The following is a 115,343-nucleotide window of genomic DNA, read 5'->3' on the forward strand; positions in this document are numbered from 1 at the left end:
GTTGAAGCTGAAGTTGTCCACCTCCTGGTTGTCCGTGTCCAGTGCCGATAGGTTCGCCACATGGGCGGCCTGCCCGTCGTCCTGTACCTCAAGGGTAAGTTCGCCCGTGGCGGCGTTGAAACTGAAATTGTCCACTTCCTGGTTGTCCGTGTCTATGCCCGATAAATTCAAAATTGGATTATTTCCCAATTCGTTGGTGTAGGTGAGTTCATTGGTCGCTCCATTGAAGCCTAAGGTAGTATTGGTCTCGGCTATACTCACCGAAGCGACATTCAAATATAGGGCCCCATCAGTACCAAATCCGATATCATTGTTGGCATCAATACTAATTAAATCGAGGTTGTTCGTTACTGCTCCGTCATCCTCCAAGGAAATGTTCAATTCCCCATCCGTCATCGATAATACATCTATCGTCTGGTTGTCCGTGTCGAGTGCCGATAGGTCGGCCACGTGTGCGGCCTGTCCGTCGTCCTGTACCTCCAGGGTAAGTTCGCCCGTAGCGGCGTTGAAGCTGAAAGTGTCCACTTCCTGGTTGTCCGTGTCCAATGCGGATAGGTTCGCCACATGGGCGGCCTGCCCGTCGTCCTGTACCTCAAGGGTAAGCTCGCCCGTAGCGGCGTTGAAGCTGAAGTTGTCCACCTCCTGGTTGTCCGTGTCAACACCGGAAATATCGACCGTGACCGGAAGCTCCGCGTCGTCCTCAAGGGAGATCGCAAGTTCGTTGGTAGCACCGTTGAACGTCAGCCCGTCGATGGTCTGGTTGTCCGTGTCCAGTGCCGATAGGTCGGCCACATGGGCGGCCTGCCCGTCGTCCTGTACCTCAAGGGTAAGTTCGCCCGTAGCGGCGTTGAAGCTGAAATTGTCCACCTCCTGGTTGTCCGTGTCAACACCGGAAATATCGACCGTTACAGGAAGCTCGGCATCGTCCTCGAGGGAGATCGCAAGTTCGTTGGTGACCGCGTTGAACGTAAGCCCGTCGATGGTCTGGTTGTCCGTGTCCAGTGCCGATAGGTCGGCCACGTGTGCGGCCTGTCCGTCGTCCTGTACCTCAAGGGTCAGTTCGCCCGTAGCGGCGTTGAAGCTGAAATTGTCGACCTCCTGGTTGTCCGTGTCAACACCGGAAATATCGACCGTTACAGGAAGCTCGGCATCGTCCTCAAGGGAGATCGAAAGTTCGTTGGTAGCACCGTTGAACGTCAGCCCGTCGATGGTCTGGTTGTCCGTGTCGAGTGCCGATAGGTCGGCCACATGGGCTGCCTGCCCGTCGTCCTGTACCTCCAGGGTAAGCTCGCCCGTAGCGGCGTTGAAGCTGAAATTGTCCACCTCCTGGTTATCCGTGTCAACACCGGAAATATCAACCGTTACAGGAAGCTCGGCATCGTCCTCGAGGGAGATCGCAAGTTCGTTGGTGACCGCGTTGAACGTAAGCCCGTCGATGGTCTGGTTGTCCGTGTCCAGTGCCGATAGGTCGGCCACATGGGCGGCCTGCCCGTCGTCCTGTACCTCAAGGGTAAGTTCGCCCGTGGCGGCGTTGAAACTGAAATTGTCCACTTCCTGGTTGTCCGTGTCAACACCGGAAATATCGACCGTCACCGGAAGCTCCGCGTCGTCCTCAAGGGAGATCGCAAGTTCGTTGGTGACCGCGTTGAACGTCAGCCCGTCGATGGTCTGGTTGTCCGTGTCCAGTGCCGATAGGTCGGCCACATGGGCCGCCTGTCCGTCGTCCTGTACCTCAAGGGTAAGCTCGCCCGTAGCGGCGTTGAAGCTGAAATTGTCCACCTCCTGGTTATCGGTGTCAACCAATCCCGATAAATCGATATTCGTAGCCGCTGGGTTATTTGTAATATTAAGAATTTGGGTAACAGGGTTGTAACTCAAATCTTGTATTTCATTAGTAGGATTACCGTCCAAATCGGGAGTAGCGTTTCCACCCACCGCATTCCATGTGGCCCCGTCCCAAATGTACAATTGACCCGCCACATCATCTACATAGGTCACCCCAGCATTACTCGGTGTCACTGCTGGTGCGCCGGAACCGATCAAAGTAAGTTCATTGGTCAAGTCCTCATCGGAATCTGTGGAATTTATCGTATAATTCCCATTGCCATCGTCGTTGACCGAAATGGCCCCGGTTCCGGCAACTACGGTTTCACTCAAAGAGGAAAGATCCACGGCAGTTGAGCTGCCTCGTTCAATATCTATTTGTAGCTCATTACTTCCATCAAGCGTAGCTCCTGTCAGGTTTTGATTATCGCTACTATTATTGGCCAAATCCTGTAAAGCCTCTTGAACATTAGTTTCATCCGTAAGATCGCCATCTACATCAATATTTGGGCTAAGCGGTACCTGGGTTGCATTCTGATCATCCGTACCATCAAAGGAAGTAGTGGTGGTATCTTCAGAGGTATAGGTATAAGTTATACCATCTAAGGTTGAAAGTGTCGTGATAGTCTCCGCCGGCAGGGTGATCACCGTCGGGGTGCCCTCCTCGTCCGTGTAGGTCAGCTCACGGGTCGCAGGGTTGAAGGCCAGGCTCCCGACGTTGAGCGGGATGTTGGTCAGTGCGCCCGCCTCGTCCGTATAGTCCAGCGAGTTGCCGTCCGCCCCCAGTGCCAAGTTGCCCACGTTCAGCGGGATCACGTTCGTATTGTTGTCCTCGTCCAAATACTCGAGGCTGTTGCCGTTCAATGTCAGAGAGGTCAAAAAGTCCGAGGGAAGGGTGATCACCGTAGGGGTGCCCTCCTCATCGGTATAGGTCAGCTCCCGGGTAGCGGGATTGAAGGCCAGGCTGCCGACGTTGAGCGGGATGTTGGTCAGACCGCCCGCCTCGTCCGTATAGTCCAGGCTGTTGCCGTCCGCCCCAAGGGCCAAACTGCCAACGTTCAAAGGGATCACGTTCGTATTGTTGTCCTCGTCCAAATATTCAAGGTTGTTGCCGTTAAGGGTAAGGCTCGTCAAAAAGTCCGAGGGCAAGGTGATCACCGTAGGGGTGCCCTCCTCATCGGTATAGGTCAGCTCCCGGGTAGCGGGATTGAAGGCCAGGCTGCCGACGTTGAGCGGGATGTTGGTCAGACCGCCCGCCTCGTCCGTATAGTCCAGGCTGTTGCCGTCCGCCCCAAGGGCCAAACTGCCAACGTTCAAAGGGATCACGTTCGTATTGTTGTCCTCGTCCAAATATTCAAGGTTGTTGCCGTTAAGGGTAAGAGCAGTCAATGCATCAGAAGGTAAAGTAACCGTAATGGGAGCACCGCCGTTCTCCAATTCCAAGGTAAGTTCACGGGTTGCCGGATTGAAGCTGAAATCCAGAATTTGTTGACTATCGGTAGACGTCAATTCCCATGAATCCCCATCCCAGAAATAGATGGTACCTGTATTTGTATTTACATAGATATCCCCGGTATCCGCTCCGCCTGGGGATGTTGATCCCGGGCTTGTTACGGCGGTACCACTTAAAACCTCGCAATTACACTGATCTTGTAGTGTAACCGTGGTTTGCGAATATGCAAATCCGGATATCAGAAAAATGAGTAGTAAGATTCTCTTATCCATGGTTATATCTTTACTTAAAATATTTTTTGTTATGCTTCCAAAGGCCTTTCTAAAGCCTTGTTCAATTGACGGATTAATCTTTTGTACATATTGCCCCATGATTTAAATAGAATAAACCTTTTGTACCGCTATAATCGGTTAAGTACAAAAGTCTTGCTGGCAAGAAAATGAAATGGGTTGGTTGGGTCGGTTTTTACCCAGAGGGCCATTGTGGTTTCTCCTTGGCGAAACTTCTTGATAAATTTGGTCAAGCTATTCATATTTGGGGTGTGATAAACCATTGCTATTTAGTTCCTGGGAACACAATGGTTTTATTACACTTTACAAAATTAACCCAACGGATACCCTAGGAAAATAAATGTTGTGTAAGTGTTAAATTGCAATGCATAGGTTCAAAAAGCTGAAGTCTTAATCGATAAATTTTCCTTTTTATCGAGAAATTCATTGGTCGATAAAGTCAATTATAGTGGCGGTTTCGGAACGCTATTCTGTGAGAAAAAACTTAAAAAACCAACATTTCCCAAAAGAAAACTTTAGTCTGGGTTTACCCTGTACGTAATACGTTTGTTGGTAATTAACGAGGCTGTAAAATTGATGTTTACTGTACCGGTATCACATAATTTACTGGTGTCCGTTATGGCTATTTTACAAAGAGAGGGATCTGACCCCCCAGAATTATCCATGAATCTACCCACGATCGGTGCCGTTGCCAAACTAGTATCCAGGGGGGAGTAATCTGGTGCTACATTACCGATGGTTGTTGTGGTTCCATTTGCTGTATATGTGATATCGCCTGTGAGCTCATCATACTCCACAATGTAGGTGTTATTTCCGCCAAGAAAGCTTCCTAGAGTTCTGGTATACAAGGTACTAAGTCCAGTATTCCCATCTATTACCGTAATCGCAACACCTATTTCATTTCCCGTGATGTGATAAATCCTGAAATTTCCTCCTGTGATGATATCCGCGGTACTTTCATTATCCTGATAGTCCAATTCTATTCTAAAACTGGAGAAGTTGAAAATACTTCCCGTATTGGGAATGGTAATATCCAGGCCTGCGCTTCCACCAGCCCCTGATCCTATGCGTACACCACATGCAGTCTGAACAGCATTGGAATTAATGGTCGTCGCATTTGGACCAACGGTTGCCGTGGTCAACGCAGAGGTATCAAAATCGAACTGGGAAACCAATTGGCTTGCCGTACCATCGTCACAAACTTCATAATCAAAAGTTACATTCCCGACAAAACCGGCCTGGGGAACGAATGTAAAACTACCATCATTTCCCAAAGTCAATATACCCGTAGTAGGTGAAACTACAGGTATGGGATTAATAGACAAGCTACCACCATCTGGATCGGTATCATTTGCAAGGACACCATTTGATACATCAGCTGTTATGGTTCTATTCAAGTATCCTGTGTATACATCATCCGTCGCTATTGGAGCTATATTTTGCCCGAATAGTGGACAACAAAAAAGTATACTACCAAAAAGAACAATTCGAAAGAAAGTAAAACTTACCAATCTATTTAGTTTTTATCAACTCGATAGGTTATTCTTCTATTCGTAATTAACGTAGAGGCGTTCACAGTCAACACTGCTATGGCCGAAGCTACCGGAGCGCAGGGAAGTGCTGAATTGGATATCTGTACCCTGTATTGATTTCCATTGTCCGTGGGTGTGGCATTGCTAACAGTAAGCGTATCTGTTGTCGTACCACTGTAGATACCCGTATCGGTCAAATCTACCCAAATGGAACCATTAAAAAACTGCCACTGGTACGTATCTGTATTCGAAGCAGTAACGGTAAAGGTAGTACTACATCCGGGACAAATTGTGCTATCCACAGGTTGAGTGGTTATGGATGGCCCAGTATTTATAGTGGCAGTAACTGCCGTCCTAGTGGCTGTGGTACATCCATTACTTGTAGCATCTACGTAATACGTGGTGGTGCTCGAGATACTTGGTGTTACAAAACTAGTCCCAGTACCTATTGAACTGCCTCCGGTTGCCGCTGTATACCAATTGATAATTCCCCCAGACGCGGTTGCTGCCAAATCGACTGTACCGCTACCGCATCGAGATCCCGGGGTAGTACTTGTTATTGTTGGTATGGGTTCGATATTGATAGTTGTTGTTGCCGTTATACTAAGTACGGGATCTCCAGGTGTTCCTCCATATTCTACTACATAGCCCTGTGGTTGGTAATTTCCAGAGGCTGCGCCAGTATTGGATAAATCGTTCCAGGATCCATTGGGATTTACATTCGGATGGGTAATATGGGCATAGTCTTCATTTCCCGATTGATTGGGCTCGCCAGTATTCCAAAATGCAAAGTTAGGAGTACTTCCACCTGCCGTTCCGTTCCAGAATACGGTACCTGCCTCAGGTCCCGTCACCCACTGCCAAACCCCTTCCGTGGCGGCATCGCTTCCTCCTATCCATCCTACCCCTACGGCCTGGGAACCAGAAAAGTCCGCTTCCTCCTGCGATGTTAATGTAGCCAAATAACCTTGTAGACCAAAGTATGTTCTAGCACTTGCGGCGGTATTAGCATCCGTCCAGGTAATTCCCAAGTCGGGAACGTATTCATAATAATGTGCGGTGCTTGGCAAAAAATTTGCCTCCCCCACTGTAATCGAAAATTGACGGACTCCCGTTGGGGTTCCTGAGCTGGAATATTCTACCGCTGAAATAGCAGTTTCAAATTCGCCATAGGTAGCAGGCCCTGTAAGAGTCAATTCTCCTTGTACCGCATCCCACGTCCCAGTTATATTGGCGTGTGTACCTGTTAGTGTCAACAAATCCTCTCCGTTCACATAACCTGAAGAAATTTGTATATACACTGCGGTTGTTGAAGTATCATCTGGGTCTGTTATGCTGATGCTTTCAACTATCATCTGGGAAGCCCCTTCACATGAGGTCTGATTCCCAGTAGCTGTTAGTGTCGGCGCAATATCCGTAGTTCCTTCCACCAAAAAATTGTCAATAGTATAGTTTTCAGTACCTCCCGTATTATAAAATGTAATTCTAAAATCTATGGTAGTACCAACGAGGCCTGTAACGCTGTAGGACGATTGAATCGGGTCCGATGGCGATGTATCTCCAGAAGCATTTTCGATTTCCACATATGATCCTCCATTAATTCTGTATTCCACAATAAAAAAATCTTGACCAAAATCCAAGCTTCCTCCCGAGGTCGCATCAAAACTAAATTGAACATCATTGAAGCCAGAAATATCGATAGGGTTTGTAACCCACCTGGCCGTTGTATTATCCGTGTTTTGACCACGGAGTAATTTATTACCGCTGACCGTCCTAATATCTACATCCCCATCGTTCGTAGACCAACTGGCTGTGCTTGTTCCTGTTCCGGCGCCTGTGGTGGCCCCATTGCTGTAACTCTCAAAATCTTCGCTCCAAATAGTAGTTTGGGAAAACAATCCGGTAGTGGACCACATACATAGAAGGACCAAAATATTTACACAATATTTCAGTGACGTATTTATATAATATTTATTGATTTGGAACATGTTAACGTCTAACTTGCCAATGAGCATCAAAGGCATTAAGGGGGGCTATATCATTACAAAATTACATGAAGCTTGTCACGAGAAAAACAAATGTTGTGAAGTTGCCAAATATATAGGTGTGACTTGAAAATACCGAGGTTTGTTGGCTGGGAAGGTGCCCTACTCCATACAAAAAATGAGCTGGACTTCTCAAAAAAAGGCGCAACCAAAAAGGATGCGCCTACTAAGACTTTGATATTAGAAATCTATTATTCTAGAATTATGAATTCCGATCTTCGGTTTAATTCATGTTCCGTATTGGAACATCTTACTCCATTTTCACATTGATTTACCAATTTGGTCTCTCCAAAGCCTTCACCTTCTAAACGATCTGAAGCAATTCCTTTGGAAATCATATAATTCACTGTGGACTCAGCTCTCTTTTGTGATAACCAAAGGTTATAGGAGTCCTTCCCTCTACTGTCAGTATGCGAGTTTACCTTAATCCTAAGACTTGGATATTTCTCCATTGCCGCTATCACCTTTTCCACTTCTACTTCCGAATCCTTCCGGATATTGTATTTGTCAAAATCAAAATAAATGGTGCTTAGCTGCAGTAATTTGGCCAAATCATCCCCGAATCCGGCAGTAATCTTATCTCTTTCCAAATAAAAGTCCATTATTCTTGGTTTCCCATCAGATTTGCCCAAATACTCCTCGGAAGGCACGTAACCTTCCATTGAAGCCCTAACAAAATTACCCTGGTTACAATCGACCATAATAGAATATTTTCCTTCGGAATCGGTAATTGCAGTTAGAATTTCTTCATTGTTCTCATTGATGACCTTTATAGTAGCGCCAACAAGAACCTCATTCGATATTTTGTCCCTAACCGTTCCTGTAACTTGTTGATTGCAATCCAAAATCAATGGAATGGTCTCCAAAAAACTATAGATATCGTCAGCTCCTTGTCCTTCCAATCTATTTGAAGCAAAATAGCCTTCTTTGGTCTCTTCATTGAAGATAAAGGTAAAATCGTCTTTTTGACTATTCACGGGTTCCCCTACATTTACTACTGAACCGGTTAATCTATTCTTGGCAATTTTTGTGGCGAATACATCCAAGCCTCCAAGTCCAGGATGACCATCCGATGAAAAGTATAGCACTTCCTCACTTGTAATAAAAGGAAACGTTTCTCTTGCTTCCGTGTTTATAACAGTTCCTAAATTCACTGGAGTACCATAGGTGCCATCCTCGTTTAGGGTAGTTTTAAAAAGATCGGATTCCCCTAACGAACCTGGCATGTCGGAAGCAAAATATAGGGTCTTTTCATCGGGACTCAAGGCTGGATTGGCGACAGAATAGGCATCACTATTAAAAGGAAGTTCTTCAATATTGGTCCAAACCCCGTCGACAAGTTCTGCTTTAAAAATCTTGAGTCGTATTACTCCTTTTTCGTCCTTTTTGTATTTACCTTCAACAAAGTTGTTTCTTGTAAAATACAGGATATTTCCGTCCTTAGTAGTAACGGAAGTGGATTCGTGCAATCTTGTATTTACATTATCACTCAGCTTTGTTACCAAATTAGTCGAAATACTGTCGGCATTTACCTTGTATAGATCCAAAAAATCCTTTGCATTCCAAGTGTGCCTATATCTTGCAAAATTCCCCGTGTCACGATCCGAAGAAAAGATGAGTCCATCTTTGTAAAAGGATGGTGCAAAATCCGAATACGGTGAGTTATACTGAAACTGAGCAATATTATACCGCCCCGAGTTTTCCTTGATCTCTTCCAGATAATTTTTCTCCTCGCTATATACAGCAGCCCTTAAATCGTTAGTGGTAACTTCAGTGAACTTCACCATAATTGTATCGGCGCCATCGTAATCCCCAAGAGTTTTTAGGGTTTGGGCATATCTGAAATAATATTCAGGGCCAACTTCGGATGGGTACTCATTTACTAGTCTTTCATACGTTTTGGCCGCACCATCATAGTCCGCATTGAAATAATAGGAATTCCCTAACTTTTTTAGCAAATCTGCCGAGACATAGCCCTTTTCCAAAACCCTTTTGTAAATGTCAATTGCCGGGCTAAAGGAATAATCCTGATATTTTGCATTCGCCTTGGTAACCAATCTTTCCTGGGCAATACTCTTAATTCCCAAAGAAAGAACCGTAATAAAAAGTAGTGATAGTATTTTTTTTACCATTTGTCCGGTTTTAAAAGAAACGAGGTGACACCAATCTTTGGAAGGACTTTACCAATTCGACCCTCAAAAATACTTCAAAAGATCCATCGTTAAATTGAGTGCCTCCCAAATCCGTAGTTTCCCTATCATATGCCAGCCCCAACATCAACTGATCGGTTATCTGAAAGCCAAGTAAACCGCTAATGGCAGCATCCCAACGATAAGCGGCTCCAAAAGAAAATTTTTCATTGAACAGAAAGCTAGCCGATAGATCCAATTGTAAAGGGGCACCTCCGACGACTTTAGTCAACAATGCCGGTTTAAACTTAAGATTGCTATTTAAATCGAATACATATCCGGTTATTAAATAAAAATTGATTCTCTCTTGAGAAAGAAACTGTACGGAATTGGCATCTCTTTGAGAGTTATCAAAGTAATCAGTCTCCAATATATTCGGCGCTGATAGGCCAGCATAAAACCTATTTGTATGGTAATATACCCCCAAGCCAAAATTTGGCGAGAACCTGTTGTCAATATTGTCTCCAGCTATTGGTTCATCATCAAAATTATTTAAACCATTAAAGTCCAGACTAAGTAAATTCCCCCCTACTTTTAAACCAAAGGAAAGTTTTGCATCCAGGGCCACATCTATGGTGTAAGATATCATGGCATCCAAATAGGTTTCGGAAACAACGCCATCACCAATGTTATCATTCACCACAGAGATACCATAACCCAACTTGCTGTTTCTAATTGGGGAATGAAGATTCAAAGTAAACGTTTCGGGCGCCCCATCCAAACCTACCCATTGGGACCTGTATAAGGCGGCTAAACTGAGTTGACCTCTTGACCCGGCATATCCAGGATTCACGGTCATCGTATTGTACATGTACTGCGTATATTGTGCATCTTGTTGTCCAACCACCTCATGTACAAAAATGAAGACAAAAAAACCACTTGCCAGTAAACTCTTAAGTTTAGTCATATTCAGTCTCAATATCATTTGCTAATGTATATGTAACCATCTTCGACAGTATGGCTTTGAGACCCTGTCAATTGGTATTCAAATATATAAAAATATACCCCGGCCGGAAGATAGTCATTTACGCTTAGTGTAGACCTTCCTTTAGACCTTCCATCAAATACGTTATTTTGATTATTATAGTTGGTTCCTTCATATACCTTTACTCCCCATCTATTAAAAATCTGTAATGAGTTATTATCCACTAACTCAAGTCCACGTATAAAAAGAAAGTCATTGTCTCCATCCTCATTGGGAGTAACCAATTGATTCACCTCCACCTTATTATCCGGATCAAGATAGTCCGGGGTGCCGTCGTTGTCCGTGTCGTCGTCGGTGGGATCCCCGTCGTTGTCGGCGTCCTCGTCCGGCGTATCTATACCGTCGCCGTCGTCGTCAAGGTCCCTATAGTTCACGTCCTCCGTGCCGTCCGTGTCCGGCAGGTCGTTCGCCGGGTCGTCGATCTCGTCGTTCACGTCGAAGCCGTCATTGACGTCGCTACCCTCGTAGCCGTCGTCAAGGCCGTCGCCGTCAGTGTCGGTGCCCGTATAAGCCTGGTCCGGCACCCCGTCGAAGTCGAAGTCGTTACCCTCGTTGTTGTCCGGCACAAGGTCGTTGTCCGTGTCCATGTCAAGATAGTCCGGCTCGTCGGTGCCGTCGGTGTTCACCGGTGTAAGCCCATCGGGATAGGCCGAGTTGACACCGTCGTTCGAGGCATAGGTCGCCGCGTCGTCGTCGTTGGGGGCGATATAGCCGTCGGTGGTCTGCGCCTCCACGTTATCGGGGATGCCGTCGTCGTCCGAGTCGATGTCCAAGTGGTCGGGGTAACCGTCCGAGTCGCTGTCGAGCGGGTCGGTCAGCGGGTCGCCGTCGCCGTCAAGGTCGGGATCCTCGGTCGTGTCAAGGATGCCGTCGTTATCGTCGTCAAGGTCGACGCTGTCAGGTACCCCGTCGCCATCAGTGTCGGGACCGCCGTCCGGATCAAGATAGTCCGGGGTGCCGTCGTTGTCCGTGTCGTCGTCGGTGGGATCCCCGTCGTTGTCGGCGTCCTCGTCCGGCGTATCTATACCGTCGCCGTCGTCGTCAAGGTCCCTATAGTTCACGTCCTCCGTGCCGTCCGTGTCCGGCAGGTCGTTCGCCGGGTCGTCGATCTCGTCGTTCACGTCGAAGCCGTCATTGACGTCGCTACCCTCGTAGCCGTCGTCAAGGCCGTCGCCGTCAGTGTCGGTGCCCGTATAAGCCTGGTCCGGCACCCCGTCGAAGTCGAAGTCGTTACCCTCGTTGTTGTCCGGCACAAGGTCGTTGTCCGTGTCCATGTCAAGATAGTCCGGCTCGTCGGTGCCGTCGGTGTTCACCGGTGTAAGCCCATCGGGATAGGCCGAGTTGACACCGTCGTTCGAGGCATAGGTCGCCGCGTCGTCGTCGTTGGGGGCGATATAGCCGTCGGTGGTCTGCGCCTCCACGTTATCGGGGATGCCGTCGTCGTCCGAGTCGATGTCCAAGTGGTCGGGGTAACCGTCCGAGTCGCTGTCGAGCGGGTCGGTCAGCGGGTCGCCGTCGCCGTCAAGGTCGGGATCCTCGGTCGTGTCAAGGATGCCGTCGTTATCGTCGTCAAGGTCGACGCTGTCAGGTACCCCGTCGCCATCAGTGTCGGGGCAAGCCACAGGTTGCAGGTTCAACCAAACACCATTTTGAATACTTTCAGAGGTAGTATAAAATTCAATAGCGGTAACCGTAGATTGTGAAACCCAAGTAATCCTTTCGGGTGCCTCATTGCCTACCGTAACATTATTCACAAAAAAATCATCTCCTACATTTCCTTCAACCATGCCTGCCGGTAAAGTTACCGTTTGTATATACTGAGTGCCGTCCAAGGCTATAATACCATCTCTTTTTCTACCGGGAATAATAGGTGAATGACTCGCCGTAACCTTAACAGGAATAGTACCAGAAAATGTAAAAGTAATTGGGAACCCATCCCTTACGGAAAAGGTTGTACCAGTGGAATTTGTACTTCCGCCCGTAAAACTCACAAGAATACTCCCCATCGGAAGACCCCATTTGGAACTGACATCAACGTCCGTGGCAGAAAGGCTCCCATCGAAGATGCCTCCCGAAAGTCCAAACTCGGAGGGGGAAACTCCCTTGAATTCAGGATTGGAACATCCTGAAGTATTCGAAATTTCATATTTATTAGAATCTACAGATGTATAATCTGTAGCAAAATTCCCTTCACGATCTTTAAAGCTTGTTTCATTGTTGCCTTCCTTATCTCTATCAAAATAGGTGGTTAAAACCTTAATATTTGAATTGGACTTGGCAAAGGACGACGTTGGTGGCATCAAAAAAAGGATAATGGCCAAAACAAGAGCAAAAGTAAAACCGTTTCCCTTTTTTAAGAACGTAATATTTTCCATAAATGTTAGTTTAAATTAGAAAACTAATCACCATGGCTGTAGGAGTTAAAAACGTAAGATGTTCGGGGCCGTTTTTAAATGAAATATCTATGCAAGATATATCTAAAAATTCGTTCAACAAATTCTTTGGGAAGCATTCAACCCATAATATCTTTTAATAACATGTTTATTCGGTAAAACGCAAAAAACCGATTTTTTTAATTATTATCTAAATACGTTGAATCTTAAACAAAAGATTACTTTTCTCATCAAAATCGATTAATAAAGTATTTAATCGATAGAAAATGCATTTGGAATTGGATTTTTATTTGAACCGTTTAATGGCTGGATTCCCTAAAATTACCTATTCCATAAAAAGATGGAATGACGAATAACCTATAATTTTAACTTACTTTTGCCGAAATTTTTCAAATGAGTTTTAAGACCCAAATCCAAAAGCGACGGACTTTTGGGATAATATCACATCCGGATGCCGGAAAAACCACCTTAACGGAAAAGCTTTTGCTTTTCGGTGGTGCCATCCAAGAAGCAGGTGCCGTAAAGAGTAACAAGATAAAGAAATCCGCCACTAGCGATTTCATGGAGATTGAACGGCAACGTGGAATTTCTGTGGCTACATCGGTATTGGCATTTTTGTACAAGGACAAGAAGATAAACATTTTGGATACGCCAGGCCACAAGGACTTTGCCGAGGATACTTTTAGGACACTTACTGCTGTGGACAGTGTAATTGTAGTAATAGATGTGGCAAAAGGTGTGGAGGAACAGACCAAAAAATTAGTGGAAGTATGTAGAATGCGTAATATTCCAATTATTGTCTTTATCAACAAATTGGACAGGGAGGGGAAAGACGCCTTCGACCTTTTGGATGAACTTGAACTAAAATTGGGTTTATCCATAACCCCACTTAGTTTTCCCATAGGCATGGGTTATGATTTCAAGGGTATTTATAATATTTATGAAAAGAACATTAATCTCTTTAGTGGCGACAATAAGAAGAATATTGAGGATACTATAGCCTTCAATGATATCACAAATCCCGAACTGGAGACTATTATAGGAAGTGCAGCAGCCAAAACCTTACGGGATAATCTGGAACTCGTAGAGGGTGTTTATCCTGACTTTGACAAGGAAAAGTACTTGGAAGGCAAGCAGCAACCCGTATTTTTTGGGTCTGCTTTAAATAATTTTGGAGTACGGGAGCTATTGGATTGTTTTATAGAAATTGCACCTCCTCCAAGGGCCAAAATGGCTGAAGAACGTTTAGTGGAAGCTCTTGAACCGGATATGACCGGATTCGTATTTAAAATCCATGCCAATATGGATCCAAAGCACCGGGATCGCTTGGCCTTCATAAAAATTGTTTCGGGCACATTTGAACGCAATAGGCCTTATTTGCATGTCCGCAATGGCAAAAAGCTAAAATTCTCTAGTCCAAATGCCTTTTTCGCAGAGAAAAAGGAAATAGTGGATATTTCGTATCCCGGTGATATTGTTGGCTTACATGATACAGGAAATTTCAAAATAGGTGATACCTTAACCGAAGGTGAAAATTTACACTATAAAGGAATTCCAAGTTTTTCACCGGAGCATTTCCGGTACATAAACAATGCAGATCCCATGAAAGCCAAGCAATTAAATAAGGGTATCGATCAGTTGATGGATGAAGGGGTAGCGCAGTTGTTCACACTTGAAATCAACAATCGTAAGGTAATCGGTACCGTTGGAGCACTTCAATTTGAGGTCATTCAGTATCGTCTGGAACATGAATATGGGGCCAAGTGCACTTACGAAAACTTTCCGGTGCACAAGGCTTGTTGGATCGACCCTGAAAATTCAAAAAGCGAAGAGTTCAAGGAGTTCAGTAGGGTAAAACAAAAATTTTTAGCGAAGGATAAAAAGGGCCAGTTGGTATTCTTAGCGGATTCCCAATTTTCCCTGCAGATGACACAACAGAAGTACCCTTCCGTAAAATTACATTTTACTTCAGAGTTTGATTGAAACAAAACATCTATGCCTCGCCCGTAGGCCCAAAATTGATGGGAATTGGAGGCTGTTCATAGTCCTTTATAGTCCCATGTGCTTTTTCAAAACGGTTTACATTGTCATTCAAGGCTTTGAGGAATTTTTTTGCATGCTGTGGAGTCAGTATAATCCTACTTTTAACTTTTGCCTTGGGTGCCCCTGGCATCATACTTATGAAATCGACCACGAATTCAGAGATCGAATGATTGATAATGGCCAAGTTTGAGTAGGTTCCTTCGGCCATTTTTTCATCCAATTCTATATTGATCTGTTTTTGCTTTTGCTCTTTTTCGTCCATAGCTACAAAAAATAAACCCTCGATAAAATTTACCGAGGGTTTTTGATTTTAGAATTTTAAAGCTTCTTTGCGTGCCATAATTTCATCGTATTCCTCTTTGGAACCTACGATAATGTTTTCATAGTCCCGCATTCCCGTACCAGCCGGAATCTTATGTCCGACAATTACGTTTTCCTTCAATCCTTCCAAAGTATCTACCTTTCCGCTTACCGCGGCTTCGTTCAACACTTTTGTAGTTTCCTGAAAGGAAGCCGCAGAAATGAAAGACTTGGTTTGCAAGGACGCACGTGTAATTCCTTGAAGAATCGGTGTTGCGGTAGCCGCAACTGCATCTCGCGCTTCTACCAAGGTCTTGTCCGCACGCCTCAGAATGCTATTTTCATCCCTCATTTCACGAGCGGTAATTATCTGTCCAGCTTTTAGGTTTTCGGACTCTCCTGCATCTATGATCACTTTTTTGCCGAAAATCTCATCGTTCTCTTTAATAAAGTCAGACTTGTGAACCAACTGGTTCTCCAGGAAGATGGTATCTCCCGGATCTTCGATCCGAACTTTTCGCATCATCTGCCGTACCACTACTTCAAAGTGCTTGTCGTTGATCTTTACACCTTGTAGGCGGTAAACCTCTTGAACTTCATTTACCAAGTATTGTTGTACCGCGGAAGGCCCTTTTATAGCTAAAATATCCTCTGGTGTAATAGACCCATCGGACAGCGGCATACCCGCACGGACATAATCGTTCTCCTGAACCAAAATCTGATTGGACAACTTCACCAAGTATTTCTTGATCTCGCCCAATTTAGATTCAATGATAATTTCCCGATTACCTCTTTTGATCTTGCCAAAGGAAACCACACCATCAATCTCGGATACTACTGCCGGATTAGAAGGATTTCTTGCTTCAAATAATTCGGTCACCCTTGGAAGTCCACCTGTAATATCCCCGGCTTTGGCCGACTTACGTGGAATCTTAACCAAAATCTTACCCTCTTGAATCTTATCCCCATCATCTACCATAATATGGGAACCGACAGGTAGGTTGTACGAACGTAAAATCTCATCCTTATCGTTCTTGATCAATAAAGTGGGAATCAATTTTTTGTTTCTGGATTCGGAAATAACCTTCTCTTGGAAACCGGTTTGTTCATCGATTTCGACCTGATAGGTAACACCCTGTTCAATATTCTCATAGGCAATTTTTCCAGGAAATTCCGAGACAATGACACCGTTATAGGGATCCCACTGGCAAACTACATCTCCTTTTTTGATATTTGCCCCATTTTTTATGAATAGTTGGGAGCCATAAGGAATGTTATTATTACTCAAGGTTATTCCTGTCTTGGTGTCGACTATCTTTATTTCAGAAGTCCTTGAAATCACAATTTCAGCGGCATTACCGTCACTATCCTGACCTTTGACAGTCCTTAGGTCCTCAATTTCCGCAGTACCATCAAACTTCGCCATTAATTTATTGTCCTCGGATATGTTTCCGGCAATACCTCCCACGTGGAAAGTACGCAAAGTAAGCTGTGTCCCCGGTTCACCGATGGACTGGGCGGCCACTACACCAACAGCCTCTCCACGTTGTACCATTTTATTTGTAGAAAGATTTCTTCCGTAACATTTGGCACAGATTCCTTGAGGGGCCTCACAAGTTAAGGCGGAACGCACTTCTACTTTTTCAACAGGGGATTCCTCAATTTTCTTAATATCGGATTCCATAATCTCCTGACCTGCCTCCAATAACAACTCTTCCGTCAAAGGGTTATAAACGTCATGTAAGGATACTCTTCCTAGAATACGTTCACCTAAGGATTCTACAACTTCCTCGTTCTTTTTCAAAGCTTCTACTTCAACACCACGAAGCGTTTCGCAATCCTCGATATTAATAATCACATCTTGGGAAACGTCCACTAAACGTCTTGTCAAATATCCAGCATCTGCAGTTTTTAAGGCTGTATCCGCCAAACCTTTACGGGCACCGTGAGTGGAAATAAAATACTCCAAGATGGAAAGACCTTCCTTAAAGTTGGAAAGAATGGGATTCTCAATAATCTCACCACCTCCGGCTGTCGACTTCTTCGGTTTTGCCATTAATCCACGCATTCCGGTAAGCTGGCGTATCTGTTCTTTTGAACCCCTAGCACCGGAATCGAGCATCATATACACCGAATTAAATCCTTGCTGATCCTCACGGATACGTTTCATAGCCAATTCGGTCAGCATGGCATTAGTGGATGTCCAAACATCAATTACCTGGTTATAACGTTCGTTATTGGTGATAAGCCCCATATTATAATTGGCCATAATAGCGTCTACCTGACCATTGGCATCGTCTATCATTCCATGTTTTTCTTGTGGGATAATAATATCTCCCAAACTAAAGGAAAGTCCACCTTTAAAGGCAAACTCATATCCCATAGTCTTAATCTTGTCCAGGAATTCAGCCGTTGTAGGAACATCGGTTACCGCAAGAATCTTTCCAATGATGTCCCTTAGGGCCTTTTTGTTCAAAACGCTATTTACATATCCGGCCTGCTCAGGTACTTCCATATTAAAAAGTACCCTACCCACGGTAGTTTCCACTATTTGGTTGACCAATTCCCCTTCTTCATTAAAATCTTTGGTCCTCACCTTTATACCCGCGTTAAGGTCTACCATGCCTTCATTAAAAGCGATTTCAACCTCTTCATCCGAGTAAAAAGTGAGTCCTTCGCCTTTTACGGGAACTTCTGGTGTAGACTTTCTCTCCTTGGTCATATAATACAGACCCAATACCATATCCTGGGAAGGTACGGTAATCGGTGAACCGTTAGCGGGGTTCAAAATATTGTGTGAAGCCAACATTAATAGCTGAGCTTCCAATATGGCCTCTGGGCCCAGTGGCAAGTGAACCGCCATTTGGTCCCCATCAAAATCCGCATTAAAGGCAGTACATACCAAAGGGTGAAGACGAATTGCCTTGCCCTCGATCAGTTTTGGTTGAAATGCCTGAATACCCAAACGGTGCAAGGTAGGGGCCCTGTTCAATAGCACAGGATGTCCTTTCAATACGTTTTCAAGGATATCCCAAACCACGGGTTCTTTTTTATCAATAATCTTTTTAGCAGACTTAACGGTCTTAACAATTCCCCTTTCTATCAATTTACGAATGACAAACGGTTTGTACAATTCGGCCGCCATATCTTTTGGAAGACCACATTCATACAATTTCATTTCAGGTCCAACTACAATTACCGAACGTGCGGAGTAATCCACCCGTTTTCCCAAAAGGTTTTGACGGAAACGACCTTGTTTCCCTTTAAGGGAATCCGATAGCGACTTCAATGGTCTATTGGATTCCGTTTTAACGGCGGAAGCCTTTCTTGTATTATCAAAGAGTGAATCAACGGCTTCCTGAAGCATACGCTTCTCATTTCTCAGAATCACCTCCGGGGCCTTGATTTCTACCAATCGCTTCAAACGGTTATTTCGTATAATTACCCTTCTATAGAGATCGTTCAAATCCGAAGTGGCAAAACGACCTCCATCCAATGGAACCAATGGACGTAATTCCGGCGGAATTACAGGAATCACTTTCATTATCATCCATTCCGGCTTATTTTCCCTATTATCCTGGGATTCCCGTAAGGCCTCAACCACCTGAAGTCTTTTCAATGCCTCTGTTTTACGTTGTTTAGAGGTCTCGGTATTGGCCTTATGGCGAAGCTCATAGGACAACTCCTTTAAATCTATACGCGCCAAAAGATCGATCAAGCACTCCGCTCCCATTTTTGCAATAAACTTATTAGGGTCGGAATCCTCCAAATACTGATTTTCCTGTGGAAGCTCATCCACAATATTCAAGTATTCTTCCTCGGTCAAGAAATCCATTTTTTTGATTTCCTCTCCTTCAGGTCCTTTCGCAATACCAGGTTGTATTACTACATACCTTTCGTAATAGATAATCATATCCAACTTCTTTGATGGAAGTCCTAGCAGATATCCTATCTTATTCGGTAGGGAACGAAAATACCAGATATGGGCCACGGGTACAACCAAATTGATATGCCCTACCCTGTCCCGGCGAACTTTTTTCTCAGTAACCTCCACTCCACAACGGTCGCAAACAATACCACGATAGCGGATGCGTTTGTACTTACCGCAGGCACATTCATAGTCCTTTACAGGTCCAAAAATACGCTCACAGAATAGCCCGTCACGTTCTGGTTTGTGCGTTCTGTAGTTGATGGTTTCAGGTTTGAGGACTTCTCCCCTGGATTCAGATAAAATTGCCTCTGGAGAAGCCAATCCGATTGAAATCTTGTCAAACCTTTTTATTGGATTATTATCTTTTATTCTAGCCATGATATATGGTGATACTTAATTAAAATGTGTGTTCTTAAATCGTTATATCGATTTGTTTATTCCTCTAATCTTATATCTAGACCCAAACCTTTCAGTTCGTGCATCAATACGTTAAAGGATTCTGGTAATCCAGGTTCTGGCATAGTCTCGCCCTTCACAATAGATTCGTAGGTTTTCGCCCTACCAATTACGTCATCGGATTTGACCGTTAATATCTCCCTCAAGGTAGCGGAAGCACCATATGCCTCTAGGGCCCATACTTCCATCTCCCCAAAACGCTGACCTCCAAATTGAGCTTTTCCGCCCAAAGGTTGTTGCGTAATCAAGGAATAGGGTCCTATTGATCTAGCGTGCATCTTATCGTCTACCATATGCCCTAATTTCAACATATAGATGACCCCAACAGTAGCAGGTTGATCGAATCGTTGTCCGGTACCTCCGTCATAAAGATAGGTATGGCCAAATCTAGGGATACCAGCCTCATCCGTGTAACCGTTGATTTCATCCAATGTGGCTCCATCAAAAATAGCTGTTGCGTATTTTTTGCCTAATTTAAGACCGGCCCATCCAAGAACGGTTTCATAAATCTGCCCGATGTTCATACGTGATGGTACACCAAGAGGATTCAACACGATGTCTACGGGGGTTCCATCCTCCAAGAAAGGCATATCTTCTTGACGCACTATTCTGGAAACGATACCTTTGTTACCATGACGCCCGGCCATTTTATCCCCAACTTTAAGCTTTCGCTTTTTGGCGATGTATACCTTGGCCAACTTCATGATTCCGGCAGGTAATTCGTCCCCAACAGAAATCGTGAATTTATCCCTTCTAAGATTTCCTTGAAGATCGTTCAACTTGATCTTATAGTTATGGAGCAAATCCGCAACAGAAGCGTTGGTCTCTTTGTCCGTAGTCCAGCTTCCTCCAACCAAATGCGCAAAGTCATCCACAGCGTTCAACATCTTCATGGTATATTTCTTGCCCTTTGGAAGAACTTCTTCGCCTAAATCGTTCAAAACACCTTGTGATGTTTTTCCACTGATCAAAGAGAACAGTTTCTCCACCAAAATATCCTTTAGTTGCTGGAATTTCACTTCATATTCCATTTCTAAATTGGAAATGGCCTCTTTGTCTTCCGAACGTTTACGCTTGTCCTTTATAGATCGTGAGAACAACTTCTTATCAATGACCACACCGGTCAAAGATGGTGAGGCCTTTAAAGAAGCATCCTTTACGTCACCGGCCTTATCTCCAAAAATAGCACGAAGTAACTTTTCCTCCGGAGTTGGATCGGATTCCCCTTTAGGTGTGATTTTACCAATAAGAATATCTCCGGGCTTCACCTCTGCACCGATACGTATCATCCCGTTTTCGTCCAAGTCCTTGGTAGCTTCCTCAGAAACATTGGGTATATCATGGGTTAATTCCTCAGCACCCAACTTGGTATCCCGTACCTCCAGAGCATACTCATCAACATGGATGGAAGTAAATATATCTTCCCGTACTACTTTTTCTGAGATTACAATGGCATCCTCAAAGTTATATCCTTTCCAAGGCATAAAGGCAACGGTTAAGTTTCGCCCAAGGGCCAATTCCCCGTTTTCCGTGGCATAGCCTTCACAAAGGACCTGCCCTTTTTTGACCTTATCACCTTTGCTTACTATAGGTTTCAGATTAATGCTGGTACCTTGATTGGTCTTTCTGAATTTGACCAATTCATAGGTCTTTTCATCTTCCGCAAAACTTACCAACCTTTCAGCGTCCGTCCTCTTGTACTTAATCGTGATTTTCTGGGCATCTACATATTCTATTACCCCATCCCCTTCAGCATTGATCAAGACCCTGGAGTCCGAAGCCACTTGACGTTCCAATCCTGTACCAACAATAGGGGATTGCGGTTTCAATAGGGGAACGGCCTGTCGCATCATGTTAGATCCCATTAATGCCCTGTTGGCATCATCATGCTCCAAAAACGGAATCAATGATGCTGAAATGGATGCAATTTGATTGGGCGCAACATCCGTGTAATTCACTTCTGAAGGATCTACTACCGGGAAATCCCCCTCTTCACGGGCAATGACCTTATCACTATCTATAGTTCCATTTTCTTTCATAGGAATGTTAGCTTGCGCTATTTTCATTCCTTCTTCTTCTTCTGCACTTAAATATGTGTACTCCTTGGTATTTACCTTACCGCCTTCAACCTTGCGGTACGGAGTTTCCAAAAAGCCCATTGGATTAACCTTGGCAAAAACTGAAAGCGAAGATATCAAACCAATATTGGGTCCTTCAGGAGTTTCGATAGGGCACAATCTTCCATAGTGAGTGTAGTGTACATCACGTACCTCAAATCCTGCTCTTTCCCTGGAAAGACCTCCTGGTCCCAGGGCGGACAATCTTCTTTTATGCGTTATCTCCGCCAATGGATTTGTTTGATCCATAAATTGAGACAACTGGTTTGTACCAAAGAATGAATTGATAACGGAGGATAACGTTTTTGCATTGATCAAATCAATAGGTGTAAACACCTCGTTGTCCCGCACGTTCATCCGCTCCCTAATGGTCCTTGCCATACGGGCCAGACCAACTCCAAATTGGGAAGACAACTGTTCTCCCACGGTGCGGACACGACGATTGGACAAGTGGTCTATATCATCGATCTCCGCTTTGGAATTGATAAGTTCTATCAGATATTTTATAATGGTAATGATGTCGTCCTTGGTCAAAACCTGTTTGTCCATTCCGATATCAAGACCCAACTTTTTGTTCATTCGGTAACGACCGACCTCTCCAAGGTTATAACGTTGGTCGGAGAAGAACAATTTATCAATTATACCACGCGCCGTTTCTTCATCAGGCGGCTCCGCGTTACGCAATTGACGGTAAATGTGCTCAACGGCTTCCTTTTCGGAGTTGGTAGGGTCTTTTTGTAGCGTATTATGGATGATGGCGTAATCCGACTGCGCATTGTTCTCCTTATGAAGCAAAATCGTTTTTACGTCGGTATCCAAAATCTCGTCTATATGTTCTTTCTCAAGAATGGTATCCCGATCTAAAACAATTTCGTTCCGTTCAATAGAAACCACCTCTCCAGTATCCTCATCAACAAAATCCTCGTGCCAAGTGTTCAATACCCTTGCCGCCAATTTACGGCCCAGAATTTTCTTCAATCCTGCTTTGGAAACCTTCACCTCTTCAGAAAGGTCAAAAATCTCCAGGATATCCTTGTCACGCTCAAATCCAATAGCCCTGAACAGAGTAGTTACCGGTAATTTTTTCTTTCTATCAATGTAGGCATACATAACACCATTGATGTCCGTTGCAAACTCGATCCAAGAACCTTTAAAAGGAATTACCCTTGCCGAGTATAGTTTGGTACCATTGGCATGGAAAGACTGTCCAAAGAAGACTCCAGGTGAACGGTGAAGCTGGGAAACCACTACTCTTTCCGCACCATTGATTACAAAAGTACCACTGGGCGTCATATAAGGAATGGTACCTAAATACACATCTTGTACAATGGTCTCAAAATCTTCGTGTTCCGGATCGGTACAGTATAGTTTTAATCTTGCCTTTAACGGTACGCTATAGGTAAGGCCTCTTTCAATACACTCTTGTATGGAGTATCTTGGGGGGTCTATGAAGTAATCCAAAAATTCCAGAACGAACTGGTTTCTGGTGTCCGTTATTGGGAAGTTCTCCATAAAGGTGTTGTACAGACCTTCATTACCCCTTTCATCCGATTTGGTCTCAAGTTGAAAAAAATCTTGAAAAGATTTTATCTGGATGTCCAAGAAATCCGGATACTCCGGCGTGTTCTTAGCGGATGCAAAATTTATTCTTTCAGTTTGTTGTGTGAACATCTATGGACAGTATTTTGATCGTGAATGATAAATAGGTAGTATATGCCTTCATATACGCCATGTGCATTATGTATAAAAAGGCTTAGGTCTAACCCCGCAAAAGCGGGAAAAGACCTAAACCAATGTGCTATGGTTGCTGCTATTATTTAAGCTCAACTTCCGCTCCTGCTTCTTCCAATGATTTTTTGATTCCTTCGGCTTCGTCCTTGCTAACACCTTCCTTAACGGCTTTTGGTGCGCTATCAACAATATCCTTGGCATCTTTTAATCCTAATCCTGTCAATTCCTTGACCAATTTTACAACGGCAAGCTTAGATCCTCCTGGAGCTTTCAAAATTACATCGAATTCTGTTTTTTCCTCAGCGGCCTCGGCTTCTCCACCTCCAGCACCGGCACCTCCGGCTACAGCTACGGCTGCCGCTGCAGGCTCTATGCCATACTCTTCTTTTAATATATCGGCCAACTCGTTTACCTCTTTTACGGTAAGGTTAACCAACTGTTCTGCGAAATCTTTTAAATCTGCCATTTTTCTATCGTTTAATAAAATTTTAAAATATACTTAGTTTAGTGTGTGCTTATTCTTTTTCGGAAAGCGTCTTAAGGATACCTGCCAACTTACCTCCACCGGATTTAAGGCCAGAAATAACGTTCTTGGCGGGTGACTGTAACAATCCAATGATATCCCCAATAATCTCTTCCTTGGATTTGATGTTCACAAGGGTATCCAACTTATCGTCCCCTATAAAAATCGCCTCTTCAATAAAGGCTCCTTTTAACAAGGGTCGGTCCGATTTCTTCCTGAAGTTTTTAATCAATTTTGCCGGACCGTTTCCAGTCTCGGAAAACATCAGAGAGGTATTTCCCTTCAAAACTTCCGGAAGTTCACCAAATTCCTTATCGGACGCCTCCATTGCCTTGGCAAGCAAGGTGTTCTTAACAACGGACAGCTTTACATTGGCCTTAAAACAAGCCCTGCGTAAATCTGAAGTTGTAGAGGCGTTCAATCCTGATATATCCGCCAAGTAAATGGTCGTATTATCAGAAAGCTGGGTGGTCAAATCCTGTATTACGTTTGCTTTTTCTTCTCTTGTCATACTATTAATTTTTAACTCCCAGCGGAATTACACGGTTTTTGGATCCAATTGTACGCTAGGACTCATAGTACTGGACATGTAAATGCTTTTCATATAAACTCCTTTGGCCGCAGCAGGCTTAAGCTTTAACAAGGTATCCAATAATTCCTTAGCATTACCTGCTATTTTATCGGCCGAAAAAGAGGCCTTTCCAATAGCGGCATGTACAATACCGGTCTTATCTACCTTGAAATCGATTTTACCGGCCTTTACATCTGATACTGCTTTACCAACATCCATAGTGACCGTACCTGTTTTTGGGTTGGGCATTAAACCCCTTGGGCCTAAAACCCGTCCTAGGGGACCTAATTTCCCCATAACACTGGGCATGGTGATAATTACATCAACATCTGTCCAACCACCCTTGATTTTATCCAAGTATTCGTTCAATCCCACATAATCTGCTCCCGCCTCCTTGGCGTCCGCTTCTTTATCCGGGGTAACCAAAGCCAAAACCTTAACATCCTTACCGGTACCATGAGGCAGGGTAACCACCCCGCGCACCATCTGGTTCGCTTTTCTAGGGTCTACGCCTAACCGAACCGCTAAATCCACGGATGCATCAAATTTTGTTTTGGTTATCTCTTTTACCAAAGCGGAGGCCTCTTCCACGGAATAGAGCTTATCCTTTTCTATTTTGGCGTGGGCTTCTTTCTGCTTCTTTGTTAACTTTGCCATTTCAATTGCTTTTTAAGATTTAAAAAGGTCTTTTTCCTGATACCTTCATACCCATTGACCGTGCGGTACCCGCAACCATACTCATCGCAGACTCCACGGTAAAAGCATTAAGGTCTACCATTTTATCTTCGGCGATTACCTTAACTTGGTCCCAGGTTACACTCCCTAATTTAACTCGGTTAGGTTCGCCAGATCCTTTTTTAATCTTAGCTGCTTCCATCAATTGAACTGCCGCTGGTGGTGTTTTTACGACAAAATCGAACGATTTGTCCTTGTAAACGGTGATAACAACGGGCAATACTTTGCCTGGTTTGTCCTGTGTCCTAGCATTGAACTGCTTACAGAACTCCATGATGTTAACGCCGGCAGCACCTAAGGCGGGTCCAACCGGTGGCGACGGATTCGCAGCACCTCCCCTAACTTGTAGTTTAACTACTTTACCTACTTCTTTTGCCATTGTTTAAAATTAAATTGAAAGCGTGTTCATTGGAAGCAACACAACTTTGAAATATGTAACAATTTTCCTTAAATCTTTTCAACTTGCATATAACTGAGTTCCAGTGGCGTTTTTCTTCCGAAAATCTTTACCATAACCTCTAGTTTACGCTTTTCCTCATTTATTTTTTCTACCGTTCCATTAAATCCGTTAAAAGGACCATCAATAACCTTAACCGTTTCTCCATGGACAAAAGGTATGGCCACACTATCAGTATTTACGGCCAACTCATCTACCTTACCAAGCATTCTATTTACCTCGGACTTTCGTAATGGTACGGGATCTCCTCCTTTTGTCTCGCCCAAAAATCCGATTACATTGGTGATGGAGCGAATAATGTGTATCATCTCCCCGCCTAAATTAGCCTTAATCATTATATAGCCTGGAAAATAAACTCTTTCCTTATTAATTTTTTTCCCATTACGGATTTGGATAACTTTTTCGGTCGGTACTAGAACATCTTCCAGATAGTCGGAAAATCCATGGCGTTCTACTTCACTTTCAATATAGCCTTTGATTTTGTTCTCCTGACCACTTACCGCCCTAACGACATACCACTTTTTTTCCAGTACTTCCGACATAGCGATCAAATTAGTTTAGAATGTTATTGAAATACAATTGAATCAATTTACTAAAGACGGTGTCCACTCCCCAAGTTGCCAAAGCAAAAAGAATGGAAAAAACGGCAACCACGACCATCAGATTGGAGGACTCCGCCCTTGAAGGCAAGGTAACGTTGTTCCTTAGTTCTTCAATCGATTCTTTTATATACGTCAACATACTTCTTTTTTTATCCTGTACGGGAGAGGTTCCCTTTGACTCCACTCAGGGCGGGCTTCTCGCCTCGTTAACTTTCTGTTTTAACTCTGCACGGGAGGAGAGGCTCGAACTCCCGACACCTGGTTTTGGAGACCAGTGCTCTACCAACTGAGCTACACCCGTTTATAATTGCAGGGAAAGGTGTCCCGCTGAACGCGGAACACCCTTTACCTACACTATAAATTATCTAAAATATTAATCCAATATCTTGGTTACCTGTCCGGCACCTACGGTTCTACCACCTTCGCGGATGGCGAAACGAAGACCAACGCTTAAGGCGATAGTCTGAATCAATTCAACCGTTATTGTTAGGTTATCACCAGGCATTACCATTTCTACTCCATCAGGAAGGGCAATGTTACCGGTAACGTCCGTTGTTCTTACATAGAACTGTGGACGGTAGTTGTTATGGAACGGAGTGTGACGCCCACCTTCTTCCTTTTTAAGGATATAGACTTCCGCCTCAAACTTGGCATGTGGCTTAACGGAACCTGGTTTACAGATTACCATACCACGACTAATTTGAGATTTTTCAATACCTCTCAAAAGGATACCCACATTATCGCCAGCTTCTCCCCTATCTAATATTTTACGGAACATTTCAACACCTGTGATAGTTGAAGTCAACTTTTCAGCACCCATTCCAATGATTTCTACGGCGTCACCGGTATTTGCAATACCAGTTTCTATACGGCCTGTAGCAACAGTACCACGACCTGTAATCGTAAATACATCTTCCACGGGCATTAAGAAATCTTTATCCACATCCCTTTTTGGCAATTCGATCCAAGTATCTACCGCTTCCATCAATTCCATTACCGTGTCGACCCATTTTTGCTCACCGTTCAAAGCGCCTAAGGCAGAACCTGCAATTACAGGGCCATTGTCACCATCATACTCATAGAAAGAAAGCAATTCCCTCACTTCCATTTCAACCAATTCTATAAGTTCATCATCATCAACCATATCCACTTTGTTCATGAAAACCACGATTCTTGGAATACCTACCTGACGACCCAATAGGATGTGCTCACGAGTTTGTGGCATAGGACCATCTGTAGCAGCAACCACCAAAATAGCACCATCCATTTGAGCAGCACCTGTAACCATGTTCTTTACGTAATCCGCGTGACCTGGACAGTCCACATGCGCATAGTGACGGTTGGCCGTTTGATATTCTACGTGGGATGTATTAATAGTAATACCCCTTTCTTTTTCCTCAGGAGCGTTGTCGATAGAATCGAAACTTCTAATTTCAGAAAGCCCTGCATTTGCCAATACGGTTGTAATAGCGGCAGTCAATGTAGTTTTACCGTGATCTACGTGTCCAATAGTACCTATATTTAAGTGCGGTTTGGAACGATCAAAAGTTTCCTTTGCCATTTTTAATGAATTTAATCTTAGTTATATATTAGTGTACAATTTATATTTTATTGAGCCAACGACGAGATTTGAACTCGTGACCTCTTCCTTACCAAGGAAACGCTCTACCCCTGAGCTACGCCGGCTTATTGGGTTTCTGGCCCGCCTGACCGTCTGGCAGGTTCAAAGTTATATAGTTTCGCGTCTAAAACCACAAACGTTAACTCAGTCTTTCTATGAGCGGGAGACCGGGTTCGAACCGGCGACATTCAGCTTGGAAGGCTGACGCTCTACCAACTGAGCTACTCCCGCGTTTTATTAAATCAATATTCCAATGAAGCGGAAAGCTTTGTTAAAAAACCCAAGCGTCTGACGCTCCCCGCCCGAACGTACCGTTCGGTACGGGCGGGTACCAACTGAGCTACTCCCGCAATATTATTCCAATTCAAAATTTCAAATCGTTGTTCCCATATTCGAACAACTACGGCATTAAAAATAAATTTCTTATGCCAATTTGGTGGGGAGAGCAGGATTCGAACCTGCGAAGACATAGTCAGCAGATTTACAGTCTGCCCTCGTTGGCCGCTTGAGTATCTCCCCCTATCAATGTTTTAAGACCTTTTGAGCCGATGGAGGGACTCGAACCCACGACCTGCTGATTACAAATCAGCTGCTCTAGCCAGCTGAGCTACATCGGCCTTTTACCCCCTTTTTGCGCATAAAAAAGTCCGCTATTTCTAACGGACTGCAAATGTATATATTTATTTGTTTAATCAAAACAAATTTTGGAAAATTTTAATCAGGCGTGAACCCGCCGTTTTTCTTTCCTTTTTATTAATTTTCTTTCCAGTGAACTGCAGGCAGAATCCACTGCTTCCTCAAAGGATTTACACTGTTTTTTAATCATGAATTTGTCCTTTGGCACATGCAGGATTATTTCTGCTATCTTGTTTTCCTTGGCACTTGTATTTTCCACTTTTAAATAAACATCCGAACGTATCACTTTATCGTAAAAGGTATCCAATTTGTTCATTCGGTTTTGAATGAAATCCATTAACTCTTCGTTGGCATTAAAATTTACTGATTGTGTGTTTACTTTCATCTGTTCAAATTTTGCTGTTTTAAAAATTAGTATACCTGACCAATCCGTTTTGGCGGGTATAATTCGCCATTGAACATCTCGGCCAACATCAAGATTTGTAATGACTTATTTCATAGGCTTCATGTTTTAGAGTTATATACAAACTATTTATGCTATTTCTTGCCTCTTGGATGAGCGGCAGCGTGCACTTTCTTAAGTTCGGCAATACTGTTATGCGTATATACTTGGGTAGATGCCAAACTTGAATGACCCAAAAGTTCCTTTACCGAGTTTAAATCGGCACCTTTGTTCAATAAATGGGTCGCAAAGGTATGTCTTAAGATATGTGGACTCTTTTTTACCTTGGAGGACACCTCACTAAAATACCTATTTATAATTCTATAAACAAGGGTTTCATAAATTTTGTTACCGGTTTTCGATAAAAAAACATAATCCTTATCGCTAATGGTATCCAATGAATTTCTTTCAATAAAATAAGCAACAAACTGATCCTTTGTGGAGGGGAGCAATGGAATAATGCGTTCTTTATTCCTTTTGCCCAATACTCTAAGGGTACTTCCGTCCAAGTCCAAGTCCTTTATTTTCAGATTGATCAGTTCCGCCCTTCTTATGCCCGAGGTATATAATAGTTCAATAATCAATTTGTCCCGAATTCCTTCAAAGCCCACCTCAAAAGGAATTTGCATCAGAACTTTTATCATTTCATCTTCGGAAAAGGGAACCTCGACTTTTTTGGAAGTTTTTAAGGACTTATGCTTTGCCAAAGGATTGGCATCTATATTTCCCGTTCTTTGCAAAAATTTGAAATACGCCTTTAATGAGGCTACCTTTCTATTAATGGAACGGTTTGAGGTACCCGAATCCACTAGGTTTACTATCCAACCTCTAATCTCCTTATAGTCAACATTGTCACTATTTTTGAGTCCATATTCAACTGTACAAAATGAATTGAATGACTTGAGGTCCCTTTCATAGGCAAGGACCGTATGATCGGAGTAGTTTTTTTCCAATGAGAGGTGATCAATGAAAGATTGGACGGACATAGCACAAAGTTACTAATTCAATCCTCATAGTACCAACAACAAAAAATCCCATTTAAAAATGGGATTTTCTTATATTGTACCGTAGGGTTAAAAGTCTAGATATCTTCCTTGTCCCTGAGGCCCTGTATGTATTGTGCCTTTTGAATCTGTTGTCTACGTTCTACGGATGGCTTCGTGAATTGCTGTCGCTTACGCAACTGCCTCATTGTACCTGTCTTATCAAACTTACGCTTAAATCGTTTTAGCGCCCTATCTATATTTTCTCCTTCTTTTACTGGTATTATTAACATTGGCTACAACCTCCTTTCTTTAAAGTTTTGGATTGCAAATATAAAGGGAATAGTTGAGTTGTAACAAAACTATTTCAAAATATTTTTGGCAATGACCACTTTCTGTATCTCGGTAGTACCTTCACCTATTGTACAGAGTTTGGCATCCCTATAAAATTTCTCCACAGGAAAGTCCTTGGTATATCCGTACCCGCCATGTATCTGAACAGCCTCATTGGCTACCTTGACACACATTTCCGAGGCATACATCTTGGACATAGCACTCCACTGAGTCATTTCCCGACCCTCATTTTTTAGGAATGCAGCCTTATGTAGCAGTAATTCCGAAGCTTCTATTTCAGTGACCATTTCGGCCAATTTGAAAGATATGCCCTGAAATTGGCTTATGGGCTTACCAAACTGAACTCTTTCTTTGGAATATTTTAAAGCTGCCTGGTAAGCTCCTTTTGCTATTCCCAAGGATAAGGCGCCTATGGAAATCCTTCCCCCGTCCAATATCTTCATGGACTGGACAAACCCTGCTCCTACTTCTCCTAATCGATTATCATCCGAGATGATGCAATTATCGAAAATTAGTTCAGCGGTCTCACTTGCACGCATCCCCAACTTGTTCTCCTTTTTCCCGCTTGAAAAACCGGGTGTTCCCTTTTCAACAACAAAAGCAGTCATTCCCTGGCTATCTCCTTTTTCACCTGTTCTCGCCACCACTACGGCAATATCACCGCTTATTCCGTGCGTGATAAAGTTTTTGGCTCCGTTCAAAATCCATGAATCCTTATCCTTAACTGCCGTAGTAGCCATTCCTGCAGCATCAGAACCTGTATTGTGTTCGGTAAGGCCCCAGGACCCTATCCATTCCGCAGTGGCCAATCTAGGCAACCATCTTTGTTTTTGTTCCTCGTTTCCAAAGGAAAGGATATGATTGGTGCATAGGGAATTATGGGCGGCCAATGATAAGCCTATTGAAGGGTCTACTTTGGAAATCTCCTCTATAATCGCTACATACTCGTGATAACCCAATCCGGAGCCACCATATTGTTCAGGTACCAAAACCCCCATGAAGCCCATCTCCCCTGCTTTCTTAAAAACTTCCAAAGGAAAGGTTTGGGACTCGTCCCAATCCATGACATAGGGCCGTATGTGTTGCTCGGCAAATTCCTTTGCCGAGGCCGCCACCATTCGCTGGGTTTCCGAAAAATCAAAACCTAAGGTAGACATTGTATCCGTAATCATTCTAGCAATTTTTTATAGCGTCAAATATAATTTAATTCTGTCAATCTTGTCCGATGGAAAATCTTCTATTTCGGTTAATTCGTCAAAGGAGCCAATACCTCCGTTCATATTCCTATACTCAACAATGCGTTGGGCAACGCTCTTTCTAAGATACACCAATTGAACCATCTCTTCTACGGACGCCGTATTGATATTTATTTTCTTAATATCAGGTTTCTCTATTACCCTAAAACTTTTTAGGGCGATTTTGGCCACCTGAGAATCCAGTCCATATACATCAAATAATTGGTCATCTACCAAAAATCCACCCAAACGATTTCTGAATTTTACGATGCGTTGCGATAGCTTATCCCCTATTCCATGTACGGATTTTAAATCCTCACTGGTTGCCTTGTTCAAGTCTTTTATTCCAATACTATTTTGGTCATATTCGGAATTTTTGGCAACCTTGTTCCATACTTCCGATTTACGGTTAGTTTTTTGTGTCCATTCTGGAAATCTGAAATAAGGTGAAATTATGGCTAGCAGGGAATCCGATATCAAGGTTACTTTCTGAAATTCTTCAGGTGAGTTTACATATTGGTTTTGCTTTCGAAAAATATGTAATCTATTTATTTCATCGACCGACATTCCTAGGGTATATCCTTTGTAATCGTTTATAAAATTGGGGTTAAAAGGATATACTTTGACCGAATCCTTTTGCAATGCATTCTTTTTTAAGACATCAATTTTTGACTGTAGCACGATGTCCTTGGAAAATACACCTTTGGGTTTGGCTATGGGGAGATACGATAATAGCACATACCCTACTTGAAGAAGCAGTACAATGAGTAGCAAAAAGAAAACCCCGCTTCGCTCCCTTTTGTTGAACCTGAAGTGGGATTTGAAATCTTTCAATGGGCGGTCTTTATTTTCCTAGTGCTTTTATGGCGTTAAGGTAGGTATTCAATTCTTCCCTTACCCTTGGTGCAAGAAGAACCAATCCGATCATATTTGGTACCATCATTGCAAAAATCATGGCATCCGAAAAACCGATGACCGACCCTAAACTTGCGGCGGCCCCGATGATTACAAAAATACAGAAGATAATCTTATAAGTGTACTCCGTTTTCTTGCTTCTTCCAAAAAGATAGGCCCAACCCTGAAAACCATAATAAGACCATGAAATCATGGTACTGAAGGCAAACAGGACTACGGCAATCGTAAGCACATACGGAAACCATGAAATTACAGATTCAAAAGCTCCCGAGGTCAATAGGATAGCTTGGGAATCGTTTAGGGTGGCATTTGCCGCGGTAACATTTCCGGTAATTATCAAAACCAACGCCGTCATTGTACATACCACCACAGTATCCACAAACGGCTCCAACAAAGCTACCATCCCCTCAGAAGCGGGATACTTTGTCTTTACCGCAGAATGGGCAATAGAGGCAGATCCCACACCGGCTTCGTTGGAAAATGCGGCACGCCGGAATCCCTGTACCAATACCCCCACGGCTCCGCCAACGACTCCAGTAGGGCTAAACGCACCATTAATAATCTGCATAAAGGCATCCCCGATCATATCGTATTTAGCTACCAGAACAAACAAAGAAGCTCCTACATAAATAACTACCATAAATGGGACGATTTTGTCAGTTACCTTAGCTATCTTTTTGATACCTCCAATAATCACTATACCGACCAAAATGGCCATTACTATACCGAACAACCACCCTTTACCATACCAAAAGGACTCACTGCCCCCCGTGATATTCTCTACCAACTGGAAAGCCTGGTTCACTTGAAACATGTTTCCTCCACCAAACGACCCTCCGATTACAAAAACGGCGAACAAACCTGCCAAAACTTTTCCAAGTCCTTCCAGTCCCTTAGATTTTAAACCTTTCCGTAAATAATACATGGGGCCTCCATAGACCGTGCCATCAGATTCAATATCCCTATACTTTACACCTAGGGTACATTCCACAAATTTTGAGGCCATCCCAAGAAGTCCGGCTACAATCATCCAAAAGGTAGCTCCAGCACCACCGATAGACACCGCTATAGCTACACCGGCAATATTTCCTAAGCCAACAGTAGCTGAAAGTGCAGCGGTGAGCGCCTGAAAATGGGAGACTTCACCACTATGCCCCTCAACTGCCATAGTTTGCAGAACATCATCCCCCGGCGTAGGGTCTCCGGTCATAGAAAGAGGTTCATGATGATCCATCTCATCATATTTTCCCCGGACAATATTTATAGAGGTGAAAAAACCTCTGAAATTGATGAGCTTAAAATAAATGGTGAAATACGTTGCTCCAATTATCAATGGAAACAAAACCCAATATACCTGTATCTCGTCACTAAAGGGAATTTGATAAAAAATGAAGTTCACAAACCACCCCGTAGCACTCCCAAAAGCCTCATCGATTTTCTGATCTAATCCTTTCTCAACTGTTTCCTGCGCTAACGAAAATAAGGGCGATAAAAAAACGATCAAGGAAATAGGCCGGTACTTCATAATGCATATTTTGGTGAGTTACTTTAACGTAAAGCCAGCAATATCTTAAAAATAATCAACCCAGTCAAATTAATGTCATTATTGTACTAACGGCTAACTAGGCATTTTCTTACCATTTTATAATTCTCCAAGGTTTTTCCTGGTTCACGGATCAAGTTTTTTTGTTGAATTGGTGAGAAAATAGAATTTGTTATTTGGACAATAGAATAAGAGTACTAGTTTCTATTTTATTTTTTGAATGGCTAAAAAAATCAAATTACACAAATAGCTTTAAGTGGTATATTTTTTGGGTAGCAGACTAGGACGCTTCTATATGAAACATCTCGTTCAATTTTTGAATCTGTTCCGGTCTTCCCAATACAATCACCTTACTTTTAGGTTGCAGTTGCATGTCCGCCTCTGGATTAATTATATATTTCCCGTCCGGGTCTATATATCCTATAATCGTACAGCCCGTTTTTCTTCTTAGATCCAAGTCGCGAAGGGAATTGCAATCTACTTGATCGGCAAAATCCTCTATGGCAACCTCTTCAAGATTGGTAGTATGCCGACCTTCCATGGAGAGCTTATCCATAAAAGTAATAAGGTCTGGCATTACTACTAATGAGGCCATATGATCTCCACCGATCTTGTCCGGCATAATGACTTTATTCGCTCCGGCAAGGGTCAATTTTTTTTGTGAGGCCACTTGTGAAGCTCTACTGATTATAAACAAATCCTTATTTAACTGACGTGCGGTAAGGACCACGAAGAGATTGGCTGCGTCATCTGGCAAGGCCGCAATTAAATATTGAGCCCGCTCAATACCTGCCTGATTCAATACCTCATCCTCATTAGCATCCCCTTCAACGAAAAGGACTTCATCTTCATATTTTTCAATAATTTCCTTATTCCTCTCAATGACCACAAAAGGGCGGTTATAGGCTTTTAAGCGTTCGCCCGCCTGCATACCATTGCGGCCAAAGCCGCAAACAAGGACATGGTCCTTAAGACTCTTAATCGTATTTCTCACTTTTTTCTTCTTTAGAATTTGCAACGAATTTCTGCTCAGTATATATTCCGTTATTACGGATAGTCCAAATGCAAATATGAAAACACTGGATACAATTAAAATTACAGTAAAAATCTTTCCTTCGATATCCATGGGCCGCACCTCCGAAAAACCAACCGTGGTTATGGTTATTATGGTCATGTAAAAGGCATCTATCCATGAATAATCGGAAACATACCTGTACCCCAAAATGCCAAATAGTAGCACTGAGACCATTAGAAATAGTGATAGATAAATTTTGGAACGAAAAAGCTTTATCATGATCAAAGGTCGAAAACCGAAGTTCTTTTAGTATGTACAAGATCCTTTATCCGCAGCCAAAAGGCCACAAAAAGATAGAGGGCAAAACCAAAGCCTAGGGTTACAAAGGTAAGGTAGATAAAAGAAGTGCGGACTACCCTAGCGCGAATGCCCAACCTCTCAGCGATACGTCTACAGACTTCAAAACCTCGCTTTTGAAAATAGTAGAGTATTTGGTAAAACAATTTCATTGCCCTAAAATTAAATATTTCTGTTTAATATAGTTGCACCTACCACACAGTCCAAACATTTGTTTTTGGTACAATATTCATTATATAACTGTAATTGGGCCTGACTTTCCAAGGCATTCCGAGCCTTTGACCCATGGTCGCCAAAGCTTTTGACAATGGCATTTTCCTCCTTTTTCAGTTGTGATGCCAGCACAGTGATTTCTTCATTCATCTCCTTTCCCGTATGTTTCGCATAGCAGAATTTTAGCGGAATTATGGTGTTAATGATCAGGAGATCCACAAATGTCTTGGTCAATTTTTTCGTACTCCGTTTTGATTCTTTTCCAAACGTAAAATGAGTATCCCAGTAATCACTTGCAGATACTTTAAAAATGGAATAAATATCCGCTATGTTGTCCGCTTCCATGACCTTACTAAAAAGATTGGGATGTTTACCATATAAATTCGCTAGTTGGGACAGTCGTATGGTAGGAAAGTTGGCAGGACGAAGTTTAAAGAATTCCGGCCGCTGAACGCCTTCGTCGTTCAGTTGGTATTTTGTTTTTAGATAACAGTACTCTTTGGTCAAATTGGTGTAATAGATGTCCGTAATTGAGTCGTTTGCCAATAAGCCGGCCAAACCAAAAAGTACACTTTCCAGTTTGAAGGGGTCATTTTGAATTTTTCTAACAATGGAAAAATCCAACGCTCGGCCCAAACTTGAAAATGACCCGCCATTAATTTTGGATCCAAAGTTTTTGAGCAATAACGCAAAAAGAACATGCTCCCAGTTGTTCCTTGAATCTTTTAATAAATCTTCTACCAGGACAGACTTTTCTTCCAATCGTTCAAAATAAAGCCTATCCAACCAATTATGGAAGATAAAAGGTTCAATTTGGTCAACATCCTTTTCACAATTAATAAAACGATTATGCCTATTTTCAAAGAGGTTTTGGTAGTTTTTTAAAAGATAGGCAGGAATGTAGTGCCTAAGTTCCAAAGTGGGGATTTCACTTTCGTCACTTCGAAAAACGGTAGCGTCGTCTTCCCAAACCACATGGAGAATCACAGTATTATAATTGGAATCTCTTTCATGACCATGGGCGTACCAATCAGATGATTTTATATGTATCTCTACATTTCCGGCCCATTGCTGCCCGCCTATGTGAATCTTTGCGTTAAAGAAATCGGGACCTGCCAAATGATTGTGTATTCCTACCTCAAGAATCTCTATTTCCAGGTCATTTGAAGTAACAAGGCCCTCCATGGGGAGTTTCCGGTACTTCCAAATAAAATGAAGCAGATCTTCGCGCATGGATTCTCATTGATTATGGCTTTGAATCTAAAAAATAGACTGCAACCGCTGAAAATTGGTTATTCTGTCAAATCACCTTCCCATTCCAAAATTCCACCCTCCAAGTTATAGGCATTTTCAATACCGATACTGTTCAGTATGGCACAGGCCTGTCTACTACGATTACCACTTCTACAATACACATAGTAGTTCTTTTCCTTATCCAATTTCCCCAATTCGTCCACAAACTCCTGCCCCAAGTAAATATCGATGTTTACTGCATTAGGGATGTAACCCTCATCCACCTCCTCCGGCGTACGTACATCCAATATAAAGGCATTATCATCATTTTCAAGTTGTTCTTCCCATTCTTCTTGCGATAGATCCATAGTTCAATTACGTTTTAGATTTTTCAAAAGTAGTTTTTTATCTTAAAAAACATGTTGCGCTTTTTAACAAAAATTTAGCTTGGTATCATCTGGACGGTTGAAAAAAACGTATACATTTGTATATACAATTGTTGTAATGGCATGAATGTAGAAGAAATCATAAAGACTGATCAATCGATTGCACTGAATAGTAGGACGATTATTCACTTTATGCTGGTTAACAATAAAATTAGCGAAGAAATATCCACGGCATTGAAACCTTACGATGTTTCGCTACAGCAATTTAACGTATTACGAATTTTAAGGGGGCAAAAAGGAAAACCCGCCAACCTTTCCACCTTAAATGACCGTATGGTAACAAAAATGAGCAATACAACAAGGTTGGTGGACAAATTGTTGTCCAAAGGTTATGCCAACCGCAAAACATGTCCATCAAATCGGCGTAAAGTAGAGATTACCATAACCAAAAGGGGAGAAAAGGAATTGAAAAAAATGGATTTGGCCATGAACAAAGCAGAAAGAAAGATTCTTCAAAATTTCAACCAAAAGGAATTGGAACAATTAAACACATTATTCAATAAATTTTAACTAAAAGTAGAACACTATTAAAACCAAGATCATGAAAAAGAATGTATTAAGTTTAGCATTGGCTATAGTTTTTGGAGCGTCCGCAACCGCTAGTACTCCAATAGATGGAGAAAAAAAGGAAGTGAAGACCAAGGAAAGTAAAGTTACCTGGAAGGCCTACAAAGTAACCGGGTCGCACACGGGAACCGTAGATTTAACGGAAGGTGCCCTAATGTTCGATGGGGATAAACTAACAGGAGGCGAGTTTGTGGTAAATATGGCTTCTTTGATTTCCACGGACTTAGAAGGGGAATACAAGGGTAAATTGGAAGGTCACTTGAAATCAGACGATTTCTTTGGGGTTGAAACCCACCCTACTTCAAAACTTGTTTTTACCAACGTTAAAGCCTCTGGTAAAAATTCCTATGAAGTTACCGGTGACCTTACCATTAAGGGAATCACCAAACCGGTGACGTTCGATGTCTCCATTTATGGAAGCAAAGCTACCGCTACCCTTAAAGTGGATCGGGCAGAATATGATGTACGTTATGGTTCTGGCAGTTTTTTTGATAACTTAGGGGACAAAACCATTTATGATGAATTCGACCTGGTCGTAGACTTGGAATTTTAATAAACTTGACCTCACATTGAAAACCCGCCTAGGCGGGTTTTTTATTATACGATTTGATTTGCAGTTTTAAAAATGATTTTTATATTTGACGCTCAATGAAAAATCTGAAAGTAAATACTTGGTGGTGGAACAACTTACGACAAGAAGCGTGAGCTGAGCATCATTGTAGTAAAACTATACAAGGCTTGTCATCACGACAGGCCTTTTTTAATTGAGGAATTTTTGATTTCATTTTAATACAATACAAATGGGAAAATGGACATTCAAAGATTTTTCCACCTTACAGAGACAACATTACAATCGTTAAATCATGATATATTCACTCAAGACGTATAACAAAAAAATCCTGGCGGATACTATTACACCGGTTAGTGTATACTTAAAGATAAGAGATCGGTTTCCCAATAGCATTCTTTTGGAAAGTAGCGACTACCACGCCAATGACAATAGTTTTTCCTATATCTGTTGCAATCCGATCGCCTCTATTAAGGTGGTCAATGAACAGGTGACCGAGCAATTTCCGGACGGGACCCAAACGGAAATTGAAATTGGCCCGGATACCGATGTGGTGGATATTATTGATGCTTTTGGCAAAAAATTTGAAGCTGAAAACAACAGTTTTAAATTCATCAACAATGGGCTCTTTGGCTATATGGCCTATGATGCTGTGCGCTACTACGAAGATATTGAAGTAACAAAAAAGGAGAACTCCATTGCCATTCCCGATATCTATTATGCCGTTTATCAAAATATAATAGCCATTAACCACTTCAAAAACGAGGCCTATATTTTTGCCCATTGCTACAATACCGAAGACAACACGGCCGAGCTTGAACAAATTCTCAATGTCAAAAACTTTGCGTCCTACAACTTTTCTCGGGATGGCGAAGTAGTTTCCAACCTTAAGGACGAAGAATACAAACAACATGTGGTTTTGGCTAAAAAGCATTGCCAACGCGGTGATGTTTTTCAGCTGGTACTCTCCCGAAGGTTTTCACAGGGATTCAGGGGGGATGAATTTAATGTATACCGGGCCCTGCGATCCGTAAACCCTTCGCCCTATTTGTTTTATTTTGATTATGGTGATTTCAAGATTTTCGGTAGTTCGCCAGAAGCACAGTTGGTAGTTAAAGATGGGAAGGCAGAAATTCATCCCATTGCCGGTACTTTTAAACGTACGGGAAATGACGAACAGGATGCCGTTCTGGCTAAAAAACTTGTGGAAGACGACAAGGAAAATAGTGAGCATGTAATGTTGGTAGATTTGGCCCGAAACGATCTAAGCCGTAACGGTAATACGGTAAGTGTGGAAAATTATCGGGAAGTACAGTACTTTTCCCATGTTATCCATTTGGTCTCCAAGGTTACAGGACAAAAGAAAAAGGATATCCCCACCATGAAAGTGGTAGCGGACACTTTTCCTGCCGGAACACTGAGTGGAGCGCCCAAGCACATGGCCATGCAACTTATAGAAAAATATGAAAAAACAAGTAGGGGTTATTATGGTGGTGCCATTGGTTTTATGGATTTCAACGGAAACTTTAATCACGCCATCATGATTCGGACTTTTTTAAGCAAAAACCATCAATTGCACTTTCAGGCCGGTGCCGGATTGGTGGCCGCATCGGACCCGGATAATGAGCTTCAGGAAACCTACAACAAACTCGGTGCTTTGAATAAAGCTCTTGAAATTGCAGAAACTATCTAACTATGGAGAAGATTTTGGTAATAGATAACTACGATAGTTTCACCTACAACCTGGTGCACTATTTAGAGGACTTGGATTGTGAGGTAGTCGTAAAACGAAACGATCAATTAACTTTGGATGAGGTAGAGGCTTTCGAAAAAATCGTTCTTTCCCCAGGTCCCGGCATTCCGGATGAAGCTGGACTTTTAAAGGAAATCATTGCGACCTATGCGTTCTCCAAACGAATTTTCGGAGTGTGCTTGGGACAACAGGCCATTGGGGAAGTTTTTGGTGGTACCCTGGTAAATTTGGAGAAGGTGTATCATGGGGTGGCTACAACAATAAGAATTGTTGAGGAGGATGATTTGTTCAGAGGGATTCCCAAAGAAATTGAAGTGGGCAGATATCACTCGTGGGTGGTGCATCCCGATTTACCAGAAAACTTGGAAGCAACTTCCTTCGACGAAAATGGGCAGATTATGTCCCTTCGTCATAAGGAATTCGATGTTTGTGCCGTACAGTTTCATCCAGAATCGGTATTGACCCCGCATGGAAAACAAATTTTGGGAAATTGGTTAAATAGTAACCCTAAACCTGCAAGATGAAAGAAATACTAAATAGATTGATAAACCATGACATTCTTTCAAAGAAAGATGCAAAACAGGTTTTGGTCAACATCGCCAAAGGCGATTATAATACAAGTCAGATAGCGGCATTTTTGACTGTGTACATGATGCGGAGTATAACTATAGAGGAATTGGAAGGTTTTCGCGATGCCCTCCTAGAGCTTTGTTTGGCAGTGGATTTATCCGATTACAATCCTATTGATCTGTGCGGTACCGGGGGCGATGGCAAGGATACTTTCAATATCTCCACCCTGGCCTCATTTGTCACTGCAGGTGCAGGAATAAAAGTAACCAAACATGGTAACTATGGGGTATCCTCCAAATGCGGCAGCAGCAACGTTATGGAATTCTTGGGTATCAAGTTTAGTAATGAAAAGGATTTTTTGGAAAAGTCCGTTGCCGATGCCGGTATCTGTGTATTGCATGCCCCATTGTTCCATCCGGCCATGAAAAATGTAGCACCTATTCGAAGGGAGTTGGCGGTAAAGACCTTTTTTAATATGTTGGGACCTATGGTGAATCCAGCTTTTCCCAAAAACCAAATGGTGGGTGTCTTTAATCTGGAATTGGCCCGGATGTATGGATATCTCTATCAGAATACCGATAAAAGATTTACGGTATTACATGCTTTGGATGGTTATGATGAAATTTCGCTTACCGGTAATACAAAGACCATTTCCAATGGCTCCGAAGGTATGCTAAAACCCGAGGATTTTGGAGTAAATCCTATAACATCATCAGAAATTGTTGGGGGTGATAGTATAGAAGAGTCGGTACAAATATTCATGGATATTTTGAAAGGACAGGGTACCGAAGCCCAAAACAATGTGGTCTGTGCCAATGCCGGTATTGCCATTGCCACAGTTGAAAACAGTAGCCCTAAGGACGGATTTGAAAAGGCCAAGGAATCGCTTTTAAGCGGTAAAGGGCTAAATACCCTGAAAAAATTACAGGAATTGAGTAAAAATTGAAAATTCGGAAGGACTGACAAAAATGAACATACTTGACAAGATAGTGGCCGATAAAAGAAAAGAAGTCGATTTAAAAAAGACTATGGTCCCAATCTCGCAATTGGAAAATAGCTTGCTTTTTGACAGAGAAACGGTTTCTTTAGCCTCGTCACTATCGAAAAGTGAAACCGGTATTATCGCCGAACATAAACGGCGATCGCCTTCTAAATCGGTCATCAATCAAAAATTAAGCATTCAGGATGTAGCTCTTGGATATGAGAATGCTGGAGTCTGCGGTATGTCCATATTAACCGATGGGAAATATTTTGGGGGCTCCTTGGATGATTTAATTTTAGCACGTGCTGTGGTAGAACTGCCTTTATTGCGAAAGGAATTCATTATAGACGAATACCAAATTTTGGAGGCCAAGGCCCACGGAGCCGATGTCATATTATTGATTGCGGCCATTTTAACAAAGGAGGAAATACGGGCTCTTTCCCAATGCGCCAAAAGTCTTGGTTTGGATGTTCTTTTGGAAGTGCATAATGAAACTGAGCTGCAAAAGTCCCTTATGCCTAGTTTGGATATGTTGGGGGTGAACAATCGAAACCTAAAAACCTTTGAGTTAAGCTTGGATACCAGTAAATCACTTTCTGAAAAGATTCCCGACGATTTCATAAAGGTTTCCGAAAGTGGCATAAGCAATGTGGAGGCCATTAAAGAGCTTAAAACATACGGTTATCGAGGCTTTTTGATCGGGGAGAATTTCATGAAAACCGATGATCCAGGCAGGAGTGCTACTGAATTCATCACAAACTTAATTTGAAACTTGTACCATGAAACTCAAAGTATGTGGAATGAAATATAACCCGGATGAAGTCGCTGCCTTGCGGCCGGATTATTTGGGTTTTATTTTTTGGGAGAAATCCCTCCGCTGCTTTGATGGGGAAATTCCGCAGCTACCACAGGGTATGCAAAAAGTTGGGGTATTTGTAGACGCTACCTTGAGTGAGTTAGTAGAAAAAATCAAAAAACACCACTTAGAGGCAGTACAATTACACGGTAGTGAAAGTCCTGAATTCTGTAAGGAATTGCGACAACAGAATTTTAAGGAGCCCATCCAGACCATAAAGGTATTTTCTATAAAGGATGACTTCAATTTTGATGAATTGGGCCCCTACGAAAATGTATGCGATTACTATCTCTTTGATACCAAAGGAAAACTCCCCGGCGGCAATGGTTATACCTTTGATTGGAAAGTTTTGAAAGATTATCCCTCAACCAAACCTTATTTTTTAAGTGGTGGTATTGGCCTGGAGGAGGTAGAATCCATAAGGGAATTTATGAAACGTCCCGAAGCAAAGTATTGCTATGCCATTGATGTCAATAGTAGATTTGAACTGGAACCGGGACTTAAAAACATTCAGGAGTTGAAAGATTTTAAAAAAAAGATTGATGAAAGATGAAATAAATGCGCCCTCTTCTTTGGGGAAAAGGTCGGTCAATAGCGCTTATCATGCTAATGAAAAAGGGTATTATGGAGAATTCGGAGGGGCTTTCATCCCCGAAATGCTCTATCCCAATACCGAAGAATTGCGTCTGAATTATATCCGTATCATGGAAGAACCTTCCTTTAAGCAGGAATTTGACCAATTGTTGAAAGATTATGTGGGCAGACCTACCCCGCTCTATTTTGCGGATAGACTCTCTAAAAAGTACGGTACCAAGATCTATCTCAAACGGGAAGATCTCTGCCATACGGGTGCACACAAGGTAAACAATACCATTGGACAAATTTTGATGGCCAAAAAACTGGGCAAAAATAGAATCATTGCAGAAACCGGAGCGGGACAACATGGCGTGGCAACGGCAACGGTCTGCGCTCTTATGGGCATTGAATGCGTAGTATATATGGGAGAAATAGATATTGCCCGCCAGGCCCCTAATGTAGCCCGTATGAAGATGTTAGGGGCAGAGGTACGGCCCGCCCTTTCAGGAAGTAGAACATTAAAGGATGCTACAAATGAAGCCATCCGTGATTGGATAAATAACCCCGTGGATACGCATTATATCATTGGTTCCGTCGTTGGACCACATCCCTATCCGGATATGGTGGCCCGGTTCCAATCCGTTATTTCTGAAGAAATCAAATGGCAATTAAAGGAAAAGGAAGGCCATGAAAACCCGGATTATGTGGTAGCCTGTGTGGGCGGGGGAAGCAATGCGGCTGGGGCCTATTATCATTATTTGGATGATACGAATGTAGGAATCATTGCCGTGGAAGCAGCAGGCAAGGGAATCGATTCCGGTGAAAGTGCTGCTACGTCTGCCCTGGGCAAGGTGGGTATTATACATGGGAGCAAGACCTTGCTGATGCAAACCCAGGACGGACAGATTACTGAGCCCTATTCCATTTCGGCAGGTTTGGACTATCCCGGCGTTGGCCCAATGCACGCCCATTTATTTCGATCGGGCCGGGGGGAGTTTATCTCCATCACGGATGATGAAGCCATGACAGCAGGTCTGGAGGTATCACAACTGGAAGGTATCATTCCTGCCATTGAGACGTCTCATGCATTTGCCATTTTTGATTACAAAAAATTCAAGAAGGATGATGTTGTGGTGATTAATTTATCGGGGCGGGGGGACAAGGACTTACAGACTTACATCGATTATTTTAGATTATAGTTTATAGGTCATTCCTACGCAGGCAGGAATGACCAAAATGATGTTTTAATGAATAGAATCAACAAAAAATTAAAAGAAGACGGAAAATTGCTATCCATCTATTTCACGGCCGGTTATCCCCATTTGGATGACACCGTGAAAATCATTGGTGAATTAGAGAAAAATGGGGTGGATATGATAGAAATAGGTTTGCCCTTCAGTGACCCGTTGGCCGATGGACCTACCATTCAAGAAAGTTCAACGGCCGCTCTTAAAAATGGGATGACCACTGAAATTCTTTTTGAACAGTTAAGGGATATTCGCAAAACTATTTCCATTCCCTTGATTATCATGGGGTACTTTAATCCTGTTCTACAATATGGAGTAGAAGCCTTTTGCAAAAAATGCAGGGAAATAGGAATAGATGGACTTATTCTTCCCGACCTTCCCTTTGATGTGTACCAAGAAGAGTATGAAAACCTTTTTAAAAAATATGGACTCCTCAACACCTTTTTGATTACACCTCAGACCAGTGATGAGCGTATCTTCCAAATTGACAACGCCTCGGAAGGATTTATTTATATGGTGAGTTCTGCCAGTACTACAGGTGCCAAGCAGGGATTCGGCTCTGAGCAAACTAACTATTTTGAACGTATTGCTTCCTTACATCTCAAAAACCCACAAATCGTGGGCTTTGGTATCAGTAATACTGAGACTTTTACGGAGGCCACGGAAAAAGCAAAAGGTGCCATTATCGGTTCCGCCTTTATAAAACATTTAACCCAAAATGGGGTTGATTCCATTGCAGATTTTATAAAATTGATTCGGTGCTAAGGGACTTTATCAACAATGGGAAGATTGTTCTATTTCTATGCCTTACCTTAGGGTTGGCTCCCTATTTTCCTGAGCCCCATATTTTAGGAAAGATAAAATGGCTATTGGGCGGGGGCATCGGGATGCGGGCTATGGACTGGTTTGATGTTCTACTCCATGGTTTTCCATTTGTACTTTTATTTAGATGGATTATTTTAAGGTTTAAAAAATCTAGAATACCCTAGATTTGCAAATGAGTTTTCTACTTTTAAAATTTCAATTCACACATGCATTCCATGAAAAAAACAATACTGTTTTTTACCTTTTTGACCACCGTTTCAATTTTTTCCCAAGACACCCTACAACTCAAGTCACAAGTAGGTCACAGCATTGATGAACTTCGAGAATTTATAGCGATTCCCAATGATGCGCTGGACCATGCGGACATTAATCGTAATCTTACCTGGTTGACCAAAGCATTCAATGCAAGAGGTTTTAATTCCTCTATTCTTCCTACTGAAGGTGAGTCCCTGTTCTTTGCTGCCCTTCCCATGGAAGATGAAAAGCCAACCCTATTGTTGTATATGCATTTTGATGGACAGTCTGTGGATCCAACCAAATGGAATCAACCTGATCCTTACAAAACCGTGCTAAAATCTAAAACTGAAGATGGGTGGCAAACTGAATCCTTTGAAGACCTCAACGAAGACCTCAATTATGATTGGCGATTGTTCGGGAGATCTACTTCTGATGATAAAGGGCCTATTATAATGCTATTGAACGCCATAGATCTGTTGCAAAAAAACAATATGGAAATCCCATTTAACATAAAGGTCATTTTAGATGGTGAAGAGGAGAAAAGCAGTAAGCCGCTACCAAAGGCTGTAAAGGAGTATAGAGAACTCTTGGAAGCAGATTTTTTGGTCATTGCCGATGGACCGGTGCATGTTTCGGAGAAGCCGACCTTGGTCTACGGCTGTCGGGGAATTACCACAATGACCTTGACGACCCATGGTCCCATAAAACCACAACATAGCGGACATTACGGCAACTATGCCCCAAATCCCGGGTTTTTATTGGCAGAACTGCTGGCCAGCATGAAAGATGAAAATGGAAAAGTGGCCATAGCTGGCTATTATGATGGGATTTCTTTGGACGACCCCACTTTGGAGGTCTTAAAAAGCGTCCCGGACATCGCGGAAACCATTAATTCCAATCTGGCCATTAGAACTCCTGAAAAAGTCGGAGGTTTTTATCAGGAATCGCTACAATATCCTTCCTTGAACGTTAGGGGACTGGGATCAGGGTGGACCGGGGACAAGGCAAGGACCATTGTGCCCGCCACCGCCACCGCAGAATTGGACCTGCGACTGGTACCGGAAACCGATGGCAATCGCTTAAAAGATCTCGTAAAAAAACACATAGAGCAACAAGGATTCTTCATCACCGATACCGTTCCCACCAAAAAGCAGCGCCTGGAATACGATAAAATAATGACGGTTCAAGAAGGTCCGGTAACGGATGCATTTCGTACGGACCTTGATAATCCATATGGGGCTTTCTTGGCAAATACATTAAAAAATGCCTTTGAGGAAGATGTCGTTCAAATCCGGATTATGGGTGGCACTGTTCCTATTGCCCCATTCATCAATGAATTACAGATTCCGGCCTTTATCGTTCCCATGGTGAACCCTGATAACAATCAGCACAGTCCCAATGAGAACTTGAAAATCGGTCAACTGGCATACGGTATCAAGGCGTTTTACCAAATATTGAGTACATCACCCAATTGACCAAGATTCTAGGTCAATCTAACCACAAGTCATTTTGGTAAAGGAAACTTACGGACCATATCGTTTTAAAATAATATTCAAGTAATTTATAGCTCAAAACGTGTTATCACCCAGAGCAAAGAGAAATATTGCGCGTATTATCCCTTTTGGGCTTATTTGGTTGGTTTTGGGATTGGTTTTCCTAACTGTCGAACAGGTCATAATTAACAGCTCAGATACTTCTTCTTCCAGTGCCATTAGGGTAGATTTCGAAATTCTTGTTTTCGCTTGTCTGGCGGTAACCGCGGTAGGGCTTTTGGTAGGAGCCATTGAACTCTTGTTTTTAAATAAGCTATTTGCAAAAAAGAGTTTTCTAAAAAAAATCTTCTATAAACTCTTCATTTACTTGGTATTCTCGTTCCTTGTAATCCTAATTATGTTTCCAATAGCGGCCGCTATTGAAATTGAAACCCATGTATTGGATAACCAAGTATGGAAAAAATATCATGATTTCCTTAATAGTGCCGAGTATTTAAGTACGTTGTTGCAAATGATGGTTTCCTTAGGCGTCTCACTAATGTATGCAGAAATAAGTGATAATATTGGTCATGGGGTTTTAATCAATTTCTTTACGGGAAAATATCATAGGCCCAAGGAAGAGGAAAGAATATTTATGTTCGCCGATATGAAATCGTCCACAGCAATTGCGGAAACGTTGGGCCATATAAAATACTTTGAATTGCTAAGGACCTATTACTATGATCTTTCAAGTGCCATAGTCAATAGTTTTGGGGAGGTATATCAATATGTTGGTGATGAGATTGTGGTGTCCTGGACATCTGAAAAAGGAATACAAAATAACAATTGTATCCAATGCTTTTTCAATATGAAGAAGGACCTCAAGAAAAAATCGGATTGGTACCAAAAGCATTTCGGCATTTCCCCAGATTTTAAAGCAGGCTTTCACTTTGGAAAAGTAACCACAGGCGAAATAGGTGCACTTAAGAAAGAAATCATTTTTACAGGCGACGTCATGAATACAACGGCCAGAATACAGTCATTGTGCAATGAGCATGGGGTTGATATCATTGTTTCAGACCATCTATTGAATCATCTGAACCTTGGAAAGGGATTTAAAATCGAATCATTGGGTGAGCATATATTAAAGGGGAAGGAGAAAAAAATTGGCATAAGTACAGTACATCAAAATACCATACCTTAAATGGTAACCGCCTTTTGAAATTTAAAAGGAGGCTTTCTTACAGTGCTCTTTAAAATTATCACTTCAGACACAAGCAACAAAGCCCAAGTTCCCTTACTTCGGGAATACCCCATCCTGCATTTCTAACAAAAATATCCTCAAAGTATCACGAAAAATTGATGGCTTTGTGAGCTCCCTGTTACGCTATAATCTGATTTTTAGGCAAACTTAAAAACAGAGAAAATGAAAAAGATTTATGTATTACCAATTTTAGCGCTTCTGCTCTTCGCAGCAAGTTGTGAGGATGACAATGAAGCCGTTGCCATAGAGGAAGAGGTTGAGGTGGTGCCTGCAGCGGGTACTATCTCTGGAGGGCCTTTTTACTTTTGTGTTGATGGCACTTCGGATTTTGTAACCGACATTACAATTGACAATACGGATGCTGTTGGTGCCAATAGCACTTGGGTCATTACAGATGATGAAGGGAATATCCTTGGCCTTCCCCCAACGTTGGATGATGTGGGTGGCGTTGATTTTGACGGAGCCGGGCCTGGGATTTGCTTTATCTGGTACCTACGCTACGAAGATGGCCTTGCCGGTGCGGAGATGGGCATGAATGTGGATAACCTCGAAGGAACCTTTGATCTTTCCAACTCTATAGAAGTAACTCGTAGTCAACCCAATGCGGGAACACTTTCCGGAGGTCCCTATGAATTTACCGTTGATGGCACACCCGATTTTGTAACGGAACTATCACTGGATGATACTGATGTAGCTGGTACCAATAGTACTTGGGTCATTACAGATGATGAAGGGAATATCCTTGGTCTACCACCTACACTGGAAGCAGTTAAGGGCGTAGATTTTGATGGTGCCGGAGCGGGAGTTTGTCTTATCTGGTACTTACGCTATGAAGATGGCCTTGTAGGCGCAGAAATGGGCATGAATGCCAATGACTTGGAAGGATGCTTTAGCCTTTCCAATTCAATACAAGTAACACGGCTAATGGGTGCCAATGCAGGTGAAATTGCAGGAGGCCCGTATGATTTCTGTGTTGACGGAACTCCTGATTTTGTAGATGGAATTACACTGGATAGCTCAGAGGCGTATGGCAGTGAGAGTTCTTGGGTCATTACCGATGATGAAGGAAATATTTTAGGATTGCCACCAACCCTGGAAGCTGTTAAAGGTGTTGATTTCGATGGTGCCGGCCCAGGAGTTTGCCTTATCTGGTATTTGCGTTATGAGGGTGAGTTGGAAGGAGCCGAAGTAGGTATGAACGCCAACAATCTAAAAGGAAATTTTGATCTCTCAAATGCCCTGACCGTTAATCGTAGAAAAACGGAAGCTGGAACCCTATACGGTGGTCCCTTCACCTTTAAGGTAGATGGCACTCCAGATATGGTAAGTGGAATTACTTTGGATAACCCCGAAGCTTCAGGTACCAACAGTACTTGGGTCATTACCGATGATACCGGGAAAATTTTAGGTCTTCCGCCAACTCTTGAAGCGGTTGAAGGCGTTAATTTTGATGATGCAGGTGTGGGTGTATGTTTAATTTGGTATTTGCGTTATGAAGATGGCTTAAAAGGAGCCGAAATGGGTATGAACGCCAATGATTTGGAAGGATGTTTTGACCTATCCAATTATGTTAAAGTAACCCGAGAATTGCCCCACTAAAAAACAAGTAAAACAAAATGTTATAAGAAACCCCGCAAATGCTATTTATTTGCGGGGTTTCTATGTTTTTGAATTGCAAATAAAAAGAACTAAGCAGAGTTTCTACTCGCATTGATGTTTCCATATAATGAACGGGTCACAATTTTCTCGTACAGATTTTTATGGTCCGCATTCTGTCCGATTTTTTGAAGTGCATATTGCTGTATGACCAACAAGGGCAATACGATGTTTTCCCTAATCTTAACGGATTCCCTGGATAATTCTTCGTCTTGCATCAAAATGCTATATCCAGAAATGAGCAGTAACATTTCCTTTGAAAGTTTGTACTCTTCATGCAGAATATTCCAAAAATCGCGATAAGCCTCATCCTCCTTCATATAACTGGTAAGCTCAAAATAGCATTTGGAAAGGGACATCATACTATTGAGCATCAATGCCTTAAAAAAGGGAACTTCCTTGTACAACCTTTTAACCTCACTAATCCTACCATCATCCTTAAGTGCTTTAATTGCCGTTCCCAAACCGAAATAACCCGGTACGTTCTGTTTCAGCTGGCTCCAAGAACCTACAAAGGATATGGCCCTAAGGTCGGTAAGTTCCAATTTTTTCTTATTGCCCCTTTTTCCAGGTCTACTCCCAATGTTGGCCTTGGTATAGTACTTTAGGGTACTGCGGTTCTCCAGATATGGGATAAACATCTCATGATTCTTCAAAGCATCATATTTGGCAAAACTCAATTCCGACAATTCTTCTATCAATTTCCTGGATGTTCTTGAAATCACGTGCTCTTTTCCAAACAGATTATTGGACAATCCCGCAGTGAGCAACTGTTCGGAGTTATGCATAAACTGTTCTTTGTTACCGTACGTACTTGTAATAGTCTGACCCTGTATGGTAAGCTGTATCTCATGATTGGCCACATCCTTGGTCTGTGCAGCATAAAATCGGTGGGTCTTGCCCCCTCCCCTTGCCGGTGGCCCGCCACGTCCATCAAAGAAAATGGCCCTGACTCCATTCTTCTTACAAACTTTGGACAAGGTTTCCTTTGTCTTTAAAATGGACCAGTTGGCTTTTAAATAACCCCCATCCTTGGTACCATCGGAAAAACCCAACATCATGGTGTGAGTCCTGTTCCTGTGTTCCAAATGTGCTATGTACTGCGGCAAATCAAAAAGTGATTGCATTACGGCCTCAGAGTTTTCCATGCCCTTCATAGTCTCAAAAAGGGGAACGATATCAAAATTGATTTTATCCGCATCCCAACCACACCATCTAAATAATCCATAAACAAACAATACCGAAAAAATGTCCTCGGAATTGCTTATGATATAACGGTTGCAACCTTCCTCACCATTTTTTTTCTGGATATCGCTCAACTGTGCGATGTTCTGGATAGTATCCTTAACGATTCCGTCATCAAAGTCGGTAGGTTTCAAAGTCCATTTTTCTTTTAGTAGGATACGCGTAAGCTCTTTATCAGTAAGCTCATCCAATTCCTCTTTGATCAATCCCTTTTGCTTGAGTACACTTTCCACCACTAGTTTGTGCTTGCTGTGGTCTTGACGAATGTCCAGTGTGGCGAAATGGGTCTTAAAAATCCGTACTTTGTCTATAAAATGGTCCAATTCTTTTACATAGAGGGAATGGTAATCGTTTACCAAAATTTCGCGGATATTAAGTAACGGGCCGATGATATCACCATAATCTACCGATCTTTGGGAATCGAACATAGCAATATAAAGGTTGTCCCGAAGACTGTTCAACAGTGACCGCAAGCTTTTAAAGCTTAGTTTCTTGCGCAATCGCTTCAAATCATTATAATAGCACTTCATCAGCGCAAGGCGAAGTTCATCCGCTACGGCTTTGGTCATATCGGCCGTAACAAAAGGATTGCCATCACGATCTCCTCCCGGCCAAAAACCCAATTTCATGATGTTGTAATTGTCAAAATCATCATCTTTAATGTTGTTTTTGATATAGGCAAAAAGTTCCCCCATCGCATCATAATAGACGTTTCTAAGGATATAAATGATATTCTTGGCTTCATCCAGGGGTGTAGGTTTTTGTGCATTGATAAGTGAAGTAAGCCCCAATTGTTGTAGCGTTAAATCAATATCATTAATGCGATCTTCAAGAATTAAGGTGCGTAACTCTTCCATAATATCCAGAACCGCAGGGGTATAGAATTGGGTGGGGTGCGCGGTGAGTACAATACGCGCACTAAACGTAGATAATTTCTTCGCAATTTTGTCCCAGCTTTTGTTCTCGTTTACCAATTGAAAATAGTCCTTTATGGACAAGGAAGTCGTGTGCTGGTGCAACTTGGGGAAAGCTGCGTCCTCAACACTATCATAAAGCACCACCTGTCTTTCTACATATTGGATAATTCGGAACATGAAGTCTATCCTATCCTGTTCAGATTCAACATTGGCATAGTTCTGAAAGAAGGCATCCAATATTTCCTGTGGTTTCTTTCCGGATTTCAGCCCCTTTTCACATTGTTCAAAAAGTAATGGGATAAGCATCCCTACGTTCTCAATATTTCGATAGGGAAGATTAAGGAACAAGCTGTTATAAACATTAAACCTATTAGTGACCGATTTCTTGAACTCCTCTAATTTTTCTGATCGTTGCATAAAATGACTAAATATTGAACTTTGGGTGGTTTACCTATAAAACCAAGACGGTAAATATCAACATTATTGGGCAATTCCCCTTGGATTTCCAATCAAAATAACAAAATAGAACATGGACACCACAAAATGAACAAGGCGGCTCATCAATTGTCAAAAACAATAATCTAAAAAAATGCCTTGTACTGCAATATCCTAAAATCCAAGGTGTTGAAATCGGGATTTTCTCTTTTTCTTTGTTTATAGGCCTCCAAACTCCCAACCGCCCGGTTTGCCGCTCCCGAAGGTGCGGTCAGGGATACTGTTTTTATGGTTCTTTGTGTAAGGGGCAACTCAAAGGAATGGATTCTGGGGATCTCATTGGAAATTAGGTTCAATTCCAAATTGAATGTTTTTAGGTGTTTCCGAAAAAAGTATTCCGGTCCATTTTTACTATTACCACCTGTAAACAAAAGCGTATTAATATTAGGCAATTCCTTTAAATACCCTATTATATTTCTAAGCTTTATGTTGCTCATCCCTAGGTCCGAGGCATCTATCTTTGCCCTTTCCGCACTTTCAACGATATCACAAATACCGATTTTTTTATGCTTTAAAAAATCCATACGCTGCCTTTTAGCTTCTTCCGAGGTCTCAAATTTTAAATCAAGCTTAAAAATTCGATCTAAAATGGGCCAAAGCTGTCCGTCCCTACTGCCATAGCAAAAGTCCACGTCACCTTTCTTTAGATCCCCTATAGTGAATCTGGGGGGTGGCAATGTTCCTACAATGAGCTTGGTGGCTTCCTGGAAAAGGAAAGGTTTATAAGGATGAGTGTGCAAAAACATTGATATATCTTAAGACGAAATTGTTTTTTTGTAGGGTCAGCTCCCTTGTACAGAGGATTGCATTTATTACCACAATTTTGTAATTTAAGACATAAATTCTTAAAATAGAACTAAATGGGGAAAGGAGATATAAAAACCAGAAGGGGAAAAATAGCCAACAGGTCGCATGGCGCAAGAAGGCCCAGGAAAATCAAAAAACGATTAACGGTGGAGGAAAAAATAGCAGTAACCAAAAAGAAATGACCTAATAATCTATTAGAAAGCTAAGATCTACATTTCCATCTTCGGTAATATCAAGTTGGTAGGTATAGAATCCTATGGGCAAAGGAGTCTCTCCTACAAAATCAATAGGCTGTAGGGTGAAGGTATCCTCCCCTGACCTAATTTGTATGAACGCATATTGATAGGCTGTTTCAAACTCTAAATATCCGGAATAGTCTCCAGACGACACATTTTCATAAACTTCCGCCGCATCCGAAACCTGAACTTCATCAAAAGTTATATTGCTGGCATTTTTTATGCGGATGTTTACGGCATCAACATCATCATCGCGATCTGTGCAGCTCAATGCTAAAAGAGATAATGTTAAAATAAAAAACTGTTTCATCCTTATTTTTTAAAGAGATGTTATAAAGATAAAACGGTTGCTTTGGAAAAATATTCTATCGGACGAAAACTGGCTGATCTTCCCTTAAAGTATGCTCCTTGCTATATAGATAATCATCATAATCGAACCCTTTGATATCGTCCAATGTTTTGGCATTCGTATCCAAGATATAGCGGACCATGGAACCCCGGGCTTTTTTTGCAAAAAAGCTGATGACCTTAAGCTTATCATTTTTCCAATCCTTAAAGATGGGGGTCACAACAGGAACTTTCAAGGCTTTTTCATCAATGGCCCCAAAATATTCGTTACTTGCCAAATTGAGGAAGAGTTCGTCGTTTTCCATTTCGGAATTGAGGTGAGCGGTCAAGTCCTTTTTCCAGAACTCGTACAAATTCTTTCTTCGGTTTACTCTCAACTGGGTTCCCATTTCCAACCGGTAGGGCTGTATAAGGTCCAAAGGTCTTAGGATGCCATATAACCCGGATAGGATACGTAACGTATGCTGTAACTTTTCCAATTTCTCCTCGGGAATGGTATAGGCATCCAAACCTTGATATACATCACCATTAAAGGCGTACATCGCAGGACGCGCGTTCTCGGGTGAAAATGGTGTTGTGAACTTCTGATTGCGTTCCCAGTTCAATTGGGCCAGATTATCCGAAATATTCATTAGTTTGGACAATGCCCCGGGTCTTTTCTTTTGCAAAACTTTATTAAGCCTTTTGGATTGTTCCAAAAATTGAGGCTGTGTATGCTTTAGGCTAGGCAATTTGCTTTCAAAGTCTAGCGATTTAGCGGGGGAAATAACAACTTTCATCTTTTTCTGTGTTTAGGCACCCTAAAAATAACAATGATTTTTGGGATATTGCACCTTGTATGTAAAGAGTTTTCGATAGCTCCATTTGGAAAAACAATACTTCTGAACCTTGAAAAATATAGTATGAAAAGAGTGCTTCCCGTCTAAACCAACCGATAAGTTTTTATGCTAAACCTCTACTCTGCCTGGAATAACCCTTCCACTTTTCGATACATTGTGCCATATCTTCCGGAATTTCAGAATCGAAACGCATTTGTTTCCCTGTAACGGGATGCAAAAATCCCAAGGTCTTGGCATGGAGCGCTTGGCGTGGTAGAACCTTAAAACAATTTTCCACAAACTGTCGATATTTTGTGAACACAGTTCCCTTTAGAATTCGTTCTCCACCATAACGAGCATCGTTGAACAGGGTGTGGCCTATATGTTTCATATGAACCCTTATCTGATGTGTTCGGCCCGTCTCCAATCTGCAGGAAACCAAGGTAACATATCCCAAACGTTCCAGCACCTTGTAGTGCGTGACGGCTTCCTTACCTTGATCGCCATCCGGAAACACCTGCATTTGCAATCGATTTTTAGGGTTTCGTCCTATATGGCCCTCTATTGTTCCCGTATCATTCTCTACGTTGCCCCAAACCAGCGCTATGTACTCCCGCTCAGAGGTTTTATCAAAAAATTGTTTGGCCAAGTGGGTCATGGCCGCTTCGGTCTTGGCCACTACCAGTAGTCCAGAGGTATCCTTGTCTATACGATGCACCAGCCCGGGCCGTTCATTGCTGTTTATTGGGAGGTTATCAAAATGATGTATAAGCCCATTGATCAAAGTCCCCGAATAGTTGCCGTGACCTGGGTGGACCACCATTCCAGGAGGTTTGTTCACAACCAATAAAATCTCATCTTCATAAACAATATTCAGTGGAATATCTTCCGGGACCAAAAGGAATTCATGTGGAGGATGCTCAAAAAGTACTTTTACCACATCCCCGGCCTTTACCTTATAATTCTGCTTTACAATGGACTCGTTCACCCAAATGTTTCCTGTTTTGGCGGCTTGCTGAATTTTGTTTCGCGTGGCATTTTCTATAAAATTCATCAAAAATTTGTCCACTCGCAAAGGTTCTTGTCCTTTTGAAGCTACAAATCTATGATGTTCAAATAGTTCGTCCCCTTCAGGTTCGCGGGTACCCTGTTCTTCCATAGCTCTTAGTTGGACTCGGCTTGAACCCGCGCACTTTCCGGAATAGTCCCATTTCCGCAGACCAGCTCTATCTTAGAAGTTTTTGGCAATTTATCGCCAGGTTTTATGTCCTTTCCCTTATGCTTTATGTAGTATACCATATCCTTTCCCAACTGGTCAATGTATGTAACCCGTTGCACATCCAAACCTACTGCACGCAGCATAGAAGAAGCGTTTCTTTGTGTTACCTGAATAATATTGGGTACGGTTACCTTTTTATATCCGGAAGGGTTAACGGTAAAATAAATCTTTCGATTTTCCTTCACCTTGCTACCGGCTGACGGGTCCTGCTCTATAATGGAAAATCTAGGGTATTCAGGGCTATAGTTCGCAGAATCCAATACTTCATACCGCAAACCTGCTTCTTCCACGGCTTGCCGCATATCCATTACCGACATTTTGGAAAAATCCGGTACAACAACAAATTCCCCATGGTTCGTAGTACTGTTCAACCAACGAAGGCACAAAAAAATTAAACCTATCAAAACTACCAAGGATAAGCCTATCTGTACCAAAAAGGTTCTACTCTTTAAAAAATTGAAAAAACTTCTCATGGCTAAACAATCGTCGGACAAAGATAGGAAATGAGCCAAAACAAATGGTTTTAACCTTTCAAAAGTTAATGTGTTATACATTAAGTATCTTAAAAAACCAATCCCAGGTTATGCCATGGAATTGTTTTTTAGTTATTTTGGGTTTTGAAAAACTTGGCCTTCTAAACTTGCATTTGAATTGTATTATGAAAAAAAACATAGCCATTATCATGGGTGGGTATTCGAGCGAGTATCAGATTTCCCTTAAAAGTGGAAATGTGGTTTACGAGTATCTGGACAAGACTAAATTTGATGCTTATCGAATTCATATTTTTAAGGATAAGTGGGTCTATGTTGATGATTCCGATAATGAGATTCCCATAAATCGGCATGATTTTTCGGTTACCGTGGACAAGGGTCCTATTCATTTTGATTGTGTTTTTAATGCTATCCATGGCTCGCCCGGAGAAGATGGCCTCATGCAGGCTTACTTGGAGCTATTGGATATCCCCCAGACATCCTGCAATCAATACCAATCGGCCTTGACCTTTAACAAACGTGACCTTTTGAGTGTTTTGAAGCCCTACGGTATAAAATCAGCGGGGTCCTTTTATCTGAATTTTGGAGACCCCATAAACGAGGAGGCAATCATTGAACGAGTGTCCTTGCCCTGCTTTGTGAAAGCCAACCGTGCGGGGAGTAGCTTTGGTATGTCCAAAGTTTATAAGAAAGAAGATTTAAGGCCGGCAATTGAGAAGGCTTATCAAGAAGATGATGAAATTCTTATTGAGGCTTTTTTGGATGGAACAGAGGTTTCCGTAGGGGTAATTATGTATAATGGGAAGACCAAGGTATTGCCCATTACCGAAATAACTACGGAAAATGATTTTTTCGATTATGAGGCCAAGTATGAAGGAAAGTCTCAAGAAATTACGCCGGCCAGAATATCCAATGATCAAGAAAAGAGGGTTGTAGAATTGGCCAAGCGCGCCTATGAAGTAATTAACATGAAGGGATTTTCTAGGAGCGAGTTCATTTTTGTGGATGATGAACCCTATATGTTGGAAATGAATACGACTCCAGGTCTTACAAAGGAAAGTATTCTTCCAGAGCAAGCTCGCGTTGCAGGAATATCCCTTTCCGCACTTTTTGAAAGTGCCATAACCGAGGCTTTACGGGAAAATACCTAACTTTAGGCTATGAGACGCGCCATATTTCCGGGATCTTTTGATCCACTTACTTTGGGCCATTACGATATTATAAAACGGGGCATCACCCTTTTTGACGAAATAATCATTGCCATAGGCATCAACGCGGAAAAGCAATATATGTTCCCTTTGGAACGACGAATGCAGTTTATCCAAAAAGCCTTTGAAAAAGAATCAAAGATCAGAGTGCTTACCTATGAAGGGCTTACCGTAGAGTTCTGTAAAAAGATGAAAGCGGATTTTATTCTAAGAGGGCTTCGCAATCCGGCCGATTTTGAATTTGAAAAGGCTATTGCACATACCAATCGTAAGCTTTCCGAGATTGAAACCGTTTTTCTATTGACCTCATCTGGAAAGTCCTACATAAGTTCCTCTATCGTCCGGGATGTTATCAGAAATAACGGGGATTATACCGGACTAGTCCCTGATTCCGTAAGAATCCCATAGTATACTTCTTACCTCACATGAGTATATATATTTATTTTTCTTTAAAAAAAGGATTAATTCTTAAAATGTTTTTCTGAATTAACAAGAAAATTCCTCATTTTATCATTAATTTTAAATCTCACCCCACCCAAATATTGAATCACAACGCGTTTGGGGGTGTTCACAACAAACCTTTAGCAGAATTGGAAAATCGTTCTACTTTAGTAAGAAATTACGGCTACATGTTGAAGGGATCCCAAACCTTATCTAGTAATTATTTGATTAAACAGTTGCCCAAAGCCACTGTTTTTGTAAACAAAAGGCTACAGATAGTTCATGCTTCGGATTCTTGGATTACCTACTTTAATTTCAGCAACGACACCGTTTTCGGCAAAAACATCTCCGAACTTTTTGGTGAAATAAGCAAGGATTGGAAAACCGTTTTGAACGACTGTTTAAAAGGTAAGCCGTCTGATGTAGGTGTAGAACGATTTTTGGATACTGAAAATGATGAAAAATGGTTTGAGTGGTCCAATATTCCCTGGTATGACGAGAATGAGAATATCATAGGAGTTATAATTCAAACTGACGATGTTACTGAAAAGGTCCATAATGAGTTAAAGCTCGAAAAACTTGAGGTCCTATTACGAGAAAAGTCGGATATCGCCAAAATTGGGAGTTGGGAGTATGATATGTTAAAGGATGAAATTACTTGGTCCGATATGACGAAGGCCATCCATGAAGTTCCAAAAGATTATATCCCCACCATTGAAAAAGGAATTGACTTCTACAAACAAGGGTATTGTAGGAACACTATTTCCATGGCCGTAAACAAGGCCATAGAAAGTGGTACTGCGTGGAACGAAAAATTACAGATAATAACGGCCAAAGGCAATGAAAAGTGGGTGATAGCGGCTGGAAAACCTGTATTCAAAAATGAGAAGTTAATTGGATTGATTGGTACTTTCCAGGATGTCAACGACCAAGTATTATCCGAAATTAAGACCAAGGAAAATGAGCACCTTCTAAAAACCTTGATCGATCATTTACCCTTAAATGTTTTTATTAAGGACAAGGAATCAAGAAAAGTACTTGTAAATAAAGCGGAATGCGATTACTTAGGTGTTAGTGGTCCCGAAGAAGTTTTGGGCAAAACCGATTATGATTTTTACGATGAGGAAACCGCAAATATTACCAGAGAAGATGACCTGCATGTTATGAACTCTAAGACACCTATTTTGGGGGAGGAAAGGGGAAGTATTAAAAAGAATGGGGATGCCATAACCTTTTTAACTTCCAAGATACCCCTAATTGGAGATGACGGGACCGCCTATGGACTGGTAGGCATAAGTATGGACATTACCAATCTAAAACAAAAAGAGGAAGAGCTCCGGGATTTAATCAATGTAACTTCCTTGCAAAACAAAAAACTGGTCAATTTTGCGCATATCGTATCGCATAATCTAAGGTCGCACACGGCAAATTTCTCTATGTTACTGGACTTTTTGATCCATGAAAAAAGTGAAGAGGAAAAAAAGAATATTATCGGAATGCTGATAGATGCCTCTGATAATCTTTTGGAAACATTGGAAAACCTAAATGAGGTGGTCGCCATAAGCACCAATACAAATTTGGAAAAGAAACCCATTAATCTTAACGAGAAGATAAAGGTCGTCCAACAGAATCTTGCGGCCTTCTTATTGAATAACAATGCTAAAATTGTGAATTCCATTTCGGATGACGTTCATATAAAAGCAGTACCGGCATACATTGAAAGTATCTTAATGAATTTCATCACCAATGGCGTAAAATATAAGGATCCAGAAAGAAACCCTGAAATCAATTTAAGTGCCACCAGCAATAATGGCTATACCATATTGAGCATTGCCGATAACGGAATGGGCATAGATCTTAAAAAGTATGGGGACAAGTTATTTGGAATGTATAAAACATTTCATGACAAAAAGGATTCAAGAGGTATTGGGCTCTATATTACCAAAAATCAAATAGAGGCCATGAACGGAAAAGTAATTGCCTGTAGCGAAGTGGGAAAAGGAACTACGTTTAACATATATTTTAATGAAAAAGATTAACTCCATTTATATTGTAGATGATGATCCCATTACGGTATTCGGTATACGAAAAATGTTGGATTCCATTGCAATCTGTGATAATATCTCCTCCCATGCCAATGGAAAATTGGCTTTGGACGATATTAAAAAATCTCTTAAAAACAAAGGTCAAGTGCCCGAGATTATTTTTTTGGATATCAATATGCCCATAATGGACGGATGGCAGTTTTTGGAAGAGTTCATTTCCCTCCCTTTGGAAAAAAAGGTGCGAATAAATATCGTAACCTCCTCTATAGATCCCTTTGACCATAAAAATTGGGATCTTTACAAATCCAAGACAGATCATATGATCACTTTTAATAACAAACCCTTGAAGAGAGATCATCTAAAAGAGATTACCAAAGCAGCATGACCAGTAAAAAAGGTACTTTTTCCTTAATTTTGGTAAAGGACTTTCAGTTTGCGCCCTATGAAACTTTTTGGTGTATTATTGCTGGTATTGGGCCTTATGGCCTGCGAAAGCAAAAAAGAGGATGAAGAACCCAGATTTCCGACTCCATTTGAGCAGTCTAATGGAGAGGAAACGGCCACCTACTTACAGGTAGTGGATTTTTATATTCAATTGGCCAAACAATCCCCTGAAATCAATATCCAGACCATAGGACAAACCGATAGCGGATATCCCCTGCATATTGTCACCTACAATCCCGAGGCCACCTTCAACTTTCAAAAAATAGCCGATCAAAAGACGATTCTTCTCATAAATAATGGTATACATCCTGGTGAAAGCGATGGTATTGACGCCACCATGCTACTGTACAGGGACTTGGCCATCGGCAAGATAAATCCACCGACCAATACCGTATTAGTTACTATACCAGTATACAATGTGGGTGGGGCACTAAATAGGAACACTAGTACCAGGGCAAATCAAAATGGACCTAAATCCTACGGTTTCCGAGGTAACGCATTAAACTATGACCTCAATAGGGATTTCATAAAAGGGGACACGAAAAATTCAAGAACCTTTGCCGAAATTTTTCATTTGGTGAGACCTAATGTTTTCATAGATACACATGTAAGCAATGGTGCGGATTATCAGTATACGCTCACCCACCTATCTACACAGCACAATAAACTCGGCGGAGAATTGGGAGAATATTTGGATCGAGAAATATTGCCGGCTTTGGAAAAATCCCTGAGAATGGAAAATTGGGATATTACACCTTACGTAAATGTATATAACAAGGCTCCTGAAGAAGGATTTTCCCAGTTTATGGACCATCCAAGGTATTCCACCGGATATGCCACACTCTGGAATACCCTGGGCCTTATGGTAGAAACCCATATGCTAAAACCTTACGCACAACGTGTACAAGGGACTTATGAGTTTTTAAGGACAATGTTGGCTATTACTGATAGGGATAGCGAACGAATAGAACAACTCAGCGAAAAAGCCCGCACAAGGCATCAAAACTGGAATTACTATCCGATAAAATGGGTCTTGGACACAACCAAGATTACAGTACGGGACTTCAAAGGATACAAGGTGGATACGATTGTCAGCAAAGTAACGGGCTTTGATAGACTTTCCTACGATCAGGAAAGACCATTTACCAAAAAAATGGAATATAAAAACTATTATAAACCTGTTGATTCAATAAAAATTCCAGAAACCTATATCCTAAAAAAAGGATGGACCTCCGTAATAGAGCTTTTGGATTTGAACAAGATAAACTATGAAACTTTGCAAAATGATTCCACTTTGACCGTCGAATCTTATAGGATAAAAAAATACAAAACTTTGGATTTCCCCTATGAAGGGCATTATCTGCACTATGACACGCAAATCTCCAAGGATACGGTAAATCTCCTATTTTCTGAAGGAGACCTACTGATTCCTACAGATCAAGAGGGTATCCGCTATCTTCTGGAAACCTTGGAACCCTGTGCTGTGGATTCCTTTTTCAATTGGAATTTCTTTGATTCCATACTGCAAAGAAAAGAGGGCTTTTCGCCCTATGTTTTTGAGGACGTTGCGACTAAAATGCTAGAAAATAATCAACAGCTCAAGGATGACTTTGACAATAAGAAAAAAGCCGATTTGGAATTTGCCAATAACTGGTATGCTCAATTGGATTGGTTATACCAAAAGTCGGAATTTCATGAACCAGCCCATATGCAGTATCCCGTTTACCGTATAGCTTCTGGCAAAGGTATGCCATAATCTATTCCCCGAAGAGTATTTTTATATTGGTATAGGAGTTTTCCAAGGCCTTTTGGATTTTTTTTGGGCCCTTCCATTTCACCTTTTCTATACCCTCGTTCTTTTGACCCTTCAGTTTACCCTCATAATTGGTTCGCATGGCGTACCAGTGTACTTCCTTTAATTTATATTTTCCATTCCTCTTAAAAACATGGTAGGTGGTCTGTAACACATTTTCAATCTTTAACCCCTTCACCCCGGTTTCCTCCTCTACCTCACGCAGGGCACATTCCTCTAAACCCTCATTCTTTTCCAGCTTTCCCTTGGGTAAATCCCACTTATCGTTCCTGTAAATAAAAAGCACCTTTCCTGCTTTATTGGTTACAACACCTCCGGCCGCAACTTCCAATGGAATCTGTTTGCAGAATTTCTTAAGGATTTCTTCGTGATTGGGATGATAGATATAGGCTTCCTCCAACTTTTTCTTGGCCAGTGCGTCAATGGCCTCTTGTATAGCCTCTGCGTTAAGAGGGTAATATCTACTATTGGCAATTTCAGAAAGTTTGTTGGTTAAAATAAGAGGCGCCTCTTTGACAAAAACTTTATACATTTGCTCCATGATTTTGGACAAAAACACCGCCAAAAAAACAGCAGAGCTTCTGTTACAAATTAATGCAATAAAGTTGAGACCGGAAAATCCTTTTACATGGGCTTCCGGATGGAAATCTCCCATTTATTGTGACAATAGAATTATACTTTCCTACCCAATGATACGAAACTATATTAGGGAGGAAATGGCCAAGCAGTTGGAGTCCCTATACGGTAAACCTGATGTAATTGCAGGGGTCGCTACCGGGGCCATTGGAATTGGAATGTTGGTTGCAGATTATTTGGGCCTTCCCTTCATTTATGTTAGACCCGAGCCGAAATCCCACGGAAGAAAGAACCAGATAGAGGGTAGATTGGAAGCCAATCAGAATTTGGTAGTGGTAGAAGATCTAATAAGTACAGGGAAAAGTAGTTTAAACGCTGTGGAAGCACTCACTAATGAGGGTGCGAATGTAAAGGGAATGTTGGCTATTTTCAATTATGGCTTTGATGTTGCCAAAGAAAATTTTGAGACGAGGGATATGGAATTGCATACGTTGGGGGATTATGACCATCTCATCCAAGAGGCATCGGAAACCGGATATATTAAAGAAGATCAGTTGAACACATTGTTGGAATGGCGAAAAAGTCCTTCCACATGGCATCCGTAAAAAATGTACATAGAAACACCAAAAAAAAATATTTCAAAAAGTCAGGAGCAGGTTTTCGACTTTCTCATCGAACTGAAAAATTTTGAGAAGTTGATGCCCAATAGCATTGACAAGTTTGAACTCATAAATGAAGATCGATTTCTGTTTGCCTTAAAAGGTATGCCCGAAATTGTACTGCAGCGCAAGGAACAACATCCCCACAACAAAATTGTTCTGGGTGCCGCGAGTGATAAACTACCTTTTACCCTTACAGCCGATATCTTGTCTATAGCTGATAATGAAACCCAGGTTGCACTAAGTTTTCAAGGGGAATTTAATGCTATGATGGCCATGATGATCAAGACACCCATCACCAATTTTATGGATACCTTGTTGGAAAACCTTGGAGAAACTCTAGTATAAAAGTGTTACTTCCTTAAACCCGAATTCTTTTTTTACATTATCCTCAAGCTCAATAATCAGTTTACCCTCGGCAGAGACGCCACGGATAAATCCCATAATTTTTTTTTTATTGGAATCTTGAAAAGTCGATGGCTTATCCTTTCGAAACAAAATCTCCCCATACGCTTCCCATAATTCTTCACTTCCCTTTTTTTGGACATCCTGAAAAATAGATTCCAAACTATTCAAAAGCTCCTTTAAAAGCTCATCCAAATCCAAGGTTTTGCCCAGCAACAATTTCAGTGACGAAGCTTTAGGAACATTATGGAAAATTGTTTGGTTAGTATTAAGTCCTATACCAATAATAGAAGCCTTTATCTTATTTCCTGATATGATGTTTTCTATAAGAATGCCACAAATTTTGGATGTGCCTGACAGAATGTCGTTAGGCCATTTAATCTTTAAATCAGGAACCTGAAAACCCTTCAAACTATCGACAATGGCCAGTGATACTATGATATTCAACAAAAAAGAATCATCCGTGGAAAGGTCTTTATTTTTCTTTAAAACGCTAAAGGTTAGGTTCTTACCCTCTTCGGATATCCAATGCGTTCCCATTTGCCCCCTACCCTTCAACTGGTTCCTAGCAACAACTACCGTGAAGTCTTGAGAGACGTTGGAAGCAATAAGTCTTTTTAAGTATGCATTGGTAGAGTCTGTGGCATCAAGTTTGATTATTGGCATGAGGCATCCTTTAGATCCTATCTTTAATCAATTGTTAAAAACTAGAGGTAAAAGAACAAAAAAATAATAACTTTGCTTAAACTAAAATTTTTGAATGCAGAAAGGGAAAGCTAGCGCAGACGAGTTAATCACATTAATTTTACAGGGAATAGATGAAGTAAAAGGGAACGATGTTAGCTTGCTTGACTTAAGGGAAATTGAAAATACTGTTTGTGACTACTTTATAATTTGCAGTGGTACTTCCAATACACACGTTAATGCTATAACGGGATCTATCCAAAAAACAGTTAGCAAAGCAATAAAAGACAAGCCTTGGCATGTAGAAGGCGAAGATAACGCCGAGTGGGTCCTAATGGATTACGTTAATGTAGTAGTCCATGTCTTCCAAAAACATATTCGGGAATTCTATGATATAGAAGGTCTTTGGGGTGATGCCAAGTTCACCGAAATCGAAAGTAGCATAAATCAAGCCTTGAAATAATCCCTAATGTAGGGTTACTAAAAAGGGCAAAAAATAAGATAATGGCAAAAGAAAGCAATACAAATCCTAAAAAACCTAGATTCAGTTCCTGGTGGATTTATGGATTAATAGCAATTTTATTAATAGGGTTCCAGTTCTTTGGAAGCGGAAATCTTTCAAGCACCAAGAAAACTACTACTTCAGAGTTACAGGAATATCTCAGAAATGGGGATATCGAAAAAATCCTGATTATTACCAATACAAGGCAGGCAAAAGTCTTTTTAACGAATGAGGCGCTCCAGAAGGATGTTCATAAAGATGTCAAGGACCAGCCTTTTGCTTTAAGCCCTTCCGCTTCACCCCAATATGTTTTAGATTATGGGGATCTTCAGAATTTTGAAAACGAGATAAAAGATCTAAAAACCGAGAACAATTTGGATACCATAGTGGACTATGATACGGAATCCAACTACCTCGGTGATTTTTTGATTGGGATTCTTCCTTTTGTTTTGATAATCGGCATTTGGATTTATTTAATGCGAAGAATGTCCGGAGGCGGAGGCGGAGGTGCCGGAGGTCAGATTTTCAATATCGGTAAATCCAAGGCCAAGCTTTTTGATGAAAAGACGGACACCCGTACATCGTTTAAAGACGTGGCCGGGTTGGAAGGGGCCAAAGAAGAGGTTGAGGAAATCGTTGAGTTCTTAAAGAATCCGGATAAGTATACCTCTTTGGGAGGTAAGATTCCAAAAGGCGCCCTTCTTGTAGGTCCTCCTGGAACAGGAAAGACACTATTGGCCAAAGCCGTTGCCGGGGAGGCTAAAGTACCCTTCTTCTCGCTTTCCGGTTCTGATTTTGTTGAAATGTTTGTCGGGGTAGGTGCTTCCAGGGTACGTGACCTTTTTAAGCAAGCCAAGGATAAATCTCCAGCCATAATTTTCATTGATGAAATTGACGCCATTGGTAGGGCAAGGGGAAAGAACAATTTCACGGGCTCCAATGATGAACGTGAAAATACGCTAAATCAACTGCTTACCGAAATGGATGGTTTTGGCACCAATACCAATGTCATCGTACTTGCAGCGACCAACCGGGCGGATGTATTGGACAAAGCCCTAATGCGAGCCGGTAGATTTGATAGACAAATCTATGTTGACCTACCCGATATTAGGGAACGAAAGGAAATCTTTGAAGTGCATTTGAGGCCCATTAAGACCGCAGAAACTTTGGACTTGGACTTTTTAGCGAGACAGACCCCTGGTTTTTCAGGTGCCGATATTGCCAATGTTTGCAACGAAGCGGCACTTATTGCTGCGCGCAAGGAGAAAAAGGCGGTTACCAAACAAGATTTTTTGGATGCTGTGGACCGTATTGTAGGTGGCCTAGAAAAAAAGAACAAAATCATTACCGCTGGCGAGAAAAAGACCATTGCCTATCATGAAGCAGGACATGCCACCGTTAGCTGGATGCTAGAACATGCCGCTCCTTTGGTAAAGGTAACCATTGTCCCAAGGGGACAATCGCTGGGTGCCGCATGGTACTTGCCAGAAGAACGTCTTATAGTACGTCCGGAACAAATGAAGGACGAAATGTGCGCAACCTTAGGGGGGCGTGCTGCGGAAAAAGTGATTTTCGACAAAATCTCTACCGGTGCTTTGAGCGACTTGGAAAAAGTTACAAAACAGGCCCGGGCCATGGTTACCATTTATGGACTTAATGAAGAAATTGGCAACCTTACCTACTACGATTCTTCTGGACAAAGTGAATATGGCTTCACCAAACCTTACAGTGAAGAAACCGCACAGCGCATTGATACGGAAATCTCAAAGATTATTGAGGAACAGTATCAGAGGGCGGTGGAAGTACTCGAAGCCAATAAAGACAAACTGATTACCTTGGCAGAGCGACTTTTGGAAAAGGAGGTCATCTTTAAGGAAGATCTCGAGAAAATATTCGGACAAAGGCCATTCGAAAAAGAATTCGATCAAAAAGGACAGGAAAATTTGAATGGAGAGAAAAAAACTGAAGAGATTACTGTAGAAGAAAAAGAGGAAGAAGAAAAAAAAGAAAATAAATAATAAACTTGGACGTTCATCATTAATGACGGAATAGTATTAAGAAGTTTATCATGCAAAATGGGGCTATTTGACAAACTATTTGGAGGTGGCAAAAAAGTTTCCAAGGAGACTGTGGAGACCAGAGGAGTGCATATGCCAGATCTTAACATCCCCGTTGATGAAAAATTTACCATCCACTTCAAAAAAAATGGTGGGAAATTCCTGTATTGCGATTCTTTTTCTGAAATCTCCGAGGCCTTAAAAAATATCATTCAAGAAAATAACTGGCAGGAACATCCTTTCTTCGCCATGGACTCTAGATTAGAGGAAAGGTTCTCCAAAGAAGGAATTTCTTTTACCACGGACAATAAGAACAGTGAGGTATTTTTTACCACATGCGAACATCTAATTGCCCAAAATGGTTCTATATTGGTCTGCTCCAATCAACTAAATGAAAAAAAGCTTCATGAGCTTCCCGCCAATGTCATTGTTTTTGCAACTACCAGTCAGTTAGTAGAATCCATTGGGGAGGGCCTAAAAACAATTAAAAAGAAATACGGTCACAGTATTCCGGCAAACATAACCACCCTAAAACACTTTCAAGCGACCGATCAAAACTCAAATGATTTTTTAACTTACGGAAGCAGTTCCAAAAATCTGTATCTTTTACTTCTGGAAGACCTTTAGTATGAGAGAGATTTTTAGACGCGCCCTTACCGGAGCTGTTTACATTATATTATTATTATCCGCTGTTTTTCTAAGCTCCGATGCCTTTGATTTTCTTTTTATGACATTTGGCCTTGCATGTCTCTATGAGTACAAACGGCTTGTACAATTGCGCGGATATCATATTTTTCTCGCTTATTTGACACTTTGGTGGGCGTATATCTATTTGGTACATGACCTTTCATTGATATATGTACTATTGTTTCTTACCGTTATGGTAGATTGTACACTTCTTTTTTTCCTATTCTCAAAAAACAAAAACTTATTCAGCACTTTTAGAAAATTCGTTGTTGGACTCTTTTATATAGGGGGCGGATGCATTTTTTTGACCATGATTCCCTATAAGGACGATGATTTTGCCAAACTGCTCATTATGGGCATTTTTATTCTTATTTGGGTCAATGATACATTTGCGTATTTAGTAGGCAGTCTTTTAGGGCGTACAAAATTATATCCTTCAATTTCTCCAAAAAAAACCGTGGAAGGTACGGTCGGCGGTTTTATCTTTGCCATGGGCGCCGCCTATATAATCGGAAAGTATGAATCAATAATCAGTCCGATGCAGTGGATGATTTTGGCAATAGTCATTGTTATTTTTGGTAGCCTTGGAGATTTATTGGAATCGAAATTGAAACGCACCGCAGGTGTAAAGGACAGTGGAGCTATTCTGCCCGGTCACGGTGGCATGTTAGATCGTTTGGATAGTCTCATATTTGCAGCACCGTTCGCGTACGTAACCTTAATTATTTTCGCTTATGTTTCATAGGGAAGGTCAAAAAATTATTATTACAACTTTCTTTATAGTCTGCGCTGCAGTATTACTGTCCCAATTTTATATTGATACGGTTTGGATACGGTTTGGACTTCAAATCATTGCTTTGGTACTTTTGATTCTGATACTTCAGTTCTTTCGAAACCCAAAACGAAAAGTCCCAAAAAACTTCGATGAGATTTTGGCACCTGTAGACGGAAAAGTAGTTGTTATTGAAGAAGTGGAAGAAAACGAGTATTTTAAGGATAAACGCATCCAAGTTTCCATTTTTATGTCTCCTATAAATGTCCATGTAACCCGCTATCCTGTAAGCGGAAGCATAAAGTATTCCAAATACCATCCCGGAAAATATCTGGTGGCTTGGCATCCCAAATCCAGTACTGACAACGAGCGTACCACAGTTGTGGTACGTACTCCTAAATTTGGGGATATCCTATACCGACAAATTGCAGGGGCTATGGCCAGACGCATCATAAATTACGCTGAAGAAGGTGAAAGTGTACAACAGGGCGATGATGCAGGGTTTATAAAATTTGGCTCAAGAGTGGACTTGTTATTACCTTTGGATTGTGCCGTGACCGTTAAACTGAACCAAAAGGTAGTAGGTGCAAAAACCTGTATAGCCACAGTTGTGGACAAGGATGAAGAAGCAGAAATTACATACTGATTTTTTGGAGGCCGTAGAGTTTGTGAACAACTATACAAAACCACTTCCTGCAGATCTTTTATTAAAGCTCTACGCCTATTATAAAATTGCAAACAAAAACTTTAGCAACCCTGGAAGTAAGACCCCGCTTATAAATGCATTTAAGGCCAATGCCTTGATCCAGGCCAAAAACATTGATAGGGAGGAAGCCATGAAACAATATACCAAATTGGTTAATAAGGAAATTAGGAGGTAAGCAAGTGGGTACAATGAAAAGACAAAGCCAAGAAATGAACCCCGTAAGGGCTTATTGATATAAGTCGTCAATATCCGCTTTACAAAGTTCGAAAAGAAAATTACCCATTTTTTCTGTTACATCCTTGTAAAAACGTTCTCCTTTTTCCGAGGTAGAATGCATAGGGTTGCCCACACCGGTATCCTCGCTGATTTGAGACCATTTGCGCTCCGCCCAGACCCAACCTTCGGAAAATGCCTTGATCTTGTATTTTTTTGAGGCTCCACTACCCCACTTCTCCTTTGGCAATACCAATTCCGGTTTAAGATGAAGCATAAGGCTTGTCTCCATTTCATCGGCATGGTCGCCGTTTTCTTGAAAATAATCCGATTTATCAACAGCTTGTGGCCAGTTGGAAAAGCTAATAAACATTTTTGGGAATTTTAGTCCCAATTCTCGGACCAAGGGCTTGAAATTATTTCCTCCATGACTGTTGAAAATCAATAACTTATAAATTCCTTGACGATTCAACACCTCTACAACATCGCATAAGATCGCGTACTGCGTACTAGGATTTAGGTTAATGTCCAGGTAGATGTCGGATTGCCCCGTATTGACTCCAAAAGGAATAGTTGGGAGCACTATAACCTTACCTCCCTTTTCCCAAGCTACCTTCGCCGATCCTGCCGCAAGAGCATCTGCTTCAAAATTGTCCGTGGAATACGGCAAATGATAATTGTGGGCTTCAGTGGCACCCCAAGGCAGTACGGCCAAATCGAATTTTGCATCCTTAAGGGCATTCCAATTGGTCTCGGCCAAAATATAGGGTCTCATAGTCTCAGGTTTTATTGCACAAACTTAAAAAGTCATTCCTAAAATATAAATCAAATCGTTCAAAAAAATTAAAATACCATTGCTTCCAATTCTTCAAAACTAATCTGGTATCCCATTAAATCTATAAATTGAGCTAATCTTGATCAGTACACGCACAAAATTTACTTTATATAAGGAATTGTTTTTAGGATATGATCAATAGCGTTGAGGCGTGCAATTGTCTTTTTATTAGCATTTATAATCACCCAAGGGGCATGCGGAGTATTCGTTTTATCCAGCATTACTTCCTTGTACTTGGTATATTCCTCCCAAAGTTCTTGGGCCCGCTCATCTACAGGGGACATTTTCCATCGCTTTAGATTACTTTCCTTGATGTCCTCAAAGCGTTTTTGCTGTTCTTCCTTGGTTATGGAAAAATAAAATTTGATCAAATAGGTATTTGATTGAATGATCATTTTCTCAAAATCGTTCACTTGGGACATAAATATGTTATACTCCTCAGGTGTACAAAAACCGTTTACGGGCTCGACCACGGCCCTATTATACCAACTCCGATCAAAGAAAACTATTTTACCTGGTTCTGGAAGGTTATTCACATATCTTTGAAAATACCACTGTCCTTTCTCATCTTCCGTGGGCTTGTTCAGTGCTACTATTCTATAGTACCTAGGATTAATGTAGGCAGAAATTCGGCGGATCGCTCCTCCCTTTCCGGCAGCATCACGACCCTCGAAAAGGACCACTATCTTTTTTCGATTCTCTATAGCCCAAGTCTGTAACTTTACCAGCTCAACCTGACGTCTCCTCAAATTGGTTTCATATTGCGTATCCCTTAACGCCTTTTCCAAATCCAAGTGTTTACTTGCAAAAAGACTCCGTAAACCTATTTTACTATTTAACAATTTCAGATTTTCCTCGGATAAATCCAGATCTTTAAGTGAATCCATATCAAATATCTATTTGCTTTGCATTCCTATAATAGCGAACAATTACATTGGGATCAGGTTGAATCGGTATTTTTGAATAATCCTTCTCCCGGTAATCAAATTTTGAAAGTACATAGCGCATACTTTCTAAACGTGCTGTTTGTTTATCATTGGTCTTTACTATAATCCAAGGGCTAAAATCGGTGTGGGTTCTCGTAAACATTTGTTCCTTGTAGTAGGTGTACTTGTCCCAAAGTTCCTGGCCTTTCATATCGACCGGACTAAACTTCCACTGCTTTAGCGGATTTCTAAGTCGGGCGGTAAACCTTTTTTTCTGTACTTCCTTGGAGATGGAAAACCAGAACTTGATCAATATGACACCATCTTCGTAGAGCATATGTTCAAATCCGGGTACCTGGACCATAAATTGTGCATACTGTTCTTCATTGCAAAAACCCATTACAGGTTCTACTACAGCCCTATTATACCAGCTTCGGTCAAAAAAAACGATTTCCCCAGGGTTGGGAAGTTCCTTGATATATCTTCTAAAATACCATTGTCCTTTTTCGTTTTCTGTTGGTTTGGAAAGGGCAACAACCCTTGCTGTCCTAGGGTTCAAATGCTCGTAGAAACGCTTTATGGAGCCCCCTTTTCCGGCAGCATCCCTACCCTCGAAAAGAATTGCAACGCGTAGATTGTTCTTGGAAACCCACTGTTGTAGTGAAACCAATTCACTTTGAAGTTTTATGAGCTCCAATTCATACTTCAGTTTTTTAACAACATTGTCAATTTTTATGTTTTTCCTATTGGCAATATCAATTAAATCCTTTCTTGTTTTTACGCCCAATAGATCCTCAGAAGTGTATTGCATAGTGGTCGCTAGTTTTCAGAAACAATTATCTGTTTAAACAATAGAAATATCACGAGTCCAAAAAAGTAATGGCACCTCGATTGTCCAATAATTCCTCAAAATAGTGTTTTTATGCAAATTTGATAGGGTATACCAATAGAATTAAAAGGATTTTTGAGAAAAAGATAAATTAAAGATGGGAAAATTTTTATTTGAATGGTCCGATCATAATATGTGCACGGAAAGTTCCGGGATCCATAAGCCATGGCATTCCTTTTTCGTGAGGTTTATCTGGTAGTCCGGTGGATTCCGTAGTCGCAAAAGGCGTGTAGATAACATAGCGATATTGACCGTCTTTAAGTTCTCCTGTAGCCTTGTCGTAGGCTGTATCACTTCCAAAATACACATACATCATACTAGGTTCTTTTGGCATTTGAATCTTACCGGCAGCCACTTCCGCCCCTCTGATTTCCCTTTTCTCCTTAAAATCCTTGCCCTGGGCCGAGAGTTCCCTTCCTCGTTTCATAAAGGGTTCCAGTTTTTTTGAATAGCAAGAGACACTAATACCTTCCTTTTTAGGGTCATCGGCCAAACAGACCAGATTATTGGTGCCTTCGCGCAAAACGACGAACTCGCCCGATCCATTATAGCCATAAACCATAGCCCCGTCCTTTTCAGCCTCGGGCGCAGGGAGTGTAGCCGTCTTTATTTGCACAGCTGCGGGAAGGATTTCAGGTTTCTCCATTTCTTGACAAGAAAGGGGGATAAAAGCCAGTATCAGGAGGAAGGAAGTTAAATTTTTCATGGTATTCTAGTTTTCCTTAAAGATAAATATACTGTAGGAGTTTTTCCATAAGCAGAGATAAAAAGAACAACAAATATCAAAAATTGAAATAAATTAAGAACATGAAAATAGTTTACGCAACGACCGTAAACTAATTCCATTTACCTAAAACATATAATTTACCCCAAGCTGGCCAAACTCTTTTCCAAAGTCTCGATTTTGGCTTCGGCATCCGCAGCCTTCTTTTTTTCAATAGCCACTACCTGCTCCGGAGCATTGTTTACGAAACGTTCATTGGATAGTTTCTTTTGAACGGATTGCAAAAAACCTTTGGTGTAGTTCAACTCGTCCTCTATTTTCTTGATTTCGGCATCCACATCTATAGCCCCAGCAATAGGGATAAAATATTCATTGCTTTTGACACGAAAAGTCAATGCCCCTTCCAAACCGTTTTCTACATGAGAAACTTTGGAAACATGGGTCAATTTCTGAATGATTACGTCCCAAGCGTTCGAAACCTTTTCTTGGTTCAGGATGGACAACTCCAAAGCTTCCTTCATAGGAATATTTTTTTCCTTTCGTATGGTCCGTATGCCCGAGATTACCTCGGAGGCAAAATCGAATCCCTTGATCAGTCCCTCATCCACTTCTTCCTCTATTTTGGGCCATTCGGCTATAATAAGTGCCTGTTGCGGGTCTCGCTTAGCGATATGTTGCCAAATCTCCTCGCTCAAAAACGGCATAAAGGGATGTAACAATTTCAAATTTTGCTCAAAGAGATGAATTATGGAATCAAAAGTGGTTTTGTCTATAGGTTGTTGATAAGCCGGTTTTGAGATTTCCAAAAGCCAAGAACAGAAATCCTCCCAGACCAATTTGTACGTGGTCATCAACGCATCCGAAATACGATATTTACCAAAGTGATCCTCTATTTCCAACAATGTCTGGTTAAATTTGGCAGTATACCAGGCAACACCAAGCTTGGCAGCCTCCGGTTGGGGCAGGTCACTTACCTCCCATCCCTTCACCAAACGAAAGGCGTTCCAAACCTTATTGGCGAAGTTTTTTCCCTGCTGGCATAAAGTCTCATCGAACATAAGGTCGTTGCCAGCGGCAGAGCTCAACAAAAGTCCCACACGAACACCACCGGCGCCATACTCTTCTATCAATTTTAGGGCATCCGGCGAGTTTCCCAAGGATTTGGACATTTTACGGCGTTGTTTATCCCTAACGATTCCAGTAAAATATACATTCTTGAAAGGAGGTTCCTTACGATATTCATAACCGGAGATAATCATTCGGGCTACCCAAAAAAATATGATATCCGGGGCCGTGACCAAATCACTTGTTGGATAATAATAGTTGATGTCCTTGCTATCAGGTTCCAAAATCCCGTTAAAAACGGTTATAGGCCATAACCAGGAGGAGAACCAGGTATCCACAACATCTTCGTCCTGCCTTAGATCGGCAATGGTCAAGTTAGGGTTATTGGATTTTTCTTTGGCCAACTGCAACGCATCATCAATATTTTCCGCCACTACAAAATCATTTTGCCCATCCCCGAAATAGTACGCCGGTATTTGTTGTCCCCACCATAGTTGGCGCGAAATGTTCCAATCGCGGATGTTCTCCATCCAATTGCGATATAGATTTTCGAACTTTTTTGGAAAAAACTTTACCTCACCGGTTTCCAATACTGCACTTAAGGCCGGTTTTACTAGTTCCTCCATCTTCAAAAACCACTGATCGGACAATCGTGGTTCTATTATCGCTTTGGTCCTTTCCGAAGTTCCTACCTTATTTACGTAATTTTCAGTCTTTACCAAAAATCCTTTTTCTTCCAATTCCTTGGCAATTTCCTTCCGAACCAAAAATCGATCTTTGCCTTCATAGTGAAGACCGTAGGAATTTAAAGACGCATCGGCATTAAAGATATCAATGACCTCCAAAATGTGCTTCACCCCTAATGCTTGGTCATTTACATCGTGTGCAGGGGTCACTTTTAAGCATCCCGTACCGAATTCCAAATCAACATACTCGTCTTCAATAATCGGTATGGTACGATTACAAATAGGCACTATGGCCTTCTTACCTTTCAAATGTTTATAGCGTTCGTCCTTAGGATTTATACAAATGGCCGTATCTCCCAGTATAGTCTCTGGACGCGTGGTAGCTATCGTTACTTTTTCCTCAGATCCTTCTATGGGATAGGATAAATAATACAGCAAACCCTGTCTTTCCTCATAGACCACTTCTTCATCGGAAAGGGTAGTCTGGGCCTCAGGATCCCAATTTACCATGCGATAACCCCTATATATCAATCCCTTATCAAAAAGGTCTACAAAAATCTTGATGACAGAGTCTGACATGTTGTCATTCATGGTAAAAGCAGTTCTTTCCCAATCACAGGAACATCCCAATTTCTTTAACTGCTCCAGAATCACCCCACCGTAATTATGGGTCCAATCCCAAGCATGCTTTAAAAACTCTTCTCGGGATATGTCGGTCTTGTTAATTCCCTGTTCCTTTAGTTTGGCTACCACCTTTGCTTCGGTGGCAATGGAAGCATGGTCGGTTCCCGGAACCCAACAAGCATTCTTTCCTAAAAGTCGTGCTCTGCGTATTAGGACATCCTGAATAGTGTTATTGAGCATATGCCCCATGTGGAGTACCCCGGTCACATTAGGTGGAGGAATTACAATGGTATAAGGCTCCCTTTCGTCCGGCTCCGAATGAAAGTACTTATGTTGCATCCAGTAGTCATACCAATGGTTTTCCACGGTATTAGGCTCATATTTTGATGGGATATCCATTTTTTGGAATAGTTTTTGGTGAATTAACGGCGGCACTAAAAACTGTGCTGAAGGTGAATGTTAAATATTGATAAGTTTAGGGCCTTTTGCCCGAGTTAAATACGAAACAAAAATAAGTAACGTTAATAGATAACAAAAGGATTTTGGAGGTTCATCTGAAAAGATTTACTTTTGAGATTCACCCAAAACGAAAGATAGTAGCAATTGCAGTTATGGATTCCTGCCATAAATTTACTTAAAAGCAGGTTTTGACTAACAGGGAGTTGCACATGCCATTGAAAAACAATTAAAACCACGATTATGAAAAAAATAGTACTTGTATTATTTATGGGCCTAATGGGTTTAGGCCTTACTGCTCAGGTAAAAGCCCCGAAAATTGAGTTTAAGGCCGAAACAGTAGACTATGGAACCATTGAAAAAGGCAGTGATGGTGTACGAGTCTTTGAATTCACGAACACTGGTGAAGCTCCATTGATCGTAAGCAAAGTAAGCTCTAGCTGTGGGTGCACGATTCCTAAAAAGCCAGAAGAGCCTATTTTACCGGGTAAGACAGGAGAAATCAAGGTGAAATACGACACCAATCGTGTTGGTCCCATACGAAAAGCCATTACGGTAATATCCAATGCGGACACACCTACAAAAGTCTTAAAGATAAAAGGGGAAGTTAAAGCTCCGGAAGGAAAGAAATGATTCACTACAGAATCTAAATCTCTTAAAAAGAAAAACCCTGATTTTAAAATCAGGGTTTTTCTTTGAATAAATCCTTCAGTACAAAGGTATAAAGCAAATCCTTATCCTGCCTTGCAATACGTACGCGAATACGCTTTCCTTCCTTTTCGTTTAGCATTTGCAAAATTTCCTGAAGTTTATATCTATGTACGCTTTTCCCGTTTACGGACAACACCACATCGCCCTCCTTTAGTCCCGCAATCTCGGCCGGGCTTCCAGCCCTAATTCCGGATACCACAATTTCGGGAACCAAACTTAACCTTGTACGGTTTTCCAAAAGAATCTGTACGTCACCGAACGACTTTTTATTGCTTTGGACAACACCATTGCTATTTGCTATACTCTCGGATACATAGCGTACGCCATCGTGTTGTAACTCTATACCGCTCATATTGTAATGGAAGGGCATTTTAAAATTCTTGTTCTTTCTAAGGGTGAACTTGTTATTGGTATAATCAAAAACAATATTGAACCGTTTTAACACCTCGCCCCCAATGCTTCCATTTCTATCCCCCAAATACCTGATTGCACCAAACGATTTACGTTCCGGGAAAGCGGCTTTGGCATCTTTTAGGGAAAAACTACCCAATTTTATACTGTTTATTTTGGTGCGCTTCCCAAAGATATCACCACTTAGTCCTTTCCCAAGAAAATCATCATAATTCTTGTCCGGTATCCCTATTTCATCATTTTCAAAAAGCCAAACGGCATCGCTACTCCCAGTATCCAACAGAAGCCGAACGGGTAAATCCTCAGCGTCTTTTAGGAAAATACTTCCATCCACATAGGCTTTCTTGGCCGCGACCGATAGCGGAAGTGTTTCACTCCTTTTATCCTTTTTATATACATAGGACGCAGGGTCATGAAATTTAATGACTTTTGAAGCATAGTTTATATCAACAACAAAATCCCTAAAAAGGTCATATCCAATGATGCCATGTACTGTAATCCCCAGGCTTGGGGAAAAATTAAGGTCTTTGTCCAAGACCACATATAGGAGTTGGTCCCTATTTTGTACGTTTTTCAATGCAAATGTGTTTCCCTTGGAACTTAGGGCCTTTATGGGCTCTCCATCGCCCAGTCCCCTAATGGTAATTTCGGAAACGTCTTTTATTTGAACCGAATCCTGATCGGAAAGATTAAACAATATGGGCTTGCTGACTCCGGAATCCAATATGAAGGATAGCTCGGTTCCATTCACCTCCATTGGGATGATAATGAGATTATTAATGAGTTCAAACCTTACTTTTTGGTATTTCTGTCCTTCGGGCAAATCAAATCCCTGGGCAATCCCAACTAGTGGAAAGCTCATTAACAAAAATGTAAAATAAACAAGTATCCTGTTCAATTTCCTCAGCATTAATACTATATGACTATTAAATTTACATATTTTCCTGGTTGCTTCGTCATTTATTAACAAAATATTCGATATATCAAATAAAATCTCCATGTATTGTTTTGTCCATTAGGTTTTCCCATTTTTGTGGAAAACTAACAACGTTATGCCCTCCATATCCCAAAAAGGACAAGTAATGCCGGAATCACCAATACGAAAGTTGGTGCCTTTTGCCGAGGAGGCCAAAAGAAAGGGAATTAAGGTCATTCACTTAAATATTGGACAACCTGATATTAAAACGCCCCAAGTTGCACTTGATGCAGTAAAAAACAATACTTTGGAGGTCTTGGAATACAGCCGCACCGAAGGTTCGGAGGCCTATCGGGAAAAAATAGCCGATTATTACGCTGAAAAGGGTATTGAGGTTTCCGCTAATGAAATTATGGTTACTACCGGTGGTTCCGAAGCTTTGTCCTTTGCCATGGGCAGTATTGCCGATAATGGTGATGAAATTATAATTCCCGAACCGTTTTATGCCAATTACAATGGATTCGCGACAGCTTCAGGAATCAAAGTTTTGCCCGTAGTTTCCCAAATAGAGGACAATTTCGCCCTTCCCGCTATTGAGGAATTCGAAAAGCTCATAACAAATAGCACCAGGGCCATTTTAATTTGTAATCCCGGTAATCCTACCGGATATCTGTATACCAAGAAAGAGATACAAAAATTAGCAGAAATCGTAAAAAAGCATGACCTGTTTTTAATAGCCGATGAAGTATATCGTGAATTTGCCTATGATGGTAGGGAACACCATTCCATTTTAAGGGAACCTGGACTGGATGAAAATGCTATCGTAATAGATTCCGTTTCCAAAAGATATAGTATGTGCGGGGCACGAATAGGATATTTGGTTTCCAGAAATAACAAACTCATTAAGACTGCCTTAAAGTTTGCGCAAGCCCGATTATCACCCCCTACCTATGCCCAAATTGCCAGTGAGGCCGCTTTAAGCACCCCTCAAAGTTATTTTGATGAGGTAAATAAAGAATATACAGAAAGACGGGACGTCCTTATAGCCGAGTTGGAAAAAATAGAGGGTGTAAAGATAGGAAAGCCGCAAGGTGCTTTTTATTGTATCGTTGAGCTTCCTATAAAAGATGCGGATGATTTTGCCCAGTGGCTTTTGGAAGACTTTAGGATAAACAATGAAACCGTAATGGTTGCTCCAGCGGCCGGATTCTATGCTACCGAGGGATTGGGGAAGAACCAGGTACGAATTGCCTATGTGTTGGAGAGGGATAGCTTAAAAAGGGCGGTGAATATACTACAAGAGGCCCTCAAGAGTTATATAGGTTGATGGAAATACAGCAAGATATATCCCTTAAAGATTACAATACCTTCGGTATAGATGCCAAGGCTAAATTTTTTATTGAAATAAATAGTACTAATGACCTAAGGGAAGCACTGCAACTGAATGGTTATCCCAAAATCTTTGTCATCAGCGGCGGCAGCAATATGCTAATTACCAAAGACATAGATGCTTTGGTACTCTATATAAATATAAAGGGCATTGAGATATCTACCCAAGATGACGATACGATAACCCTTAAGATAATGGCCGGGGAAAACTGGCACGAGCTTGTTCTTTGGACCTTGAAAAAAGGCTATGGTGGTCTCGAAAATATGTCCCTCATTCCCGGGAATATCGGTACCGCTCCCATACAGAATATCGGTGCATACGGTGTGGAGCTTAAGGATACCTTTGTTTGCTGCGAAGCCATGAGAATTGACGACCAGGCCATAAAGAGCTTCAACAAGAAGGATTGCAAATTCGGATACAGGGATTCCTATTTCAAGAATGAAGGCAAGGGAAAGTACATCATTGTCTCCGTAACCTTGCAGCTTACAAAGCAAAATCATCGAATTAATAGATCCTACGGCGCAATTGAATCTGAATTGAACAAGAAAAACATCGATAGGCCTACCATTACCGATATCTCCAACGCCGTAATATCCATACGAAAAAGTAAATTGCCCGATCCGGCCAAATTAGGCAATAGTGGTAGTTTCTTTAAAAATCCGGTTATTAACCAAACGAAATTCGATACTTTTACAAAAGACTATCCGGATGCTCCTTATTACAAAGTTTCCTCCAATGCATATAAAATTCCGGCTGGTTGGCTCATTGAACAATGCGGTTTTAAGGGCAAGCGTTTCGGCGATGCAGGTGTACATGAACACCAAGCCTTGGTTTTGGTGAATCATGGTAGGGCTACCGGAATGGAAATATTAAACCTTGCCCAAAAAATTATTGAAAGTGTTAGGGATAAATTTGTCATCACCATACATCCGGAGGTAAATATCATAAAATAACCCCCGAAAAAAGAATCCTCCGAGGGCTATACCAAACCAAACTAACCAAAAACTAAATGTACAGTTACCAATTGTACATTTATCTAATTAAAATATTGAGATGTTGCCTGCTATGGCAATCAATTTAATAAATTAGCGTTTAAGGGATATACGGTAAAAAGATTGAATTGGATGTTCATCTATTTCGATTTTTTTAAGTATTCCGAACAATATATGAGTACACTTCTTGAAAAACACATCGTAGAACTGCTCCAAGAGCGAAACGAAAAAGCAATCTCGCTTTTGTACGAGCACTATGGGGATACGCTCTATGGTGTGGCCCAAAAAGTAGTTCGCGATGAAGAAATGGCACAGGACGTGCTTCAGGAAAGCTTTGTGAAAATTTGGAAAAAATCGGATTCCTATGATTCCTCAAAGGCCAAATTATTTACTTGGCTCTTCCGCATTACCCGTAATACGGCCATTGACAAATTGCGCAGTACGAACACAAAAACCGATAAGGAAATCCAAATGGATGTTTCCGACGTATATAATTTAGGCATTGAAAGTATTAGGCCTGAATTTATGGATGTCCGGGAAAATCTGGAAAAGATAGAATCCAAATACCAAATTGTATTGGAAGCTTTATTTTTTCAGGGGATGACACAACAAGAAGCCAGTGAAGAACTGGATATTCCGTTGGGCACCATTAAGTCCAGGTTAAAAATTGGGCTTAGGGAACTAAAAAAGATTTATGGTCCCGCCATGTCTTTCCTGCCGCTATTAAATTTGATACAATGAAAGAAAAAATAAAAATATTTCTGGATTCAGACTTGCTCGAAAAGTATTTGTTAGGGACGGTTACAGATCAGGAGGCTTTGCAAGTGGAGCGATACATTGCCATGTATCCCGAGGTACGCGAAACCTATAACGAGCTTCAAGAAAATTTAGAGGCATTTGCAAAATTGCATGCCATAAAGACGCCAGAAGGCCTTAAAGAGCGAATCCTTGTAAGAATAAAGGCGGAAAACTCAACAAGAAAAAGATTCTTCAGATATGCCATTGCAGCAAGTTTTGCTACTCTTTTGTTTGCAGGAGCTTCCTATTTCTTCTGGAACCAGAACCAAAGCCTTCAAGAAGAAAATACTATTGTCAGCAATAAAATAAAGGATTTGGAGGAGGATATGAGAGAGCAACTGGAAGATGTAAGAAACCAGTTCATAGTGCTCAATAATCCCCAGACCAAAAAGTATAGTGTAAAGGGTAACAAAAAGGCCAAAGAACTTAAGGCGGTCGCTTACATTAATCCGGTTAAAAAACTGTCCTATATCAATGTGGAGAAACTGCCCAACTTACCTGAGAATCAATGTTTCCAAATGTGGGCCGAGGTTAATGGGAAAATGGTCAATTTGGGAGTTATTAAGGAAGCGGTAAGTCAAGAAAAACTACTGGCACTACCTTATTCAGACAAAGCCGTAGGTTATATCACTATTGAACCTAAAGGAGGGAATCAAACACCCACAGTAGAAAATATTGTTGCCAATATTGCATATTGATAAAGAAATCTTACTTCCCATATGGCCCTGAAGCTAGCTTCAGGGCTATATTTTTTATATCTTTGCCTAAAATTCTGAAAAGATGCTGATTGTTTTGACTATAGGCTTACTAGCACTGGCTTTTGCCGGAATTGCCATAAAGATTTGGTCTCAAAAAGATGGCAAATTCGCAGGTACTTGTGCGAGCCAAAGCCCATTTTTGAACAAGGATGGACAAGCCTGTGGCATGTGCGGGAAACTTCCGAGTGAACAGGATTGCAAAAAGGATATTGCCCCAAAACTACAATAGAAAGCTAACCTTTTCTGCACTTAAACTTTTATTAATACCTACTACGATTGGTCAAACGGGAAAACGGACTTCAAGATATAATCAAAAGGGCCAAATCCGGTAACCAAATTGCTTTTAGCACACTTTTGGACAACTTCTGGAACGACGTTTATGGTTTTCAGTTGAAACGCACGGAAAATGAAAACGATGCGGAAGATATTACCGTTCAGACATTTTCCAAGGCTTTTGATCGCATTTCTACCTATGACGAATCTTATGAGTTCAAAACCTGGTTGATTGCCATTTCCAAAAATATTCACATAGATCTCATCAGAAAAAGAAAAAGAAGCCCTTTTGAGACCGATGGGAACAATGAAGTGATAAAAAAGGTTTTGGACGATGCCCCAACAGCAGAAGATCGTCTAATAACCGAACAGAATCTGGCCAACCTGCTTCAGCATATCAAAAAACTTAAGCCCCATTACCAAGAAGTTATTAATCTTAGATACTTCAATGAACTTAGCTATGCGGCCATAGCCAAAGAGCTTAATGAACCCATTAACAACGTTAAGGTGAAGTTACTAAGGGCAAAAAAACTACTGGCAGAAGTCATCAAAGGTGGTAAACAATAGGAGATGCACATTACAAAAAAAGGATTCGGGGCGTAGGATAAGGCCAAACTTAAATCGAAAAACCCATTATCCCTTGAAACCCTATAGTTCCCATAAACCATAATTTACTTCGTATATTTGTTTAAATTTTCGCTATGAGTGTAGAGACTTTGGGGAATGTTGCCCCTCCCAAGGGAAAACCTAAATGGCTTAGGGTAAAACTTCCTACAGGCAAGAAATATTCCCAACTCAGGGGATTGGTAGATAAATACAATTTACATACTATTTGCACCTCTGGTAGTTGTCCCAATATGGGGGAATGTTGGGGAGAAGGAACCGCAACCTTTATGATTTTGGGAAATATATGCACGCGTTCCTGTGGTTTTTGCGGTGTTCAGACGGGGCGTCCGGAAAATGTAGACTGGTCAGAGCCCGAAAAAGTGGCCCGGTCCATAAAAATTATGGGCATTAGACATGCTGTCATTACCTCTGTGGATCGTGACGATTTAAAGGATATGGGATCCATTATCTGGGCCGAAACCGTCAAAGCGGTAAGGAGAATGAATCCAAACACCACTTTAGAGACGCTTATTCCTGATTTTCAGGGTATTGAAAATCATATTAATCGTATAGTCCACGTAGCTCCGGAAGTGGTGTCCCATAACATGGAAACCGTAAAACGGCTTACCCGTGAAGTAAGGATCCAGGCGAAATACGACCGTAGCCTTGGTGTCCTAAAATATCTCAAGGACAGCGGTATAAATAGAACAAAATCCGGTATAATGTTAGGTCTTGGCGAGCAGGAAGAAGAGGTTATCCAAACCATGAAAGACCTAAGGAAAGTAAACGTAGACGTTCTAACGATTGGCCAATACCTTCAACCGTCCAAAAAACATTTACCGGTAAAGGAATTTATTTTGCCGGAACAATTCAAGAAATACGAAACGTTGGGGTTGGAAATGGGATTTAGATACGTGGAGAGCGGTGCATTGGTAAGATCGTCCTATAAAGCGCATAAGCATGTAGATTGAGACCCAAAAAACCAACATTGACCTTTGCAAAGGATGTTCCTAAAATTGTGGCAGTTTTAGTATAATTTCAAGAAATAAGCTAAAAATTGTACAGTTTATAAGAAAATTCCTATTAGATTGGTTCGGGTAAACAATAGTTACCATTCTTGTACGTTTCATTTTCAGGCCCCTCAACAACAAAATTGAAGGGTGTTTTGCTATGTGACGGAATTTTTGATTTATATCGATATTGTGCATCACTAAAAAGTATATTTGAGAATCGAAATATTACATAAACTACTTCAAAAATGGGTATGGAGCTATCTTCTGTTAGTTGCCTTTAATGTATCCCATGGGCAAGATTCCTTGGCACAAAATGATTTACAGTCTTATTTCGACAATGCCAGGGAATTAAAAAATCAGAGCAAAATGGATCTTGCTCTGGAGTCGTTGGAAAAAGCTGCCGAACTTGCGGAAAAAAATGAGGATGTAAAAGCCTTGGTAGACAGCTATCACAATCTTGCCCTGCTCTACCTAAAATTAGACAAGGAGGAAACTACACTTTTCTTTTGGGATCGGGCAAAATCAGTACTCAAGGATATAGAATATCCATACGGTGACGCCATTCATAAGTTTATAGAGGCTATTTTGCTGTTTAGGGATGACAAGAACTTTCAGGCCATCTTCATGCTCAACGAAGCAAAGCAATTGAACAACGATCGTAATTTTTTCAACAATATCCTTTTGGTTGAGGGGAATATTTATTTGAATCTGGAAAAATATGATAGTGCTTCTAAAAATTTTAACTCGCTCGTCATCAATACGGATCTGTACGAAAAGGAATATTTGGCTACTAGGGCGTATATCGGTTTGGCGCAACTGAACCAAAAAATCAAAAATTTTGAGGAAGGGGCATTGAATGCCGAAAGCGCATTGAAGCTTTCCCGAGAAAATGACTTTTTTAAGGAAACCCTGGAAGCCAATCAATTATTGACCCAACTATATGAAAGCCTCGGCCGCTTCGATAAGTCCTTGGTCCATAATAGAAATCTTTTAGAAATCCGGGACTCCCTGTTTACCATAGAAAAAGTGAAAACGGAGGCCAAGACCGCAGAAAAAATTCAATTTGATTTTATGAGCGATGAAATCAAGCGGATGGATCAGCGTATCGAGGAGCTAAATGAATCGCGAAATCGTTCCGAGATTGCCACGATTCTCACTTCAGCATTTTTGTCCATTATCTCGCTATTGGCCGTTTCCCTATACCGGAACAATCAGATAAAACTGAAAACAAACGACCTATTACAGACCAAAAACAATGAGCTACAGGGTGCAAGGGATGCGGCCGTACAGGCCATGGAGGCCAAGACCAATTTCTTGTCCACTGTAAGCCACGAGTTGCGTACACCGCTCTATGCAGTTACCGGCCTGACCCATCTCCTGTTGGAGGAAAATCCAAGTGAAAATCAAAAGGAGCATTTAAAGGCGCTAAAATTTTCAGGGGACTACCTCCTGAACTTCATAAACGACATCTTACAAATCAACAAAATTGATGCGGAAAAGCTAGAACCTTTGAACATAGAATTCAATCTTAAAAAGATTCTTCAAGAAGTTATAGACTCGCTTCAGCAAAGTGCCAAGGAAAATAACACCAAAATCATTTTAGAATATGATGAGAGCATTCCGGGCCATTTAATGAGTGATCCTTTGAAGCTTTCCCAAATATTCATGAATCTGGTAGGCAATGCCCTAAAATTTACAAAAGACGGTGAGGTAAAGGTAATAGCGCAGTTGATGAAAAAGGTGGAGGACGATGTTACTTTATATTTTGAAGTTAAGGATAACGGTATAGGAATATCCCAGGAGCAGCAAAAAGTGATTTTTGAAGGCTTTGAACAGGGCTCTATTCAAATTAATAGGGAATATGGCGGCACAGGGTTGGGTCTTACCATTGTAAAAAGCCTATTGGGCCTATTTGATAGTAAGATACAACTGCAAAGTGATTTGGGTGAAGGAAGTTCTTTCTTTTTTGAGCTTAAGCTAAAAAGTAAGGATAGTGTTGTGGACGACATTTCTTTTGAAATTACTCAAAAGGACTATGACTTTAAAGGGCTTCACCTATTAATCGTAGAGGACAACAAAATCAATCAGGTCATAACGAAAAAAATGTTGACCAAAAAGGACATCACCAGTGACATTGCCAGTAACGGTATGGAAGCTGTTGAACTCGCCCGAAAAAACCCATACGATGCAATTTTAATGGACATCCATATGCCAGGTATTAGTGGTGAGGAAGCTACCATTGAAATCCGCAAGTTCGATAGTCATACCCCTATTATAGCATTAACGGCCATCTCCCTGGATGACAGTTTGGAGAGTTTTTATGCAGCTGGGTGCAATGATGTGGTAACCAAGCCCTTTAAACCAGAGGTTTTCTATCAAAAAATCGGGGAGAATATTTTTAGTAAAAAAGAGGTCAAGAACCCTGCATCATAAAATTGGACAATTCCTTGGCCAATATGTCCTGTTCATTATTTAAGAAATGGTGGCGTACCGGAACATAGTATAGGTTTTTCAGCTTCCCGGTTAGACGGACATAGTCCTTTTCCGTAGTTAAAATACATTCCTTGGACTTAAAAAGAGCCAATTCGTTTTTAGTGAAATAGTGATGGTCCCCAAATCTTAAATGCTCAAAAACAAGTCCTTGGTTTTTAAGCCAAAGGATCAAAGGTTCGGGATAGGCAATTCCGGTGACCAGCGTAATTTTTAGGTTCCCCAAATCTTCCCAAGAAATCACTTTGGCATCGCCAATCGGAAAGTCATATGCCAAGCTACTGAAAAATATCTGCTGGTTTTTTATTGGTTTTATTTTACTTATAATGACATCCTTTTCTATTTGGGGCAATGAAGAAGGACATTTGGTGACTACAATGGCATTCGCCCGCCTCGCTTCTTTTTTGGCATCACGCAAATCACCTGTGGGCAAATACCAGTCGTCCGTATACAAATTGGAATAGGTGGTCAATAAAATTGTGTACCCCGGACGTACTTTCCTGTGTTGAAAGGCATCGTCCAAGAGGATAACATTAGGATTTACCCGCTTTTTCAATTCAAGAATTCCTCTGGTTCTGTTTGCGTCCACTGCAACCACGACCTGAGGAAATTTGGAATGGATCTGAAAGGGTTCATCGCCTAACTCCTCAACGGTACTTTCTGCTCTTCCAACAAGAAAACCTTTGGATTTCCGCTTATATCCCCTACTTAATACGGCAGTGCGATGGGAGTGCTGAAAATGGGATACCAAAAGCTCTATCATGGGTGTTTTCCCCGTTCCCCCAACACTCAGGTTACCGATGCAAATTATAGGAATGTCGAAAGACCTTGATTTCAAAAATCCGACATCATACAAATAATTACGAATATGTACCACAAGGGCATATACCAAAGAAATGGGAAACGCTATTTTTCGTAAAAGTCGCACCGGAACGAAAATATAATATTTTATCTTTGGTAGCCTTATAAAACCAAAAAATGACCATCCTGGAAATAACCCAAATACTGGAAGAACTGGCCCCCCTGCACTATGCCGAGGATTTTGATAATACTGGAATTTTAGTGGGCAACCCGGAAACAGAAGTCTCTGGGGTTTTAGTTACCCTGGATACTTTGGAAACAGTAATCGAGGAGGCTATTGCCCATAACTGTAATCTCATTGTAAGCTTTCATCCTATAATTTTTGGTGGACTAAAAAAGCTGACCGGTTCTTCTTATGTTGAACGGACGGTAATAAAGGCCATCCAAAATCAGATTGCTATTTATAGTATGCACACGGCATTGGACAATTCACCCAAGGGTGTAAACGCCAAGATTTGTGAAATCTTGGGAATACAAAACCCTAAAATACTGATTCCCAAAAAGGGAACCCTCAAAAAATTAACGACCTATGTTCCAAAAAACGATGCAGAAAAAGTTAGAAAAAGTCTTTTTGCAGCGGGAGCGGGAAACATAGGAAAGTATAGTGATTGTAGCTTCAACACGGATGGAATCGGTAGTTACAAAGCAAATGACGGGGCAAACCCGGCCAAGGGCCAGATCGGACAAATACATTATGAGGAAGAGACCCAAATAAACGTGGTTTTTTCAGCAATGAACGAGCCTAGAATAAAAATGGCATTGTTAAAACACCACCCTTACGAAGAGGTAGCCTATGAGATTCATACCTTGGACAATACCGATCTTACAATAGGTATGGGAATGGTAGGTCATCTAAAAAATCCTATGGAGGAAATGCAGTTTCTTGAGCTTATCAAGAAAAAAATGAAGGCATCCTGTATACGTCATTCAGAATTATTGGGAAAAAGGATACAAAAAGTAGCTGTACTTGGAGGTAGCGGAGCTTTTGCTATTTCTGCTGCAAAAGCCTCAGGGGCGGATGTTTTTATAACTGCCGATGTAAAATATCATCAGTTCTACGAGGCAGAGAACAGAATGATAATAGCGGACATTGGGCATTATGAAACAGAACAGTTTACAAAAAATCTTTTAGTAGATTATCTTACAAAAAAAATCCCTAATTTTGCAATCCGTTTATCGGAAAGTAAAACCAATCCTATCAAGTATTTATAAAGCATATGGCTAAGAAGGTAGAAGCGACCGTAGAGGAAAAACTAAGGGCATTATACGATTTACAGTTAATTGATTCCAGAGTGGATGAAATACGCAACGTTAGGGGAGAACTCCCTTTGGAAGTGGAAGACCTGGAAGATGAGGTATTAGGGCTTAAAACGCGAATGGACAAGCTTAAGACCGATGTTGAGACCATTAATTTTGAAATCGGCGCAAAGAAGAACCTCATCGAAGAGGCAAAAACGTTGATAAAGAAATATAGTGAGCAACAAAAAAATGTTCGAAATAGTAGGGAGTTCAATTCCATAAGCAAGGAATTGGAATTCCAGGAATTGGAAATCCAATTGGCCGACAAGAACATAAAGGAGTTCAAAGCCCAAATTGAACAAAAAAAGGAAGTCATAGCAGAGACCAAGGAAAAACTCACTGAAAGGGAGGCCCATTTAAAGCACAAGAAAAGTGAATTGGATGCTATTTTGGCGGAGACCGAAAAAGAGGAAATGGCCCTATTGGACCAGTCCCAAAAATTCCAGAATGAAATAGAGGAAAGATTGATCAAGGCCTATACGCGAATCCGAAGCAATGTAAAAAATGGTCTTGCCGTTGTTCCTGTTGAACGTGGCGCATCAGGAGGCTCTTTCTTTACCATTCCTCCACAGGTACAGGTAGAAATCGCCTCGCGAAAAAAAATTATTACGGACGAGCACAGCGGCCGTATTTTGGTGGATCCCGTTTTAGCAGAGGAGGAACAGGAAAAAATGGAAAAAATGTTTTCCAGTTTATAACCATTCTTTAGAAAGAGATTAAAAGGCCATCCACTCATGTGAGATGGCTTTTTTGTTCACAACAGAAAAATAGTAATATGACCACATTAAAACTTATTATGGCGGTTATTCTTTTGAGCACTTTTAAGGGTGGCGCCCAGCAACTAAAGGACTATCAATGGAAAAATAGGATTCTCCTTTTCTTCGAAGTATCCTGGGAGTCCGATGCCATAAACTCTCAATTGGAAAAGTTTTCCGGAGTACGGGAAGAAATGGTTGATCGACATCTAGTCCTATTTGTGGTAACTCCTAAAGGTATCTTTACGGAGCATGGTCATCCGCAGGATATGCACTTAAAAGATGTATACAATACCGTCAATGTTTCTGAAAAGTTTAAGGGAGCAGTTTTGATCGGAAAGGATGGTGGTGTTAAGCTAAAAAAGGATTTGGAAATAACTCCACAACTTGTCTTTGATTTAATCGACAGTATGCCCATGCGAAGGGCCGAAATGCAGTCCGGAAAAAATCATTGAAGTAAATCCAAAATCATTTGTTCTACTTCAGGGCTATCCCATCTTTCCTCAATGTCGGGCACCTCCATTACTTCTTTCATAATTTCCTCTTGTGCATCACCAATTGCAAGGGCCTCAGCATAGGGTTTGTTGGAAAAAGTGACCCTGGAATATGCCGGAATCCACTTATCGGGATGCTTTTCCGCAAACCACTTTTCAATCTTTTTTTGTAATAGAAATCCCGGGTCTGCCGTTTTGCTGCTCATTTCCATAAAATTGCGATAGCTCAATTCCGCAATAGCATCGGCATTAGGTTTCCGTTGTTCTTGATAGGTGCGGAAAATAGTCTCCCAATCATCACCATATTGCCCCATCAATTGATCAAGGAAATAAATATCCTCGAACCCGGCATTCATTCCCTGTCCATAGAATGGTACTACGGCATGGGCCGCATCCCCCACAAGTGCAACCTTATCCCAATAGGTCCAGGGGTAGCATTTCATAGTTACAAGGGCACTGGTTGGGTTGGCAAAGAAATCGGTAGTCAAATTTTCAATTTCTTTTTGTACGTTGGGGAAGTGAGTCTTAAAGAATTTTTCTGCTTCTTTTTTGGTCGTTATCTTTTCAAAAGATATCTCTCCTTCAAAGGGCATAAAGAGGGTACAGGTAAAACTCCCATCCAAATTAGGCATGGCGATAAACATAAACCTCCCTCTTGGCCATATATGAAAGGAATTCTTATCCAATTTATGGGAACCATCCTCATTTGCCGGAATGGTCAGTTCCTTGTATCCTACATCGATAAAGTCTTGGGAATAATCAAAACGGCTCCTTCTTTGCATTTTGTGACGCACTCTTGAAAAAGCCCCATCACATCCAAAAACGATATCGAAATCGTATGCTTTCCATTCGCCTTTTTCCGTTTCCCCAGTATAGATTTTGGCCTGGGGCAAGTCCACGTCCCAAACTTTTTCCTCAAATCTGAATTCGACTCCGGTGCCTTCGGCCAAGTCGATCATCTTACGGTTTAGCACACCTCTGGAAATGGACCAAATGGCCTCACCTTCCTTACCGTATTTCTGAAAATAAAGGGGTTTTCCAACGACGTGCATAGCGCGCTTGTCCAAGGGAATGGCAAGTTTTTTAACCTCTTTTTCAATTTGAATTTGGCTTAAGGCCCTCCAACCCCTATCGCTCATGGCCAAATTAATGGAACGGCCGGAAAATTTGATGGTCCTAATATCTGGCCTTCTATCGAAAACAGTAATGGAGTGCCCTCTTTTTTGTAGATAAATGGCCAATAATGACCCCACCAGCCCCGAGCCTACAATGGCAATTTTTTTGGGAGTCTGTGTCATAAATAACCTATAGGCTATGGGTTAAAGATGGTAAATGTACTAAAATTTAAATATCCGTAATAAAAGCATTGAAAGCTCCCCAAAATTCCAATTTTAGAAATTAGTTAACATTTTTTGTTTAACATTTTATTATTTTTATAAAACAAAAAGATATGTTGCATTACTCCAAGTCCGATTTGGACAAATTGCCTACCCGCTTTAAATCCAACCTCATCAACAGCTGTACAGGATATAAATCCTGCAACTTGCTTGGAACAATTTCTGAGAAGGGAGTCACTAACCTGGCAATTTTCAATTCCATTTTGCACATAGGAAGTAATCCACCGCTTTTAGGCTTTATCCTAAGACCCCTTACGGTTAAACGGGATACCTACGAAAACATAAAGCTCAATGGGGATTTCACTGTAAATCATGTAAACAAATCCATTATAAGGCCAGCACATCAAACTTCGGCAAAATATGAAAAGGAAATCTCCGAATTTGAAAAAACCGGGTTGGTCGCGGAGTATTTGGATGGCTTCCCAGCACCCTATGTTGAGGAAAGTACGATAAAATTGGGGTGCCGTTATGAAAATGCCTATGAAATAAAGGAAAATGGTTGCCTATTGATTATTGGAAGTATTCTACATATTTATCTACCTAAAGAAACCCAGCACAAAGACGGATGGGTACAATTGGATAAAGCACAAAGCATCTCCGCCATAGGGTTAGACGGTTATGCCCTGCCAGAGTTATTAATGCGCCTTGCCTATGCCAGACCGGATGAATTTGAGAATACTCCAAATGAACCGTAAAAAAGCTGACCTTCCCATTAAAATCTGCAAGGTTTGTGGTTTGGCTTTTCGTTGGCGAAGAAAGTGGAGAAAAGACTGGGAAGAGGTTAAATATTGTAGCGCAAGATGCAGAAGAAATAAAAACTTAAAGGCTGATAGTAGTTGATGGCACTAGTTTGTATTAAATAACGCCCAACTTGAACTTCATTCTTAAAATCTTAAAATGAATAACCTGGTTTGGTTTAGGAACGATCTTAGGGTTAGGGACAACATTTCCTTGGCCAAAGCATGTTCTGGAAATCAAGTATTGGGCATTTATTGTTTTGACCCAGTCCTTTTTAGAATAGGCGATTATGGGTTCAAGAAAACAGAAAGGTTCAGGGCCCGATTCTTGATTGAGACGATAATCCAACTTAAGGACAATCTAAAGAAGCTGAACATTCCCTTATTCGTTTATGTAGATAACCCTGAAAAACGGATTCCAAAATTCATAGGGGAACATGACGTACACACTGTTTTCCTACAAAAAGAATGGACCCAGGAGGAAAATGAAACGCGGGATGCCGTAGTCGCCAAGGTTTCCAGCTCCGTGAATTTTGAGGAAAGCTATGATCAGTTTTTGTTTCATCCGGACGATATCCCCTATGTCAGCTTTCAACAAATTCCCAGAGTCTTTACCAAATTCAGAAAAAAGTGTGAAACATATACCAGGGTGAGACCGGTTCTGGAAAGCCCAAAGGCTAAGCCTTCAACAAATTTAATCGAAAATAACACCGTGGTTCCCAGTTTGCGGGATCTGGGATTAAGCAATCTTAGTAACGATACCAGAACGGCCTTCCCCTTTCAAGGCGGTGAGACCAACGCTCAAAAAAGGGTGCAGGACTATTTCTGGGAAACCCAAAAGTTGGCCTTTTACAAAAAGACACGTAACGGATTGGTGGGCCAGGGATATAGTTCCAAGCTTTCTCCTTGGTTGGCCAATGGTAGCATTTCAGCACGGACCATCTACTGGGAAGTTAAGGAATTTGAAAGGACCGTTAAAAAAAATCAAGATACATATTGGCTCGTCTTTGAACTGATTTGGCGCGACTTTTTCAAATATGTTTCTTTAAAACATGGCAACCAAATATTTCGGATTGAAGGTATTCTAAACAAAAAATACGACTGGAAAACATCCAAAAAAATAACGGAACAATGGATTTCCGGCCAGACGGAGGATCCCTTTATAAATGCCAACATGCGGGAAATAGCCCGGACCGGATGGATGAGTAACCGAGGTCGGCAAAACGTGGCCAGTTTTTGGTCCCGGGTACTGGAACAGGATTGGCGCATAGGGGCAGCCTATTTTGAAAGTATGCTCTTGGACTATGATGTACATAGCAATTGGGGCAATTGGATGTATAATAGCGGAGTCGGTAACGACCCACGCAATCGTATATTCAACAGTAAACGGCAAGCGGAGCGATATGACCCCAATGGAAAATTTCAAGCCCTTTGGCTTCAAGAAACGCTTTTTTAAAATCATATTCCGAAATTCATTTAAACAATGAACGTATTACGATTTATTTTGGGAGACCAACTCAATTTAAACCATAGTTGGTTTAAAGAGGTAGATGACTCCACCACCTATCTTATGGCCGAAATGCGGCAGGAGACGGATTATGTAAAACATCATATTCAAAAAGTAGTGGCCTTCTTCATCTCAATGCGAAATTTTGCGGAGACACTGGAAAAAAAAGGACATCGGGTTATCTACTTAAAAATTACAGATTCCGAAAACCCCCAGAACTTGGAAAAGTTGATTTCTCTCTATGTAGAAAAAACAGGAGTCGGAAAATTTGAGTATCAACTCCCCGATGAATACCGATTGGACTCCCAATTACAATCCATATGCCAAATGCTTAAGATAGATAGCGAAGCTTTTGATACGGAACATTTCTATACCAAACGCCACGAGTTAAAGGACTTCTTTAAAGGAAAGCAGCAATTGGTCATGGAAAGTTTTTATCGAATGATGCGTAAAAAACATGATGTCCTAATGAACAATGGGCAACCCGAAAGTGGTAAGTGGAACTTTGATCAAAGTAATCGAAAAAAATGGACAGGAAACCCGAAGATTCCCGAAGCAAAAACCTACAAAAAAGATGTTTCCTCGGTGGTAGAACAGATCAAGTCATCTGGCGTGGAGACCTTTGGCAATCTGGATGAAGCTCGTTTCCATTGGCCCACTTCACGAATAGATAGTATTTCATTACTGAATTATTTTTGCGGTCATCTTCTAAAATATTTTGGTGATTATCAAGACGCCTTACATACCTATGAGAAATTCTTGTTTCACTCGCGACTCTCCTTCGCAATGAACAGCAAGATGCTATCACCAAAGGAGGTCGTAGATCAAGTTTTGGAATATTATAACAATCACTCGGATGAAATCCATATTTCTCAGGTAGAAGGTTTTATACGGCAAATAATTGGATGGCGCGAATACATGCGCGGAATTTATTGGAAAGAAATGCCCGGTTATGCCAATCACAATAAATTGGAAAACTACAATAAACTACCCAGCTTCTATTGGACCGGCCATACCAAAATGAACTGTCTAAAACATGCCATAGGGCAAAGTTTGGACACCGCTTATGCTCACCATATCCAACGTTTAATGATAACAGGAAATTTTGCCCTTTTGACCCAAACCCATCCGGATGAGGTAGACCAATGGTATTTAGGTATCTACATAGATGCCTTGGAGTGGGTGGAAATTACCAATACCCGAGGTATGAGTCAGTTTGCCGATGGAGGTATCGTCGCCACCAAGCCCTACGTAAGCAGTGCCAACTACATCAACAAAATGAGCAATTACTGTACCGATTGCCACTATAGTCCAAAACAGAAAATCGGTGAACAAGGATGCCCTTTCAATGCCTTGTACTGGAATTTCTTGGATGAGAAAAAGAAACATTTTGCAAACAACCCCAGGATGAGTATGATGCTAAATCTCTTAGAAAAAAAGGATAAACATGAGTTAAGGGATTTAAAGCGCAGGGCGAAAGACATTATCCAAAATCCCGAGAAGTATTAATCCACTTTAATAAACATTTAACGGTACTATGAAATCCTTATAATATCTTTGAAACGTATATAAATAAAATTTTCCGCTTAGGCGTCCATATATATCCAGAAAGTCCTTCACATTAGGTTTGCGAAGGACTTTTTCAGTATTATATATAACAGCTTTGACCAATTAGCCAAAAACTACTCCAAAACTCCGTCTACAATTCCATATGCAACGGATTCTTCAGCGCCCATCCAATAGTCACGATCAAAATCCTTCATAACTTTTTCAAAGGTTTGCCCACAATTTTCAGCCAAAATCTTGGCTCCTAATTCCTTGGTCTTTATAATCTCCTTGGCCTGGATTTCTATATTGGACGCCTGTCCCCTTGCACCGCCACTAGGTTGGTGGATCATTACCCGTGCATGGGGCTGGATAAACCTTCTACCCTTTTCGCCAACGGACAGTAAAATAGAACCCATTGAGGCAGCAAGGCCAGAACATACAGTGGATACCGGGCTTTTTATTTGCTTGATGGTATCATAAATGGCAAAGCCCGAGGTGACATAGCCTCCAGGACTATTTATAATTAACTGTATTTCCTTGTTATTCTGAAGATCCAAATAAAACAAACGATCAATAACATGTTTGGCTGAATCATCGTCCACCATGCCCCATAGAAAGACTTTCCGTTCATCGAGCAATTTTTCTTGTATGGCCTGCTGTACTTTTCCTTTTTTTGAACTCATTTTTTATTTTCTTGTGAAGTGGTAAAATTAATCAAATTATTGGGAATCTTGACTCCCCTAAATGAATGAATCGACATCTGGATAAAACTGATTATCTTTGAAAAAATCAAAGTATGAAACCATATCTATATTCCTTCATAGTTGCCTTTGCACTGATCATAGGCTGTAAAAACGAAAAAAAAACAACTACTACCGAAGTTGAAAAGGAATTGAGCATTTTAGAAAAATTAGCCTATGCCAATGGATTTGAAAATTGGAACAAAGTCCAAGAACTAAAATTTACCTTTAATGTGGATCGGGATACCAGTCATTTTGAACGCACCTGGATTTGGGAACCAAAGATAAATCAGGTTACTGCCATAACCGATGTCGATACCCTTACCTACCTCAGAAAGGATATGGATAGTGTGGCCCATAAGACCAATGGAGGGTTCATCAACGATAAATACTGGCTCATTGCTCCTATCAACATTTTATGGGACAAGAATGGTATTGATTACGACCATTCCCAAAATGTAGAAGCACCGATCAGTAAAAAACCGATGCAAAAACTCACCGTGGTATATAGCAACGAAGGGGGATATACACCAGGAGATGCCTATGATTTTTATTTTGGCGATGACCATATGGTAAAGGAATGGATGTTCCGCAAAGGAAATCAGGCGGAGCCTTCCTTGATCACAACTTGGGAAGACTATGTTGATATTGGTGGTTTGAAAATTGCCAAGATGCACCAAAAAGAGGATGGTAGTTTTAAACTGTATTTTACCGATGTAGCGGTAAAAACCAATTAATGGCCAAGTCAGGATTTTATCCTTTTCTTGTTCATTGTAAAGGTAGCCCCAAAAATTAGTAGGGCGCAACAAGTTAATACCACGAAGCAGGCTATTAAGGAAAATCTGTCCGCTAAAAACCCTAAGATAGGCGGGGCCAACAAAAATCCAGTATATCCCGTTCCGGCAATAAAGGATACCCCTTGGGATGAATCCACACCTTTTACGTTGCCTCCTATGCGAAAAATTTCAGGGACCATAACCGAAAATCCAAGGCCGCTCAATGCAAATCCGGAAATGGCCAAGTATGTATCGGTAGATAGCACCAAAGCATACCCGGCAATAACGATCAAGGTACCCAAGGATACCATTTTCACTGAACCGATTTTGGCGCTAATACCATCACCCAGGAACCGTCCCAAAGTCATCGTTATCTGAAAGCCAAGAAATCCAGCACCCCATAGTGCTTCCGGGGCAATGCTCACCTCTTTGAGATAAAGTCCGCTCCAGTCTACAATAGCGCCTTCGCTCCCCATGGAAACAAAGGAAATCAATCCCAATAACAATAAAGGTCTAAATAGTTTTAGGCTAAAAGGCTCCTTCTCTACAGGAGCAGCCGTTATATTCTTATAGCCGCCATAGAAAAAAAGGTTTACCAAAAAGACCAGGGCAATGGCAATACCCATATGCAAAGTGGGATTGCCCAATGGACCTATGAGAAAGCTTCCTAGGCCGGCCAAGACACCTCCCAGACTAAAAAAACCATGGGAAGCGGACATGAATTTCGTCCCATCCTCCTTTTCCAATTCGGTAACCAAGGTGTTCATGGCTATATCCGTAAAACCATTGGTGGCACCAAAAAGGAATAAGGCGGCCATAAGTGTATAATAACTTGGGGCCACAATGGGTAATATGCCTGTTAAACAAATGAGCAGCACACCATATCCCGTGGCCTTACCTACCCCTATCCTATTTATTATTGTGGAGGCTATTGGAAATATGGTGAAAACCCCAAGGGATAGAAAAAAAATAGCGATTCCCAATTGGGCCTTATCAATGCCTAAATTCTCCTTTACCGTAGGAATATATATGGCCCATGTTCCGAATAAGATATTTAAGCTGGCAAAAACCCAAGCGGGACCAAAATAGCGGGCATTGGAAAGAATGAGTACTAGGGATTTCATCTAAGGTCGGTACTAGTATAGGTTGGCGGTTTGAAATAAACGGCAAAGCTACTAAAAACCCACAACTATCCATTACTGATTCTCGTGAGGATTCCTTGTTTCAATAATTGTCCAAATTGGTACATATCCGTAAAAGAACAATAGAAGGGAGCAGGTGCCAAACGGATGACATTAGGTTCCCGCCAATCGACGATTACGCCATTTTCCATCAGAAAATCAAAAAGGGGTCGCCCCTCCCCGTGCAACAGAACGGATAGTTGACAACCTCTGTCCAAAGGGGTGATAATCTCAAAGGTGCTATCTACTTCCTTGTCAATTTCCTTTAAAATAAATTCGAGGTAAGTGGTTAACCGATTCCTTTTTTCGACTAGGGCGGTCATCCCTACTTCATTGAACATTTCCAAAGAAGCCAAATAGGGAGCTAACGCGAGAACAGGTGGGTTGCTTACTTGCCAAGCATCCGCATTGGGCATAGGTTCAAATTGGGGCTTCATTAAAAAACGGGTTTCTTTTTTGGTACCCCACCAGCCTTCCAACCGGGGTATGCCATCTTTTCCCAAATGCCTTTCATGCACAAAAATACCGGAAGCGTTACCCGGACCACTGTTCATATATTTATAGCTACACCACGCGGCAAAATCCACATCCCAGCTATGTAACTCCAGTTCCACGTTTCCTACAGCATGGGCAAGGTCCCACCCTACATTTGATCCCACGGACCTTCCCGCTTGGGTTATGGCCTGCATATCAAAAAATTGTCCGTTGTAGTAGTTTACACCACCAATGAGTATCAAGGCCAGCTCATCCCCGATTTCTTCAACTTTTGCAATGACATCCTCAGTTCGCCAAAAATGCTCTCCCTTTCTTTTTTTTACTGTTACGATTACCTTTTCCGGGTCCAGACCGTGCCACCTAACCTGACTCTGTAGCATATATTGATCCGAAGGAAAGGCCTTTTCCTCACACAAAATCTTAAATCTGTCCGGACTAGGTGTGTAAAAAGAAGCCATTAAAAAATGAAGGTTCACGGTAAGCGTATTCAAAACGCATACTTCCTCTGGCTTTGCCCCAATAACCTTTGCCAAGGGTTCGGCCAGCCTTTCATGATAATCCCACCAAGGTTTGTCGGCATGAAAATGGCCTTCGACGGCCAATTCCTTCCAATCTGTCATGATCTCATCTATATACCTTTGGGTGCGCTTGGGTTGTAATCCAAGGGAGTTGCCTGTAAAATAAATGACTTCCTTGCCATTTACCTTAGGGAAATAAAATTCGTCCCGATAGGGTCCAAGAGGATCTTCGGCGTCTAATTTTTGGGCGAATTCAAGGGAGTTGTGGAACAACATACTAATTTTTTTCAAAACTACGACTTCAAAAAAGATATTGGAAAAGGGTTTAGAATAATTAAGTTAAGCGCATCTCAATAATATGCCTTTTAAAACCAAACTTTTCATAGGCCCTAAGAGCTCCAGGATTATCTTCATAGACGGTAAGACGAATTTCCGTCAAGTCCTTGGAAATGGCCCAATTCTTTAAGGCGGAAAGAATCTTTTGATTTACTCCCCTCCCCCGAAACTCAGGATTTGTATACATAAAACCCAAGTAGGCATAGTAGGTATGGTCTAAGTAATGTCTTGCCGTTTTTGCCATACCATAACCGGATGCCACAATCCTATCCTCGTACTCCGCCACCATTACGGCAACATCCTTATCCAATATCATGGATTCCAAGTCGTAATAATGTACGGGGTCTTTTTTAATGGTGGGGTCCAAAGGTCTTTCCGCTTGTATTACCCCCTGTTCAAATTTCTGGAGAACCGGTAAATCACTTAACAAGGCAGGTCGTATCTTAATTCCATCCATCGTTTTTATTCTTTTTGATTTCAAGGTAATCCATATTTTTGTTAAAACCATTTTATGCACTTTTTATCGCCCATATTGGAAGAATATATTGCGGCCCATTCCCAGGAAGAGCCAGAGGTATTGCAAGAGCTTACTCGGGAGACCCACCTTAAAGTGGTACGGCCCCGTATGTTGACAGGGCATTTTCAAGGTAGGGTGCTGAGTTTGCTGTCAAAAATATTAGGCCCCAAAAACATTTTGGAAATCGGTACCTATACGGGCTATTCGGCCATCTGTTTGGCGGAGGGCCTATCCAATCAGGGAAAATTGCATACTATAGATAAAAATGAAGAATTGTACGAGATACAAAGACGATATTTTAACAAAAGTGGGTTCGGAGGCCAAATTGTACAGCATACCGGGGATGCCCTGGAAATCATACCGGAATTGGATATCGTTTTTGATTTGGTTTTTATCGATGCAGAAAAATTGGACTATCCTGCTTATTTTGAAGCCGTTCTTAAGAAAACACAGTCCGGAAGTGTTATTTTATCGGATAACGTACTATGGTCCGGAAAGGTAGTAGACCCACTGGATCCCAAGGACAAAACCACAAAGGTAGTACTGGATTATAATAGGCAATTAAAGGATGATCCTAGGGTAGAAACTGCACTTTTACCCATTAGGGACGGCCTAACTTTAAGTAGGGTACTATAAATCTAACGTAGATTGCATAAAAAAGCAAGGCAGACAGAACTCCGACCATGGCGCCCACTATAATATCCACGGGATAATGAACTCCCACATATATACGGCTCAAAGCAAAAAGCAGTGGCCAAATATAAAATAACCAGCACCACTTAAACCTATTTCTGAGAAAGAGCACTACCAGTGTTGTAACGGAAAACGAGCTTGACGCATGGCCCGAAAAAAAACTATAGGTGATCGGGGTTTTTAGAATCCGTATCAACGTATTGACCTGAGGGTCATTGTTGGGCCGTAACCGGGCTACGTATTCCTTGGTTATATCCGTGGCGGTGGTAATAAAAAATACCAGGGCAATTACCGTAAAGGAAACAAAAATTGCCTCCCGCTTCGGGTATTTTAGATAAATGATAATAAAAAATAGAATGAACAAGGGAATCCAAGTGGATATATCGGTAACCGTAGACCAAAAAAGGTCGTATTCTTCTATTCCGAGATTATTGAGGTAAATAAAAGTGTCCCTATCCCAATGAAGAATCTTTTCGAGCATAAGTGCAACTATTGTCGCTTGATGGTGCCCGTAACCTCATCCACACTTTTTTTCACATCGCCCAACTCCTTTTTAATTCCATCACCCAAGTTAGTGCTGACGCTGTTTTTCACATCATCAATATCTTTTTTGATATCAGATACCAAACTGGTGTCTATACCCTGTTTTTCTGCACTTCTCTGAATTTCTTGTTTAATATCTTCCGTGGCATCCTTTAATTGTCGCATGCCCTTCCCCAATCCTTTGGCAATGCCTGGAATTTTATCGGCACCGAAAACCATGACCACGATAAACATGATGAAGAATATCTCCCCTCCGCTTATGAACAAAAAGTGTAAAACATACATACTACAAATATAGTCAAGTTTGGATAGCAATCGAAAAGACCTCCAAGGTTTCCTATCCAAAAGATAGACCAATTACTTGGGACTAAGCAGATTCATGCTTTTTTGTAGCTTATTTGCCCTTGATGTTCTTCTTAAATTTTTCAAAATCGGATTTTTCCTCTTTCTGGGGCCATGAATTATTGGTAATATCTATGTCCGCGGTTTCCATTTTTGGATCTACCACGACGCCCACCAATTCCTTATCAGAGGCAATGACCCTGCTGACTTCGTCATCGTTTTTCCTCCATATTTCCGGTGGATAGGTGATGTTCTCCTTTGTACCGTCCGCATAGGTATATTCAACGATCAAAGGCATGGGAATTCCGCCTGGCTTATCAAAAGTAATTTCATAAAAGTATTTGGGCTCGCTTACACTTGCTCTTTCCTCCGCACTCATCTTGTCCATCATAAACTCCTTTAGGAATGTTGAGTTTTGTGAAGCTTCCCTTCCCTTTAAGTTATCGTCAAAATCATCACTATCTTCCTCGGCCAGAAAAACCTGGGGCAATAAATCCGCCTCGGTAATGTTCCTTTCCGCCATGTACTCGCGCATCACTTTTGTAGGCCCATTGTTTACAAAATACTTTTTAATACCCTTTACACCTATATCCACATGATCCGTGGTATAGAACCAAGACCTCCAATACCAATCCAAATCCACGGCCGAGGCATCTTCCATGGTCCGGAAAAAGTCCTCAGGAGTAGGATGTTTAAACTTCCAACGTTGTGCATAGGTTTTAAAGGCATGGTCAAAAAGCTCCCTGCCCATAATGGTCTCCCGAAGAATATTTAAGGCTGTTGCTGGCTTGCCATAGGCATTCGGTCCTAGTTGGTATACATTTTCCGGATTGGACATAATGGGTGCCAATGTGCTTTGATCTCCCGCCATATAAGGAACCACTTTATGTGGTGCCCCCCTTTTGGACGGATAAGCATCATGACCCGCTATTGCCCCAGGATATCGCTCTCCAAATTCTTGCTCTGCCATGTACTGCATAAAAGTGTCCAAACCTTCATCCATCCAACCCCATTGCCGTTCATCGGAATTAACGATCATCGGGAAAAAGTTATGGCCCACCTCATGTATGATCACACTGATCATTCCAAATTTTACCTTATCCGAATACGAACCATCGGTATTGGGGCGGCCATAATTCCAACATATCATGGGATACTCCATACCCTGGTTTTTGGCATGCACCGAAATGGCCTTGGGATAAGGATAATCAAACGTGTGCTCGGAATAGGATGTTAAGGTATGCGCCACTGCCTTGGTAGAATACTCCTCCCATAATGGATTTCCTTCCTTGGGATAAAGCGAAACGGCCATAACATCCTTGTTACTCATTTTAACGGCCTGCATGTCCCAAATGAACTTGCGGGACGTAGCAAAACCATAATCTCTTACGTTCTTTGCTTTGAAGCGCCAAGTTTTCTTTTTTTGCGAAAAACCTTTTTCGGCCGCCTCGGCCTCTTCCTGGGTAACAATCAATACGGGCTTGTCATAGGATTTTTTTGCTTGGTCATAGCGTCTCAACATCTCCCTGGAAAACACCTCTTTTCTATTCTGTAGGGTTCCGGTAGCATCCAGAACATGATCCGCGGGCACGGTAATGTTCACCTCATAATCCCCGAAGGGCAGGGCAAACTCACCACTTCCCCAAAACTGATGGTTCTGCCAACCTTCAACATCGCTATAAACAGCCATTCTTGGGAAAAACTGGGCGATAACATAGGCCCTATTCCCGTCCTTTGGAAAATACTCATATCCTGATCTTGCCCGATTCACCGTATGATCAGGAATATTAAAATTCCATTTAATGGAAAAGGAAATCTGTTCTTTACTTTTTAGCGGTTCGGGAATATCTATCCGCATCATGGTCTGATTGATGGTATATGAAAGGGGCTTCCCATTGGCATCTTTAACAAATTCAATGTTGAAACCGCCATCAAAGGGCTCGGATATATACTTTTTCACAAAGTCCTGTACTCTCTCGGCCTGGGCAATTTTTGTTTCATTTCGTAAGGCGGATTTGGTATCCTTTGTCCGCACATTTTGATCCACCTGTAACCAAAGGTATTCCAGGTCATCCGGGGAATTGTTCGTGTAGGTAATGGTCTCCTCCCCGTACATTCTGGCATTCTTATCATCCAGTTCAATATCCATAACATAATCTGCCTGTTGTTGATAATAATCCGGGCCGGGAGCACCGGAAGCCGATCGATACGTATTTGGCGTGGCAAACTCCTCGTAGAGCTGCTTAAACTTATTCTGGTTATAATGGCCAGGTTCACGGTTCTCATTATTATTTTGTGCGAGTGCCGTACCTATAAAAAGGAATAACAGTGAGGTTAAACCAAGGGAAATAGTCTTCATTCTTGTTTAATTTAAAAGCGCGAAAGTTAAACTTTTTTTGGTTTTGGGAAGAAAAATGTTACAAATTTAACATTCCGTTAGTATCTGACTTGGTGAGTACAAAGCTTTTTTTCTTTCCATTCATCCGAAAGTGGACTATGTTCTGCTGTTCATCGAACAAATCCGTGAGTACTTCGTTTCGAATACGAATGCTACTTTTATTTTTTAAATCGATTTTGGGTATTTCTATATAACATATGACCACATCATTGTCGTATCTTTTGCCCAAAAACTCATAGATCATATCTTCATCGTCTATCTGTACTGCAAATTTCGTTTTTAGATATCTTTCAATAAATGTATTAGCGGTCTCGGATTCCTTATCGGTTGCCAGATGCCCCTTAAAATCATAACGCTCTTCCAGGACACTTTCAAGGTCGTCGATGAAAATCCGGCAAGTTATCTGTAGGGCCTCATCCTTTTCCGAATACCCAATGTTAGTGACGCTTATATAAAACTTATGTGCCGTAACAAAGGCAAGTAGGGGTAGAAGAATCAATAGAAAAAGTCCTTTTTTAAGAATTTTCGTTTTCATACTTCAAAAATAAGCAAACCATATGCCAAAATGATATTTAGGGTTTGATGTTTAATGCTAGTGACGGTTTCTGGTTACTTATAATTACCCTTCACCGTTTACCTCTCACCCTTTACTTTTCACTTTTCACTGCTTAATATTCACTGTTTATAAGGAGATAAGTTTTTGGACTTTGAGATTTGATGCTTCGACTGCGCTCAGCATGACAATTTTGGTGCTTCAATCCCAGCCCGACACGACATAGCAGTTAGTCGCTGATTGTTCATTGTTAATTGTTTACTGCTTACTGATTACTGCTTACTGATTACTGATTACTGATTACTGATTACTATAAGTTAAGCTTTCAAATTTTGATGCTTCCACTTCATTCAGCACAACACTTTTGGGGTCCAGCACCTGGCACATAGTACCTAGTACCATAAAAATTAGTCCAATTCATTGTTACTCCGATAATACCTACTTTTTTTTCGCATGTATTCCCATATCTTTAGCCGGTCATGGGTGTTTACGATTACTTGAAAAGTAGAATCTACTTCACAGAAATACATAAAATCGGGTATGTTTTCTTCGGGTATTTTCAAATCCTTTACAAAAAGGGAGTCAGGATAAAATTCCCTGACCCTTTGGGTGCGTTCATATTTTGCATTTCGTTTTAGCCGCTGTTTCAACATTTTGGTACGCCCCGAAATAGCGTTCAAGATAGGGTTTATCGGAACCAATCCCCCCCCGGTAGTAGCTTCATAAAACTTTCGTTCGGCCTGTGACGGGGGCTTCACATAAGCGTTGGGCAATCCCAAGGTGGAAGCGGTAACCACGGGCTCCGTATCCAGGTTATTCAAATCCGTACCCACATCCCCGGATAAATTATAGAGACGTACCACCACTTCATCCAATTCCGTAAGTGCTTCCTCCAAAGGGACCAGTAATGATGCGCTTTCGAAAATTTTTGTACTTACTACAATTTCCTTGCGTTTATACTGAATGGCTGAAAATACCAAGGTATCATTGAGTTTGACGGAAATGGAAAAAGACCCGTTTACATCGGTTATGGTGGCCTTTTGAGCGGTAATATTCAATACATGGGTAGCCGCCACATCCCCATCTTTGCTATACACCCGTCCTTCCAATCTTTTGGAAAAAAGGGATTGGGCCTCCATGGCAATGGAGCATAAAAGAAAACCTATAAGAAGTGTACTACTTCCCTTCATCCAAGGACTTACGGAATGTTTGGCTATGGGTTACCAGAAAATCGATCAACTGAAATTCGTTGTCTTTTCGCAGCAAGGATTGCGCCGGCATCTGGGAATCACAATAAAGCAAGAACGCATCAATCTTATCCTGAGGCAGCTTCAGGTCCAATACAAAAAACTCATCATCATAGATCTGTCGTAAGGCTTCGCTAACCTTTAGCCTTGGCCTATCTTCTTCTTCCGCCTTTCCGGACTTCAACAATGCCCTGAAAATATTGGCAATATTTAGGCCATCCCGCATTCCTCGATCCGTTTGCGACATAGCTATATTTTCCACCTCCGTGGAACGGTCTATTTCGTATTCAAAGCCTTTGAGTTGCTCGTTCTTAAGTTCCAAATAACGTTCTTGGTTCTCGGGGGATAGTACTACCTCGTCCAGTTCCGTAACTTTCTCGTTTACCTCTACCACCAAACGGTTGCGACTAAGTATTTCATCGGTAATCTTTACAATCTGCAATTGATAGTTTACCGCAGTAAACACCAGTTCATCACCTTCTTTGACCCGTATGGCAAACTCGCCATTTTCATTGGTGATCGTTGCCCGTTCCGATGTAGTATTAATTACATTTTCGTTAACAACACTACTGTTGCGATAGAGCACCTTTCCCCTAAGAATTGTCCGCGTATCGTCCTGTGCAAATCCAACGTTGACAAAAAAAATGCAAAGGAACAGCGATGCTAGGAGTTTCATTATAGTTTTTTTAAGAAAGATAAAGAAAGTATAACTTATCCTCATAAAAAAACCGACGTCTCTAAACTTTTGTTAATTTACGGAAAATCGACATTTTTATTAGGAACGATTGCCTTGGTTTTAATGCGTCCAGGCTAGCTCGGAGCACTTTTCACAACATTGTTTTCACTTCACCCCAATACCTGCGCATTTTAACCGCTAAAGTTAGGTATGTGGGTAGATAATTTTATTTTTGTTAGTCCCGCCAATCATGGCGTAAAGTGTCTTCCTATGAAAGCGAACATAGTGCTCCTGTCCATTGGTCTTCTCGTCTGTAGTCTGGCGAACGGTCAGATTAAAATTGGGGATAATCCTCAGAACATAGACCCTGCTTCTGTACTGGAATTGGAAAGCGACTCGCGGGTTTTGGTCATTACCCGAATCAATACGCAACAAATGGAAAGTATTGTTCCCAATCCGGGGGCTTTGATCTATAATACGGACACCCAATGCATCCATTATTTTGATGGCACGCAATGGGCCAATTTATGCGAATCCGCAGACCTTACGTTTACAGCCGACCCTATAGAGAACGCACTCAGCACCATAGTCATAACACGAAATGACGACAATATTAATTTGGAAGTAGCCCCCAATAGTATCCGTACCGAACAGATCGTAAACGGTGGTGTTAATGGGGTGGATATCCAAGATAATTCCATTGGCCCCAATAAATTGGCGGATGATGCCGTAGGCAGGGACGAGCTTTCCGAAAATGCCGTAGGTGTGGACGCCCTGGCCGTGGATGAGTTCAGTTTGGGCGATTTTGCCAACACCCCGGGCTTTATTACCGGTGCCGATATTGTAAGCAATGACCCGGACAATGCCATTACGGATAATGGCGGGGCGTTCTATGATGATAGTGCCTTACAGACAGCGGTGGCGACCAATACAACGGCCATTGCCAACGATGGTGATACCAATGCAGCCAATGAAATTCAAAATCTGACCCTGATAGGCGATCAGCTATCAATTTCAGGTAGCAACACAGTAGACCTAGGTCCATTTAACAACACGGGAAGTGATGAACAAAATTTGACGGGAGCCTCATTGAATAGTGCCAATATACTTCAGATCGACATTGAAAATGGAAATTCTACTACAGTCGATTTATCTCCCTTGGCCGGGACAGGAACAGACAACCAAAACCTAATAGGTGCCTCATTAAATGGTGCCAACATACTGCAAATAGACATTGAAAATGGTAACTCAACAACTGTGGATTTAAGTCCTTTAGCCGGAACCGGAACGGACAGCCAAAATCTAACGGGAGCTTCCCTGAATGGTGCCAATGTGCTTCAGATCGATATTGAAAATGGAAATTCGACTACCGTGGATCTTAGTCCTTTGGCAGGTGGAGCGGCCGACGGAGTGATTACCAATGTTGTTCTCAACACTACCAATTTACAGTTTACAGGTGTCAATGGAGGATTTAATGGTTCTGTGGACTTATCTCCCCTTAGTGGCACCGGGGCCGACGGTGTGGTGACAGGGGTAGCACTAAACGGGACGGACCTGGAGTTCTCAGGAACTGCACCCGGGTTTATCGGGACTGTGCCCTTAGGGGGTATTGACACTACGCTAGATGAGGCGGCAGTGGATGCATTTGTCAATAACAATGGATACCTTACTGCAGAGGTTGATGGTAGTATTACGAATGAAATTGAACTACCTCCAGGGGGTAATAATGGTCAAATTTTATCTACGGATGGGGCGGGCAACTATTCGTGGGCTACCCCTACTGGGGGAGGTATAGATACTAATAATTTTATCACAGGTGGTATTCTTAATGTAGAGAGCTTGGAACTAACGGGAACTGGTGGTGCAGGCGCAGTTATTGACCTTTCCGCCTTTGCTCTGGATACGGACATTGTGTCCACTACCATTGTCAGTACTGACACACCCAATTCCATTACTCCAGGAACAGATGGTGGGGCATTATATGACGATCCAGATGCAGATTCCAGCAATGAGATACAGGCTTTTACCTCAATCGATGGTTCCGTTACCATTACGCCCGTAGGAATTAATGACTTCGATTTATCTGTGCCTGCTGGCTCTGACAACCAGAACCTGGGCGCAGCAACGCTCACAGGGAGCGACCTGACCATAAACATAGAGGACGGGAACCCCACAACGGCCGACCTCTCGGCTCTGGCCACAGACCTCGAACTGGCCGCAGCCATCACCGCATCGGAGGGACTCGACAACGACACCGACGACCAGAACGAGATACAGGCCATTACCTCCACCGACAACTCGGTGACCATAACCCAGACAGGGGACGATTTCGACCTATCAGTGGCTGGAGGGGGAACGGACAACCAGAACCTGGGCGCAGCAACGCTCACAGGGAGCGACCTGACCATAAACATAGAGGACGGGAACCCCACAACGGCCGACCTCTCGGCTCTGGCCACAGACCTCGAACTGGCCGCAGCCATCACCGCATCGGAGGGACTCGACAACGACACCGACGACCAGAACGAGATACAGGCCATTACCTCCACCGACAACTCGGTGACCATAACCCAGACAGGGGACGATTTCGACCTATCAGTGGCTGGAGGGGGGACAACGGTATCCGTAAACGCACCTTTAACGGGTGATGGTAGTGGGGGCAGTCCTTTGGGAATAGCCAATAATGGAATCACATCAGCCCTGATTGCCGTTGGCGCCATACAGGGAAGTTTTGGAGGAGGTCCCAGTGTCATTATTGCCAATACTATTGGTCAAGGTGACATAGGAGACAATGCCATTGGACCTGGGGAGATTCAATCAAATGCAGTTTCCTCTGATGAAATTGATGATGATAGCATTACAAATGCTGACATAAATACTGGTGCAGGAATAGAGGGAACTAAAATCGCCCCAAACTTTGGTAATCAGAATATCACAACCAGTGGTAACCTATCAATTACTGGCGCTGGAACGGTTACGGTGCAAGGTAACCTAGAACACCCAGATTACGTTTTTGAAAAATATTTCAGAGGATATTCCAACATTTATCCAAATTATGACTTTGAGGATTTATCAACAATTGAACGTTTTGTAAAAAAGAACTTTCATTTACCGGGTCTGCAGTCAGCAAAAGAAATTAAAAATCAAGGGTTTTGGGATCTTGGAGAAGCATCTCGAATAAACCTGGAAAAAATAGAGGAACTGTTCCTCCATACCATTGCTCAGGAAAAGAAGATTGAGAAGCTTCAAAATGAAAAGGACTCGCTGTCCCAAGAAGTCCAGGCGTTACGGAAAGATATCCAACAAATAAAGGCTATGCTCAAAAACAACAAAAGTAAAAAGTGAAAGAGATTCTTTACATACTGGCACTTTTAAGTACCACAGGGTTAGCGGCCCAGACCGCGCTTTATAACAGTGGCAATATCCGTATCCATGAGGAAGGGCAACTAGGCTTCCATACGGATCTGATCAATGATTCCACTTTTGACGAAAACTTGGGACTGGCCGGATTTTATGGCGTTGTCCCCCTTACCGTTTCCGGAGCTTTTATTCCCCTATTTTTTGATGTGGAACTGGCCAATGATAATGGCGTATTGCTCCAAGTGGGACTGGACAATGCCAACAATACCAATTTTATCTCAGGGGATTTTTTAACCCCTCGCAATCAGAGTGATGTTACTTATAATTTTTTGCCCGATGCCTTTTATGTCGGCGAGGGAAACTTCTCCAAGGTCAACGGCTATGCTGAGGTCATTAGCCAACAAAACTTTACCTTCCCTATCGGTGATAATCAACAATTACGACCCTTGATCTTAAATTCCGAAGGGGTCAATCCCTCTGCGAAATGTGCTTATTTTTTGGAAGACCCCAATAACCCGACCTCCTTTAACGAAGGTTTTGATACGGAAAACAGGCCCAGGGACATGGGTGCCATAAGTACAGTGGAGTTTTGGCGCCTAGTGGGCAATGTGTCCTCAACCATTAGTATTAGTTGGAACGAACGAAGTAATATGGGGGCATTGACCGACGATATCAGCACAATAATCCCCGTGGGATGGAACAAAAGTACGGGGCGTTGGGAAAGACTTGGGGAAGGTGGCGCTGTCGGAGATCTTGATCAAGGTTTTGTAGTATCCGCCCCTTTTATTCCCGATAACTATGAAATCCTCACCTTTGGAGCTTTGGGAGAACCTACGGACATACTCGATTTGGACAACTACCTGATTACACCTAATGGCGATGGCCTAAACGATTTTTTGACCATTCCCGAGCTGGACCAATCGCCCAACAATATCCTTCGGATCTATGACCGGAATGGGTTAAAAGTATTCGAGAAAAGGAACTACGTAAATGAGTTTAACGGATTTTCCAATGTGGATAATATGGTCATTACCCGGGAAAAAGGGCTCCCGATCGGAATCTATTTTTATATTGTTTCCATGGAAGACTTAAATCTTGATTTTCAAGGGTTTTTGTACCTATCACGATAACAAAATCGCATTCCATCACATCGATTAAGTGCCATTTTATCAGGTAATTTGTCGGTACTACCCCATTCACAACATTTTATAGCGACTACACAACATTTTACGGACCTCCATCCCTTTGTCCTTTAATTTTACGGGGAATTATACCATTTACCCCCAAATTATAGCCAAATGGACTTTAAAAAACTCGGATGGATACTACTATTTATAGGAGTTAATTTCGCAACTGCACAGGTAAAAATAGGAGAAAACCCAAACACCATCAACGGGGCCTCCATCGTTGAGCTGGAAAGTACGGACAAAGCTTTGGTACTTACCCGGGTCTCCACTTCACAAATGCAAAGTATTGTGCCTCTTCATGGAGCCATGGTGTACAATACAGATACCCAATGTATCCATTACTTCAATGGTGCACAATGGAACAATCTTTGCAACGGATCGGGTTCCACCGGAAACGTTTCATTTATAGATAATGGCAATGGTACTTTTACCTTAAACGATGGCAATGGAGGCACAATTACCTTTAATGGTGCTGCTGAGACCACAAGTACTTTGGTCGATAATTTTGATGGAACCTATACCTATACCAACGAAACTGGTGGCCAAACCGTAATCTCCTTTACTACAACAGATAGTCAAAATATTAGTACGGATGGTACGGCAGGAAATATTTCCATTGATAATGGCAATAGTATTACATTGAATGTTGATGATGGGGATGCCGATGACCAGAATGAGATTCAGGACTTGCAATTTAATTCGGGAATCATCTCGCTAAGCAATGATCCGGATGCGACGACTATAAATCTTTCAAGTTATGACGATTCCGCAGCGATAGCGGCACTCCAGGCGGACGTGGACGCCAACGAGACCGACGCCGACAACGCAATAGCACTCAAGGAGGACGCCGCCAACAAGTCTACGGACGTGAACCTGGCGGACGCCACCAACACCCTGTTCCCAACGGAGCTCGCAGTGAAGACCTATGTCGACGCACAGGTAGGGGGCATAGCACCCGACGACGATGTCTCAGCGGTTGACTTCGACGGGACCAACCTGAGCGTGACCGAGGGAGGCAACACACTATCGGCAGACATTTCGGCACTGGACGATTCCGCAGCGATAGCGGCACTCCAGGCGGACGTGGACGCCAACGAGACCGACGCCGACAACGCAATAGCACTCAAGGAGGACGCCGCCAACAAGTCTACGGACGTGAACCTGGCGGACGCCACCAACACCCTGTTCCCAACGGAGCTCGCAGTGAAGACCTATGTCGACGCACAGGTAGGGGGCATAGCACCCGACGACGATGTCTCAGCGGTTGACTTCGACGGGACCAACCTGAGCGTGACCGAGGGAGGCAACACACTATCGGCAGACATTTCGGCACTGGACGATTCCGCAGCGATAGCGGCACTCCAGGCGGACGTGGACGCCAACGAGACCGACGCCGACAACGCAATAGCACTCAAGGAGGACGCCGCCAACAAGTCTACGGACGGAACACTTTCGGGTAATTCGGATGTGGACTTCCCAACCGAACAGGCCGTAAAAACTTATGTTGATACAGAGGTGGGAGCCATTAATACCGTAGGAGCTGAAACTAATAATAGCATTTCGGCCGGTGCCAATGGTGGAGCTTTTTACGAAAGTCCTATTAAAGCATTTGGTAAAATTGGTTCTAACGGAAGCGTTATTAGGGCTACCACAGGTGTAACCTCAACTAGGCTAAGTACCGGTCGTTATCGTGTCACATTACCTACGGGGGCCGTATCCGATGCGAATTATATCATACAACTGACCCAACCAGGAAGAGGCGGCGCCGGTAATGATGATCCTGGCATCTCCTACTCCAATCAAACATCCACCACTTTTGAAGTGATTGTTGGCGATAATGACAATGGCGGAACGGACAGAAGCCGTTTCAATTCGGAATTTATGTTCACGATACTTGATTTATAAGGCACCCTTGAAGAACTTCTATATCATACCACTACTTTTCTTGTGTTGGCATACATCCCATGCACAAATCGATGGTACCTTGTTAATGGGTCTTACCAACGCCACGACCAGTGAAATGAATACGGTTTCAAATCCTGTTACCGGCTCATTACTATATAACACAACGGAACAAAATGTGTTCCAATACAATGGTAGTACTTGGGAAAGTATAAGCAATACTTCGGGTTCCTGGAGTATGAGCGGTAATTCGGGGACATTGGCCACCACTGACTTTATTGGGACGACCGATACGCAAGACTTTGTCCTGCGCTCCAACAATGTAGAAAAACTGAGATTGGTTCAAAACAAAGGCCAAGTTTTGGTCAATCAGGCCCCTTCATTTAATGACCATCCTTTGGTGATACGTGCCAATGGAATCGATGTGCTCGCCTTTCAGGACAATACAGGTACGGCCCAGTGGCATTGGAATCTTTTGGGAAACGGATTGAACTTTGTGGAGTCGAACGTTGCGGACTACCGCCTTTTTCTAGAAAACGGAGGCCAAGTGGGAATCAATACCAATACCCCTTCCGAGCAGCTTGATGTAAATGGTACTGCGAGAATACGAACCTTGGGAACAGCCACAAATACGGATGATATTTTGGCCGTAAATGCAACAGGGGTTCTACAAAGATCTAAAATCAATTTTGGAGGCCGTTGGACCAACTCCAATACAAGTACCAATTTAAATGTAAACAATACAGTAGCTCCCATATTTGGAACACAGGACTATGCCGATGACGGGACCAATTTATATCAGGTAAGTGGAAATACGCTTATTGTAAGGGAGTCTGGCAGATATGATATCCGAGCAAACTTGTCCTTGGTCGGCATTAATTCAGGAAATAATAGACAAAGGACCAACGTAAATGCACGCATTGCCATAAACGGGACCCCGGTGGGGGCCATAGCGGCCTCAGGATATATCCGATGGGCCAGTGGCCATGACCGTTCCAGTATTCACCTAAACGAAATTTTACAATTGAACGCCGATGATGTGGTCTCCATTATCACATATAGGGAAGCCAATTCAGGTACCGTGAATTTTAGTGGTACCGACGAATCTAGTTTTATGATCAATAAACTGCGATAAGATTATGAGAATCAAGATATTTATATTTTCTTGTTGCTGTTGCATCGGTCTATACGCCCAAGATGCCATACATAACTATGGTGCACTTCAATTACATGATGGCACATCGGTCGGATTTCACTTGAATCTTATTAATGATGGGGATTTGAATCAAGACTTCGGTCTGGTCGGTTTTTACGGAGAAAATGAGAACTTGGATGTCTCTGGGAACCAAGCTCCGGTTTTTTTTGATACCGAAATCGCAGTAGATAACGGATTACTTTTAAATATTCCCATTTACATTTCCAATAATGTAAATTTTATTTCGGGCCACATTATTACCCCAAAAAATGACCCCAACTTTTTTCTGAACTTTTTGGACAATGCCTTTTACGTTGGAGAAAACGATATTTCCATGATAGATGGCTACGCAGCGGCAACAAATACGGATAACTTTGTTTTTCCAGTGGGTGACGACGATAGGTTGCGTACGCTGCAAATAGAATCCGCAGCCACGAACGCCTTGGTAAAATGCGCTTATTTTAAAGAAGATCCCAATACCTCCCAGTCCTTGGGCAAAGGCTTTAGTACTTCACAAAAAGCCACATCCTATGTTTCAATCAGCCAACGGGAATTTTGGAAATTGGAAAGTGCCATGCCTTCACGGGTAACCCTTACTTGGGATTCCCAGAGCAATATTAGTGCATTAGGAGAATTCATAAGCGATGTAAAAGTAGTCGGATGGAGCAAAGCTGAGAACCAATGGGTAAATCTTGGAAATACACGGGTAGAGGGAAGTATGATCTCGGGATCCGTAACATCCGAGGAGTTTATTCCCAATGATTATGAAATAATTACGATTGGAGGAAACGATGATCTTACGGAAACTTTTCAAACCATAGAACTGGATAACTATTTTCTTACACCTAACGGGGATGGCAAAAACGATTTTCTTGTTCTCGAAGGGATTGAAAATTCTCCTAATAACACCATGCAAATTTTTGACCGTTACGGGGTGCTGGTCTATTCAAAAACCAACTATAACAACGAGTTTAATGGGTTATCCAACCAAGGGGCCATAGTAAACAAAAATGCCGGACTCGCTTCGGGAGTATATTTCTATATCATTACGATGAACGATCTACGACAAAAACACCAAGGGTATTTGTACGTTTCTTCTACTAAAAGATAAAAGAAAATTTAAAATCTCTCCGTTTTTTGAAATCCAAAAATTCATTTCTTAACAAATAAAGGGATTAATTGGTTAATTTTAGAGGTAGTTAAGAGGAAGTCCCAAATGAATGGGTTTTACAATGCACGGTTTTAAAGTCAAAGAAATTAGGGCAGAGGATACCTATCCGGTCAGACATTCGGAACTTAGAAAAGGAAGGCCGGTGGAGGAATGTAAATTTGTAGGGGACGAAATAAAGACTACCATCCATATTGGGGGCTTTTATCAGAACCAATTGATTGCCGTAGCTACCTTTTTAAAACAAGATCATACGGATTATGATTTTCAAAATGCCTACCAACTTCGTGGTATGGCGGTAGTACAAGAGTACCATAAAAAGGGTTTTGGAAAAATACTCCTTACCTTTGCGGAAACACTGCTTTTGCGGAAATCGATACGCTGTATTTGGATGAACGCGAGAATTAGTGCCGTAGCTTTTTACAAAAAGCTGGGATATAATACCGTTGGCGATGTTTTTGAAATTCCAAAAATAGGCGCACATTATGTAATGTTCAAAAAGTTAAACTAATCATGGAGCGTAGATCTTTTATTAAAAAAAGTGGCCTTTCCGGTTTGGCCCTGTCATTGATGCCCAATTTGGGCTTAAGCAAAGAATTTGAATATTCCATTTTAGAACTCATGGGCAAAGTGGATATTGAACTTTACGGGAAGGGTATCAATCTAAGGAAGAGGGCACACGACGCCTTTGTAGATATGAAAAAAGCCGCCTATAACGATGGGATAGACATAAAAATTGTATCTAGCTATCGTGATTTTTACCG

Annotated in this window: 106 protein-coding genes and 5 tRNA genes (1 of these 111 running past the window's edge); 53 read left to right on the forward strand and 58 right to left on the reverse strand. The window is 41.7% G+C overall.

Annotation, left to right across the window (positions count from 1 at the left end; translation table 11 throughout):
- The 6 genes from D7Z94_RS19000 to D7Z94_RS19025 all read right to left on the reverse strand — a co-directional run.
- Positions 1-3,549 (reverse strand): beta strand repeat-containing protein (locus D7Z94_RS19000; protein ID WP_147415935.1); only part of this gene is annotated, 3,549 nt, incomplete at its 3' end.
- 533 nt (positions 3,550-4,082) lie between these two features.
- Positions 4,083-5,078, reverse strand: a complete 996-nt coding sequence (locus tag D7Z94_RS19005) for an Ig-like domain-containing protein (protein WP_120713227.1) — start codon at positions 5,076-5,078, stop codon at positions 4,083-4,085.
- Positions 5,079-5,083: 5 nt separating this feature from the next.
- Positions 5,084-7,114, reverse strand: a complete 2,031-nt coding sequence (locus tag D7Z94_RS19010; RefSeq protein WP_158594689.1) for an Ig-like domain-containing protein — start codon at positions 7,112-7,114, stop codon at positions 5,084-5,086.
- 221 nt (positions 7,115-7,335) lie between these two features.
- Positions 7,336-9,276, reverse strand: a complete 1,941-nt coding sequence (locus D7Z94_RS19015; protein WP_120713229.1) for an OmpA family protein — start codon at positions 9,274-9,276, stop codon at positions 7,336-7,338.
- Between the two features lie 10 nt (positions 9,277-9,286).
- Positions 9,287-10,240 (reverse strand): PorP/SprF family type IX secretion system membrane protein, encoded by a 954-nt coding sequence (locus D7Z94_RS19020; protein WP_120713673.1) that lies wholly within the window; start codon positions 10,238-10,240, stop codon positions 9,287-9,289.
- Between the two features lie 14 nt (positions 10,241-10,254).
- Positions 10,255-11,955 (reverse strand): gliding motility-associated C-terminal domain-containing protein, encoded by a 1,701-nt coding sequence (locus tag D7Z94_RS19025; protein ID WP_245967256.1) that lies wholly within the window; start codon positions 11,953-11,955, stop codon positions 10,255-10,257.
- A 1,149-nt stretch (positions 11,956-13,104) separates the two neighbouring features.
- Between D7Z94_RS19025 and D7Z94_RS19030 the strand changes: the two genes are divergently transcribed.
- Positions 13,105-14,694, forward strand: a complete 1,590-nt coding sequence (locus D7Z94_RS19030; RefSeq protein ID WP_120713231.1) for a peptide chain release factor 3 — start codon at positions 13,105-13,107, stop codon at positions 14,692-14,694.
- 10 nt (positions 14,695-14,704) lie between these two features.
- On the opposite strand, the gene D7Z94_RS19035 is transcribed toward D7Z94_RS19030, so the two are convergent.
- From D7Z94_RS19035 to D7Z94_RS19160, 26 genes are all read right to left on the reverse strand, one after another.
- Complete coding sequence (locus tag D7Z94_RS19035) at positions 14,705-15,016, reverse strand: DUF3467 domain-containing protein (protein WP_120713232.1); 312 nt, start codon at positions 15,014-15,016, stop codon at positions 14,705-14,707.
- A gap of 48 nt (positions 15,017-15,064) precedes the next feature.
- Positions 15,065-19,363, reverse strand: a complete 4,299-nt coding sequence (gene rpoC / locus D7Z94_RS19040) for a DNA-directed RNA polymerase subunit beta' (RefSeq protein ID WP_120713233.1) — start codon at positions 19,361-19,363, stop codon at positions 15,065-15,067.
- A gap of 56 nt (positions 19,364-19,419) precedes the next feature.
- The gene (gene rpoB / locus D7Z94_RS19045; RefSeq protein ID WP_120713234.1) at positions 19,420-23,229 is read right to left on the reverse strand and encodes a DNA-directed RNA polymerase subunit beta; all 3,810 of its coding nucleotides are present in this window, start codon (positions 23,227-23,229) and stop codon (positions 19,420-19,422) included.
- A 142-nt stretch (positions 23,230-23,371) separates the two neighbouring features.
- Entirely contained in the window at positions 23,372-23,776 is a 405-nt protein-coding gene (gene rplL, locus D7Z94_RS19050) for a 50S ribosomal protein L7/L12 (RefSeq protein WP_345741630.1), read from the reverse strand.
- A 28-nt stretch (positions 23,777-23,804) separates the two neighbouring features.
- Positions 23,805-24,323 (reverse strand): 50S ribosomal protein L10, encoded by a 519-nt coding sequence (gene rplJ / locus D7Z94_RS19055; RefSeq protein WP_120713236.1) that lies wholly within the window; start codon positions 24,321-24,323, stop codon positions 23,805-23,807.
- 27 nt (positions 24,324-24,350) lie between these two features.
- Positions 24,351-25,040, reverse strand: a complete 690-nt coding sequence (gene rplA, locus D7Z94_RS19060; protein ID WP_120713237.1) for a 50S ribosomal protein L1 — start codon at positions 25,038-25,040, stop codon at positions 24,351-24,353.
- Positions 25,041-25,059: 19 nt separating this feature from the next.
- The gene (gene rplK / locus D7Z94_RS19065; protein ID WP_120713238.1) at positions 25,060-25,497 is read right to left on the reverse strand and encodes a 50S ribosomal protein L11; all 438 of its coding nucleotides are present in this window, start codon (positions 25,495-25,497) and stop codon (positions 25,060-25,062) included.
- A gap of 68 nt (positions 25,498-25,565) precedes the next feature.
- The gene (nusG, locus tag D7Z94_RS19070; RefSeq protein WP_120713239.1) at positions 25,566-26,117 is read right to left on the reverse strand and encodes a transcription termination/antitermination protein NusG; all 552 of its coding nucleotides are present in this window, start codon (positions 26,115-26,117) and stop codon (positions 25,566-25,568) included.
- Positions 26,118-26,127: 10 nt separating this feature from the next.
- Positions 26,128-26,316, reverse strand: coding sequence for a preprotein translocase subunit SecE (gene secE / locus D7Z94_RS19075; protein WP_120713674.1), 189 nt, complete (start codon positions 26,314-26,316; stop codon positions 26,128-26,130).
- 89 nt (positions 26,317-26,405) lie between these two features.
- Positions 26,406-26,478: transfer RNA gene (locus D7Z94_RS19080), tRNA-Trp, on the reverse strand.
- Positions 26,479-26,550: 72 nt separating this feature from the next.
- Positions 26,551-27,738, reverse strand: coding sequence for an elongation factor Tu (tuf, locus tag D7Z94_RS19085; RefSeq protein WP_120713240.1), 1,188 nt, complete (start codon positions 27,736-27,738; stop codon positions 26,551-26,553).
- 53 nt (positions 27,739-27,791) lie between these two features.
- Positions 27,792-27,863 (reverse strand) — tRNA-Thr (locus D7Z94_RS19090).
- A gap of 93 nt (positions 27,864-27,956) precedes the next feature.
- Positions 27,957-28,029 (reverse strand) — tRNA-Gly (locus D7Z94_RS19095).
- An 11-nt stretch (positions 28,030-28,040) separates the two neighbouring features.
- A complete protein-coding gene (locus tag D7Z94_RS19100; protein ID WP_120713241.1) occupies positions 28,041-28,268 on the reverse strand; it encodes a hypothetical protein in 228 nt (75 codons plus the stop codon).
- Positions 28,233-28,317 (reverse strand) — tRNA-Tyr (locus tag D7Z94_RS19105). The genes D7Z94_RS19100 and D7Z94_RS19105 overlap by 36 nt, the downstream gene beginning before the upstream one ends.
- A gap of 24 nt (positions 28,318-28,341) precedes the next feature.
- Positions 28,342-28,415 (reverse strand) — tRNA-Thr (locus D7Z94_RS19110).
- Between the two features lie 101 nt (positions 28,416-28,516).
- On the reverse strand, positions 28,517-28,819 hold the full coding sequence (gene hpf / locus D7Z94_RS19115; RefSeq protein WP_120713242.1) for a ribosome hibernation-promoting factor, HPF/YfiA family: 303 nt from the start codon (positions 28,817-28,819) through the stop codon (positions 28,517-28,519).
- 152 nt (positions 28,820-28,971) lie between these two features.
- Positions 28,972-29,862 (reverse strand): tyrosine-type recombinase/integrase, encoded by an 891-nt coding sequence (locus D7Z94_RS19120; RefSeq protein ID WP_120713243.1) that lies wholly within the window; start codon positions 29,860-29,862, stop codon positions 28,972-28,974.
- Positions 29,863-29,957: 95 nt separating this feature from the next.
- Complete coding sequence (gene rpsU / locus D7Z94_RS19125; RefSeq protein ID WP_120713244.1) at positions 29,958-30,152, reverse strand: 30S ribosomal protein S21; 195 nt, start codon at positions 30,150-30,152, stop codon at positions 29,958-29,960.
- A gap of 69 nt (positions 30,153-30,221) precedes the next feature.
- Entirely contained in the window at positions 30,222-31,385 is a 1,164-nt protein-coding gene (locus D7Z94_RS19130; protein ID WP_120713245.1) for an acyl-CoA dehydrogenase family protein, read from the reverse strand.
- 12 nt (positions 31,386-31,397) lie between these two features.
- Complete coding sequence (locus D7Z94_RS19135) at positions 31,398-32,282, reverse strand: ComEA family DNA-binding protein (protein ID WP_120713246.1); 885 nt, start codon at positions 32,280-32,282, stop codon at positions 31,398-31,400.
- Positions 32,283-32,292: 10 nt separating this feature from the next.
- Positions 32,293-33,888, reverse strand: coding sequence for an alanine/glycine:cation symporter family protein (locus D7Z94_RS19140; RefSeq protein WP_120713247.1), 1,596 nt, complete (start codon positions 33,886-33,888; stop codon positions 32,293-32,295).
- Positions 33,889-34,186: 298 nt separating this feature from the next.
- Positions 34,187-35,200: a potassium channel family protein gene (locus D7Z94_RS19145; RefSeq protein ID WP_120713248.1), complete on the reverse strand. Its 1,014-nt coding sequence runs from the start codon at positions 35,198-35,200 to the stop codon at positions 34,187-34,189.
- Positions 35,201-35,202: 2 nt separating this feature from the next.
- Positions 35,203-35,430, reverse strand: coding sequence for a PspC domain-containing protein (locus tag D7Z94_RS19150; protein ID WP_120713249.1), 228 nt, complete (start codon positions 35,428-35,430; stop codon positions 35,203-35,205).
- A 10-nt stretch (positions 35,431-35,440) separates the two neighbouring features.
- Positions 35,441-36,724: a DUF2851 family protein gene (locus tag D7Z94_RS19155; protein WP_120713250.1), complete on the reverse strand. Its 1,284-nt coding sequence runs from the start codon at positions 36,722-36,724 to the stop codon at positions 35,441-35,443.
- 59 nt (positions 36,725-36,783) lie between these two features.
- On the reverse strand, positions 36,784-37,092 hold the full coding sequence (locus tag D7Z94_RS19160) for a rhodanese-like domain-containing protein (RefSeq protein WP_120713251.1): 309 nt from the start codon (positions 37,090-37,092) through the stop codon (positions 36,784-36,786).
- 141 nt (positions 37,093-37,233) lie between these two features.
- Here D7Z94_RS19160 and D7Z94_RS19165 point away from each other — a divergent pair, with 141 nt between their 5' ends.
- From D7Z94_RS19165 to D7Z94_RS19225, 13 genes are all read left to right on the forward strand, one after another.
- Positions 37,234-37,680 (forward strand): MarR family winged helix-turn-helix transcriptional regulator, encoded by a 447-nt coding sequence (locus tag D7Z94_RS19165; protein ID WP_120713252.1) that lies wholly within the window; start codon positions 37,234-37,236, stop codon positions 37,678-37,680.
- Between the two features lie 31 nt (positions 37,681-37,711).
- Positions 37,712-38,290 (forward strand): YceI family protein, encoded by a 579-nt coding sequence (locus D7Z94_RS19170; RefSeq protein WP_120713253.1) that lies wholly within the window; start codon positions 37,712-37,714, stop codon positions 38,288-38,290.
- Between the two features lie 310 nt (positions 38,291-38,600).
- Positions 38,601-39,998, forward strand: coding sequence for an anthranilate synthase component I family protein (locus tag D7Z94_RS19175; protein ID WP_120713254.1), 1,398 nt, complete (start codon positions 38,601-38,603; stop codon positions 39,996-39,998).
- A 2-nt stretch (positions 39,999-40,000) separates the two neighbouring features.
- Positions 40,001-40,582 carry an anthranilate synthase component II gene (locus D7Z94_RS19180; RefSeq protein ID WP_120713255.1) on the forward strand — a complete coding sequence of 194 codons (582 nt, stop codon included), beginning with the start codon at positions 40,001-40,003 and terminating at the stop codon, positions 40,580-40,582.
- Positions 40,579-41,574, forward strand: a complete 996-nt coding sequence (trpD, locus tag D7Z94_RS19185; RefSeq protein WP_120713256.1) for an anthranilate phosphoribosyltransferase — start codon at positions 40,579-40,581, stop codon at positions 41,572-41,574. Before D7Z94_RS19180 ends, trpD begins: the two co-directional genes overlap by 4 nt.
- Positions 41,575-41,596: 22 nt before the next feature.
- Positions 41,597-42,379, forward strand: coding sequence for an indole-3-glycerol phosphate synthase TrpC (gene trpC / locus D7Z94_RS19190; protein WP_120713257.1), 783 nt, complete (start codon positions 41,597-41,599; stop codon positions 42,377-42,379).
- A 10-nt stretch (positions 42,380-42,389) separates the two neighbouring features.
- Positions 42,390-43,019 (forward strand): phosphoribosylanthranilate isomerase, encoded by a 630-nt coding sequence (locus D7Z94_RS19195; RefSeq protein ID WP_120713258.1) that lies wholly within the window; start codon positions 42,390-42,392, stop codon positions 43,017-43,019.
- Positions 43,009-44,241: a tryptophan synthase subunit beta gene (trpB, locus tag D7Z94_RS19200; RefSeq protein WP_120713259.1), complete on the forward strand. Its 1,233-nt coding sequence runs from the start codon at positions 43,009-43,011 to the stop codon at positions 44,239-44,241. Before D7Z94_RS19195 ends, trpB begins: the two co-directional genes overlap by 11 nt.
- 48 nt (positions 44,242-44,289) lie before the next feature.
- Positions 44,290-45,054: a tryptophan synthase subunit alpha gene (trpA, locus tag D7Z94_RS19205; protein ID WP_120713260.1), complete on the forward strand. Its 765-nt coding sequence runs from the start codon at positions 44,290-44,292 to the stop codon at positions 45,052-45,054.
- Positions 45,048-45,278 carry a hypothetical protein gene (locus D7Z94_RS19210; RefSeq protein ID WP_120713261.1) on the forward strand — a complete coding sequence of 77 codons (231 nt, stop codon included), beginning with the start codon at positions 45,048-45,050 and terminating at the stop codon, positions 45,276-45,278. Before trpA ends, D7Z94_RS19210 begins: the two co-directional genes overlap by 7 nt.
- A gap of 51 nt (positions 45,279-45,329) precedes the next feature.
- Positions 45,330-46,826, forward strand: a complete 1,497-nt coding sequence (locus D7Z94_RS19215; protein WP_120713262.1) for a M20/M25/M40 family metallo-hydrolase — start codon at positions 45,330-45,332, stop codon at positions 46,824-46,826.
- Positions 46,827-46,926: 100 nt separating this feature from the next.
- Positions 46,927-48,027 carry an adenylate/guanylate cyclase domain-containing protein gene (locus D7Z94_RS19220; RefSeq protein ID WP_120713263.1) on the forward strand — a complete coding sequence of 367 codons (1,101 nt, stop codon included), beginning with the start codon at positions 46,927-46,929 and terminating at the stop codon, positions 48,025-48,027.
- A gap of 222 nt (positions 48,028-48,249) precedes the next feature.
- Positions 48,250-49,686: a hypothetical protein gene (locus tag D7Z94_RS19225; RefSeq protein ID WP_120713264.1), complete on the forward strand. Its 1,437-nt coding sequence runs from the start codon at positions 48,250-48,252 to the stop codon at positions 49,684-49,686.
- A gap of 89 nt (positions 49,687-49,775) precedes the next feature.
- On the opposite strand, the gene D7Z94_RS19230 is transcribed toward D7Z94_RS19225, so the two are convergent.
- Positions 49,776-52,322, reverse strand: coding sequence for a phosphoenolpyruvate carboxylase (locus D7Z94_RS19230; protein WP_120713265.1), 2,547 nt, complete (start codon positions 52,320-52,322; stop codon positions 49,776-49,778).
- 164 nt (positions 52,323-52,486) lie between these two features.
- Positions 52,487-53,146, reverse strand: coding sequence for a uracil-DNA glycosylase family protein (locus D7Z94_RS19235; protein WP_120713266.1), 660 nt, complete (start codon positions 53,144-53,146; stop codon positions 52,487-52,489).
- Between the two features lie 114 nt (positions 53,147-53,260).
- Here D7Z94_RS19235 and D7Z94_RS19240 point away from each other — a divergent pair, with 114 nt between their 5' ends.
- Entirely contained in the window at positions 53,261-53,389 is a 129-nt protein-coding gene (locus D7Z94_RS19240) for a 30S ribosomal protein THX (RefSeq protein WP_120713267.1), read from the forward strand.
- A gap of 1 nt (position 53,390) precedes the next feature.
- Here the strand turns inward: D7Z94_RS19240 and D7Z94_RS19245 are convergent, their stop codons facing one another.
- The 4 genes from D7Z94_RS19245 to D7Z94_RS19260 all read right to left on the reverse strand — a co-directional run bounded on the left by D7Z94_RS19245 (position 53,391) and on the right by D7Z94_RS19260 (position 56,361).
- A complete protein-coding gene (locus tag D7Z94_RS19245; protein ID WP_120713268.1) occupies positions 53,391-53,753 on the reverse strand; it encodes a hypothetical protein in 363 nt (120 codons plus the stop codon).
- Positions 53,754-53,808: 55 nt separating this feature from the next.
- Positions 53,809-54,570, reverse strand: a complete 762-nt coding sequence (gene yaaA, locus D7Z94_RS19250; protein ID WP_120713269.1) for a peroxide stress protein YaaA — start codon at positions 54,568-54,570, stop codon at positions 53,809-53,811.
- Between the two features lie 163 nt (positions 54,571-54,733).
- Entirely contained in the window at positions 54,734-55,768 is a 1,035-nt protein-coding gene (locus D7Z94_RS19255) for an RluA family pseudouridine synthase (protein WP_120713270.1), read from the reverse strand.
- 5 nt (positions 55,769-55,773) lie between these two features.
- On the reverse strand, positions 55,774-56,361 hold the full coding sequence (locus tag D7Z94_RS19260; RefSeq protein WP_120713675.1) for a PASTA domain-containing protein: 588 nt from the start codon (positions 56,359-56,361) through the stop codon (positions 55,774-55,776).
- 185 nt (positions 56,362-56,546) lie between these two features.
- Between D7Z94_RS19260 and D7Z94_RS19265 the strand changes: the two genes are divergently transcribed.
- From D7Z94_RS19265 to D7Z94_RS19285, 5 genes are all read left to right on the forward strand, one after another.
- A complete protein-coding gene (locus tag D7Z94_RS19265) occupies positions 56,547-57,530 on the forward strand; it encodes a D-alanine--D-alanine ligase (RefSeq protein WP_120713676.1) in 984 nt (327 codons plus the stop codon).
- A gap of 9 nt (positions 57,531-57,539) precedes the next feature.
- Complete coding sequence (coaD, locus tag D7Z94_RS19270) at positions 57,540-57,995, forward strand: pantetheine-phosphate adenylyltransferase (protein WP_120713271.1); 456 nt, start codon at positions 57,540-57,542, stop codon at positions 57,993-57,995.
- Positions 57,996-58,216: 221 nt separating this feature from the next.
- On the forward strand, positions 58,217-60,067 hold the full coding sequence (locus tag D7Z94_RS19275) for a PAS domain-containing sensor histidine kinase (protein ID WP_120713272.1): 1,851 nt from the start codon (positions 58,217-58,219) through the stop codon (positions 60,065-60,067).
- Positions 60,054-60,458, forward strand: coding sequence for a response regulator transcription factor (locus D7Z94_RS19280; protein WP_120713273.1), 405 nt, complete (start codon positions 60,054-60,056; stop codon positions 60,456-60,458). Before D7Z94_RS19275 ends, D7Z94_RS19280 begins: the two co-directional genes overlap by 14 nt.
- Positions 60,459-60,515: 57 nt before the next feature.
- The gene (locus D7Z94_RS19285) at positions 60,516-62,273 is read left to right on the forward strand and encodes a M14 family metallopeptidase (protein ID WP_170158854.1); all 1,758 of its coding nucleotides are present in this window, start codon (positions 60,516-60,518) and stop codon (positions 62,271-62,273) included.
- Between the two features lies 1 nt (position 62,274).
- Here the strand turns inward: D7Z94_RS19285 and D7Z94_RS19290 are convergent, their stop codons facing one another.
- Positions 62,275-62,862: an NUDIX hydrolase gene (locus D7Z94_RS19290; RefSeq protein ID WP_120713678.1), complete on the reverse strand. Its 588-nt coding sequence runs from the start codon at positions 62,860-62,862 to the stop codon at positions 62,275-62,277.
- A 7-nt stretch (positions 62,863-62,869) separates the two neighbouring features.
- On the opposite strand from D7Z94_RS19290, the gene pyrE reads away from it, so the two are divergent.
- Positions 62,870-63,511: an orotate phosphoribosyltransferase gene (gene pyrE / locus D7Z94_RS19295; RefSeq protein ID WP_120713274.1), complete on the forward strand. Its 642-nt coding sequence runs from the start codon at positions 62,870-62,872 to the stop codon at positions 63,509-63,511.
- 3 nt (positions 63,512-63,514) lie between these two features.
- Positions 63,515-63,913, forward strand: a complete 399-nt coding sequence (locus D7Z94_RS19300) for an SRPBCC family protein (protein WP_120713275.1) — start codon at positions 63,515-63,517, stop codon at positions 63,911-63,913.
- Here the strand turns inward: D7Z94_RS19300 and D7Z94_RS19305 are convergent.
- The gene (locus tag D7Z94_RS19305) at positions 63,905-64,636 is read right to left on the reverse strand and encodes a biotin--[acetyl-CoA-carboxylase] ligase (protein ID WP_120713276.1); all 732 of its coding nucleotides are present in this window, start codon (positions 64,634-64,636) and stop codon (positions 63,905-63,907) included. The two genes, D7Z94_RS19300 and D7Z94_RS19305, sit on opposite strands and share 9 nt — an antisense overlap.
- Before the next feature lie 94 nt (positions 64,637-64,730).
- Between D7Z94_RS19305 and rsfS the strand changes: the two genes are divergently transcribed.
- From rsfS to D7Z94_RS19335, 6 genes are read left to right on the forward strand one after another with little or no spacing between them, the layout of a single operon-like run.
- Positions 64,731-65,117 (forward strand): ribosome silencing factor, encoded by a 387-nt coding sequence (gene rsfS, locus D7Z94_RS19310; RefSeq protein WP_120713277.1) that lies wholly within the window; start codon positions 64,731-64,733, stop codon positions 65,115-65,117.
- 41 nt (positions 65,118-65,158) lie between these two features.
- The gene (gene ftsH / locus D7Z94_RS19315) at positions 65,159-67,174 is read left to right on the forward strand and encodes an ATP-dependent zinc metalloprotease FtsH (RefSeq protein ID WP_120713278.1); all 2,016 of its coding nucleotides are present in this window, start codon (positions 65,159-65,161) and stop codon (positions 67,172-67,174) included.
- 57 nt (positions 67,175-67,231) lie between these two features.
- Complete coding sequence (locus D7Z94_RS19320; RefSeq protein WP_120713279.1) at positions 67,232-67,840, forward strand: LUD domain-containing protein; 609 nt, start codon at positions 67,232-67,234, stop codon at positions 67,838-67,840.
- Between the two features lies 1 nt (position 67,841).
- Positions 67,842-68,645, forward strand: coding sequence for a phosphatidate cytidylyltransferase (locus D7Z94_RS19325; protein WP_120713280.1), 804 nt, complete (start codon positions 67,842-67,844; stop codon positions 68,643-68,645).
- A complete protein-coding gene (locus D7Z94_RS19330; RefSeq protein ID WP_120713281.1) occupies positions 68,635-69,318 on the forward strand; it encodes a phosphatidylserine decarboxylase family protein in 684 nt (227 codons plus the stop codon). Before D7Z94_RS19325 ends, D7Z94_RS19330 begins: the two co-directional genes overlap by 11 nt.
- Entirely contained in the window at positions 69,293-69,553 is a 261-nt protein-coding gene (locus D7Z94_RS19335) for an acyl-CoA-binding protein (protein ID WP_120713282.1), read from the forward strand. The genes D7Z94_RS19330 and D7Z94_RS19335 overlap by 26 nt, the downstream gene beginning before the upstream one ends.
- 51 nt (positions 69,554-69,604) lie before the next feature.
- Here the strand turns inward: D7Z94_RS19335 and D7Z94_RS19340 are convergent, their stop codons facing one another.
- The 5 genes from D7Z94_RS19340 to D7Z94_RS19360 form a co-directional block, all read right to left on the reverse strand.
- Positions 69,605-70,366, reverse strand: coding sequence for a creatininase family protein (locus D7Z94_RS19340; protein ID WP_120713283.1), 762 nt, complete (start codon positions 70,364-70,366; stop codon positions 69,605-69,607).
- A gap of 161 nt (positions 70,367-70,527) precedes the next feature.
- Positions 70,528-71,313, reverse strand: coding sequence for a polyphosphate kinase 2 (gene ppk2, locus D7Z94_RS19345; RefSeq protein ID WP_120713284.1), 786 nt, complete (start codon positions 71,311-71,313; stop codon positions 70,528-70,530).
- 1 nt (position 71,314) lies between these two features.
- Positions 71,315-72,163: a polyphosphate kinase 2 gene (ppk2, locus tag D7Z94_RS19350; RefSeq protein WP_120713285.1), complete on the reverse strand. Its 849-nt coding sequence runs from the start codon at positions 72,161-72,163 to the stop codon at positions 71,315-71,317.
- Between the two features lie 187 nt (positions 72,164-72,350).
- Entirely contained in the window at positions 72,351-72,947 is a 597-nt protein-coding gene (locus tag D7Z94_RS19355; protein WP_120713286.1) for a hypothetical protein, read from the reverse strand.
- A 158-nt stretch (positions 72,948-73,105) separates the two neighbouring features.
- Positions 73,106-75,739 carry a valine--tRNA ligase gene (locus tag D7Z94_RS19360; protein ID WP_120713679.1) on the reverse strand — a complete coding sequence of 878 codons (2,634 nt, stop codon included), beginning with the start codon at positions 75,737-75,739 and terminating at the stop codon, positions 73,106-73,108.
- A gap of 300 nt (positions 75,740-76,039) precedes the next feature.
- On the opposite strand from D7Z94_RS19360, the gene D7Z94_RS19365 reads away from it, so the two are divergent.
- On the forward strand, positions 76,040-76,429 hold the full coding sequence (locus D7Z94_RS19365; RefSeq protein WP_120713287.1) for a DUF1573 domain-containing protein: 390 nt from the start codon (positions 76,040-76,042) through the stop codon (positions 76,427-76,429).
- 49 nt (positions 76,430-76,478) lie between these two features.
- Here D7Z94_RS19365 and D7Z94_RS19370 read toward each other — a convergent pair whose 3' ends face one another.
- Positions 76,479-77,780 (reverse strand): aspartyl protease family protein, encoded by a 1,302-nt coding sequence (locus D7Z94_RS19370; protein WP_245967257.1) that lies wholly within the window; start codon positions 77,778-77,780, stop codon positions 76,479-76,481.
- Positions 77,781-77,970: 190 nt separating this feature from the next.
- Here D7Z94_RS19370 and D7Z94_RS19375 point away from each other — a divergent pair, with 190 nt between their 5' ends.
- The 8 genes from D7Z94_RS19375 (at position 77,971) to D7Z94_RS19410 (ending at position 86,097) form a co-directional block, all read left to right on the forward strand.
- Positions 77,971-79,161, forward strand: coding sequence for a pyridoxal phosphate-dependent aminotransferase (locus tag D7Z94_RS19375; RefSeq protein ID WP_120713289.1), 1,191 nt, complete (start codon positions 77,971-77,973; stop codon positions 79,159-79,161).
- On the forward strand, positions 79,161-80,177 hold the full coding sequence (murB, locus tag D7Z94_RS19380; protein ID WP_120713290.1) for a UDP-N-acetylmuramate dehydrogenase: 1,017 nt from the start codon (positions 79,161-79,163) through the stop codon (positions 80,175-80,177). Before D7Z94_RS19375 ends, murB begins: the two co-directional genes overlap by 1 nt.
- A 213-nt stretch (positions 80,178-80,390) precedes the next feature.
- A complete protein-coding gene (locus D7Z94_RS19385) occupies positions 80,391-80,957 on the forward strand; it encodes an RNA polymerase sigma factor (protein ID WP_120713680.1) in 567 nt (188 codons plus the stop codon).
- The gene (locus D7Z94_RS19390) at positions 80,954-81,712 is read left to right on the forward strand and encodes an anti-sigma factor (RefSeq protein WP_120713291.1); all 759 of its coding nucleotides are present in this window, start codon (positions 80,954-80,956) and stop codon (positions 81,710-81,712) included. The genes D7Z94_RS19385 and D7Z94_RS19390 overlap by 4 nt, the downstream gene beginning before the upstream one ends.
- An 82-nt stretch (positions 81,713-81,794) precedes the next feature.
- Positions 81,795-82,001 (forward strand): membrane or secreted protein, encoded by a 207-nt coding sequence (locus D7Z94_RS19395; RefSeq protein ID WP_120713292.1) that lies wholly within the window; start codon positions 81,795-81,797, stop codon positions 81,999-82,001.
- 47 nt (positions 82,002-82,048) lie between these two features.
- The gene (locus D7Z94_RS19400; RefSeq protein ID WP_120713293.1) at positions 82,049-82,612 is read left to right on the forward strand and encodes an RNA polymerase sigma factor; all 564 of its coding nucleotides are present in this window, start codon (positions 82,049-82,051) and stop codon (positions 82,610-82,612) included.
- Between the two features lie 134 nt (positions 82,613-82,746).
- On the forward strand, positions 82,747-83,622 hold the full coding sequence (lipA, locus tag D7Z94_RS19405) for a lipoyl synthase (RefSeq protein WP_120713294.1): 876 nt from the start codon (positions 82,747-82,749) through the stop codon (positions 83,620-83,622).
- 252 nt (positions 83,623-83,874) lie between these two features.
- Positions 83,875-86,097: a hybrid sensor histidine kinase/response regulator gene (locus D7Z94_RS19410; protein WP_317125788.1), complete on the forward strand. Its 2,223-nt coding sequence runs from the start codon at positions 83,875-83,877 to the stop codon at positions 86,095-86,097.
- Here D7Z94_RS19410 and lpxK read toward each other — a convergent pair.
- The gene (gene lpxK, locus D7Z94_RS19415; protein ID WP_120713295.1) at positions 86,078-87,082 is read right to left on the reverse strand and encodes a tetraacyldisaccharide 4'-kinase; all 1,005 of its coding nucleotides are present in this window, start codon (positions 87,080-87,082) and stop codon (positions 86,078-86,080) included. The genes D7Z94_RS19410 and lpxK overlap by 20 nt on opposite strands.
- A 50-nt stretch (positions 87,083-87,132) precedes the next feature.
- Between lpxK and D7Z94_RS19420 the strand changes: the two genes are divergently transcribed.
- From D7Z94_RS19420 to D7Z94_RS19430, 3 genes are all read left to right on the forward strand, one after another.
- Positions 87,133-88,227, forward strand: coding sequence for a Nif3-like dinuclear metal center hexameric protein (locus D7Z94_RS19420; protein WP_120713296.1), 1,095 nt, complete (start codon positions 87,133-87,135; stop codon positions 88,225-88,227).
- A gap of 5 nt (positions 88,228-88,232) precedes the next feature.
- Positions 88,233-89,012, forward strand: a complete 780-nt coding sequence (locus D7Z94_RS19425) for a zinc ribbon domain-containing protein (protein WP_120713297.1) — start codon at positions 88,233-88,235, stop codon at positions 89,010-89,012.
- Between the two features lie 77 nt (positions 89,013-89,089).
- Positions 89,090-89,524 (forward strand): DUF4174 domain-containing protein, encoded by a 435-nt coding sequence (locus D7Z94_RS19430; RefSeq protein WP_120713298.1) that lies wholly within the window; start codon positions 89,090-89,092, stop codon positions 89,522-89,524.
- On the opposite strand, the gene D7Z94_RS19435 is transcribed toward D7Z94_RS19430, so the two are convergent.
- Positions 89,518-90,861 carry an FAD-dependent oxidoreductase gene (locus tag D7Z94_RS19435; protein ID WP_120713299.1) on the reverse strand — a complete coding sequence of 448 codons (1,344 nt, stop codon included), beginning with the start codon at positions 90,859-90,861 and terminating at the stop codon, positions 89,518-89,520. The genes D7Z94_RS19430 and D7Z94_RS19435 overlap by 7 nt on opposite strands.
- A 152-nt stretch (positions 90,862-91,013) precedes the next feature.
- Here D7Z94_RS19435 and D7Z94_RS19440 point away from each other — a divergent pair, with 152 nt between their 5' ends.
- From D7Z94_RS19440 to D7Z94_RS19455, 4 genes are read left to right on the forward strand one after another with little or no spacing between them, the layout of a single operon-like run.
- Complete coding sequence (locus tag D7Z94_RS19440) at positions 91,014-91,655, forward strand: flavin reductase family protein (RefSeq protein ID WP_120713300.1); 642 nt, start codon at positions 91,014-91,016, stop codon at positions 91,653-91,655.
- Positions 91,645-91,800 (forward strand): DUF2256 domain-containing protein, encoded by a 156-nt coding sequence (locus D7Z94_RS19445; RefSeq protein WP_170158855.1) that lies wholly within the window; start codon positions 91,645-91,647, stop codon positions 91,798-91,800. Before D7Z94_RS19440 ends, D7Z94_RS19445 begins: the two co-directional genes overlap by 11 nt.
- Before the next feature lie 57 nt (positions 91,801-91,857).
- Entirely contained in the window at positions 91,858-93,153 is a 1,296-nt protein-coding gene (locus tag D7Z94_RS19450; RefSeq protein WP_120713302.1) for a DASH family cryptochrome, read from the forward strand.
- 27 nt (positions 93,154-93,180) lie between these two features.
- Positions 93,181-94,713, forward strand: coding sequence for a cryptochrome/photolyase family protein (locus D7Z94_RS19455; RefSeq protein WP_120713303.1), 1,533 nt, complete (start codon positions 93,181-93,183; stop codon positions 94,711-94,713).
- A 173-nt stretch (positions 94,714-94,886) separates the two neighbouring features.
- Here the strand turns inward: D7Z94_RS19455 and D7Z94_RS19460 are convergent, their stop codons facing one another.
- On the reverse strand, positions 94,887-95,435 hold the full coding sequence (locus D7Z94_RS19460; protein ID WP_120713304.1) for a ClpP family protease: 549 nt from the start codon (positions 95,433-95,435) through the stop codon (positions 94,887-94,889).
- A gap of 113 nt (positions 95,436-95,548) precedes the next feature.
- Between D7Z94_RS19460 and D7Z94_RS19465 the strand changes: the two genes are divergently transcribed.
- Positions 95,549-96,229 carry a hypothetical protein gene (locus tag D7Z94_RS19465; protein ID WP_120713305.1) on the forward strand — a complete coding sequence of 227 codons (681 nt, stop codon included), beginning with the start codon at positions 95,549-95,551 and terminating at the stop codon, positions 96,227-96,229.
- 8 nt (positions 96,230-96,237) lie between these two features.
- Here D7Z94_RS19465 and D7Z94_RS19470 read toward each other — a convergent pair whose 3' ends face one another.
- From D7Z94_RS19470 to D7Z94_RS19480, 3 genes are all read right to left on the reverse strand, one after another.
- On the reverse strand, positions 96,238-97,392 hold the full coding sequence (locus D7Z94_RS19470; RefSeq protein ID WP_120713306.1) for an MFS transporter: 1,155 nt from the start codon (positions 97,390-97,392) through the stop codon (positions 96,238-96,240).
- A gap of 65 nt (positions 97,393-97,457) precedes the next feature.
- Positions 97,458-98,738 carry a kynureninase gene (gene kynU, locus D7Z94_RS19475; RefSeq protein WP_120713307.1) on the reverse strand — a complete coding sequence of 427 codons (1,281 nt, stop codon included), beginning with the start codon at positions 98,736-98,738 and terminating at the stop codon, positions 97,458-97,460.
- 58 nt (positions 98,739-98,796) lie between these two features.
- A complete protein-coding gene (locus D7Z94_RS19480) occupies positions 98,797-99,306 on the reverse strand; it encodes a GNAT family N-acetyltransferase (RefSeq protein ID WP_245967258.1) in 510 nt (169 codons plus the stop codon).
- Positions 99,307-99,309: 3 nt separating this feature from the next.
- Here D7Z94_RS19480 and D7Z94_RS19485 point away from each other — a divergent pair, with 3 nt between their 5' ends.
- Complete coding sequence (locus D7Z94_RS19485; RefSeq protein WP_120713308.1) at positions 99,310-99,951, forward strand: O-methyltransferase; 642 nt, start codon at positions 99,310-99,312, stop codon at positions 99,949-99,951.
- On the opposite strand, the gene D7Z94_RS19490 is transcribed toward D7Z94_RS19485, so the two are convergent.
- The 6 genes from D7Z94_RS19490 to D7Z94_RS19515 form a co-directional block, all read right to left on the reverse strand.
- Positions 99,917-100,489: a phosphatase PAP2 family protein gene (locus D7Z94_RS19490; protein WP_120713309.1), complete on the reverse strand. Its 573-nt coding sequence runs from the start codon at positions 100,487-100,489 to the stop codon at positions 99,917-99,919. The two genes, D7Z94_RS19485 and D7Z94_RS19490, sit on opposite strands and share 35 nt — an antisense overlap.
- 8 nt (positions 100,490-100,497) lie before the next feature.
- Entirely contained in the window at positions 100,498-100,836 is a 339-nt protein-coding gene (locus D7Z94_RS19495) for a Sec-independent protein translocase subunit TatA/TatB (protein ID WP_120713310.1), read from the reverse strand.
- A gap of 109 nt (positions 100,837-100,945) precedes the next feature.
- A complete protein-coding gene (locus D7Z94_RS19500; protein ID WP_120713311.1) occupies positions 100,946-103,252 on the reverse strand; it encodes a M1 family metallopeptidase in 2,307 nt (768 codons plus the stop codon).
- A 58-nt stretch (positions 103,253-103,310) separates the two neighbouring features.
- The gene (locus D7Z94_RS19505) at positions 103,311-103,826 is read right to left on the reverse strand and encodes a DUF6702 family protein (RefSeq protein ID WP_120713312.1); all 516 of its coding nucleotides are present in this window, start codon (positions 103,824-103,826) and stop codon (positions 103,311-103,313) included.
- Between the two features lie 425 nt (positions 103,827-104,251).
- Positions 104,252-105,034, reverse strand: coding sequence for a carboxypeptidase-like regulatory domain-containing protein (locus D7Z94_RS19510; RefSeq protein ID WP_120713313.1), 783 nt, complete (start codon positions 105,032-105,034; stop codon positions 104,252-104,254).
- Entirely contained in the window at positions 105,021-105,767 is a 747-nt protein-coding gene (locus D7Z94_RS19515; RefSeq protein ID WP_120713683.1) for a carboxypeptidase-like regulatory domain-containing protein, read from the reverse strand. Before D7Z94_RS19515 ends, D7Z94_RS19510 begins: the two co-directional genes overlap by 14 nt.
- 270 nt (positions 105,768-106,037) lie before the next feature.
- Between D7Z94_RS19515 and D7Z94_RS19520 the strand changes: the two genes are divergently transcribed.
- From D7Z94_RS19520 to D7Z94_RS19550, 7 genes are all read left to right on the forward strand, one after another.
- Positions 106,038-109,112, forward strand: coding sequence for a hypothetical protein (locus tag D7Z94_RS19520; RefSeq protein ID WP_147415938.1), 3,075 nt, complete (start codon positions 106,038-106,040; stop codon positions 109,110-109,112).
- A complete protein-coding gene (locus D7Z94_RS19525) occupies positions 109,109-110,257 on the forward strand; it encodes a gliding motility-associated C-terminal domain-containing protein (RefSeq protein ID WP_120713315.1) in 1,149 nt (382 codons plus the stop codon). The genes D7Z94_RS19520 and D7Z94_RS19525 overlap by 4 nt, the downstream gene beginning before the upstream one ends.
- 168 nt (positions 110,258-110,425) lie before the next feature.
- Complete coding sequence (locus D7Z94_RS19530) at positions 110,426-112,219, forward strand: beta strand repeat-containing protein (protein ID WP_120713316.1); 1,794 nt, start codon at positions 110,426-110,428, stop codon at positions 112,217-112,219.
- 7 nt (positions 112,220-112,226) lie between these two features.
- Entirely contained in the window at positions 112,227-113,351 is a 1,125-nt protein-coding gene (locus D7Z94_RS19535; protein ID WP_147415939.1) for a hypothetical protein, read from the forward strand.
- Positions 113,352-113,355: 4 nt separating this feature from the next.
- Positions 113,356-114,522 carry a gliding motility-associated C-terminal domain-containing protein gene (locus D7Z94_RS19540; RefSeq protein ID WP_120713318.1) on the forward strand — a complete coding sequence of 389 codons (1,167 nt, stop codon included), beginning with the start codon at positions 113,356-113,358 and terminating at the stop codon, positions 114,520-114,522.
- A gap of 109 nt (positions 114,523-114,631) precedes the next feature.
- Complete coding sequence (locus D7Z94_RS19545; protein ID WP_120713319.1) at positions 114,632-115,090, forward strand: GNAT family N-acetyltransferase; 459 nt, start codon at positions 114,632-114,634, stop codon at positions 115,088-115,090.
- 2 nt (positions 115,091-115,092) lie between these two features.
- Positions 115,093-115,343, forward strand: partial view of a M15 family metallopeptidase gene (locus D7Z94_RS19550; protein ID WP_120713320.1) — the 5' portion only. It continues 484 nt past the right edge of the window; the window shows 251 of its 735 coding nt (coding positions 1-251); the start codon lies at positions 115,093-115,095; its stop codon lies beyond the right edge, outside the window.

This window comes from Ulvibacterium marinum (assembly GCF_003626755.1).
Taxonomy (GTDB): domain Bacteria; phylum Bacteroidota; class Bacteroidia; order Flavobacteriales; family Flavobacteriaceae; genus Ulvibacterium; species Ulvibacterium marinum.

Excerpts from the sequence above, each read along its gene's own strand:
- D7Z94_RS19175 (WP_120713254.1), top strand. The coding sequence starts at position 38,601 with ATGATATATTCACTCAAGACGTATAACAAAAAAATCCTGGCGGATACT.
- D7Z94_RS19530 (WP_120713316.1), top strand. The coding sequence starts at position 110,426 with ATGGACTTTAAAAAACTCGGATGGATACTACTATTTATAGGAGTTAAT.
- D7Z94_RS19240 (WP_120713267.1), top strand. The coding sequence starts at position 53,261 with ATGGGGAAAGGAGATATAAAAACCAGAAGGGGAAAAATAGCCAACAGG.
- ftsH (WP_120713278.1), top strand. The coding sequence starts at position 65,159 with ATGGCAAAAGAAAGCAATACAAATCCTAAAAAACCTAGATTCAGTTCC.
- trpB (WP_120713259.1), top strand. The coding sequence starts at position 43,009 with ATGAAAGATGAAATAAATGCGCCCTCTTCTTTGGGGAAAAGGTCGGTC.
- rpoB (WP_120713234.1), bottom strand. The coding sequence starts at position 23,229 with ATGTTCACACAACAAACTGAAAGAATAAATTTTGCATCCGCTAAGAAC.
- D7Z94_RS19325 (WP_120713280.1), top strand. The coding sequence starts at position 67,842 with ATGAGAGAGATTTTTAGACGCGCCCTTACCGGAGCTGTTTACATTATA.
- D7Z94_RS19305 (WP_120713276.1), bottom strand. The coding sequence starts at position 64,636 with ATGCCAATAATCAAACTTGATGCCACAGACTCTACCAATGCATACTTA.
- murB (WP_120713290.1), top strand. The coding sequence starts at position 79,161 with ATGGAAATACAGCAAGATATATCCCTTAAAGATTACAATACCTTCGGT.
- yaaA (WP_120713269.1), bottom strand. The coding sequence starts at position 54,570 with ATGAAAGTTGTTATTTCCCCCGCTAAATCGCTAGACTTTGAAAGCAAA.
- D7Z94_RS19420 (WP_120713296.1), top strand. The coding sequence starts at position 87,133 with ATGACCATCCTGGAAATAACCCAAATACTGGAAGAACTGGCCCCCCTG.
- D7Z94_RS19465 (WP_120713305.1), top strand. The coding sequence starts at position 95,549 with ATGAAACCATATCTATATTCCTTCATAGTTGCCTTTGCACTGATCATA.
- D7Z94_RS19485 (WP_120713308.1), top strand. The coding sequence starts at position 99,310 with ATGCACTTTTTATCGCCCATATTGGAAGAATATATTGCGGCCCATTCC.
- D7Z94_RS19180 (WP_120713255.1), top strand. The coding sequence starts at position 40,001 with ATGGAGAAGATTTTGGTAATAGATAACTACGATAGTTTCACCTACAAC.
- D7Z94_RS19425 (WP_120713297.1), top strand. The coding sequence starts at position 88,233 with ATGGCTAAGAAGGTAGAAGCGACCGTAGAGGAAAAACTAAGGGCATTA.
- rplA (WP_120713237.1), bottom strand. The coding sequence starts at position 25,040 with ATGGCAAAGTTAACAAAGAAGCAGAAAGAAGCCCACGCCAAAATAGAA.
- D7Z94_RS19035 (WP_120713232.1), bottom strand. The coding sequence starts at position 15,016 with ATGGACGAAAAAGAGCAAAAGCAAAAACAGATCAATATAGAATTGGAT.
- lipA (WP_120713294.1), top strand. The coding sequence starts at position 82,747 with ATGAGTGTAGAGACTTTGGGGAATGTTGCCCCTCCCAAGGGAAAACCT.
- D7Z94_RS19370 (WP_245967257.1), bottom strand. The coding sequence starts at position 77,780 with ATGAGCTTTCCACTAGTTGGGATTGCCCAGGGATTTGATTTGCCCGAA.
- nusG (WP_120713239.1), bottom strand. The coding sequence starts at position 26,117 with ATGTCGGAAGTACTGGAAAAAAAGTGGTATGTCGTTAGGGCGGTAAGT.
- D7Z94_RS19515 (WP_120713683.1), bottom strand. The coding sequence starts at position 105,767 with ATGAAACTCCTAGCATCGCTGTTCCTTTGCATTTTTTTTGTCAACGTT.
- D7Z94_RS19490 (WP_120713309.1), bottom strand. The coding sequence starts at position 100,489 with ATGCTCGAAAAGATTCTTCATTGGGATAGGGACACTTTTATTTACCTC.
- D7Z94_RS19015 (WP_120713229.1), bottom strand. The coding sequence starts at position 9,276 with ATGGTAAAAAAAATACTATCACTACTTTTTATTACGGTTCTTTCTTTG.
- D7Z94_RS19470 (WP_120713306.1), bottom strand. The coding sequence starts at position 97,392 with ATGAAATCCCTAGTACTCATTCTTTCCAATGCCCGCTATTTTGGTCCC.
- D7Z94_RS19030 (WP_120713231.1), top strand. The coding sequence starts at position 13,105 with ATGAGTTTTAAGACCCAAATCCAAAAGCGACGGACTTTTGGGATAATA.
- D7Z94_RS19285 (WP_170158854.1), top strand. The coding sequence starts at position 60,516 with ATGAAACTTTTTGGTGTATTATTGCTGGTATTGGGCCTTATGGCCTGC.
- rplJ (WP_120713236.1), bottom strand. The coding sequence starts at position 24,323 with ATGACAAGAGAAGAAAAAGCAAACGTAATACAGGATTTGACCACCCAG.
- hpf (WP_120713242.1), bottom strand. The coding sequence starts at position 28,819 with ATGAAAGTAAACACACAATCAGTAAATTTTAATGCCAACGAAGAGTTA.
- secE (WP_120713674.1), bottom strand. The coding sequence starts at position 26,316 with ATGTTGACGTATATAAAAGAATCGATTGAAGAACTAAGGAACAACGTT.
- D7Z94_RS19260 (WP_120713675.1), bottom strand. The coding sequence starts at position 56,361 with ATGAGAAGTTTTTTCAATTTTTTAAAGAGTAGAACCTTTTTGGTACAG.
- D7Z94_RS19335 (WP_120713282.1), top strand. The coding sequence starts at position 69,293 with ATGAAGAAGCAGAAATTACATACTGATTTTTTGGAGGCCGTAGAGTTT.
- D7Z94_RS19280 (WP_120713273.1), top strand. The coding sequence starts at position 60,054 with ATGAAAAAGATTAACTCCATTTATATTGTAGATGATGATCCCATTACG.
- D7Z94_RS19340 (WP_120713283.1), bottom strand. The coding sequence starts at position 70,366 with ATGAGACCCTATATTTTGGCCGAGACCAATTGGAATGCCCTTAAGGAT.
- D7Z94_RS19365 (WP_120713287.1), top strand. The coding sequence starts at position 76,040 with ATGAAAAAAATAGTACTTGTATTATTTATGGGCCTAATGGGTTTAGGC.
- D7Z94_RS19290 (WP_120713678.1), bottom strand. The coding sequence starts at position 62,862 with ATGTATAAAGTTTTTGTCAAAGAGGCGCCTCTTATTTTAACCAACAAA.
- D7Z94_RS19540 (WP_120713318.1), top strand. The coding sequence starts at position 113,356 with ATGAGAATCAAGATATTTATATTTTCTTGTTGCTGTTGCATCGGTCTA.
- D7Z94_RS19450 (WP_120713302.1), top strand. The coding sequence starts at position 91,858 with ATGAATAACCTGGTTTGGTTTAGGAACGATCTTAGGGTTAGGGACAAC.
- D7Z94_RS19440 (WP_120713300.1), top strand. The coding sequence starts at position 91,014 with ATGTTGCATTACTCCAAGTCCGATTTGGACAAATTGCCTACCCGCTTT.
- D7Z94_RS19375 (WP_120713289.1), top strand. The coding sequence starts at position 77,971 with ATGCCCTCCATATCCCAAAAAGGACAAGTAATGCCGGAATCACCAATA.
- D7Z94_RS19265 (WP_120713676.1), top strand. The coding sequence starts at position 56,547 with ATGAAAAAAAACATAGCCATTATCATGGGTGGGTATTCGAGCGAGTAT.
- D7Z94_RS19275 (WP_120713272.1), top strand. The coding sequence starts at position 58,217 with ATGTTGAAGGGATCCCAAACCTTATCTAGTAATTATTTGATTAAACAG.
- D7Z94_RS19505 (WP_120713312.1), bottom strand. The coding sequence starts at position 103,826 with ATGAAAACGAAAATTCTTAAAAAAGGACTTTTTCTATTGATTCTTCTA.
- D7Z94_RS19245 (WP_120713268.1), bottom strand. The coding sequence starts at position 53,753 with ATGAAACAGTTTTTTATTTTAACATTATCTCTTTTAGCATTGAGCTGC.
- D7Z94_RS19215 (WP_120713262.1), top strand. The coding sequence starts at position 45,330 with ATGAAAAAAACAATACTGTTTTTTACCTTTTTGACCACCGTTTCAATT.
- D7Z94_RS19235 (WP_120713266.1), bottom strand. The coding sequence starts at position 53,146 with ATGTTTTTGCACACTCATCCTTATAAACCTTTCCTTTTCCAGGAAGCC.
- rplK (WP_120713238.1), bottom strand. The coding sequence starts at position 25,497 with ATGGCAAAAGAAGTAGGTAAAGTAGTTAAACTACAAGTTAGGGGAGGT.
- D7Z94_RS19545 (WP_120713319.1), top strand. The coding sequence starts at position 114,632 with ATGGGTTTTACAATGCACGGTTTTAAAGTCAAAGAAATTAGGGCAGAG.
- D7Z94_RS19520 (WP_147415938.1), top strand. The coding sequence starts at position 106,038 with ATGAAAGCGAACATAGTGCTCCTGTCCATTGGTCTTCTCGTCTGTAGT.
- trpC (WP_120713257.1), top strand. The coding sequence starts at position 41,597 with ATGAACATACTTGACAAGATAGTGGCCGATAAAAGAAAAGAAGTCGAT.
- D7Z94_RS19230 (WP_120713265.1), bottom strand. The coding sequence starts at position 52,322 with ATGCAACGATCAGAAAAATTAGAGGAGTTCAAGAAATCGGTCACTAAT.
- D7Z94_RS19355 (WP_120713286.1), bottom strand. The coding sequence starts at position 72,947 with ATGAAAAATTTAACTTCCTTCCTCCTGATACTGGCTTTTATCCCCCTT.
- trpA (WP_120713260.1), top strand. The coding sequence starts at position 44,290 with ATGAATAGAATCAACAAAAAATTAAAAGAAGACGGAAAATTGCTATCC.
- D7Z94_RS19445 (WP_170158855.1), top strand. The coding sequence starts at position 91,645 with ATGAACCGTAAAAAAGCTGACCTTCCCATTAAAATCTGCAAGGTTTGT.
- coaD (WP_120713271.1), top strand. The coding sequence starts at position 57,540 with ATGAGACGCGCCATATTTCCGGGATCTTTTGATCCACTTACTTTGGGC.
- D7Z94_RS19010 (WP_158594689.1), bottom strand. The coding sequence starts at position 7,114 with ATGCTCATTGGCAAGTTAGACGTTAACATGTTCCAAATCAATAAATAT.
- D7Z94_RS19460 (WP_120713304.1), bottom strand. The coding sequence starts at position 95,435 with ATGAGTTCAAAAAAAGGAAAAGTACAGCAGGCCATACAAGAAAAATTG.
- ppk2 (WP_120713284.1), bottom strand. The coding sequence starts at position 71,313 with ATGGATTCACTTAAAGATCTGGATTTATCCGAGGAAAATCTGAAATTG.
- D7Z94_RS19140 (WP_120713247.1), bottom strand. The coding sequence starts at position 33,888 with ATGAAGTACCGGCCTATTTCCTTGATCGTTTTTTTATCGCCCTTATTT.
- D7Z94_RS19100 (WP_120713241.1), bottom strand. The coding sequence starts at position 28,268 with ATGTCTTCGCAGGTTCGAATCCTGCTCTCCCCACCAAATTGGCATAAG.
- D7Z94_RS19360 (WP_120713679.1), bottom strand. The coding sequence starts at position 75,739 with ATGGATATCCCATCAAAATATGAGCCTAATACCGTGGAAAACCATTGG.
- D7Z94_RS19225 (WP_120713264.1), top strand. The coding sequence starts at position 48,250 with ATGAAAAAGATTTATGTATTACCAATTTTAGCGCTTCTGCTCTTCGCA.
- D7Z94_RS19320 (WP_120713279.1), top strand. The coding sequence starts at position 67,232 with ATGGGGCTATTTGACAAACTATTTGGAGGTGGCAAAAAAGTTTCCAAG.
- D7Z94_RS19195 (WP_120713258.1), top strand. The coding sequence starts at position 42,390 with ATGAAACTCAAAGTATGTGGAATGAAATATAACCCGGATGAAGTCGCT.
- trpD (WP_120713256.1), top strand. The coding sequence starts at position 40,579 with ATGAAAGAAATACTAAATAGATTGATAAACCATGACATTCTTTCAAAG.
- D7Z94_RS19020 (WP_120713673.1), bottom strand. The coding sequence starts at position 10,240 with ATGACTAAACTTAAGAGTTTACTGGCAAGTGGTTTTTTTGTCTTCATT.
- rpoC (WP_120713233.1), bottom strand. The coding sequence starts at position 19,363 with ATGGCTAGAATAAAAGATAATAATCCAATAAAAAGGTTTGACAAGATT.
- D7Z94_RS19150 (WP_120713249.1), bottom strand. The coding sequence starts at position 35,430 with ATGAAATTGTTTTACCAAATACTCTACTATTTTCAAAAGCGAGGTTTT.
- D7Z94_RS19165 (WP_120713252.1), top strand. The coding sequence starts at position 37,234 with ATGAATGTAGAAGAAATCATAAAGACTGATCAATCGATTGCACTGAAT.
- rpsU (WP_120713244.1), bottom strand. The coding sequence starts at position 30,152 with ATGTTAATAATACCAGTAAAAGAAGGAGAAAATATAGATAGGGCGCTA.
- D7Z94_RS19455 (WP_120713303.1), top strand. The coding sequence starts at position 93,181 with ATGAACGTATTACGATTTATTTTGGGAGACCAACTCAATTTAAACCAT.
- D7Z94_RS19390 (WP_120713291.1), top strand. The coding sequence starts at position 80,954 with ATGAAAGAAAAAATAAAAATATTTCTGGATTCAGACTTGCTCGAAAAG.
- D7Z94_RS19385 (WP_120713680.1), top strand. The coding sequence starts at position 80,391 with ATGAGTACACTTCTTGAAAAACACATCGTAGAACTGCTCCAAGAGCGA.
- D7Z94_RS19155 (WP_120713250.1), bottom strand. The coding sequence starts at position 36,724 with ATGCGCGAAGATCTGCTTCATTTTATTTGGAAGTACCGGAAACTCCCC.
- D7Z94_RS19300 (WP_120713275.1), top strand. The coding sequence starts at position 63,515 with ATGTACATAGAAACACCAAAAAAAAATATTTCAAAAAGTCAGGAGCAG.
- D7Z94_RS19510 (WP_120713313.1), bottom strand. The coding sequence starts at position 105,034 with ATGAAGGGAAGTAGTACACTTCTTATAGGTTTTCTTTTATGCTCCATT.
- D7Z94_RS19395 (WP_120713292.1), top strand. The coding sequence starts at position 81,795 with ATGCTGATTGTTTTGACTATAGGCTTACTAGCACTGGCTTTTGCCGGA.
- D7Z94_RS19255 (WP_120713270.1), bottom strand. The coding sequence starts at position 55,768 with ATGGAAGAACAGGGTACCCGCGAACCTGAAGGGGACGAACTATTTGAA.
- ppk2 (WP_120713285.1), bottom strand. The coding sequence starts at position 72,163 with ATGCAATACACTTCTGAGGATCTATTGGGCGTAAAAACAAGAAAGGAT.
- D7Z94_RS19435 (WP_120713299.1), bottom strand. The coding sequence starts at position 90,861 with ATGACACAGACTCCCAAAAAAATTGCCATTGTAGGCTCGGGGCTGGTG.
- D7Z94_RS19500 (WP_120713311.1), bottom strand. The coding sequence starts at position 103,252 with ATGAAGACTATTTCCCTTGGTTTAACCTCACTGTTATTCCTTTTTATA.
- rsfS (WP_120713277.1), top strand. The coding sequence starts at position 64,731 with ATGCAGAAAGGGAAAGCTAGCGCAGACGAGTTAATCACATTAATTTTA.
- D7Z94_RS19120 (WP_120713243.1), bottom strand. The coding sequence starts at position 29,862 with ATGTCCGTCCAATCTTTCATTGATCACCTCTCATTGGAAAAAAACTAC.
- tuf (WP_120713240.1), bottom strand. The coding sequence starts at position 27,738 with ATGGCAAAGGAAACTTTTGATCGTTCCAAACCGCACTTAAATATAGGT.
- D7Z94_RS19330 (WP_120713281.1), top strand. The coding sequence starts at position 68,635 with ATGTTTCATAGGGAAGGTCAAAAAATTATTATTACAACTTTCTTTATA.
- D7Z94_RS19145 (WP_120713248.1), bottom strand. The coding sequence starts at position 35,200 with ATGATAAAGCTTTTTCGTTCCAAAATTTATCTATCACTATTTCTAATG.
- D7Z94_RS19430 (WP_120713298.1), top strand. The coding sequence starts at position 89,090 with ATGACCACATTAAAACTTATTATGGCGGTTATTCTTTTGAGCACTTTT.
- D7Z94_RS19160 (WP_120713251.1), bottom strand. The coding sequence starts at position 37,092 with ATGGATCTATCGCAAGAAGAATGGGAAGAACAACTTGAAAATGATGAT.
- D7Z94_RS19130 (WP_120713245.1), bottom strand. The coding sequence starts at position 31,385 with ATGATTACGGATACAATGTCTACCTTAGGTTTTGATTTTTCGGAAACC.
- D7Z94_RS19170 (WP_120713253.1), top strand. The coding sequence starts at position 37,712 with ATGAAAAAGAATGTATTAAGTTTAGCATTGGCTATAGTTTTTGGAGCG.
- pyrE (WP_120713274.1), top strand. The coding sequence starts at position 62,870 with ATGATTTTGGACAAAAACACCGCCAAAAAAACAGCAGAGCTTCTGTTA.
- D7Z94_RS19480 (WP_245967258.1), bottom strand. The coding sequence starts at position 99,306 with ATGGTTTTAACAAAAATATGGATTACCTTGAAATCAAAAAGAATAAAA.
- kynU (WP_120713307.1), bottom strand. The coding sequence starts at position 98,738 with ATGTTGTTCCACAACTCCCTTGAATTCGCCCAAAAATTAGACGCCGAA.
- D7Z94_RS19495 (WP_120713310.1), bottom strand. The coding sequence starts at position 100,836 with ATGTATGTTTTACACTTTTTGTTCATAAGCGGAGGGGAGATATTCTTC.